This window comes from Promicromonospora sp. NPDC050249 (assembly GCF_040656015.1).
Taxonomy (GTDB): Bacteria; Actinomycetota; Actinomycetes; order Actinomycetales; family Cellulomonadaceae; genus Promicromonospora.
On the sequence record NZ_JBFAKY010000008.1, the window covers coordinates 57313 to 169996 of the forward strand.

Annotated in this window: 102 protein-coding genes and 1 tRNA gene (2 of these 103 running past the window's edge); 39 read left to right on the forward strand and 64 right to left on the reverse strand. The window is 71.4% G+C overall.

Annotated features, from left to right (window positions below):
- From AB0I32_RS08420 to AB0I32_RS08450, 7 genes are all read right to left on the reverse strand, one after another.
- Nucleotides 1-648, reverse strand: partial view of a beta-propeller fold lactonase family protein gene (locus tag AB0I32_RS08420; RefSeq protein WP_357504773.1) — the 5' portion only. 450 nt of this gene lie to the left of the window's left edge; 648 of the gene's 1098 nt are visible here — the first part of the coding sequence; its start codon is at nt 646-648; its stop codon lies off the left edge, out of view.
- Nucleotides 649-857: 209 nt separating this feature from the next.
- Nucleotides 858-1190 carry an Lsr2 family protein gene (locus AB0I32_RS08425; protein ID WP_357504776.1) on the reverse strand — a complete coding sequence of 111 codons (333 nt, stop codon included), beginning with the start codon at nt 1188-1190 and terminating at the stop codon, nt 858-860.
- 176 nt (nt 1191-1366) lie between these two features.
- Nucleotides 1367-1549, reverse strand: coding sequence for a hypothetical protein (locus tag AB0I32_RS08430; RefSeq protein WP_116677027.1), 183 nt, complete (start codon nt 1547-1549; stop codon nt 1367-1369).
- 39 nt (nt 1550-1588) lie between these two features.
- Nucleotides 1589-3115, reverse strand: coding sequence for a lysine--tRNA ligase (gene lysS, locus AB0I32_RS08435; protein ID WP_357504778.1), 1527 nt, complete (start codon nt 3113-3115; stop codon nt 1589-1591).
- 99 nt (nt 3116-3214) lie between these two features.
- Nucleotides 3215-4144, reverse strand: coding sequence for a carboxylating nicotinate-nucleotide diphosphorylase (gene nadC, locus AB0I32_RS08440; RefSeq protein ID WP_357504780.1), 930 nt, complete (start codon nt 4142-4144; stop codon nt 3215-3217).
- On the reverse strand, nt 4141-4809 hold the full coding sequence (locus AB0I32_RS08445) for a GntR family transcriptional regulator (RefSeq protein ID WP_357504782.1): 669 nt from the start codon (nt 4807-4809) through the stop codon (nt 4141-4143). Before AB0I32_RS08445 ends, nadC begins: the two co-directional genes overlap by 4 nt.
- 104 nt (nt 4810-4913) lie before the next feature.
- Nucleotides 4914-6443: a hypothetical protein gene (locus tag AB0I32_RS08450; RefSeq protein ID WP_357504784.1), complete on the reverse strand. Its 1530-nt coding sequence runs from the start codon at nt 6441-6443 to the stop codon at nt 4914-4916.
- Nucleotides 6444-6671: 228 nt separating this feature from the next.
- On the opposite strand from AB0I32_RS08450, the gene AB0I32_RS08455 reads away from it, so the two are divergent.
- The 4 genes from AB0I32_RS08455 to AB0I32_RS08470 are packed head-to-tail and all read left to right on the forward strand — an operon-like array spanning nt 6672 to nt 12304.
- Nucleotides 6672-7949, forward strand: a complete 1278-nt coding sequence (locus AB0I32_RS08455) for an NRAMP family divalent metal transporter (protein WP_357504786.1) — start codon at nt 6672-6674, stop codon at nt 7947-7949.
- Between the two features lie 52 nt (nt 7950-8001).
- Nucleotides 8002-8784, forward strand: coding sequence for a 5-oxoprolinase subunit PxpA (locus tag AB0I32_RS08460; protein ID WP_357504788.1), 783 nt, complete (start codon nt 8002-8004; stop codon nt 8782-8784).
- A complete protein-coding gene (locus AB0I32_RS08465) occupies nt 8784-10538 on the forward strand; it encodes an urea amidolyase family protein (RefSeq protein WP_357505067.1) in 1755 nt (584 codons plus the stop codon). The genes AB0I32_RS08460 and AB0I32_RS08465 overlap by 1 nt, the downstream gene beginning before the upstream one ends.
- Nucleotides 10535-12304 (forward strand): biotin carboxylase N-terminal domain-containing protein, encoded by a 1770-nt coding sequence (locus AB0I32_RS08470; RefSeq protein ID WP_357504790.1) that lies wholly within the window; start codon nt 10535-10537, stop codon nt 12302-12304. Before AB0I32_RS08465 ends, AB0I32_RS08470 begins: the two co-directional genes overlap by 4 nt.
- A 173-nt stretch (nt 12305-12477) precedes the next feature.
- On the opposite strand, the gene AB0I32_RS08475 is transcribed toward AB0I32_RS08470, so the two are convergent.
- The 15 genes from AB0I32_RS08475 to dacB form a co-directional block, all read right to left on the reverse strand.
- Nucleotides 12478-14151: an L-aspartate oxidase gene (locus AB0I32_RS08475; RefSeq protein ID WP_357504792.1), complete on the reverse strand. Its 1674-nt coding sequence runs from the start codon at nt 14149-14151 to the stop codon at nt 12478-12480.
- Nucleotides 14148-14654 carry an aspartate 1-decarboxylase gene (panD, locus tag AB0I32_RS08480; RefSeq protein WP_357504794.1) on the reverse strand — a complete coding sequence of 169 codons (507 nt, stop codon included), beginning with the start codon at nt 14652-14654 and terminating at the stop codon, nt 14148-14150. The genes AB0I32_RS08475 and panD overlap by 4 nt, the downstream gene beginning before the upstream one ends.
- A gap of 4 nt (nt 14655-14658) precedes the next feature.
- On the reverse strand, nt 14659-15516 hold the full coding sequence (gene panC / locus AB0I32_RS08485; protein ID WP_357505069.1) for a pantoate--beta-alanine ligase: 858 nt from the start codon (nt 15514-15516) through the stop codon (nt 14659-14661).
- A gap of 137 nt (nt 15517-15653) precedes the next feature.
- Nucleotides 15654-16628: a DUF2520 domain-containing protein gene (locus AB0I32_RS08490; RefSeq protein WP_357504796.1), complete on the reverse strand. Its 975-nt coding sequence runs from the start codon at nt 16626-16628 to the stop codon at nt 15654-15656.
- Between the two features lie 14 nt (nt 16629-16642).
- Nucleotides 16643-18220 (reverse strand): PH domain-containing protein, encoded by a 1578-nt coding sequence (locus AB0I32_RS08495; RefSeq protein ID WP_357504799.1) that lies wholly within the window; start codon nt 18218-18220, stop codon nt 16643-16645.
- On the reverse strand, nt 18217-18708 hold the full coding sequence (locus tag AB0I32_RS08500; RefSeq protein ID WP_357504801.1) for a PH domain-containing protein: 492 nt from the start codon (nt 18706-18708) through the stop codon (nt 18217-18219). The genes AB0I32_RS08495 and AB0I32_RS08500 overlap by 4 nt, the downstream gene beginning before the upstream one ends.
- Nucleotides 18709-18743: 35 nt before the next feature.
- On the reverse strand, nt 18744-19229 hold the full coding sequence (locus AB0I32_RS08505) for a DUF3180 domain-containing protein (RefSeq protein WP_357504803.1): 486 nt from the start codon (nt 19227-19229) through the stop codon (nt 18744-18746).
- Nucleotide 19230: 1 nt separating this feature from the next.
- Nucleotides 19231-21987: a 2-amino-4-hydroxy-6-hydroxymethyldihydropteridine diphosphokinase gene (gene folK, locus AB0I32_RS08510; RefSeq protein ID WP_357504805.1), complete on the reverse strand. Its 2757-nt coding sequence runs from the start codon at nt 21985-21987 to the stop codon at nt 19231-19233.
- A complete protein-coding gene (gene folP, locus AB0I32_RS08515) occupies nt 21984-22943 on the reverse strand; it encodes a dihydropteroate synthase (RefSeq protein ID WP_357505071.1) in 960 nt (319 codons plus the stop codon). The genes folK and folP overlap by 4 nt, the downstream gene beginning before the upstream one ends.
- 83 nt (nt 22944-23026) lie before the next feature.
- Nucleotides 23027-23635 (reverse strand): GTP cyclohydrolase I FolE, encoded by a 609-nt coding sequence (gene folE / locus AB0I32_RS08520; protein ID WP_357504807.1) that lies wholly within the window; start codon nt 23633-23635, stop codon nt 23027-23029.
- 30 nt (nt 23636-23665) lie between these two features.
- The gene (ftsH, locus tag AB0I32_RS08525) at nt 23666-25696 is read right to left on the reverse strand and encodes an ATP-dependent zinc metalloprotease FtsH (protein ID WP_357504809.1); all 2031 of its coding nucleotides are present in this window, start codon (nt 25694-25696) and stop codon (nt 23666-23668) included.
- Nucleotides 25697-25880: 184 nt separating this feature from the next.
- The gene (gene hpt, locus AB0I32_RS08530) at nt 25881-26435 is read right to left on the reverse strand and encodes a hypoxanthine phosphoribosyltransferase (protein ID WP_357504812.1); all 555 of its coding nucleotides are present in this window, start codon (nt 26433-26435) and stop codon (nt 25881-25883) included.
- A gap of 3 nt (nt 26436-26438) precedes the next feature.
- On the reverse strand, nt 26439-27632 hold the full coding sequence (gene tilS / locus AB0I32_RS08535; protein WP_357504814.1) for a tRNA lysidine(34) synthetase TilS: 1194 nt from the start codon (nt 27630-27632) through the stop codon (nt 26439-26441).
- A gap of 52 nt (nt 27633-27684) precedes the next feature.
- Nucleotides 27685-28761 carry a zinc-dependent metalloprotease gene (locus AB0I32_RS08540; protein WP_357504816.1) on the reverse strand — a complete coding sequence of 359 codons (1077 nt, stop codon included), beginning with the start codon at nt 28759-28761 and terminating at the stop codon, nt 27685-27687.
- Between the two features lie 33 nt (nt 28762-28794).
- Nucleotides 28795-30246 carry a D-alanyl-D-alanine carboxypeptidase/D-alanyl-D-alanine-endopeptidase gene (dacB, locus tag AB0I32_RS08545; RefSeq protein ID WP_357504818.1) on the reverse strand — a complete coding sequence of 484 codons (1452 nt, stop codon included), beginning with the start codon at nt 30244-30246 and terminating at the stop codon, nt 28795-28797.
- Between the two features lie 257 nt (nt 30247-30503).
- On the opposite strand from dacB, the gene AB0I32_RS08550 reads away from it, so the two are divergent.
- Nucleotides 30504-31004: an inorganic diphosphatase gene (locus tag AB0I32_RS08550; RefSeq protein ID WP_108493354.1), complete on the forward strand. Its 501-nt coding sequence runs from the start codon at nt 30504-30506 to the stop codon at nt 31002-31004.
- 81 nt (nt 31005-31085) lie between these two features.
- Here the strand turns inward: AB0I32_RS08550 and AB0I32_RS08555 are convergent, their stop codons facing one another.
- Nucleotides 31086-32468, reverse strand: coding sequence for a C40 family peptidase (locus AB0I32_RS08555; RefSeq protein WP_357504820.1), 1383 nt, complete (start codon nt 32466-32468; stop codon nt 31086-31088).
- Nucleotides 32469-32854: 386 nt separating this feature from the next.
- On the opposite strand from AB0I32_RS08555, the gene AB0I32_RS08560 reads away from it, so the two are divergent.
- The 7 genes from AB0I32_RS08560 (at nt 32855) to AB0I32_RS08590 (ending at nt 41347) form a co-directional block, all read left to right on the forward strand.
- Nucleotides 32855-34192: a bifunctional o-acetylhomoserine/o-acetylserine sulfhydrylase gene (locus tag AB0I32_RS08560; RefSeq protein WP_357504822.1), complete on the forward strand. Its 1338-nt coding sequence runs from the start codon at nt 32855-32857 to the stop codon at nt 34190-34192.
- A 73-nt stretch (nt 34193-34265) separates the two neighbouring features.
- Complete coding sequence (locus tag AB0I32_RS08565; RefSeq protein WP_357504824.1) at nt 34266-35579, forward strand: homoserine O-acetyltransferase; 1314 nt, start codon at nt 34266-34268, stop codon at nt 35577-35579.
- A 40-nt stretch (nt 35580-35619) separates the two neighbouring features.
- Nucleotides 35620-36045, forward strand: coding sequence for a VOC family protein (locus AB0I32_RS08570; RefSeq protein ID WP_357504825.1), 426 nt, complete (start codon nt 35620-35622; stop codon nt 36043-36045).
- A gap of 90 nt (nt 36046-36135) precedes the next feature.
- On the forward strand, nt 36136-37359 hold the full coding sequence (locus AB0I32_RS08575) for a YncE family protein (RefSeq protein WP_357504827.1): 1224 nt from the start codon (nt 36136-36138) through the stop codon (nt 37357-37359).
- A 9-nt stretch (nt 37360-37368) separates the two neighbouring features.
- Nucleotides 37369-38328, forward strand: coding sequence for a zinc-binding dehydrogenase (locus tag AB0I32_RS08580; RefSeq protein WP_357504829.1), 960 nt, complete (start codon nt 37369-37371; stop codon nt 38326-38328).
- 184 nt (nt 38329-38512) lie between these two features.
- Complete coding sequence (locus AB0I32_RS08585) at nt 38513-40198, forward strand: discoidin domain-containing protein (RefSeq protein ID WP_357504831.1); 1686 nt, start codon at nt 38513-38515, stop codon at nt 40196-40198.
- Between the two features lie 93 nt (nt 40199-40291).
- Nucleotides 40292-41347: a LacI family DNA-binding transcriptional regulator gene (locus AB0I32_RS08590; protein WP_357504833.1), complete on the forward strand. Its 1056-nt coding sequence runs from the start codon at nt 40292-40294 to the stop codon at nt 41345-41347.
- 31 nt (nt 41348-41378) lie between these two features.
- Here AB0I32_RS08590 and AB0I32_RS08595 read toward each other — a convergent pair whose 3' ends face one another.
- The 3 genes from AB0I32_RS08595 to AB0I32_RS08605 all read right to left on the reverse strand — a co-directional run bounded on the left by AB0I32_RS08595 (nt 41379) and on the right by AB0I32_RS08605 (nt 45842).
- Nucleotides 41379-43445: a hypothetical protein gene (locus AB0I32_RS08595; RefSeq protein WP_357504835.1), complete on the reverse strand. Its 2067-nt coding sequence runs from the start codon at nt 43443-43445 to the stop codon at nt 41379-41381.
- 174 nt (nt 43446-43619) lie between these two features.
- Nucleotides 43620-45434 carry a phosphatase PAP2 family protein gene (locus tag AB0I32_RS08600; RefSeq protein WP_357504837.1) on the reverse strand — a complete coding sequence of 605 codons (1815 nt, stop codon included), beginning with the start codon at nt 45432-45434 and terminating at the stop codon, nt 43620-43622.
- An 84-nt stretch (nt 45435-45518) separates the two neighbouring features.
- Nucleotides 45519-45842: a thiamine-binding protein gene (locus AB0I32_RS08605; RefSeq protein ID WP_357450655.1), complete on the reverse strand. Its 324-nt coding sequence runs from the start codon at nt 45840-45842 to the stop codon at nt 45519-45521.
- 34 nt (nt 45843-45876) lie between these two features.
- Between AB0I32_RS08605 and cofD the strand changes: the two genes are divergently transcribed.
- Both cofD and cofC read left to right on the forward strand, forming a co-directional pair.
- On the forward strand, nt 45877-46836 hold the full coding sequence (gene cofD / locus AB0I32_RS08610) for a 2-phospho-L-lactate transferase (RefSeq protein ID WP_357504839.1): 960 nt from the start codon (nt 45877-45879) through the stop codon (nt 46834-46836).
- Nucleotides 46833-47525 (forward strand): 2-phospho-L-lactate guanylyltransferase, encoded by a 693-nt coding sequence (cofC, locus tag AB0I32_RS08615; protein WP_357504841.1) that lies wholly within the window; start codon nt 46833-46835, stop codon nt 47523-47525. The genes cofD and cofC overlap by 4 nt, the downstream gene beginning before the upstream one ends.
- Nucleotides 47526-47538: 13 nt before the next feature.
- Here the strand turns inward: cofC and AB0I32_RS08620 are convergent, their stop codons facing one another.
- A complete protein-coding gene (locus tag AB0I32_RS08620) occupies nt 47539-49044 on the reverse strand; it encodes a PLP-dependent aminotransferase family protein (protein ID WP_357504843.1) in 1506 nt (501 codons plus the stop codon).
- Nucleotides 49045-49138: 94 nt separating this feature from the next.
- On the opposite strand from AB0I32_RS08620, the gene AB0I32_RS08625 reads away from it, so the two are divergent.
- Entirely contained in the window at nt 49139-50122 is a 984-nt protein-coding gene (locus tag AB0I32_RS08625) for an aldo/keto reductase (protein WP_357504845.1), read from the forward strand.
- Nucleotide 50123: 1 nt separating this feature from the next.
- Here AB0I32_RS08625 and AB0I32_RS08630 read toward each other — a convergent pair whose 3' ends face one another.
- On the reverse strand, nt 50124-50738 hold the full coding sequence (locus AB0I32_RS08630) for a nitroreductase family protein (protein WP_357504847.1): 615 nt from the start codon (nt 50736-50738) through the stop codon (nt 50124-50126).
- Between the two features lie 88 nt (nt 50739-50826).
- Here AB0I32_RS08630 and AB0I32_RS08635 point away from each other — a divergent pair, with 88 nt between their 5' ends.
- Nucleotides 50827-51156: a cupin domain-containing protein gene (locus AB0I32_RS08635; protein WP_274994923.1), complete on the forward strand. Its 330-nt coding sequence runs from the start codon at nt 50827-50829 to the stop codon at nt 51154-51156.
- A 4-nt stretch (nt 51157-51160) separates the two neighbouring features.
- Here the strand turns inward: AB0I32_RS08635 and AB0I32_RS08640 are convergent, their stop codons facing one another.
- Nucleotides 51161-52456 (reverse strand): serine hydrolase domain-containing protein, encoded by a 1296-nt coding sequence (locus AB0I32_RS08640; protein ID WP_357504849.1) that lies wholly within the window; start codon nt 52454-52456, stop codon nt 51161-51163.
- A gap of 168 nt (nt 52457-52624) precedes the next feature.
- Here AB0I32_RS08640 and AB0I32_RS08645 point away from each other — a divergent pair, with 168 nt between their 5' ends.
- Nucleotides 52625-53161: a YcxB family protein gene (locus tag AB0I32_RS08645; RefSeq protein ID WP_357504851.1), complete on the forward strand. Its 537-nt coding sequence runs from the start codon at nt 52625-52627 to the stop codon at nt 53159-53161.
- Between the two features lie 4 nt (nt 53162-53165).
- On the opposite strand, the gene AB0I32_RS08650 is transcribed toward AB0I32_RS08645, so the two are convergent.
- The 5 genes from AB0I32_RS08650 to AB0I32_RS08670 form a co-directional block, all read right to left on the reverse strand.
- Nucleotides 53166-56066 (reverse strand): FAD-linked oxidase C-terminal domain-containing protein, encoded by a 2901-nt coding sequence (locus AB0I32_RS08650; protein ID WP_357505073.1) that lies wholly within the window; start codon nt 56064-56066, stop codon nt 53166-53168.
- 382 nt (nt 56067-56448) lie between these two features.
- Nucleotides 56449-56892 (reverse strand): OsmC family peroxiredoxin, encoded by a 444-nt coding sequence (locus AB0I32_RS08655; protein ID WP_357504853.1) that lies wholly within the window; start codon nt 56890-56892, stop codon nt 56449-56451.
- A 76-nt stretch (nt 56893-56968) separates the two neighbouring features.
- Entirely contained in the window at nt 56969-57844 is an 876-nt protein-coding gene (locus AB0I32_RS08660; RefSeq protein WP_357504855.1) for a hypothetical protein, read from the reverse strand.
- 55 nt (nt 57845-57899) lie between these two features.
- Complete coding sequence (locus AB0I32_RS08665) at nt 57900-58454, reverse strand: sigma-70 family RNA polymerase sigma factor (RefSeq protein WP_357504857.1); 555 nt, start codon at nt 58452-58454, stop codon at nt 57900-57902.
- Between the two features lie 121 nt (nt 58455-58575).
- The gene (locus tag AB0I32_RS08670) at nt 58576-60249 is read right to left on the reverse strand and encodes a glycosyl hydrolase family 18 protein (RefSeq protein ID WP_357504859.1); all 1674 of its coding nucleotides are present in this window, start codon (nt 60247-60249) and stop codon (nt 58576-58578) included.
- A gap of 454 nt (nt 60250-60703) precedes the next feature.
- Here AB0I32_RS08670 and AB0I32_RS08675 point away from each other — a divergent pair, with 454 nt between their 5' ends.
- Nucleotides 60704-62683: a helix-turn-helix transcriptional regulator gene (locus tag AB0I32_RS08675; protein ID WP_357504861.1), complete on the forward strand. Its 1980-nt coding sequence runs from the start codon at nt 60704-60706 to the stop codon at nt 62681-62683.
- A 25-nt stretch (nt 62684-62708) separates the two neighbouring features.
- Here AB0I32_RS08675 and dtd read toward each other — a convergent pair whose 3' ends face one another.
- From dtd to AB0I32_RS08705, 6 genes are all read right to left on the reverse strand, one after another.
- The gene (gene dtd / locus AB0I32_RS08680; protein WP_357504863.1) at nt 62709-63134 is read right to left on the reverse strand and encodes a D-aminoacyl-tRNA deacylase; all 426 of its coding nucleotides are present in this window, start codon (nt 63132-63134) and stop codon (nt 62709-62711) included.
- The gene (locus AB0I32_RS08685; protein WP_357504865.1) at nt 63131-64180 is read right to left on the reverse strand and encodes an asparaginase; all 1050 of its coding nucleotides are present in this window, start codon (nt 64178-64180) and stop codon (nt 63131-63133) included. The genes dtd and AB0I32_RS08685 overlap by 4 nt, the downstream gene beginning before the upstream one ends.
- 35 nt (nt 64181-64215) lie before the next feature.
- The gene (locus AB0I32_RS08690) at nt 64216-64551 is read right to left on the reverse strand and encodes a DUF2516 family protein (protein ID WP_357450595.1); all 336 of its coding nucleotides are present in this window, start codon (nt 64549-64551) and stop codon (nt 64216-64218) included.
- A 27-nt stretch (nt 64552-64578) separates the two neighbouring features.
- Nucleotides 64579-65694 (reverse strand): FUSC family protein, encoded by a 1116-nt coding sequence (locus tag AB0I32_RS08695; RefSeq protein WP_357504867.1) that lies wholly within the window; start codon nt 65692-65694, stop codon nt 64579-64581.
- 5 nt (nt 65695-65699) lie between these two features.
- Entirely contained in the window at nt 65700-66851 is a 1152-nt protein-coding gene (locus AB0I32_RS08700; RefSeq protein WP_357504869.1) for a folate-binding protein, read from the reverse strand.
- A 92-nt stretch (nt 66852-66943) separates the two neighbouring features.
- Nucleotides 66944-67513, reverse strand: coding sequence for an FABP family protein (locus AB0I32_RS08705; protein ID WP_357504871.1), 570 nt, complete (start codon nt 67511-67513; stop codon nt 66944-66946).
- Nucleotides 67514-67665: 152 nt separating this feature from the next.
- On the opposite strand from AB0I32_RS08705, the gene AB0I32_RS08710 reads away from it, so the two are divergent.
- Complete coding sequence (locus AB0I32_RS08710) at nt 67666-68025, forward strand: DsrE family protein (protein WP_357504873.1); 360 nt, start codon at nt 67666-67668, stop codon at nt 68023-68025.
- 17 nt (nt 68026-68042) lie between these two features.
- On the opposite strand, the gene AB0I32_RS08715 is transcribed toward AB0I32_RS08710, so the two are convergent.
- Both AB0I32_RS08715 and AB0I32_RS08720 read right to left on the reverse strand, forming a co-directional pair.
- Nucleotides 68043-68483 (reverse strand): DUF4395 domain-containing protein, encoded by a 441-nt coding sequence (locus AB0I32_RS08715; RefSeq protein WP_357504875.1) that lies wholly within the window; start codon nt 68481-68483, stop codon nt 68043-68045.
- Entirely contained in the window at nt 68480-68932 is a 453-nt protein-coding gene (locus tag AB0I32_RS08720; protein ID WP_357450573.1) for a thioredoxin family protein, read from the reverse strand. The genes AB0I32_RS08715 and AB0I32_RS08720 overlap by 4 nt, the downstream gene beginning before the upstream one ends.
- Nucleotides 68933-69151: 219 nt before the next feature.
- On the opposite strand from AB0I32_RS08720, the gene AB0I32_RS08725 reads away from it, so the two are divergent.
- Nucleotides 69152-69811: a YceI family protein gene (locus AB0I32_RS08725; RefSeq protein ID WP_357504877.1), complete on the forward strand. Its 660-nt coding sequence runs from the start codon at nt 69152-69154 to the stop codon at nt 69809-69811.
- Between the two features lie 24 nt (nt 69812-69835).
- Here AB0I32_RS08725 and AB0I32_RS08730 read toward each other — a convergent pair whose 3' ends face one another.
- Nucleotides 69836-70576: a hypothetical protein gene (locus AB0I32_RS08730; protein WP_357504879.1), complete on the reverse strand. Its 741-nt coding sequence runs from the start codon at nt 70574-70576 to the stop codon at nt 69836-69838.
- Between the two features lie 322 nt (nt 70577-70898).
- On the opposite strand from AB0I32_RS08730, the gene AB0I32_RS08735 reads away from it, so the two are divergent.
- Together AB0I32_RS08735 and AB0I32_RS08740 are read left to right on the forward strand one after the other, a co-directional pair.
- Nucleotides 70899-71705, forward strand: coding sequence for a response regulator transcription factor (locus AB0I32_RS08735; protein ID WP_357504881.1), 807 nt, complete (start codon nt 70899-70901; stop codon nt 71703-71705).
- 53 nt (nt 71706-71758) lie between these two features.
- The gene (locus AB0I32_RS08740) at nt 71759-72718 is read left to right on the forward strand and encodes an alpha/beta hydrolase (protein ID WP_357504883.1); all 960 of its coding nucleotides are present in this window, start codon (nt 71759-71761) and stop codon (nt 72716-72718) included.
- 17 nt (nt 72719-72735) lie between these two features.
- Here AB0I32_RS08740 and nth read toward each other — a convergent pair whose 3' ends face one another.
- Entirely contained in the window at nt 72736-73506 is a 771-nt protein-coding gene (gene nth / locus AB0I32_RS08745) for an endonuclease III (RefSeq protein ID WP_357504885.1), read from the reverse strand.
- 151 nt (nt 73507-73657) lie between these two features.
- Between nth and AB0I32_RS08750 the strand changes: the two genes are divergently transcribed.
- The 4 genes from AB0I32_RS08750 (at nt 73658) to AB0I32_RS08765 (ending at nt 78155) form a co-directional block, all read left to right on the forward strand.
- Nucleotides 73658-75190 carry an MmgE/PrpD family protein gene (locus AB0I32_RS08750; RefSeq protein WP_357504887.1) on the forward strand — a complete coding sequence of 511 codons (1533 nt, stop codon included), beginning with the start codon at nt 73658-73660 and terminating at the stop codon, nt 75188-75190.
- Nucleotides 75190-76095, forward strand: a complete 906-nt coding sequence (gene prpB / locus AB0I32_RS08755; RefSeq protein ID WP_357504889.1) for a methylisocitrate lyase — start codon at nt 75190-75192, stop codon at nt 76093-76095. Before AB0I32_RS08750 ends, prpB begins: the two co-directional genes overlap by 1 nt.
- Before the next feature lie 26 nt (nt 76096-76121).
- Complete coding sequence (locus AB0I32_RS08760) at nt 76122-77237, forward strand: bifunctional 2-methylcitrate synthase/citrate synthase (protein WP_357504891.1); 1116 nt, start codon at nt 76122-76124, stop codon at nt 77235-77237.
- Between the two features lie 240 nt (nt 77238-77477).
- The gene (locus AB0I32_RS08765; protein WP_116677089.1) at nt 77478-78155 is read left to right on the forward strand and encodes a Crp/Fnr family transcriptional regulator; all 678 of its coding nucleotides are present in this window, start codon (nt 77478-77480) and stop codon (nt 78153-78155) included.
- A 369-nt stretch (nt 78156-78524) separates the two neighbouring features.
- Here AB0I32_RS08765 and AB0I32_RS08770 read toward each other — a convergent pair whose 3' ends face one another.
- On the reverse strand, nt 78525-82844 hold the full coding sequence (locus AB0I32_RS08770; protein ID WP_357504893.1) for a transglycosylase SLT domain-containing protein: 4320 nt from the start codon (nt 82842-82844) through the stop codon (nt 78525-78527).
- Between the two features lie 388 nt (nt 82845-83232).
- On the opposite strand from AB0I32_RS08770, the gene AB0I32_RS08775 reads away from it, so the two are divergent.
- The 3 genes from AB0I32_RS08775 (at nt 83233) to AB0I32_RS08785 (ending at nt 85528) form a co-directional block, all read left to right on the forward strand.
- A complete protein-coding gene (locus AB0I32_RS08775; protein WP_357504895.1) occupies nt 83233-83529 on the forward strand; it encodes a LysR family transcriptional regulator in 297 nt (98 codons plus the stop codon).
- Nucleotides 83530-84327: 798 nt separating this feature from the next.
- A complete protein-coding gene (locus tag AB0I32_RS08780) occupies nt 84328-84567 on the forward strand; it encodes a peptidoglycan-binding domain-containing protein (protein ID WP_357505075.1) in 240 nt (79 codons plus the stop codon).
- Nucleotides 84568-85018: 451 nt separating this feature from the next.
- On the forward strand, nt 85019-85528 hold the full coding sequence (locus AB0I32_RS08785) for a DUF2690 domain-containing protein (protein ID WP_357504897.1): 510 nt from the start codon (nt 85019-85021) through the stop codon (nt 85526-85528).
- 30 nt (nt 85529-85558) lie between these two features.
- On the opposite strand, the gene AB0I32_RS08790 is transcribed toward AB0I32_RS08785, so the two are convergent.
- Together AB0I32_RS08790 and AB0I32_RS08795 are read right to left on the reverse strand one after the other, a co-directional pair.
- Nucleotides 85559-86497, reverse strand: coding sequence for a metallophosphoesterase (locus AB0I32_RS08790; protein WP_357504899.1), 939 nt, complete (start codon nt 86495-86497; stop codon nt 85559-85561).
- Between the two features lie 5 nt (nt 86498-86502).
- A complete protein-coding gene (locus tag AB0I32_RS08795; RefSeq protein WP_357504901.1) occupies nt 86503-88866 on the reverse strand; it encodes a transglycosylase domain-containing protein in 2364 nt (787 codons plus the stop codon).
- Nucleotides 88867-88974: 108 nt separating this feature from the next.
- Here AB0I32_RS08795 and AB0I32_RS08800 point away from each other — a divergent pair, with 108 nt between their 5' ends.
- The 6 genes from AB0I32_RS08800 to AB0I32_RS08825 all read left to right on the forward strand — a co-directional run bounded on the left by AB0I32_RS08800 (nt 88975) and on the right by AB0I32_RS08825 (nt 94295).
- Entirely contained in the window at nt 88975-89139 is a 165-nt protein-coding gene (locus AB0I32_RS08800) for a DUF4177 domain-containing protein (RefSeq protein ID WP_116677091.1), read from the forward strand.
- On the forward strand, nt 89136-89603 hold the full coding sequence (locus AB0I32_RS08805) for a RidA family protein (RefSeq protein WP_357504903.1): 468 nt from the start codon (nt 89136-89138) through the stop codon (nt 89601-89603). Before AB0I32_RS08800 ends, AB0I32_RS08805 begins: the two co-directional genes overlap by 4 nt.
- Nucleotides 89604-89734: 131 nt before the next feature.
- Nucleotides 89735-89811, forward strand: a tRNA-Pro gene (locus AB0I32_RS08810).
- Between the two features lie 259 nt (nt 89812-90070).
- Nucleotides 90071-91516 carry an HNH endonuclease signature motif containing protein gene (locus tag AB0I32_RS08815; protein ID WP_357504906.1) on the forward strand — a complete coding sequence of 482 codons (1446 nt, stop codon included), beginning with the start codon at nt 90071-90073 and terminating at the stop codon, nt 91514-91516.
- Between the two features lie 60 nt (nt 91517-91576).
- Nucleotides 91577-92812 (forward strand): FAD-dependent oxidoreductase, encoded by a 1236-nt coding sequence (locus AB0I32_RS08820; RefSeq protein ID WP_357504908.1) that lies wholly within the window; start codon nt 91577-91579, stop codon nt 92810-92812.
- Between the two features lie 22 nt (nt 92813-92834).
- Nucleotides 92835-94295, forward strand: a complete 1461-nt coding sequence (locus AB0I32_RS08825; RefSeq protein WP_357504909.1) for a DUF4232 domain-containing protein — start codon at nt 92835-92837, stop codon at nt 94293-94295.
- An 11-nt stretch (nt 94296-94306) separates the two neighbouring features.
- On the opposite strand, the gene AB0I32_RS08830 is transcribed toward AB0I32_RS08825, so the two are convergent.
- Nucleotides 94307-94669, reverse strand: a complete 363-nt coding sequence (locus AB0I32_RS08830; RefSeq protein WP_357504911.1) for a DUF4267 domain-containing protein — start codon at nt 94667-94669, stop codon at nt 94307-94309.
- 84 nt (nt 94670-94753) lie between these two features.
- Here AB0I32_RS08830 and AB0I32_RS08835 point away from each other — a divergent pair, with 84 nt between their 5' ends.
- Nucleotides 94754-95335: a TetR/AcrR family transcriptional regulator gene (locus AB0I32_RS08835; protein ID WP_357504913.1), complete on the forward strand. Its 582-nt coding sequence runs from the start codon at nt 94754-94756 to the stop codon at nt 95333-95335.
- An 84-nt stretch (nt 95336-95419) separates the two neighbouring features.
- On the opposite strand, the gene AB0I32_RS08840 is transcribed toward AB0I32_RS08835, so the two are convergent.
- From AB0I32_RS08840 to AB0I32_RS08895, 12 genes are all read right to left on the reverse strand, one after another.
- On the reverse strand, nt 95420-96529 hold the full coding sequence (locus AB0I32_RS08840) for a 3-deoxy-7-phosphoheptulonate synthase (RefSeq protein WP_357504915.1): 1110 nt from the start codon (nt 96527-96529) through the stop codon (nt 95420-95422).
- Nucleotides 96530-96834: 305 nt separating this feature from the next.
- The gene (locus AB0I32_RS08845) at nt 96835-97566 is read right to left on the reverse strand and encodes a glutamine amidotransferase (protein ID WP_357504917.1); all 732 of its coding nucleotides are present in this window, start codon (nt 97564-97566) and stop codon (nt 96835-96837) included.
- 69 nt (nt 97567-97635) lie between these two features.
- Nucleotides 97636-98448: an ABC transporter permease gene (locus AB0I32_RS08850; RefSeq protein WP_357504919.1), complete on the reverse strand. Its 813-nt coding sequence runs from the start codon at nt 98446-98448 to the stop codon at nt 97636-97638.
- Nucleotides 98445-99428 (reverse strand): ABC transporter ATP-binding protein, encoded by a 984-nt coding sequence (locus AB0I32_RS08855; RefSeq protein ID WP_357504921.1) that lies wholly within the window; start codon nt 99426-99428, stop codon nt 98445-98447. The genes AB0I32_RS08850 and AB0I32_RS08855 overlap by 4 nt, the downstream gene beginning before the upstream one ends.
- A gap of 22 nt (nt 99429-99450) precedes the next feature.
- Complete coding sequence (locus tag AB0I32_RS08860) at nt 99451-100257, reverse strand: hypothetical protein (protein WP_357504923.1); 807 nt, start codon at nt 100255-100257, stop codon at nt 99451-99453.
- Nucleotides 100258-100268: 11 nt separating this feature from the next.
- Nucleotides 100269-101060 (reverse strand): hypothetical protein, encoded by a 792-nt coding sequence (locus tag AB0I32_RS08865; RefSeq protein ID WP_357504925.1) that lies wholly within the window; start codon nt 101058-101060, stop codon nt 100269-100271.
- Nucleotides 101057-102004 (reverse strand): ABC transporter ATP-binding protein, encoded by a 948-nt coding sequence (locus AB0I32_RS08870; RefSeq protein WP_357504927.1) that lies wholly within the window; start codon nt 102002-102004, stop codon nt 101057-101059. The genes AB0I32_RS08865 and AB0I32_RS08870 overlap by 4 nt, the downstream gene beginning before the upstream one ends.
- Entirely contained in the window at nt 102001-102384 is a 384-nt protein-coding gene (locus AB0I32_RS08875) for a GntR family transcriptional regulator (protein WP_357504929.1), read from the reverse strand. Before AB0I32_RS08875 ends, AB0I32_RS08870 begins: the two co-directional genes overlap by 4 nt.
- Nucleotides 102385-102533: 149 nt before the next feature.
- Nucleotides 102534-103634: an aspartate-semialdehyde dehydrogenase gene (locus tag AB0I32_RS08880; RefSeq protein ID WP_357504931.1), complete on the reverse strand. Its 1101-nt coding sequence runs from the start codon at nt 103632-103634 to the stop codon at nt 102534-102536.
- 1 nt (nt 103635) lies between these two features.
- Nucleotides 103636-104913, reverse strand: a complete 1278-nt coding sequence (locus tag AB0I32_RS08885) for an aspartate kinase (protein WP_357504933.1) — start codon at nt 104911-104913, stop codon at nt 103636-103638.
- 127 nt (nt 104914-105040) lie between these two features.
- A complete protein-coding gene (locus AB0I32_RS08890) occupies nt 105041-105814 on the reverse strand; it encodes a TSUP family transporter (RefSeq protein ID WP_357504935.1) in 774 nt (257 codons plus the stop codon).
- Nucleotides 105815-105844: 30 nt separating this feature from the next.
- On the reverse strand, nt 105845-106588 hold the full coding sequence (locus AB0I32_RS08895) for a DUF2071 domain-containing protein (RefSeq protein WP_357504937.1): 744 nt from the start codon (nt 106586-106588) through the stop codon (nt 105845-105847).
- 60 nt (nt 106589-106648) lie between these two features.
- Here AB0I32_RS08895 and recR point away from each other — a divergent pair, with 60 nt between their 5' ends.
- Together recR and AB0I32_RS08905 are read left to right on the forward strand one after the other, a co-directional pair.
- Complete coding sequence (gene recR / locus AB0I32_RS08900; RefSeq protein WP_357504939.1) at nt 106649-107254, forward strand: recombination mediator RecR; 606 nt, start codon at nt 106649-106651, stop codon at nt 107252-107254.
- Between the two features lie 11 nt (nt 107255-107265).
- Complete coding sequence (locus AB0I32_RS08905) at nt 107266-107835, forward strand: DUF5063 domain-containing protein (RefSeq protein ID WP_116677111.1); 570 nt, start codon at nt 107266-107268, stop codon at nt 107833-107835.
- 6 nt (nt 107836-107841) lie between these two features.
- Here AB0I32_RS08905 and AB0I32_RS08910 read toward each other — a convergent pair whose 3' ends face one another.
- The 3 genes from AB0I32_RS08910 to AB0I32_RS08920 are packed head-to-tail and all read right to left on the reverse strand — an operon-like array spanning nt 107842 to nt 111421.
- Nucleotides 107842-109005, reverse strand: a complete 1164-nt coding sequence (locus tag AB0I32_RS08910; RefSeq protein WP_357504941.1) for an ABC transporter permease subunit — start codon at nt 109003-109005, stop codon at nt 107842-107844.
- Nucleotides 109002-109922, reverse strand: a complete 921-nt coding sequence (locus AB0I32_RS08915) for an ABC transporter ATP-binding protein (RefSeq protein ID WP_357504943.1) — start codon at nt 109920-109922, stop codon at nt 109002-109004. Before AB0I32_RS08915 ends, AB0I32_RS08910 begins: the two co-directional genes overlap by 4 nt.
- A gap of 59 nt (nt 109923-109981) precedes the next feature.
- On the reverse strand, nt 109982-111421 hold the full coding sequence (locus tag AB0I32_RS08920) for a serine hydrolase domain-containing protein (protein ID WP_357504945.1): 1440 nt from the start codon (nt 111419-111421) through the stop codon (nt 109982-109984).
- Nucleotides 111422-111501: 80 nt separating this feature from the next.
- On the opposite strand from AB0I32_RS08920, the gene add reads away from it, so the two are divergent.
- Nucleotides 111502-112467 (forward strand): adenosine deaminase, encoded by a 966-nt coding sequence (gene add / locus AB0I32_RS08925; protein WP_357504947.1) that lies wholly within the window; start codon nt 111502-111504, stop codon nt 112465-112467.
- A gap of 18 nt (nt 112468-112485) precedes the next feature.
- Here add and AB0I32_RS08930 read toward each other — a convergent pair whose 3' ends face one another.
- Nucleotides 112486-112684, reverse strand: the final stretch of a protein-coding gene (locus AB0I32_RS08930) for a GNAT family N-acetyltransferase (protein WP_357504949.1). 251 nt of this gene lie beyond the right edge of the window; 199 of the gene's 450 nt are visible here — the last part of the coding sequence; its start codon lies beyond the right edge, outside the window; it ends in the stop codon at nt 112486-112488.

Sequence of the window (112684 nt, forward strand, 5' to 3'; positions counted from 1 at the left end):
CAGCTCGCCCGCGACGAGGATCGTGCCGTCGGCGAGCTCCACCAGGTGGCGCGGGCCGGTACCCGGCGGCAGGACGGCGGCGACGGTGCCGCTCGACGCTTCGGCGTCCGCTCCCGAACCAGCGAGCGGGTAGGTGCGCAGCTCGTCGGTGCCGAGGTCGGACACGAGGACGCGGTCCCCCCACACGTGCACGAAGTGGGCGTGCGGGCCCTCCTGCCGGTCCGCGACCGGGCCGGTTCCCTCGTGCGGGAACGTCTGCGGCTCGCCGAGCGCGCCGTCATCGGCAAGCGGTACGACGGCGGCGACGCCGTCACCGTAGTTGGCCACCCAGGCCGCGGACTCCGTGGCCACCACGTGGCACGGGCCCGCACCGCCCGAGGTGGCGGTCCCCGCAGGGGCGAGCGTGCCGGCGTCGGACACGTGGAAGGAGGTGACCCTGCCGGGCCCTGCCTCGCCCACCGCCACGAGCGTGCGCCCCGACGGGTGGAGCGCGAGGAACGACGGCGAGGGGGCCTGCGCGACGAGCTCGCCACCGGCGAACTTTCCGTCCGGGCCGATGCCGACGCGCCAGATGCCCTCACCGGTCCCGGGCTCGGTCTCAGCCTTCGGGTAGGTGCCGATCCACAGGGCAGCGGTAGGGGTGCTCATGCAGCCAGCCTAGGGTCTGTCGGGGATTGCAAAGGGCCTGAACGACTCGGCTGACGGCTGCGGCTGATCGCTGGCGGTGTTTGGCGAACCACCACATTCCCAAACATGCCGCAATGACGTTTCGCCCGTGCCCCGGCCAGAGATGCACGACGCCCCGGCCGCCCCGTGAGGGGCGCCGGGGCGCAATATGCCGTCGTGCAGGCGACGCGTCAGCCGTTGGCCTTCGCGTATGCCTCCTGGACCTCGGCCGCGATACGGCCACGGTCGCTCACGGTGTAGCCATTGACCTTGGCCCATTCGCGGACCGCCGCCGTGTCGCTTCCCGAACGCGACCGACGCGTGGTGGTGGCAGTGCGCGCAGCCGGCGACTTCACCTTGCGTGCGTGGCCGACCCACGAAGCGAGTGCGTCACGCAGCTGGGCCGCGTGCTCGGCATTGAGGTCGATCTCGTAGGAGACGCCGTCGAGGCCGAAGTTCACGGTCTCGTCGGCGGCACCGCCATCGATGTCATCTTCGAGAACAAGCTGAACCTTCTGAACCATGCGGGTACTTCCCTTCCGAGCCACAATTTCCGGGGTTAGTTCGTGAGCATGCCGCACTCAATATTGACATGTCAATAATGGTCGTGTGACACCGATCACCAAAACTTCACCCGGCGCAGTTGAACTGCGTGGATTTTGATCCGGAAGGTCACCAGGGATAACCTCGGCCTCGCGGATCAGCGCGAAGGGGAATTCTCCGTGTTTTCTGCTGCCGCCACCATGCCCTCGCGATCCATTCGCTCGAGGGCCTCTCGCTCGTGACGGTCCGCGCGAAGGATCTTCCGCATGGCAAACCAGAACAACAGGCCGACGCCCACCGAGGGCGTGAGCCCGGCGAGCACCGCAAGCGTCGTATCCATCACAAGATCCTCACAAACTCATCGAGCGGTTCGAATTCCTCAGGCCTGCGGCTTCACCAGCGGGAAAAGGATCGTCTCGCGGATGCCCTGACCGGTCAGCGCCATGAGCAGACGGTCGATGCCCATGCCCATTCCGCCCGAAGGGGGCATCGCGAATTCCATCGCGGTCAGGAAGTCCTCGTCGAGCAGCATCGCCTCGGCGTCGCCCGCCGCGGCCATCCTGGCCTGCGCCTCGAAGCGCTGCCGCTGGATCACCGGGTCGACCAGCTCTGAATAGCCGGTAGCCAGCTCGAAGCCACGGATGTACAGATCCCACTTCTCGACCTGTCCCTTTTCCGTGCGGTGGTCCCGGGTGAGCGGTGACGTCTCCACGGGAAAGTCGCGCACGAACGTCGGCGCGGACAGGTGGTCGCCCACCCGGTGCTCCCAGAGCGTCTCGACGAGCTTTCCGTGATTCAGGATCTTCTTGTTGCCGACCTCGACATCAAGACGGCCCGCGATCTTCTCGAGCTCCTCCACCGACGTGTCGGCAGTGATCTCCTCGCCGAGGCTTTCGGAGAGCGAGTCGTACATACGCAGGTTTGCCCATTCCCCGCCGAGCTCGTACTCGGAGTCGTCAGGAAGAGTCACGAGCGTGGTACCGAGAACGTCCTGTGCGGCCGTCTGCACCAGATCCTTGGTGAGTGCGCCGATGGTGTTGTAATCGCCGTAGGCCTCGTACGCCTCGAGCATCGCGAACTCCGGCGAGTGCGACGAGTCGGCGCCCTCGTTCCGGAAGTTCCGGTTGATCTCGAAGACCTTCTCGACGCCGCCGACGACCGCCTTCTTGAGGAAGATCTCCGGTGCGATACGCAGGAAGAGGTCCAGGTCGTACGCATTCATGTGCGTCGAGAAAGGCCGCGCGGACGCGCCGGACGCAATGGTCTGCAGCATCGGCGTCTCGACCTCGAGAAAGCTGCGGCGGTGGAAGTTCTCGCGCAGGGACCGCACCACGCCGGCGCGCAGGCGCACCATGTCGCGCGCCGCGGGGCGCGCGATGAGGTCCACGTAGCGCTGCCGGACGCGCGCCTCCTCGGACAGGTCCTTGTGCAGCACCGGGAGCGGGCGCAGCGACTTGGCCGCCATCTGCCACTCGTCGGCGAACACGCTCAGCTCGCCCCGGCGCGAGGCACCGACGCGGCCGTGCAGGAAGAGGTGGTCGCCCAGGTCGACGTCGGTCTTGAAGGCGGCGAGCGCCTGCTCACCGAGCACGGCGAGGCTCAGCATGCCCTGGAGGCGGTTGCCCTCGCCGTCCTGCAGCGTGACGAAGCAGAGCTTGCCGCCGATCCGGACGAAGACCACCCGGCCGGCGATGCCTACGACGTCGTCGGTCTCCTGGCCGGCCTCGAGGTGGCCGTACGCCGTCCGGACCTCGGCGATGGTGTGCGTGACCGGGACGCTGACGGGGTACGCCTCCGTGCCCTGTGCCAGGAGGCGCTCCCGCTTCTCGCGCCGGATCCGCAGCTGCTCTGGCAGGTCGTCGGTCGGCGGGGTCGCGGCGTTCTCGGCAGCGGAGTTCTCGGTCACGGATTCGATTCTATCGGTGCCGATCACCCGCTGAGTGCGGGATTTTCGCCCGGTTGGCCACACGTGCGGGGCGAATATCGCGCACTCGACGACAGGAAGTCAGGGATTGAGGTCCAGGGCCAGGTCCAGGATGGGGGCGCTGTGAGTGAGGGCTCCCACCGAGAGGAAGTCCACGCCCGTGGCCGCGACCTCTTGCGCCTTGTCCAGCGTCAGGTTGCCGGTCGCCTCGAGCTCGACGTGCGCGGGGACGCCGTCGTGCCCCTCCCGCTCGCGGACGGCGGCCACCGTCTCGGCGAGCAGCGCCGGCTCCATGTTGTCCAGCAGGAGGAAGTCCGCCCCCGAGGCCAGGGCCTCCAGGGCCTGGTCGGTCGTGTCGGCCTCGACCTGGATCTGCACGTCCGGGAACCTCTCACGGACGGCGGCGACCGCGGCGGCGACCGACCCGGCGGCGACCACGTGGTTGTCCTTGACCATGGCGACGTCGTACAGGCCCATGCGCTTGTTCGTGCCGCCGCCTGCGCGCACCGCGTACTTCTCCAGGGCGCGCAGGCCCGGCGTCGTCTTGCGGGTGTCGAGGACCTGGGCGCCCGTACCCGCCAGCTCCCGGGCGAAGGCACGGGTCGCCGTCGCGACGCCGGACGCGCGGCTCGCCAGGTTGAGCAGGGTCCGCTCGGCCACCAGCAGCACCTGGGTGGGGCCCTCCAGCACCGCGAGGACCTGGCCGGCGGTGACGGTGTCGCCGTCCTGCGCGTGGAACGTGACGGTCGGGCCCGCCAGGGCCAGGCGGGTCGCCACCTGGTCGAGGACCTCCCGCACCACCACGAGTCCCGCTACCACGCCGTCCGCACGCGCCACCAGCTCGGCAACCCCCGTGGCCGACGCCGGGATGGTCGCCTGCGAGGTCACGTCGCGGCCCGGAGCGGGCCCGAGGTCCTCGTCGAGGGCGATCTCGACGGTCCGGGCGACCCAGGCGGCGTCGAGCCCCGGGTCGACCGTGCTGGGGGTGTCGAAGACGGGAAGAGTGCTCACGGGCTCACCGTATCCGCCGCGCCGGGCACCGCCGCGCCGTCGACGATGTCCTGGAGCATGCGCTCCGAGTCCGTGAGATACCGGTTGAGGTCCGCTGCCGCGCCGTCGGCGTCGCCCGACAGGAACCGGCGCAGGAGGCTCGCGTTACGGTCGACGAAACCGTCGAAGAACGCGCCGTTCTCGCCCAGCAGGCCGAACGACAGGCGGAGCTCGGCGGAGAGGTTCGCGTGCACGCGGTCGAGGCGCGGGCTGCTCGCGAGCGCGACGATCCCCGAGTGGAACCGCATGTTCGCCGCGGCGATGTCCCGCCAGTCGCCGCCGAGCCGGGCCGCGAGGGCCGCGTCGACGGCGTCGCGCATGGTGCGGGCGCCGGGATGTGCGGGATCGCCCCCCGCGAGCGCCGGGACCTCGATGAGCCGCCGCACCCGGTAGATGTCGACGACGTCGGCGAGGGTGGGACGAGCCACGGCGACACCCGCGTTGGGGCGCCGGACCAGGAGGCCCTCGTGGACCAGGATCCGGAAGGCCTCGCGCAGGGTGTTGCGGGAGACGTCGAGCGTCTCGCTGACCGCCTGCTCCGAGAGCCGCTGTCCGGGCGTCAGCCGGCCGGTGACGATGAGCTCGCGGATGGCGTCCGCGCTGCGCTCTGCCCGATCGGTTGTCACTCCCTCATTCTACGGATTCGCCGAGGTAGAGCGCTTGTCCGCCTTGTTTGCCGGTGTGGTCCGACCGGGGGACGGACAAGCGCTCTGCTTCGGCGAGTCTAGGGTCAGTCGACCGTGTCCAGGACCGCGTGGACCAGGTTGCGGGACTGGGCGGCGATCGAGGTGCGCCAGGCGTCGAACGTCGGGTCGGTCACGCCGAAGGCGGTCTCGAAGTGCTGCATGTCCGGGGTGTGGATGTGCCCGGCCGGGATGTCGAGCCCCGCGCGGTCACGCAGCAGCGTGTTGCGGTAGGCGCTCTCGTTCGAGAGGTAGTTGCCGCCGCCCCCGCTGTACGAGCAGGAGCCGTCGGCCGGCGGAACGGGCGGCGTCGCGGGCGGGTAGGTGACGGACGGCGGGCTGTTGAAGGTCTGGCGCACCGGCGACGCACAGTCGGGGAACTGGGTGTAGCTGGTGTTCCAGACCACGCCGAAGGCCACCGACGGGTCGGGCCAGGTGTCGCCCGGCGGGCGCGGGACGTCGGCCCCGGTGTCGGCCGCGATCATCTCCGCGATCGGCAGGCTCGCCGTCGTCCACTGCGGTGGGTCCGTGAGCCCGTCGCCGCCGCCCCAGCGGTCGACGACCTGGATGTTGCACCCCGGGTTGTTGATCGCGAGCTGCGGTACGCCGCCCACGGCGGGGCACGGCAGGCCCCGGTCGTTGCCAGCGAAGGTGCCGTGGTAGCGGGCGTTCCACTGCTCCAGGTTGAACTGGGACCCACCGGCCTGGCTCACGGTGATCGACGCGTCGACCTGGCGTGGCCCGGGCTCCATGAACGGCCCGACGGTGTCCTCGAGGTAGCCCCGCTCGAACTCGGGGTAGCTCACGGGCAGCGTGTACGCCTCGACGTGGGCGAGCGTGCCGTCGTCGGTGCGGTAGGTGGTGCCGTCCAGCGAGAGCGCCGTGGCGCCCGACGGGTTGCCGTGCCGGATGTTGTTGCCGACGGTGCCCGGCGCCGAGGAGGTGGTGCCGCCGTCGAGCGTGTAGACGTCGAACCCGCTGACGATCACGCGCAGGACGTCGTCGCCGGGTGGCAGGTCAATGTCGAACATGCCGCGCGCCGCCTTGTCGAACGTCTCGATCAGGCCGGCGCGCTCGGCGTCGGTGAGGCCGCCGCGCGGCGCCCACTGACGCAGCACCGACATGGCCTCGACCCGGGTCCAGTACAGCGGCCGGTCGTCGCTCGCGGGCAGGTCACCGCGTACGTGACCGTCGCTCTGGGCCCGGCGGACGGCGGCGTCCCACAGGGCCTCACCCTTGCGTTCGGCCAGTGCCGTCGCGGCGTCGAGCGTGCGGGTGCGGCACAGGGCCGCCGTGAGGGCGGCCGTGTAGCTGCCGAACCCGCCGCCCTCGATGACGGTGCGGGCGTAGGTCTGCTCGGCGGGGACGGTCGGGTCGGCGGCGTCCGGCAGGCGGGCCGCCAGACGGCTCTCCTCGACCGAGAGCTGGAGGCTCGGGTCGAGGCAGCCCGCTCCGGACCCGGGTCCTAGCGCGGGTGCGGCCTGGGCGGCGACCGGAGCTGCCAGTGCGGTGGTGGCACAGAGTGCGAGGGCGACGGCGCCTGCTCGCACCCTGACGGCGGTACCTGGTCTAGACATTCTCGACATGATGAATCACTTCTCCCCTCGGAGGTGGTCGTCACGACCGTAGAGGTTCGTTGAACAATCCAACAGGGTTCGCCGCGTAAATATCTGGTGTCCCGGGCTGTTCGCCAGCACCGGAGCCGTGTCATGATCGACAATGTTCCGCAATGCGGCGGAAACATCCGACGAGGAACATCCTGACTGTTGAACAATCCGGCTCAACACATCGACCAGGAGGACGCCATGTCCGACACGAGCCACGAGCCCGCCACCTCGACGGCAGAGACGCCGACGAGCCCCCCGGCCGCCAAGGTCAAACGTTTCGCGTCAGCGCGCAGCCGCTCCCTGCTGGGCGCGCTCTTCCTCATGGCGACCTCCGCCATCGGCCCCGGCTTCATCACGCAGACCGCCACCTTCACCCAGCAGCTGGGCGCCGCGTTCGCGTTCGGCATCCTGGTCTCGATCCTGCTGGACCTCGCCGTCCAGATGAACGTGTGGCGCATGATCACGCTGACCGGCAAGCGGGCGAGCGTGCTGGCCAACGACGCCCTGCCGGGCAGCGGCTACGTGCTGGCCGTGCTCATCGTGCTCGGCGGGCTCGTCTTCAACATCGGCAACACGGCGGGCGCTGGCCTGGGCCTGAACGCGCTGTTCGGCCTCGACCCCCGGGTGGGCGGGGCGGTCAGCGCCGTCATCGCCATCGCGATCTTCCTCGCCAAGCGCGCCGGGGCCGTCGTGGACCGGGTGGTCATCGTGGCCGGCGTGGTGATGATCGTGCTCACCGTGATCGTCGCGATCCTGTCCGACCCGCCCGTCGGCGAGGCGCTCAGGCAGACGGTGCTGCCCGACACCGTCAACTTCGCCACCATCACCACCATCGTGGGCGGCACCGTCGGCGGCTACATCACGTACGCCGGCGCGCACAAGCTGCTCGACTCGGGCACCGCGGGCCCCGAGAACATCCGCGAGGTCGACAAGGCCGCCGTCAGCGGGATCATCGTCACCGGCATCATGCGGTACGTGCTGTTCCTGGCGGTCCTCGGCGTCGTCGCCTCCGGCGTCGTGCTCGACGTCGCGGGCAACCCCGGCGCGGACGCGTTCTCCGCCGCCGCCGGCGAGGCCGGGCTGCGCATCTTCGGCGCGGTGTTCTGGATCGCCGCGATCACCAGCGTCATCGGCGCCGCCTACACGTCCGTCTCGTTCCTGCCCGTGTTCTCCGCGAAGATCGTCGGCCGCACCGCAGACCTGTGGACGGTGGGCTTCATCGTCGTCTCGCTGGCGATCTACCTGGCGATCGGCACCGCGCCCGCCACGCTGCTCGTGTTCGTCGGCGGCGTGAACGGCCTCATCCTGCCCATCGGCCTGACCCTGTTCATGTATATCGGCTGGTTCCGCGGCTCGCTGCTGGGCAGCGTCCGCTACCCACGGTGGCTCCTGGTGGTCGGCACCCTGGCCGCCGTGGTCACCTGGTACATGGCGGTCAACGCGGTGGGCCCGATCTTCGACCTGCTGTCCGCCTGAGCCCCCGGCTCGGCACACCGAAAGACCGCACCACCGAAAGGACACCCGCACCATGAGCGCCGTCGACCTGAACAGCGACCTCGGCGAGGGCTTCGGCCGCTGGACCCTCGGCGACGACGAGCAGATGCTCGCCATCGTCTCCAGCGCCAACGTCGCCTGCGGCTTCCACGCAGGGGACCCGGCGTCCATCCGTCGCACCGTGCGCTCCGCCGTGGCGCGCGGCGTCACGATCGGCGCGCACGTCGGCTACCGCGACCTGGCCGGGTTCGGCCGCCGCAACATGGACGTGCCGGACGACGAGCTCGAGGCCGACGTCGCCTACCAGATCGGCGCGCTCCGCGGCCTGGCCGACGCCGAGGGCGGCGTCGTCACCTACGTGAAGCCGCACGGTGCGCTGTACAACACGGCGCAGGTGGACGAGCGGGTGGCCCGGGCGGTCGCGGCGGCGGTCGCCGCGGTCGACCCGGGCCTCGTCCTGCTCGGCCTGCCCGGCAGCGTGGCCCTCGCGGCGGCCTCCGCGGCAGGGCTCGCGACCGCCACCGAGGCCTTCGCGGACCGCGCGTACACACCCGAGGGCCGCCTGGTCTCGCGCCGCGAGGCCGGAGCGGTGCTGCACGACGCCGACGACGTGGCCCGGCGCATGCTCCGCCTGGTCACCGAGGGCGTGGTGACGGCGGTGGACGGGTCCGACGTCGCCGTGCGCGCGGACTCGGTGTGCGTGCACGGCGACTCCCCCGGCGCCGTCGCCATGGCCCGGCGGATCCGCGAGGTGTTCGACGCCGAGGGCATAGAGCTCACGGCCTTCGCCCCGGCGGGCGGCGGCTCCGCAGCGTGATGCGGGTACTGACCGCCCGCGACGACGCTCTCCTGGTCGAGCTCGACGACCTGGACCAGGCGGTCGCGCTGTACGAGTCCCTCCTGAGTGATCCCGTGCGGGGCGTCGGCGTGCCCGTGCCGGGCGCGCGGACGCTGCTGGTGCCGTTCCGTCCCTCGGCCGTGTCCGCGTCGGCCCTGGCCGCGGAGCTTCGAACGCGACCGCTGGAACGCCGTGCCGCCTCCGCCGCGCGGACCGTCGAGATCCCCGTGCTGTACGACGGCGCCGACCTCGCCGAGGCGGCCGACCTGCTGGGCTGGAGCCCGGAGGAGCTGGTCCGGCGGCACACCGCGGCGGCCTGGACGGTGGGATTCGTCGGGTTCGCGCCCGGCTTCGCCTACCTGACCAGCGACGACCCCGAGCTGGTGGTCCCGCGGCGGGCGAGCCCGCGCACGCGGGTCCCGGCCGGTTCGGTGGCGCTCGCCGGGCCGTACAGCGGCGTCTACCCGCGGGAGAGCCCCGGCGGCTGGCAGCTCCTCGGCCGCACCGACGCCCCCGTCTGGGACGTGACCCGCGAGCGCCCGGCCCTTCTCCTCCCGGGCGACGAGGTCCGCTTCGCACCGGTCCGCGCGCTGGCGGACGCGGGGGTGGCGGCAGCGACCGCAGCGGTCCGCCGCGAGCAAGCCGTTGGGCACGCTCTTCCGGTCGAGACCATGCGCGACCGCTTGGTCGAAGCGGACCTTCCCGGGTCGGCGGACGCCGGCGGAGAGCGGGCCGGCGGACTCGAGATCGTCAGCCCCGGGGTGCAGGCGCTGGTCCAGGACCTCGGGCGGCCCGGGTCCGAGGGGGCGGGCGTCTCGGCGTCCGGTGCGCTCGACCGGCCGAGCCTGCGGGCGGCCAACCGCGCCCTGGGCAACCCGTCCGGCGCGGCGGTCATCGAATCCGTCGGCGGGCTGCGGCTGCGCGCCCACGGTCCGCAGGTGCTCGCGGTGACGGGGGCGGCGGACGAGATCGTGGTGCGTCCGGCCACTGCCGAACCGGAACGCCCCGACCGCCGCCCGCTGCCGGGCGAGCCCTTCGCGCTGGACGACGGCGACGAGCTGCGCCTCGCACCGCCCGCCCGGGGCGTGCGCGCCTACGTGGCGGTACGCGGCGGGATCGACGTGCCGCCCGTGCTCGGGAGCCGTGCCACGGACGTGCTGGCCGGGCTCGGACCGGACCCGCTCCGGTCCGGCGACCTGCTGCCCGTCGGCAGCCAGGAGCGCGGCGTCCCGGCCGTCGAACCGCCGACGGTCGAGTCACCCGGGGCCGGACCGCACGGGACGCCGGCCCTCGGGACCACGGCGCACCCGGCCGAGGCGCCGTCGTCCGACAGGCAGGACAGCCTGCCGGCACCCGGCGAGGTGACGGTGCTCCCGATAGTCCTGGGGCCGCGGGACGACTGGTTCGACGCCGCGACCATCGCGCGGCTGACCGGCCAGGACTGGCTGATCACCCCGCGCTCCAACCGGATCGGGCTGCGCCTGGACGGCGATCCCCTCGTCCGCACCCCCGAACGCGAGGGCGCCGAGCTGCCGAGCGAGGGCTGCGTCACGGGCGCGATCCAGGTTCCGCCGGACGGCCAGCCGGTCCTCTTCCTCGCCGACCACCCGTTGACCGGCGGGTACCCGGTGGTCGGGGCGGTCGTCGCCGACCACGTGCCGAACGCCGGACAGCTCCCCGCGGGCGCACGCGTCCGCTTCACCGTCCAGAACCACCCAGGAGGCACCCCATGATCCGCACCGTGCTCGTCGCGAACCGGGGCGAGATAGCGGTCCGTATCGTCCGCGCATGCGCAGACCTGGGGATCCGTTCCGTCGCCGTGTACGCCGACGGCGACGCCGACGCGCCGCACGTCCGCCTCGCTGACGAGGCCTGGGCCCTGGAGGGCCGCACCGCCGCCGAGACGTACCTGTCGGTGGTGAAGCTGCTCGACGTCGCCCGCCGGTCGGGCGCGGACGCACTCCACCCCGGCTACGGCTTCCTGTCCGAGCGCGCAGCCGCCGCGCGGGCCGTCGAGGAGGCAGGGCTCGTGTGGGTGGGGCCGACGTCGGCGACGATCGAGCTGCTCGGCGACAAGATCGCCGCCCGTGACCTGGCCCGCACCGTCGGCGCACCCCTGGTGCCCGGTTCGGACGGTCCCGTGCCCGATGCCGCCGCGGCGCTCGCCTTCGCCGAGGAGCACGGCCTGCCGCTGGCCATCAAGGCGGCACACGGCGGCGGCGGGCGCGGCATGCGCGTGGCCAGGACCCTGGAGGAGGTGCCCGAGCTGTTCGAGGCCGCGCGCCGCGAGGCGGAGGCCGCCTTCGGGCGCGGCGAGTGCTTCGTCGAACGGTTCCTGGAGCGGCCCCGGCACGTGGAGGCGCAGGTCATCGCCGACGACCACGGGCACGTCGTCGTGGCGGGCACCCGGGACTGCTCCCTGCAGCGGCGCAACCAGAAGCTGGTCGAGGAGGCGCCCGCGCCGTTCCTCGACCCCGCGGTGCGCAAGCGGATCCATGAGTCGGCGCGCGACCTCTGCGCCGCCGCCGGATACCGCGGAGCGGGAACCGTGGAGTTCCTGCTCGGCGCCGACGGCACCCTGTCCTTCCTGGAGGTCAACACGCGCCTCCAGGTCGAGCACCCCGTCACCGAGGAGACCACCGGGCTGGACCTCGTCGTCGAGCAGCTCCGCGTCGCGAGCGGCCTGCCGCTGTCCGTGACGGAAGACCCCACCCCGCGCGGCCACGCCATCGAGCTGCGGCTCAACGCCGAGGACCCGGCGCGCGGGTTCCTGCCCGGCCCCGGGCGCATCGAGCGGTTCGTGCCCCCCTCCGGTCCAGGCGTCCGGGTGGACGCCGGGGTGGAGTCCGGGTCGGTGATCCCCGGCGAGTTCGACTCGCTGTTCGCCAAGGTCGTCGTGTGGGGGCCCACCCGGGAAGCCGCACTCGCGCGGGCGCGGCGGGCCGCCGCGGAGACCGTGGTCGAGGGCGTGCCGACCGTGCTGCCGTTCCACCGCGCGGTCCTGGCCGACCCGGCGTTCACGGGATCGGACGGCGGTTCGGCGGACGGGTCCGCCTTCGCCGTCCACACCCAGTGGATAGAGACCGAGCTGCTGGCATCGATCGATCCGCAGACGCTCGCCGCTCCCGTGCTCGATCCCGGGGTCGTGGAGACGTGGGTCGAGATCGACGGCCGTCGGCACAAGGTGCGCACGCCGGGCGGGATCGGGTTCGCAGGCGCCGGGCTGCCTGGTAGTACGACGGCGCAGACGACGCCGCCGACGTCGGACCCTGGGAGGGACGCTGGACGCGTACCGCTGCTCCCCGCGATGCCCGGCACGCTGGTCCGCTGGCTGGTGGCCGACGGCGAGACGGTGGCCGACGGCCAGCCCGTCGCCGTCGTCGAGGCGATGAAGATGGAGTCCCAGCTCGTCGCGGAGTCGGCGGGAACCCTGGAGCAGGTCACCTCGGAGGGTACCCAGATCACGACGGGCAACCCGGTCGGTTACGTCACGCGCTGACCAACCGCAGCGTCGCGGCCGAGCTCGGTCAGTTGCTTGCCTCCGCCCGTGACATCGGTCGGTTGCCTTGAGATCGGTCAGTTGAACGACCGATCTCAAGGCAACCGACCGATCTCACCGCAGGGCCTGGTGCAAGCGACCGAAGTCGCTGCCGCGTTCGGACTCGGCCGGTGTCACTCCGCCTGGAGGAGCCCGGCGTCGTCCAGCCAGATCCGGACCCGGCGCCTCCACTCCTCGTCCGGCTTCGGGAAGTCCGTGCGGTAGTGGCCGCCACGGGTCTCCTCGCGCAGCGCGGCGGCCCTGGTCAGGGCGCGGGCCACCTGGTAGACGTTGGTGGTCTCCCACTCGGCGGCCTGGGGTTCGGCCACCACCTCGGCCGCCAGGTGCGCATCGGCGCGGACGGCGGCGAGCCGCTCGTCGACCTCGGCGAGCGAGCGAGCGGACCGGATCACGCCGGACCCGGCGGACGTCACCTTCTGGATGCGTGACCGGGCGGCGGCCGCGACCAGCCCCGACCCGCCGGGACGCTCGGCGGGCTCGCCGGGCTTGAGCTCGCCGGCGTCGAACCGGGCAGCGACGTCGCGCGCCGCGCGGGAGGCGAACACCAAGCCCTCCAGCAGCGAGTTCGACGCGAGCCGGTTCGCCCCGTGCACGCCCGTGCACGCCACCTCGCCGACGGCGTACAGCCCGTCCACCGAGGACCGCCCGTCGAGGTCGGTCACGACGCCGCCCGAGTGGTAGTGCTGGGCGGGCGCCACGGGCACCGGCTCCTCCGACCAGTCGATGCCGGCCTCCAGCAGCCGCGCGTTGATGGTCGGGAACCGCGTCCGCAGGAACTCGCGGCCCAGGTGGCGGGCGTCGAGCAGCACGTTGTCGGCCCCGGTCGCGGCCATCTGCCGCACGATCGCGTGCGCGACGACGTCCCGCGGCGCCAGCTCCGCCATCTCGTGCACCGCGGGCATGAACCGGTGCCCGTCGACGTCGAGCAGGAGGGCACCCTCGCCGCGCACGGCCTCCGAGATGAGGGGCACCTGGCCCTTCGCGCCGGTGCCCAGCCACAGGACCGTCGGGTGGAACTGGACGAACTCCAGGTCGCCCAGCACCGCGCCGGCCCGGAGCGCTGCGGCGATGCCGTCGCCCGTCGCGCCGGCCGGGTTGGTGGAGGAGCGGAACACCTGCCCGATCCCGCCGGTGGCCAGCACGACGGCGGGGGCCAGCACCGCGCCGACACCGTCCCGCGAGCCCTCGCCCCGCACGTGCAGCGTCACGCCGCAGGCCCGGCCGTCCAGGGTCGTCAGCACGTCCAGCACCAGGGCGTTCTCCACGATCTCGATGCCCGGGTCGTGCCGGACCGCCTCGATCTGTGCCACGAGCGCCCGGGAGATCTCCGCGCCCGTGGCGTCGCCGCCGGCGTGCGCGATCCGGTCGGCGTGGTGACCGCCCTCGCGGGTGAGCGCGATGTCGCCGTCGGCCGCCTTGTCGAAGACCGCGCCGCGGGCCACGAGCTCACGCACGCGCTCCGGGCCCTCGGTGACCAGCACCTGCACGGCGTCCGGGTCGGACAGCCCGCCGCCCGCGGCGAGCGTGTCCGCGAGGTGCGCCTCCGGCGAGTCCGACGGGTCGAGCGCGGCGGCGATCCCGCCCTGCGCCCACACCGTCGACCCCGACAGGAGCCTGCCCTTCGTCACGAGCAGCACCCGCGGTACGTGCGTGCGCAGCTCGAGCGCGGCCGTCAGCCCGGCGATGCCGGAGCCGACGACTATCGCGTCGGCCTCCGCGGTCCAGCCGGGTGCCGGCGCGGCGAGGGAGCGGAAGAGGCGTGGTCCAGGTCCTGAGGTGCCGCTCACGCGCGGCCCGACGCCGTGCGCACCAGGCCGGCCTGCTGGAACGGCTCGATCGCGATGCCGCTCTCCTGCAGGCCGTACCCGTCGGGCACGTGTCCGGGCTCGTCGCTCAGCTCGACGATGCGGTTCTGGTCGTCGACGAACACGACGTTCGGCAGGAACGTCCGCGCGTCGTGGTCCGAGAGCATGCCGTAGGCGATCAGGATGACGATGTCGCCGGGCCTGACCAGGTGCGCGGCGGCGCCGTTGATGCAGATCTGGCCCGACCCGGGCTCGCCGGGGATCACGTAGGTGGTCAGCCGGGCGCCGTTGGTCACGTCGACGACGTCGACCTGCTGGCCGGGGATCAGGTCGGCGGCGTCGAGCAGGTCGGCGTCGACGGTGATGGACCCGACGTAGTGCAGGTCCGCCTGCGTCACGGTGGCGCGGTGGATCTTCGCGATCATCATCGGCCGCTGCAACGATGCGGGGCGGCCGACGGGCGGGCGGTGCTCGGTGGAGCTCATGGCGTTACCTCTGGTCTGGCGAGACCTCGACGGCCTGGTTGTCGATCAGGCGGGTGGTACCCACCCGTGCGGCCACGAGCAGCAGCGCGTGGCCGGAGAAGTCGTCGGTCACCGCGTGGGCGGTCACCGGATCGACGAGCGCGAGGTAGTCGATCACGACGCCGTCGGCCTCGTCCAGCACTTGGCGGGCGGCGTTGATCACACCCGCCGCTCCACCGCCTGCGGCCGCCGTGCCCGCACGCAGCGCGCGCGACAGCGCCAGGGCCTGCTCGCGCTCGCCGGCGGACAGGTACGCGTTGCGCGAGGACATCGCGAGGCCGTCGCCCTCTCGCACCGTCGGCACGCCCACCACCTCTACCGACACCTCCAGGTCGCGCACCATACGGCGCACCGCCAGGAGCTGCTGGGCGTCCTTCTCGCCGAACAGCGCGACGTCGGGCCGCACCAGGTGCATCAGCTTGAGCACCACCGTCAGCACCCCGTCCAGGTGGCCGGGGCGGTGCTCGCCCTCCAGCACGTCGCCGATGCGCCCGGCGGAGACCCGCACCACGGGGTCGCCGTCCGGGTAGACGACGTCGGGCGTCGGCGCGAAGACGATGTCTGCCCCGACCCCGGCGAGCTTGGCGACGTCGCCGTCCAGGTCACGCGGGTAGGTCTCCAGGTCCTCGCCCGCGCCGAACTGCAGCGGGTTCACGAAGATGGTGACGATCACCTGACCGTTCGGGCCGGCCTCCGCGCGCGCCCGGCGCACGAGCTCCAGGTGCCCGTCGTGCAGCGCGCCCATGGTCATGACCACCGCTCGCCTGCCGGGTTCGGCGTCGAGCCCGGACGGCTCCGGCGGACCCGCGATCGCCCAGCGCATCTGCGCGTCGCGCAGCTCGGAGCGGGTGCGGACCACGAGCGGCGTGCGCCGCGTGGACTCCGTGCCGGCCTGGGTGCCGGCCTGGGTGCCGGTCTGGGTGCCGGTCTGGGTACCGGTCGGGTTGATGGCCTCGGTGCTCACTGCGTGTTCCTTTCTGCGCGCGACTCTCCCGTCGCACTGTCCAGCGCGTCCAGCAGGTTCTGTGCGGTGGAGTCGTTGATGCGGTGGCTCGCCAGTGCGCGGCGGGTGGCCCCGCGGGCGAGCTCTGTGTAGCTGTCCGGCACGTCGGTGGCGCCGCTGGCGGCAGCGAGGGCGCTGAGCTCGGTCAGGTGGCGGCGCACGGTGCCGACGTCGCCCCGCGAGACCGGCCCGGTGAGGGCGGCGATGGCCCCAGGCCCCATGCCGTCGCGCGCGTCGGCCGACCGCGTGGCCGACTCGAGCGCCGCCGTGAGCAGCGGCGCCAGCACCCTGCCGGGTGCCTCGATCCCCGCGGCCTCCAGCGCCTGTGCGGCCTGCGCGACGAGCACCACCAGGTGGTTCGCGCCGTGCGAGAGGCCCGCGTGGTACAGCCCGCGGAGCTGCTCGTCGACGATCACGGGCTCGCCGCCGATCTCGACCACCAGCGCCTGCCCGATCGGCAGCACCGGCGCCGGGCCGGTCACGGCGAACGTGCAGCCCTCCAGGCGGGCCAGGTCGAGCGACGTGCCCGAGAACGTCATGGCGGGATGCACGGCGAGCGGGATCGCGCCGCCCAGGCGAGCGGGCTCCAGGACGGCGGTCCCGTAGCGGCCCGACGTGTGGATCGCGAGCTGGCCGGGCTGCCAGGCCCCGGTCTCGGCGAGGCCGGCGACCAGGGGGCCCAGGGCGTCGTCGGGCACCGCGAGGAGCACGAGCTCGGCGCGCTCGACGACGTCGGGCACCTCGAGGTTGGGGACGCCCGGCAGGAGCATCTCGATGCGCTCCCGGGAGTCCTCGGAGATCCCGCTCGCGCCGACGACGGCGTGGCCCGCGGCGCGCAGCGCGCTGCCGAGCACCGCACCGACGCGTCCGGCGCCGACCACGCCGACGCCGAGCCTGCCGGGCCGCCGGCCCGGATCTGCGGATTCACTCACGGGACATCACCGGGTCACTCACCCTGTCTCTCCATCCATCGTTCCGGACCGGCCGCAGCGCGTGCCGTGCGGGCCCGCATGGCCTGCTCCGCCATGAGCCGCGCGGCGTCGTCGGCATCGAGGTGCGGCACCTCCGGCTGCACCGGACCCTGCGTGGAGTGCACCTGGAACGACGCGACGCCCAGCCTGCGCTGCCACGGGCCCTGGCTCAGGCCCAGCGACTGCGTCCGCTCGTGCGGCACCACGTCAAGGATCTTCACCATGCGGCCCCGGCGCATCAGGAGGGCGCGACCGGTCACGGCGAACCCGTTGCGACGCCATGCCACCGGATCCAGTATGCGGGTCCGCCGGGAGGCCGTGACGTACGAGCTCTCGGTCCGGGAGTCGCCGTCCAGCCCCGCGTCGAGGATCCGGCGCGGCTCGTCGACGCCCAGGTCGGGCAGGACAAGGGACAGCACCGTCAGCGCCTCCTCACGGGTGCCGACCGGCAGGAGCACGCTGTTCTTCTCCTCGCTCTCGCCGCCGTAGCCCGCGACGTTCACCTGCACCCGCCACCAGTCGCGCCCACGCCACAGCACGCTCTGCACCAGGCGCACCGCCTGCACGCGGCCGGGCGGGATGGTCTGGGAGCGGGTCTCGAGCATCCCGTGCCGCAGCCGGACGCCGTCGGGCGAGATGGCCACGCGAAAGTCGAACTCGCCGGTGAGGCGGCCGAACAGGTACCCGCCGGCGCCCAGGACCGCGGGCAGCGACGCGGACATGACGGCGAACTCGCCGGTGGCGATCATGACCACCAGCACCGCCAGTGCCCACAGCACCAGCGTGATCATGGCCCCTGACCGCACGACCGAGGCGATCAGCCGGCCGAGGGGCACGCTGAGCACGGGCACCTGGGGCGCCTCGAGGCTCACCTGCGCCGCCGGTCCGTACGACGACGCCTCCGGCCCTGCTGCGGGCACTGCGGCATCCTGGGTCGCGTCCAGCGGGCCGACGTCGCGGGCCTCGCCCTGCGGCGCGGTCCCGGCCACCTTGAGACCTGCCGCACGAGCGAGGAGTTCGGCGCGGAGCTCGTCGGCGTCGGAACCCTTCAGGAAGCCGATCGCGATGCCGGAGTCGGTGCCGCCCGCTGTCTCCAGGGTGAGCTCGCACAGGCCGAAGAAGCGCGCCACGAGCGGCTGCCGGATGTCCACCGACTGGAGCCGGTCCAGGCGGGCATGCCGCTGCTGGCGGAACAGGATGCCGCGCCGCAGGTGCACGGTGTCCTCGCCGATGGCGTAGGTGGTCATGCGCCAGGCCAGCACCGAGTAGCCCCACCCCACCAGCGCGATCGCGGCGAGCGCGACGAAGAGGGTCCACCAGTACTCGCTGGAGATGAGGGCGATGAGGCCGCCGCGCGGCCCGCCGTCCAGGCTCTGCTGGCCGAGGATCACGACGGCCGCACCGACCACCGCCCAGCCCCGGACCAGTGGCGTGACCGGATGCACGCGCCGCCAGTCCAGGTCCTCGGCCTCGGGCTGGCCGGGGCCGTCCTGCCGGCCGGCGGCTCCGCCGCGCTGGTCGATCTTGTCGAGGCCGCCCTCGGGCGTGCTCACAGCCCCGCCAGACGTGCCTCACCACGGGACGCAAGACGGTCGCGCAGGCGCGCCGCCTCGTCCGGCGGCAGACCAGGGATCTGGGCGTCCGTACCGACGGACGCGGTGTGGAGCTGGACCTTCGCCAGGCCCAGCTTGCGGTCCAGCGGGCCCGCCTCGACGTCCACGTACTGCATCCGGCCGTACGGCACCACGACCATCGACCTGAACATGACCCCCTTGCGGATCAGGAGATCGTTGTCGCGCTCGGCGTAGCCGATGGCCCTGACCTGCCGCGGGACCAGGATGATCGACCACACCAGGAACAGGGCAGGGAAGCCTGCGAGGAGCCAGAACCAGGGACTGACCGTCACGGCGAGCACTACGCCGACGATCACGGGTATGCCGAGGGTGATGGTTGCCGGCACCAACATGGCCGTCACGAGACGCGGGGACACGCGGCTCCAGGTCACGTCGTGCGGTTCGAAGGGGCTGGTCATGATGGCCATTGTTCCGCAGAGGGCAAGCCCTCGACACCGATACCTCAGGCCGGGGCCGGAGACTCGCCCTCGTCGGAGCTGGCGCGGTCCTTGTCGGACGGCGGCAGCTCGCAGAACTTCTCCACGACCAGACCCACCGCGGCAAGCCCCACCGAGCACAGCACCGCGATACCGGCGGCCACGGCACGGTCGCGCCGGGGCTCGATGGCGAGGTCTCCCAGCACCACCAGGACCTGCGCGAAGTACCAGCCGCCGAGCAGCGCACCCGTCAGCGCGGCGGCCTTGGCCAGGACGAGCGTCCGGGCGGCTCGGAGGCCGTCGAGCGACGGCCGCTTGCCCTTCTGGTAGGACCGCACGGTCCAGCCCGACCAGAAGACGGCTCCGGCCAGCGCGAGGATCGCCACGTCGACCAGCCACGGCACGACCGGCAGGTACACGCTGCGCGCCTCGAGGGCGCGCAGCACGAGCCAGCCGACGATCGCGACGGCAACGAGAACTGCGATCAGGGACCCGATCGGCGTTCTGCGCATGTCAGGCGTCGCGCCCCCGCTCGTCCCTCACCGGAACCCACGAGGGGACCGAGTCGATCGGGCCGTCCGCTGCCGCGGCCCGCTGTTCGGCGACGAACCCCGGCACCCGGATCACCGTGTGGTCGTTGTCGTAGGCGTCCTGCTGACCGTTCGGCTGCCCGTTCGGCTGGCCGTTGGCGTGCCCGTTCGGCACCTGGTCGGACCCGCCGTTCGGCGGCGCGCCGACCGGGGCGAAGAGCGGGTTGGCCGGCTCCTGCGGCGCGCCGTTCAAGGGCGGGAACACCCCGCTCTGCTGGCGCGACGGGTTCACCGGTGCGAACACCGGCTTGGCCTGCGACGACGGCAGCAGCTCGTGCGCCGGGGCGTCGTGGGCGGTGTCCCGCACCGCCCGGGGCGCTATGGGTGCCTGCGGCGCGGGGACCAGCGCCTCCTCCGGCGGCGGGACCACCGAACCGCCCGCCGGCATCCCGGGCGGCGGCGCGCCGAACGGGCCGGCGGACGCCGCCTGCGGGATCGGCACCGAGCCGCCCGAACCAGGCACCGGTCCGCTGGAGTAGCTCTGCGGATGCGACCCGGCCGGGTACGCGTCCTGCTGCGGGACGGCGGGCTGCGGCTGACGATCGAGCTCGACCTGACCGCTGTGGTGCCCCTGCGGGTGCCCACCGCCCGGGACCTCGACCACGGGGCCTGCGGACAGGACGGGAGGCCGGCCGCTCGGCGGGACCGAGGGCGGCAGGGCCGGCGGCATCTCGGCGGGGTGGGAGTCCTGGCCGGTGTTGCCACCGTCGTCGGACGCCGCCGGATGGTTCGAGGCGGTGGTTCCGCCACCCTGCTCCGGCTCCGGGTCGGTCAGCCAGTCGAGCGCGAGCCAGCGGATGCCGGCCCGGTCGGGCGCCGTGGCCGCGAGCTGGGCAACGGGGCCGCCACCCAGGCCGGGCAGCACCGCGTCGGGCGCGATCTGCGACCACGGCTCGAGGACGAACGCCCGCTCGTGCGCGCGGGGGTGGGGCACCTCGAGGTCCTCGGCGGCGTCCGTCAGGTTGCCGTAGGTGATCACGTCGACGTCCAGCGTGCGAGGACCCCAGCGCTCCTCACGGGTACGGCCGTGCGCGTTCTCGACGTCCTGGCAGAGGTGCAGCAGCCCGCGCGCCGAGAGCGTCGTACGGGCCAGCAGCACCGCGTTGAGGTAGTCGGGCTGCTCCTCGGGTCCGCCGACGGCGGCCGTGCGGGCCAGGGGCGACACGTCGGTGATCTGCAGGCCGGGCATCCGGTCCAGCTCGGCGACCGCTGACCGCATGGTCGCCTGCGGGTCACCCAGGTTGGCGCCGATCGCGATGACCACGTCCACGTACCCGGCGGGCACCTCGTCGAACCGGTCGCGCGGCTCCGCCTGGTACTGCTCGGACGCGTACTGCTCCGGCTGCGCGACGGCGGAGTCGGGGACCGCCGCCGACACGCGGGTGGTCTCCGTCCCGCCCTGGTCGTACTGCTGCTGCTCGAACAGCTGGTCGTACTGGTTCTGCTGCGGTTCGAGACGCTGCGGCTGCTCGGGCTGCGGCGTCGGCTGCTCGTAGCCCTGCGGCTCGTAGCCGGCCTGCTCGAACGACTGCGGCTGCTCGAAGGACTGAGCCTGCTCGAACGGCTGCGGCTGGGCCGGCTCCGGCTGCTGCGGGAACTGGTCGTACTGCTGCTGCTCGAAGCCGATCGGCTGGTCGCGCCTCTGGTCGAGGCCCTGGACCGACTCGTACTGCTGGACCGGCTCGAAGGCCTGCTCCGGCAGGAACTGCTCGTCCGGCCGGAACGTCGGCTCCTGGCCGAGCTGGTCCCGCTGCTCGGCCTGCGCCGGGGCATCGGACTGCAGTTCCCACGCGGCCGGAATCACCTGGAGCGGCTCGGGTGCGATGAGCTCAGGGACCGGGAGCGGTTCCGGGGCCTCACCGACCGGTGCGGCGGGCGCTATCGAGGCCGGGACCCGCGACACGAGCGGCTCCGGCTCGAACGCCTCCGCCCGGAGCGGCGCCGCCTCGGCGGGCTCGGGCCGGTAGGGCTCGTACGGCTCTCGCTCGAACGGCGCGGGCTCGTCGTGCGCCGGGCGGATGACGGGCTCGAGGTCCTGCGGCTCGGGCTCGCCGACGTACGGCGCACTGTCCGAGTCGCTGCGTGCTGAGTCGCTGCGTGCCTGCTCCGCCGCGTCGTTCCACGAGTCGGTGGGTGAGCTCGCCGGGAACATGTCCCGCGGCTCGGCCTCGTAGCCGAGGGGGTCGGCGGACGCGGCGGCCGATGCGGTACCCGTCAGGAGAGAGGCGTCGGCGGAGCCGACCGAGGTAGCGGGCGCGGCAACGACGGGCATCCGCACGCGGTCACGCCGGATCGCCACCTCGACGTCGGCGAACGGCACCGGGATGGGAGCCTGCGGCTTGTGCACACGAACGTCCACCGCCTCGACCTGCGGCCGGGCCAGCACCGCGGCCGCGATGCGCTCGGCAACCGTCTCGACGAGGTCTACGGGCTCACCCGCCAGGATGTCGTGGACGTCCTGCGCCACGTCCGCATAGCTCACCGTCTGCGCGAGGTCGTCGCCGGCGGCAGCCGGGCGGGTGTCGAGGTAGAGCACGACGTCGGCCCGGAACTCCTGGCCGGTCTGTCGTTCCGACGGCAGCACACCGTGGTACCCCCGCGCGCTCACGCCTGTCAGCTGGACCTGGTCCAGCGACCGGCCGTCCGGGCCTGTGACGCCCGTTCCGAACGCTGTGGTCACCGTGGTCTCCTCCCATCGTCTTCGTGTGCACCGGAATCCTGCCAGGCCGGTATGCCCGGTTCCCCGCCCGTCCATGATTCTGTGGTCAAGGCCACGGTGGAAGTCAATGCTTCCGGTACGGATCGGGCAGAGGTACCCGGTGACCCTACCCGGGGCCCGTCGATCGCGGCCGTCCAAGCGGCCGCGACCTTGACGGCATCGACGCTCGCCCGGACGGTGTGCACCCGGACGCACCAGGCGCCGGCGGCGGCCGACAGGGCGGAGATCGCGGCGGTCGCGTCGTCCCGCGCACGCGGAGGCGCCATGTGCCCGGCCGAGTCCGCGAGCAAGTGGCCGAGGAACCGTTTGCGGGACGCCCCCACGAGCACCGGACGGCCCAGCTGGTACAGGGCGTCGAGGTGCGCCAGCAGCGGCCAGTTCAGCACCCCCGCCTTGGCGAAGCCGAGCCCCGGGTCGAGGATCAGCTGCTCGGACCGTACGCCGTCGTCGTGCAGGGCGGCCATGCGGGCGGCGAGCTCGTCCCGGACGTCGGCGACGACGTCGTCGTACTCCTGCCGGTCGTCCATGACGTCGGCGTGCCCTCGCCAGTGCATCGCCACGTACGCGGCGCCGGTCTCGGCGACCGCGCGGCCCATCTCCGGGTCGGCGAGACCTCCGGAGACGTCGTTCACCATGCGGGCTCCCGCCGCCACCGCCCGTTCGGCGACGGCCGCCCGCGTGGTGTCGACGCTCACGACCGCTCCGCGGGCGGCCAGTTGTTCGATCACGGGGAGCACGCGGGCCAGCTCCTGCTCCTGCGGGACCCGCACGGCGCCCGGCCGCGTGGACTCCCCGCCCACGTCCAGGATGTCCGCACCCTCGCCGAGCAGCTCCAGCCCGTGCGCGACGGCGGCCGACGGCTCGAACCACTCCCCACCGTCCGAGAACGAGTCCGGGGTGACATTCACAACACCCATCACCAGGGTCCGGCCCACGCCGGAGAGCTCCGGCAGGCCGAACACCTGGGCATCCCGGATCGGGTGGCGCACGGTGGGAACCGTCACTTCCCGAGGATGAGGCTCATCGCCTCGGCTCGGGTCGCGCCGTCACGCATGACTCCGCGCACCGCGGAGGTGATGGTTCGCGAGCCGGGCTTGCGCACGCCGCGCATGGACATGCACAGGTGCTCGCACTGGACCACCACGAGCACACCCCGCGGCTCGAGGATCTCGACCAGGGAGTCCGCGATCTGCGTGGTCATCCGCTCCTGCACCTGGGGACGGCGCGCGAAGACCTCGACCAGCCGGGCCAGCTTGCTCAGGCCCGTGATGCGACCGTCCACGTTGGGGATGTACCCGACGTGCGCCACGCCGTGGAACGGCACGAGGTGGTGCTCGCAGGTCGAGTACACCTCGATGTCCTTGACCAGCACCATCTCCTCGTGCCCGAGGTCGAAGGTGGTGGTCAGGACGTCCTCCGGCTCCTGCCGCAGGCCGGCGAAGATCTCCTTGTACGCCCGCGCGACGCGGGCCGGCGTCTCCCGCAGGCCCTCGCGCTCGGGGTCCTCGCCGACGGCGAGGAGCAGCTCCCGCACGGCCGCCTCGGCCCGTGCGGCGTCGTACGGCGGGACGTCCGCCGCGCGCCGCACGGGCGTAACCACAGGGGTCATCGACCTGTCGGTCATGGTGGTGCTCCGGTCTTAGTTCGGCGGATCCATGGGCGCCGGCGGCGCCGGGTCCAGCACCGCCTCGTCCTGCGGGACGACGGAGTGCCCGTTCTGGGCCGCCAGCTCCTTGGGCGTCAGCACGGGACCGCGCGTGTGCACCGAACGCTGCTCGCTGGACAGCCAGACGTCGCGTGCGGGGCGCTTCTCGACGGCGCGGAAGACCTCCGCGAGCTCCTTCTGGTTCAGCGTCTCCTTCTCGAGCAGACCCAGCACCAGCTCGTCGAGCACGTCGCGGTACTGGCTCAGTACCTCCCACGCCTCGTCGTGCGCAGCGTCGACGAGCTTGCGGACCTCGTCGTCGATGGTGCTCGCGACCGACTCCGAGTAGTCCCGCTCGTGCCCGTAGTCGCGGCCCAGGAACGGCTCGCCGGCGCTCGTGCCGAGCTTGATGGCGCCGACCCGCTCGCTCATGCCGTACTCGGTGACCATCTTGCGGGCGATGGCCGAGGCCTTCTCGATGTCGTTCGAGGCACCGGTGGTGGGGTCGTGGAAGACGATCTCCTCCGCGACTCGGCCACCCATCGCGTACGCGAGCTGGTCGAGCAGCTCGTTGCGGGTGGTCGAGTACTTGTCCTCGAGCGGCATGACCATGGTGTAGCCCAGCGCGCGACCGCGCGGCAGGATCGTCACCTTGGTCACGGGGTCCGTGTACCGCATCGCCGCGGCGACCAGGGCGTGCCCGCCCTCGTGGTACGCCGTGATCTTCTGCTCCTTGACGTTCATGACGCGCGTGCGCTTCTGCGGGCCGGCCACCACGCGGTCGATGGCCTCGTCCAGGGCACGGTCGTCGATGAGCTGGGCACCGCTGCGGGCGGTGAGCAGCGCGGCCTCGTTGAGCACGTTCGCCAGGTCCGCACCCGTGAAGCCGGGCGTGCGGCGGGCGACGGCCTCGAGGTCGACCTCCGGGACCATCGGCTTGCCCTGCGCGTGCACGTTGAGGATCGCCTCGCGGCCCTTGAGGTCCGGGGCCTCCACGGCGACCTGACGGTCGAAGCGGCCCGGGCGCAGCAGGGCGGGGTCGAGGATGTCCGGACGGTTGGTCGCGGCGATCAGGATGACGTTCGTCTTGACGTCGAAGCCGTCCATCTCGACGAGCATCTGGTTCAGCGTCTGCTCGCGCTCGTCGTGCCCGCCGCCCATGCCCGCACCGCGGTGCCGGCCTACCGCGTCGATCTCGTCGACGAAGATGATCGCCGGCGAGTTCTGCTTGGCCTGCTCGAACAGGTCGCGCACACGGCTCGCGCCCACGCCGACGAACATCTCGACGAAGTCCGAGCCGGAGATCGAGTAGAAGGGCACGCCGGCCTCACCGGCGACGGCGCGCGCGATCAGCGTCTTACCCGTACCGGGCGGGCCGTACAGCAGCACACCCTTCGGGATCTTGGCGCCCACGGCCTGGAACTTGGCCGGCTCGGCGAGGAACTCCTTGATCTCCTGGAGCTCCTCGACGGCCTCGTCGGCGCCCGCGACGTCGGCGAAGGTCACCTGCGGGGTGTCCTTGCTGGCCAGCTTGGCCTTGGACTTGCCGAAGCCCATCACCCGGTTGCCGCCGCCCTGGGCCCGCGAGAGCAGGAACCAGAACACGACGCCGATCAGGAGGAACGGGATCAGCACCGACAGCATGGAGGACCAGAAGCTGGGCTGCGGCACCTCCGAGTCGAAGCCGTCGGCCGGGTCCGACTTCACGATGGCGTCCTCTACCCGGTCGCCCTGGGGCAGCGTGTAGAAGAACTCGACGGTCTTGCCGTGGTCGACCTTCTCGGCGTCCGCGCCCTCACCCTCTGTCGACGAGTACGCCTTGGAGAGCTTGAGCTCGACCCGCTGCTCGCCGTCGACCATGAGGGCGTGCTCGACCGTGCTGCCGTTCAGCAGGTCGATGCCCTGTGACGTCTCGATTCGCGAGACATTGGGCTGGTTCAGTGCCGAGATCGCCAGTGTCACCACGACCAGTGCGACCAGGATCCAGATGACAGGCCCGCTCAGAAGCTTCTTGATGTTCTTCATCGGCGACGGGGACCGAGCCCCGTTTCCCTCCGCTCGCGCAGTATGTTTCCGTCGAAACTACATGGTCTCCCTGACAGGAGCCCCGAGTGTTCGCCCAGAGCATGTGATGCCTGGGCCACACCTCGCCCAGACGTGACGAACCGCCCGGGATGGGCATCCGCGGAGTCGAGCGGCGCTGAGTGGATCAGCCTCCGTAGACGTGCGGTGCCAGGGTGGCAACGAACGGCAGGTTGCGATAGTTCTCCGCGTAGTCGAGGCCGTAGCCGACGACGAACTCGTTCGGGATGTCGTAGCCCAGGTACTTCACGTCGACGTCGGCCTGTGCGGCGTCCGGCTTGCGCAGCATGGCGGCGATCTCGACGGACTCCGGACCCCGCGAGCGCAGGTTCGACACGAGCCAGGACAGGGTCAGGCCCGAGTCGATGATGTCCTCGACGATGATCACGTTGCGGCCCGTCAGGTCCGCGTCGAGGTCCTTGAGGATGCGGACGACGCCGGAGGACTTGGTGCCGGAGCCGTACGACGACACCGCCATCCAGTCCATCTGGACCTTGTGGTGCAGGCGGCGCGACAGGTCCGCCATCACCATCACCGCGCCCTTGAGCACGCCGACGAGGAGCAGGTCCTTGCCCGCGTAGTCCGCGTCGATCTGGGCTGCCAGCTCGTCGAGCTTCTTGGTGAGCTGCTCCTCGGAGAGCAGGACCTCTGCGAGGTCGGGTCCGACGTCGGACTGGTCCACGAGTTACTCCTGAGTTGTGCTGGAGGGCCGGGCGCCGGTCCCACCGTCCGAGATACCGGTCGGCGCGGCGCGCAGGAAAAGACTGCCACACGCGCGACGGGCCCGTGCGCCGCCCGGGAGGTGGACGGAGCCTTGACCGCTCCATGACACGACGAGTGCGTCGAGTGCGTCGACGTGCCGCGCGGTGGTGTCGGTCGGCTGGCAGCCGACCGCGAGGGCGGCGAGCCGGAGGGCCCGGCGCCGGAGCGCCGAGTGGGCCAGCGCCAGGCCGTCGGCGTCGAGGACGAGCTCGGCGTCGTCCTCCCCCACCGCCGGCCCGCCGGGGGCGCCCACGCCCTGTGCCGCCTGGGCTGCCGGGTCCGTGCGGACCCCGTCGAGGAGCTCCGCGGCGAGGGTGTCCAGCAGGTCCGCGTCGTCGCGCAGCTGGTCCGCGCTGCGCCCGAGGGCCTCGACGACCCCGGGGCCGAGGGTGTCCTCGAGGACCGGCAGCACGCGCCAGCGGACCCGCGAGCGCAGCGGCGTGAACGGCAGGCCAGACCGGTCCGTTGCCGCGCGCTGAACCCGGGTTGGCGAGGTGCGGTCGTCGGGTGGCAGCAGGTTGGTGGGATCGGTCCAGAACTCCAGGCCCGACGCCGCGCACACCGCCTCGGTCTGTGCGCGCCGGAGCCCGAGGAACGGCCGGTGAAAGATCCCCCGCTCGTGCGGCATCCCGGCGAGCGACCGGGCACCGGCGCCTCGGGCGAGCCCGAGCAGGACCTGTTCCGCCTGGTCGTCGAGGGTGTGTCCCAGCAGCACGCGGGCCGCTCCGGTCTCGGCGGCGTACGCCTCCAGCGCGGCGTACCGGGCGTCCCGGGCGGCTGCCTCGGGCCCGCCCCCGCCGCTCGACCAGTCGGCGCCCCGGACCACGACGGGGTCGAGACCCAGGGCGCGGCACTGCTCGGCCGCCCGCGCCGCCACCTGCGCGGACCCGGCCTGGAGCCCGTGGTCGACCACGACGGCCCCTGCCCGCACGGCGTACCCGCGGGACCGCACGGAGCGCCCGACCCGCCGGGCCTCGGACGCCAGTGACGCAGCGAGCGCGAGGCTGTCGGCGCCACCGGAGCAGGCGACGAGCACGAGGTCGTCCGGCCCGAGCGGCGCCAGCACCGCCCGGACCGCGTTGCGCGCCGCGGCGACGGCGGGATCGACGCGGGCCACGCTCAGCGGCCCCCGGCGTCCGGAGGCACGAGCCGCGCGCCGTCCGCCGTCGTCATCCGTGCACCCGGCGCACCCACGCGCGCGCGTCGGCGATCTCCCGGGCGGTGGGCAGGTTCTCCGGGGCGGCCCACACCGCGTTGAGCCCGTCGCGTCCCACCGACCGCTCGACGGCGCGCACGAACGCCGCGCCGTCGCGGTACTGGGCAAGCTTGGCGTCCATGCCCAGCAGCTTCTGCACCACCACGTCGAAGGTGTTGCGCCCCTCGCCGTCGCGCCGCCGCTCGAACCGCGCGCGGATGCGGCGCACCGACGGCACGACCCGCGGCCCGACGGCGTCCATCATCACGTCCGCATGCCCCTCCAGGAGGGCCATGACCGCGGTGATGTCGGCCAGCTCGTCCTTCTGCTCGTGCGTGAGCATGCCGTCGATGATGGTGGCGTTCTCGCCGCGCAGCGTGGCGAGAACGTTCCGGCCGACAGCGACGATCTTCTTGTCGAACCGGGCCTTGGCCAGCTCTGCCGAGGTCCGCGCCATGCCGGTGATCAGGTGCTGCGTGCGCCCGCTGAGATGCCCGGCGAGCCACGGCGCCGCGGCGAACTGCAGGGCGTGGGTCTGCTCGTGCAGGCAGACCCACAGGCGGAAGTCGCGCACAGGGACGCGCAGCGCCGCCTCCGCCTGCAGCACGTTGGGGGCCACCAGAAGGAGCCGGCCCGGTGCGGAGTACGGGTCGAACTGGCCCAGCACCCGCCCGCTGAGGAGCGCGAGGACCGCACCGATCTCCGCGGCGCCGGCCAGCTGCGCGCCGGGCGAGGTGGCGCCCTTGGAGATCTCGGCGACGACCGGCCCGATCCCCTCGGTCATGGCGGCCATGGACTGCGTGTTGGCAAGCGCCCAGGTCGCGCGGTCCACGACGACCACGGGGCTCAGCGTCGACCCGCCGCCGTGCGGCACCATGCGCGTGGTCTCCAGCACGTGCCCGACGGCGTCTCCCGCCGCGGCGCGCAGACCGCCCACCAGGGAGTCGAGCTCGTCCCGTGGCGCACGCGGCCCGGGCGCGGCGAGCCGCCCGGCGATCTGTGCTGCGGCCGGCCAGTCGACGACCTGCGGGGCGGTGGATGCCTGGGTCACCGGACCACGGTAACGGTCCCGGCGGACGGGGCGTCAGCCCTGGACCGAGTACGCGGCGAGGTCACCGACGAAGCTGTCGTAGATCCACGTGGCGCCGACCGTCTCGTTCGCGGGGATCGAGTCGGCGAGGACCGTGAAGACGAGCAGCCGGTCGTCGGCGGTGACCACGGTGCCGGAGAGCGCCCGCACCTTGGGCAGGCTGCCGGTCTTGGCACGCGCCACGCCGCGGGCCGAGTTGGTGCCGGTGAACCGGCCGTGGCTGCTGTCGAGCGTGCCCGTCAGGCCGGCGATCGGCATGCCTACCGCCTCGCTGCGCAGCGTCGGGTGCGCGGGGTCGACCATCACCCCGAGCAGGTCCACGAGCTGCTGCGGGCTCAGGTACGAACCGTCGGCGAGCCCTGAGCAGTCACGCAGACGAGCGCCGGTCATGTCGACACCGAGCTCCTTCGCACGCGCGATCACCGCCTGCGTTGCGCCGTCGTTCGAGCCGGGCAGGCCCGCGTCCACGGCGACCAGGCGCCCGAGCACCTCGGTGATCGTGTTGTCCGAGTACTGCATGGCGAACCCGACGACCTCCGCCAGCGGTGCGGAGCTGACCTGGCCGAGCACACGGGCGTCGTCCGGGGCGCTCGCGTCGATCACGGCGCCTGCGGTCTTGAGGCCCTCTTTCTCCAGCGCCGCGGAGAAGGCCTCCGCCGCGTACTTACCGGGGTCGGACGCGCGGGGCCCGTTGTCGCCGTACCCGTCGGACAGCAGCCCGACGTTGATACCGACCGACGAGACGGGCGCCACGTAACCGGCCGCGATGTCCGGGCTCGCCACCGTCGGGGCGATGTCGTCACCCGTGAAGAGCGTGTCGTCGAGCGCGACCCGGACCTCGGTGGTGCCGTCGACCTTGACCTTGGCGGCGACCTGCTGCGCGAGGTCGGCGAGACCCGCGCGCCCGTTCACCACGTCCGGATCGCCCTTGCCCGCCGAGAGCATCATGTCGCCGGCGCCGACCAGGACCACCGTGTTGTCGTCGACGAGGACCGCCTTGGTGTCGAGCGTGGAGCTCGCGATGCCTGACGAGAGGGCAGCGACGCCCGTGAGGAGCTTCTGGGTGGACGCGGGGGTCATGAGCGTGTCCGGGCTCGACGAGCCGAGCACGTCGCCCGACAGACCGTCGGCCACCACCACGCCGACCCTGGACCCGAGCCGCTTGTCCTTGGCCAGGCCCGTCACGAGGCGCTGCATCTCGACGCTGTCCGGGACGGGTGCGTCCTCGGGAAGGTTCTCCAGGAGCGCCGCGGGAGCCGGCCCCTCGACGGCACCGGGCGCGGACGGGAAGGGGCTCGGCTCAGGCCACGGCTCGGCCATGGTGAGCATGCCGGGAACGACGTCGTAGGCGTCGGCGACCAGGTACCCACCGAACAGTGCGACGACCGCGGCGACGGCAGCGCCGGAGCGCAACCCCCACTCCATGGGCATCCTCTCGATCGTCATGTAAAAGCCATAGCCAACTCTAGTAGCGGCAAACCATGTGGCGGGTACGGCAACGGCGATTCATGGGAAATTTCACCCGCTCGCCAGGCCGGGTCGCGCGCGCTGTGCGCACGCTGCGAATTATGCCGAACCCGGAGAGTGGTGCTGACCACAGGTAACGGTCGCGACACGGGACACATGGCACACTGGACAGGCGCAAGGCCGCCGCCGCGGTAAGACACTTCGGCGACCACTTTCGAGAACTGGAGCACATCGGCGTGGAGTTCGACGTCACGATCGAGATCCCCAAGGGTCAGCGGAACAAGTACGAGGTGGATCACGAGACCGGACGCATCCGCCTCGACCGCATGCTCTTCACCTCGACGCGCTACCCGGACGACTACGGCTTCATCGAGGGCACCCTCGGCGAAGACGGCGACCCCCTGGACGCGCTGGTGCTCCTGGAGGAGCCCACGTTCCCCGGCTGCCTGATCAAGTGCCGCGCACTCGGCATGTTCCGCATGCGCGACGAGGCGGGCGGTGACGACAAGGTGCTCTGCGTGCCGACGGGCGACCAGCGCGCGGCGTGGCGCCAGGACATCGACGACGTCTCGGACTTCCACCGCCTGGAGATCCAGCACTTCTTCGAGGTCTACAAGGACCTCGAGCCGGGCAAGTCCGTCGAGGGTGCCCACTGGGTGGGCCGCTCCGACGCCGAGGCCGAGATCGTTCGCTCGATCCAGCGCGCCAAGGACACGGGCTACTACGACAAGCACTGAGCGTCCGGCCGCGAGGTAGAGCGCCTGTCCGAGTCTCCCGGCTTCACCGGGGAGAATCGGACAGGCGCTCTGCTTCGCGGCCTAGGGGCGGCCCGCGTAGGGCATCGCGTTCGCCAGGCGGAGCGGGTTCTCCGACAGCGGGTGTCCGGGCAGCGTCGCCTCGATCATCATGCCGCCGCCCGTGTACATCGCCACGTGGTAGATCGACGCCGGGTCGCTCGGGTCCGAGCCGTAGAAGACGAGGTCGCCCGGCCGGAGCGAGCCGTAGTCCACCTTGCCGACGGCGAGGTACTGCGACCTCGACGTGCGGGTGATGTTCACGCCCTGGCTCGCCCACGACATCATCGTCAGCCCCGAGCAGTCGTACGCGGAAGGCCCAGCGGCGCCGAGCAGGTACGGGGCGCCGAGCCTGCTCCGCGCCCACGTCACGGCGCCGAGGCCAAGGGCCTCCGCACCCGCCGTCACGCCCTCGGTTGGCGACCCGGCAGGCGCAGGCAGCGGGGCGGGCGCAGGCCGCGGAGCCGGCGCGGGAGCCGGCTCGACCTCCGGACCAGCTCCGCCGCCGTCCGCCGACCCGCCGCCGGGCCGCTCCGTGCGCACCCTGGCGACGGCCGCCTCTGCCCTGGCCTCCTGCCGCCGTTCGAGCTCCGCCCTCGCCGCGGCCTCACGGGCGGCCTCCGCCGCAGCGGCCCGTGCCGCCTCCCGCTCGTTCTCGATCTCGACGCTGGTCTGCCGCAGCTGCGCGAGACGCTCGACCAGCGCCCGGCGCTCGACCTCGGCCGCCCGGGTGCGCGCCGTGAGGTCGGCCGCGGCGGCCTGGGCTGCGTCGAACGCCGTCTGCGCCTGCTCGGCAGCCGCGTCGCGCTGCTTCTTCGCCGCGCTCCACCGGGCGTCGGCGGACTCCGACGTGGCGCGCGCCTGCTGGTACTCGGCCATGGCCCCGCCGAGCTTGCGCTGGACCGCCCGCTCCACGGCGCTGCGACCCACCAGGTCCGGAACCGAGTCGGCCTGGAAGGCGATGTCCAGCGAGCCCAGGTCGGCGTCCCGCGCCGACGCCCGGTACACCTCCGCCAGGCCTGACCGCGCCGCCACCTCACCCCTGTGCGCCTTCTTGGCCGCAGCGCGGGCGGCGGCCACCTCCTGCTCGGCCTGCTCGGCGGCCTGCTGGGCCTCCGCGTAGTCGGCAGCCGCCACCTGGACGCGGACCTGGGCCGCCTCGAGCTCCGTACGAAGCGTGCCGAGCGCGGCCTCGGCCTGATGGACGTCCAGCGTGCCCGCCGCCACCGCGTCACGAGCCGCCTGGGCCTCCGCGGCGGACGGCGGGTCGGCGGGCGGGTTCGCCTCTGCGGCGGGCCCCCACGGGATGACCAGACCGAGCGCGAGCACCGCGGCCCCCAGCGCACGGAGCGCCAGCACCCCGCCATGGCCGTGCCTCGCCTCGCCCAGACCTCGGATCCGCCCCATGATCACCCTCCTGATCAGCGCTGTTCCGGCGTGTCGCCTTGCGCAGACCCCGAGAATCACTCCCGTGTCACGCTCCAATGTGGCTCACGGCGCAGATTCGCGCTACCGGAGGGCACGCAGCCCGTCTCATTTTCGAATCTCACCATCTAAGACACGACTATCGGCGCGGTCCGTCGCCGTCTACGGTCACCACATGACTCGTCGAATGTGTTGTTGCTGAACCAGCGCACGTTCGCCTGCCCTCGGCCTCTTCCGGCCGATTCCCGCGTGCGCGCCTCCCTCGCCGCGGACCACCTCTTGATGCGCAGGCCCCACGGGGCACGCCGCGGCACCTCTCGGTCAGATCCGCCAGATGTTCGCCACCAGCACGAGGAAGCAGGAGAGCCATGACTCAGCCCCAGTGGTCGTTCGAGACCCGCCAGATCCACGCCGGCCAGGAGCCGGACCCCACGACGGGCGCCCGCGCCCTGCCGATCTACCAGACGACGTCGTTCGTGTTCCCCGACGCCGGGGTAGCCGCCGACCGGTTCGCGCTCAAGGACCTCGGCCCCATCTACACGCGCATCGGCAACCCGACGCAGCAGGTGGTGGAGGACCGGCTCGCGAGCCTCGAGGGCGGCGTCGGCGCCCTCCTCGTCGCCTCCGGCCAGGCCGCGGAGTCGCTCGCGATCCTCAACCTCGCCGAGGCGGGCGACCACATCGTCGCCTCCGCCAGCCTCTACGGCGGTACGTACAACCTGCTCCACCACACGCTGCCGAAGTTCGGCATCGAGACCACGTTCGTGGACGACCCGCACGACCTCGACGCGTGGCGCGCCGCCGTCCGCCCGAACACCAAGGCGTTCTTCGGCGAGACCATCCCGAACCCGCGTGCCGACGTGCTCGACATCGAGGGCGTCGCCGCGGCGGCGCACGAGGCGGGCGTCCCGCTGATCGTCGACAACACCGTCGCGACCCCGTACCTGATCCGCCCGTTCGAGCACGGCGCCGACATCGTGGTGCACTCGGCGACCAAGTACCTGGGCGGCCACGGCAGCGCGATCGGCGGCGTGATCATCGACGGCGGCCGGTTCGACTTCGCCGCCGACCCGGAGCGCTTCCCCGGTTTCAACACGCCGGACCCGAGCTACAACGGCCTGGTCTTCGCGCGCGACCTCGGCGTCGGCTCCGCGCTCGGGGCGAACCTCGCGTTCGTCCTCAAGGCCCGGGTCCAGCTCCTGCGCGACCTCGGTGCGGCGATCTCGCCGTTCAACGCGTTCCTCCTGGCCCAGGGCATCGAGACGCTGTCGCTGCGGATCGAGCGGCACGTCGCCAACGCGCAGCACGTCGCGCAGTGGCTGGAGGCCCGGGACGACGTCCGCGCGGTCCACTACGCGGGCCTGCCGAGCTCGCCGTGGCACGCGAACGCCCAGAAGTACGCGCCCAAGGGTGCCGGGGCGGTGCTCGCCTTCGAGCTCGACGGCGGCGCCGAGGCCGGTCAGGCGTTCGTGTCCGCCCTGGAGCTGCACTCCAACGTGGCGAACATCGGCGACGTCCGGTCGCTCGTGATCCATCCCGCCTCCACCACCCACTCGCAGCTCACGCCCCAGGAGCAGGCGCTGTCGGGGGTCACCCCCGGCCTCGTCAGGCTGGCCGTCGGCCTGGAGAACGTGGAGGACGTCCTTGCCGACCTCGAGCTGGGCTTCACCGCGGCCAAGAGCCAGCTCGGCCAGGAGACGAAGTAGCAGCGATGTGACGACGCCGTCCGCGCCGGGGCCAACGACCCCGAGCTCAGTACCCAGAGCCGCAGGAGAGAACATGGCCATCACCACCCCGAAGGCCGCGCACGACGTCCCGGACCAACAGGTCCGCTCGGCGCTCGTGCCCTTCCCGGCGCCGGACGGCGCACTCGTCCCCGCGCAGGACGGCGCAGCGCTCGGCAGGGACGGCGGCGTTCCGCCGAGCCCTGCCGAGCCCGTCCAGGACTCGCGTTCCCGCAGCAAGGCCCCCGTGCCGGCGAGCGGTGCGTGGCGCGACGGCGACGACCCCGGGCACCGGCTGTTCGCCGACGTCGGCGCGTTCGACCTGGAGGCCGGCGGGCGGCTGCCCGCCGTCCGCGTGGCGTACGAGACCTGGGGCACCCTGAACGCGGAGGGCTCCAACGCCGTCCTGGTGCTGCACGCCCTCACCGGCGACTCGCACGTCACGGGCGAGGCAGGGCCGGGGCACGTGACCGACGGCTGGTGGGGCGACATGGTGGGCCCAGGGAAGCCCATCGACACCGACCGGTACTTCGTGGTGGCGCCCAACGCGCTCGGTGGCTGTCAGGGCACCACCGGCCCGTCGTCCCTCGCGCACGACGGGCGCCCATGGGGCGGGCGGTTCCCGTACATCACCACGCGCGACCAGGTCGCCGTCGAGATCGCCCTGACCCGTGAGCTCGGGATCCGGTCCTGGGACCTCGTGGTCGGCGCGTCCATGGGCGGCCTGCGAGTGCTGGAGTGGGCGCTGCTCGGACCCGAGGCGGGCATCGAGGTGCGGAACGTCGGCGCCATCGCGACGACCGCCCAGACCGGCGGTGACCAGATCGCGTGGTCCCACCCGCAGCTCGCCGCGATCCGGATGGATCCCCGGTTCCGCGACGGCGACTACTACTCCGCCGCCGACGACGACGGACCGCACGCCGGCCTCGGTATCGCGCGCCAGATCGCGCACACGACCTACCGGACGGGCTACGAGCTGGACCGGCGGTTCGGCCGGCTGCCGCAGGGCGGGGAGGACCCGTTCGCGGGCGGCCGGTTCGCCGTGCAGTCGTACCTGGAACACCAGGGCGACAAGCTCGCGCGCCGGTTCGACGCCAACTCCTACGTGGTGCTCACCGAGTCGATGCTGTCGCACGACCTGGGCCGCGACCGTGGCGGCGTCGAGGCGGCGCTCAGCCAGATCACCGCCCGGACCCTGGTGGTGGCCGTGGACAGCGACCGCCTGTTCCCGCCCGCGCAGTCCGCACGGCTCGCCCGGTGGATCCCGAACGCGGAGCCGCTGCGGATCGTCACGAGCGACGTCGGCCATGACGGGTTCCTGGTCGAGGCCGACCAGATCGGCCCGATGGTCAGTGAGTTCCTCGGGTAACCATCGAGCGGGCCGCCCGTCCCAGGCTTAGCGTGGCCGTATGGCAAAGCTCAACCCGTACCTCAGCTTCCGGTCCGAGGCGAAGGCTGCCCTGGACTTCTACCAGTCCGTGCTCGGCGGCGAGCTCGACGTCAGCACCTTCGGTGGGACCCCGATGGAGGGGATGCCCACTCCCGACGAGGACAAGGACCTCGTCATGCACGGGCAGCTCGACACCCCGGGCGGCCTCACGATCATGGCGTCGGACACGCCGTCGTTCATGGAGTACGTGGCGCCCTCAGCTGGCGTCACCGTCGCCCTGACCGGCGGTCCCGAGGACCACGACTACATCAAGACCGCCTACGAGAAGCTGTCCGACGGCGCCACCCCGGGTGAGCCGTTCGAGCTGGCACCGTGGGGCGACTACTACGGACAGCTCACCGACAAGTTCGGCATCTCCTGGATGTTCGACGTCGCCGCCAGCTGATCCGCCGGGCGACCTTCTTTACTGAACCCATCTCCAGTAACCTTCGTCGAGCTGATCACCGTGGATCAGCTCGACGAAGAGGAGCGTTCAGTGAGATCTCGCCGTGCTCTCTCCATCCTGGCCTCGCTCGGTCTCATGACGTCCGGCGCGGCCGCCGCTGCCCCCGCGCAGGCCGACGCCGCACCCCAAGAGGTCCTGTTCGTCGCCAACAACTGGGACGGCACCGCGTCCGTGCTGTCCTCGGGCGCCGACCTCGCGCCGGTCGGCGAGATCAACGTGATCCCTGACCGCGAGCAGCGGATGCGCGAGATCTACCGCGACCCGATCCGGCTCGCGGCCTTCCTGGTCATCCGCCAGACCGTCGGCGAGGGCCACGACCAGTTCGCCGACGACATGTACACCACGCCCGACGGCTCGTCGCTGGTGGTGTCCCGGCCGAGCTTCGCCGACGTCGTCTCCATCAGCCTCGCCACCGGCGAGGTCGAGTGGCGGTTCCAGGTCGCCGGCGTACGGGCCGACCACATGGCGGTGTCGCCCGACGGCACACAGGTCGCCGTGTCGGCGTCGACCGGCAACCGCGTGCACGTGCTGGACATCGAGACCGGCGCGGAGGCCGGGTCGTTCCCCACCGGCGACAAGCCGCACGAGAACGTCTACACGTCCGACGGCCTGCTCTGGAACATGTCGATCGGCGAGGTCAACAACAGCTTCGACGACCCGGCGCTCGACTTCCTCAAGGGCGACCGGGTGATCACGGTCGCCGACGCCGAGACGTTCGAGGTGGTGCGCGAGATCGACATGCGCGACCGGCTCGACGACGCAGGCCTGGGCCACCTCTCCGACGCCGTACGCCCCGCCACCTTCAGCCCGGACGAGTCGAAGCTGTACTTCCAGGTGTCGTTCTTCGGCGGGTTCCTGGAGTACGACGTGGCGACCGACCGGATCACGCGGACCAAGACACTGCCCGCCGTGTTCGACGGGCCACGCACCGAGATGGTCAACGACTCGCGGCACCACGGCCTGACCATGCAGCCATCGGGCGAGCACCTGTGCGTGGCCGGGACCATGGACGACTACGCGGTGGTCGTGGACCGGGAGACCCTCGAGACGGGGCCGCTGGTCGACGTCGACAAGCCGTACTGGTCGACGGTGACCGGTGACGGCGGGGCGTGCGTCGTGTCCGAGTCCGGATCCGACCAGGTGACGTCCATCGACTTCGAGACAGGGCAGAAGGTCGCGTCGGTGCCGGTGGGCGACCACCCGCAGCGCGTGCGGCTGGGCACCGTCCCGGCCGGCTGGTCGGGCGTCGGCTAGGGTCGCCGCATGCTTGCCGCCTACGTGACCAGCTTCTCGCCCGACAGCCCGATCGACGGCCTGGAGGTGGGTGACCGCCCCGAACCGGAGGCCGCTGAGCACTGGACCACCGTGGAGGTCCGGGCCGCGAGCCTGAACCACCACGACCTGTGGTCGCTGCGCGGTGTGGGCCTGCGGGAACAGCAGCTGCCGATGATCCTCGGCACCGACGCCGCCGGCGTGACGCCGGACGGCACCGAGGTGCTCGTGCACGGCGTCATCGGCGCCGACGGACACGGCGTCGGGCCGAAGGAATCTCGGTCGCTCCTCTCCGAGCGCTACCCCGGGACCCTCGCCGAGCGCGTCTCGGTGCCGACCGCGAACCTCGTGCCCAAGCCCGCCGAGCTGTCGTTCGAGGAGGCCGCGTGCCTGCCGACGGCGTGGCTCACGGCGTACAACATGCTCTTCACGGCGGGCGGGCTCAAGCCGGGTGCCAGCGTGCTCGTGCAGGGCGCCGGCGGCGGCCTCGCGACCGCTGCGATCACCCTCGGGGCCGCGGCCGGCCTGGAGGTCTGGGTGACGTCACGCTCCGCGGAGAAGCGCGAGCGGGCCGTCGGGCTGGGCGCGGCGGGTGCGGTGGAGCCGGGCGCCCGCCTGCCCGCGCGCGTCGACGCCGTGCTGGAGTCGGTGGGTCAGGCGACATGGGCCCACTCGATCCGCTCGGTACGTCCCGGCGGCTCGGTGCTGGTCTGCGGGGCGACGTCCGGCGACGCTCCCCCGGCCGAGCTGACCCGCGTCTTCTTCCAGGAGATCCGGGTACAGGGCGTCACCATGGGCTCGCGCGACGACCTGGGCGCGCTCGCCCGGTTCTGCGCCCGCACCGGTGTGCGCCCCGTGATCGACGCCGAGGTGCCGCTCGCCCAGGTCGCCGACGGGCTGGCCCGGCTGCACGAGGGCAACCAGTTCGGCAAGGTGGTCGTGCGGCCCTGAGCCGCACCGCCGTCCACGTCAGGCGCCCGGGTCACCTCGGTGACCCGGGCGCCTTTGCTTACAGCTCTGTCAGCGAGTTGTGGCGAAACCCTTGACCTCGGGTCGCCGCGTCCGCGACAGTGTCCGAGAGAGCGCTCTCTCGCGCTCGACCCGTGCACGTCCGACGTTCGAAGGAGCACGTCAAATGCGCAGACATCTACGCCTGCTCGCGGCCGCGGCATCCGCCACGGCTCTGCTGGCCCTGGGTGCGCTCACCCAGGTGCCGGTCGCGGCAGCCGCCGACGACCCGCTGTCCCAGGGGCGGCCCGTCACCACGTCCAGCACCGAGTTCGCCTGGAGCACCGGGGCCAACGCCGTCGACGGCGATCCGGGCACCCGCTGGTCCAGCGCGGCGGCCGACAACCAGTGGATCCGCGTCGACCTGGGCTCCGTCCAGGCCATCGACCGGGTGGTCCTCGACTGGGAGGGCGCGTACGCGTCGGGCTTCCGCATCGAGGTCTCGAACGACGCCAGCACCTGGTCCACCATCTACTCGACCACCACCGGCACCGGCGGGGACCAGAACCTCGACGTCGACGGCAGCGGGCGCTACCTGCGCCTGTGGGTCACCCAGCGCGCCACGCAGTGGGGCGTCTCCCTGTGGGAGCTGCAGGTGCTCGGCACCGGCGGTGTGGTGCAGCCCGGCGACACGACCCTGCTCTCGTACAACAAGGCGGGCAGCGCGTCGAGCTCGCAGAACGACGGCACGTGCTGGCTCTGCGGCCCGGACAAGGCGTTCGACCTCGACCCGGCCAGCCGCTGGGCCGTCAACCCCGACACGGGCTGGGTCGACGACGGCTGGATCGCCGTGGACCTCGGTGCCACCGCGCACATCAGCAGCGTCGTGCTGCAGTGGGACCCCGCGTTCGCCACCGTCTTCGACATCGAGGTGTCCGACAACGGGAGCACCTGGCGCACCGTGCACACCACCACCGGCGGCACGGGCTTCAAGCAGGCGATCCCGCTGAACGCCGACGGCCGGCACGTGCGCGTGCACATGCGTGACCGCAGCGGCCCGTACGGCTACTCGCTGTGGGAGTTCCAGGTCTACGGCACCGGCGGCGCGCCCACCGCTCCCCCGGCCGAGCCCGCCGACCCGAACTTCGACGACCTCGACCTGGTGTGGAGCGACGAGTTCGACGGCGCCGCCGGCACCCCCGCCAACGCCTCCCGCTGGACGATCGACCCCGGGCTGCCCGCGAACAACGAGCTGGAGGTCTACACCCCCAGCGGCAACGGGTTCCACGACGGCCAGGGCAACTTCGTGCTCGAGGCGCGCCGCGAGGACCGCGACGGACGGCAGTACACGTCGCACCGCATGAACACCTCGGGCACGTTCAACACCCAGTACGGCCGGTTCGAGGCGCGCGTGAAGGTCCCCGAGGGCCGGGGCCTGTGGCCGGCGTTCTGGATGATGGGCTCCGACTTCCTCGACGGCCGCCCGTGGCCGTACAACGGCGAGATCGACATCATGGAGTTCATCGGCCAGGACCCGACCCGCGCCCACTCGACGCTGCACGCCCCCGCGTACAACGGTGGCGGCGGTTACGGCGGCGGGTACACCCTGCCGGACGGCTCGAAGATCTCGGCGGGCTTCCACACCTGGGCCGCCGAGTGGGACAGCGAGGGCATCCAGTTCTCCCTGGACGGCCGCGACGTCTTCTACGCCGACCGGGACACCGTGGAGTCCACGCGCGGGCCCTGGGTCTTCGACCACGACTTCTACATGATCCTCAACCTCGCCGTCGGCGGTGACTGGCCCGGCCCGCCGGACGCGAGCACGCCGTTCCCGTCGAGGATGCTGGTCGACTACGTCCGCGTCTACCAGTAGCCGGCGTTCTCGTTGAGTGCTGGGTACTTGTGGGCCTGCGGGCTCGAGACCCACAAGTACCCAGCGCTCGACGAGGGGGGTATAACTGGGCGGGTGCAGATTCCGCGGTCCGGGCGGCCCACTCTCGAGGCCGTCGCCTCCGTCGCCGGGGTCTCCCGCGCGACCGTGTCGCGGGTGATCAACGAGGTGCCCACCGTCGACCCGGAGATCGTCGAGACCGTGCGCCGGGCGATCGAGGAGACCGGCTACGTGCCCAACCTCGCCGCCCGGTCGCTCGTGACGCGGCGCACCGGGTCGGTGGCGCTCGTGGTGTCGGAGCCGCCGGAACAGCGCTCCCCGCTCCCGTTCCTGGAACGTCTCTTCACCGACCCGTACGTGGGGCGGGTCACCGCGGGTGCGCAGACGGTGCTGCGCCCGCGCGACATCCACCTGGCGATCATCCCCGCGGACCCGCCCGCGCACGACCAGGTCGTGCGGTACGTGCGGCAGGGTCACGTCGACGGCGTGCTGCTCATCACGTCCAGCTCGGCGGACCCGCTGCCCGCCCGGCTGGCCGCGCTCGCCGTGCCCCTGGTGCTGTCGACCCGCACGACCCTGCCGGGCGTCGCCTGGGTCGACCTGGACCAGGCAGCGGGGGGCCGGCTCGCCGCTGAGCACCTCATCGGGTCCGGTCGCACCCGGCTCGCGGTCGTCGGCGGCCCGCCCGACGCACCGTTCGGGCACGCGCGGCTCGAGGGGTTCCTGGACGGGGTACGAGCCGCCGGGCTGACCGAGCCCGAGGTGGTCACCGCCGACTTCACCCGCCCGGGCGGCGAGGCGGCGGTCCGCACGCTGCTGGCCGCCAGGCCGGACGTCGACGGCGTCTTCGCGGCGAACGACCTCATGGCGGACGGCGTGTCGACGGCGCTCCGCACCGCCGGCCGGGACGTACCCCGCGACGTCGCGGTCGTCGGGTTCGACGACTCGAGCGTCGCCGCACAGGCCCACCCGCCCCTGACGACCGTGCGTCAGCCCGTCGAGGACATGGCGGAGGCCATGGCCCGGCTGCTGCTGGCCGCCCTCCGGCAGGCCCAGGAGCCGGACGACGGCGCGGCGGCGGGCGGCTCCGAGACGTTCGTGCCCGAGCTCGTCGTGCGCGCGTCGGCCTGAGGTCTCGGCAGGCTCGACCAGCGGGACCGGCTCAGGAGAACCGGCGGGAGAACTCCTCGACCAGCGTGGGGCCGGTGTCCCCGAGGCGCCACACGCTCCACCCGTCGGCGGTGTACGAGCCCGACGCCGCCGTGGCGGCCGAGTCGGGGTGCCGGTAGCGAGCGCCGTTGGCCAGCTCGATGGCGCCGTCCGGCAGGAGCAGCGCCTCGAAGTGCTGGTTGCGGCGCGGGCGCGACCACACGATGCGCGTGGGGGTGCCGATGCTGCGGGCGAGCGCCTCCAGGTCGGGGTCGTCCTCCTCCTCGAACAGCATCGGGGTGCTGGCCCGGATGCTCTCGCCCGGCGGCACCGGCCGGGCCGGCGCCTCGGGGGCGCTCGACGGGTAGGGGTCCGCCGCGAACGCCGTCTGCCCGTAGCCGTCGTCGGGGCCCGCCATGTAGCCGCCGGACTCCCACGGGTTCTGCTCGGTGACCACCGGGGCCACGCCGTCGGAGTAGGGCGCCTCGTACCCGGGCTGCTCGCCGTAGCCGTAGCCGCTCTGGTCGCCGTAGCCGGCGGCGGGCTCCGGCGTGTAGTCGTACGCCGGCGCGAAGCTCGACTCCGCGCCGTAGCCGGGCTCCTGGGGGTAGCGGGGCTGGGTGATGTCGAAGTCAGCAGGCTCGTTGGAGCCCGTTGCGGGGTAGGCGGGGGCGCTGTCGTACGACCCCGGCTGCCAGAGGTCCTCGCCGGCCGACGGCGGCTGCGGCACGGGCGGCGGCGGGTAGGTCGGTCCGGCGGCCGGCGTGGGGTCCGACGGCGGGTACACCGTCGTCGACCCGTCGGGCTCGGCGGACGCCGAGAACCGGTCGGTGCGCGAGCGGCGACGCACGGACGGCGTCGGCTCGGCGACCGGCTCGGCCCGTGGCGGGGCGGCGACCTCGCCGAGCGAGGAACGGCTGGTCGCCAGCCGCGGCGGGGCGCTCGGCGTCGGACGGGACTCGGTGCCCGGACGCACGGAGGAGACCGGTGCGCTCGGTGCGCTGCCTGCGCCGGGAGCGCTGGTGATCGGCGGCGCGGTCTCGGGCGAGGTGGCGGCGGCCTGTGCGCGGCGGCCGGCACGGGTGCCGGCCACTCGCTCGGACTTGCCGCCGGCCGCGGCGCGTTCGGGCGTGCTGCCCCGCGTGGCACCTCCGCGGAGGCTCGACCGGAGCCCGGTCGCCGCGTTGGTCGCGCTGGAGGCCGGGTTGTCGGCGAGCGGCGTCGGGTTGTCCGCGCGGACGGGTGTCTGCCGCGCGGCGCGCTCGGCACGGGACTGCGGCGCCTGCTGCACGCGGGCCTGCGGCGCCTGGGCGACGACCGGCATCTTGCCCGTGAGCGCGTAGCCGACCTTGACGCCCTCCTCGAACGCGTCCTTGGGCGCCGCGGAACCGCCGGCGACCCCGCCGGTGACGCCCGTGTCCATGGAGGTGCTGACCGAGCTGTCCAGGGAACCCGTGATGGCCCCGCCGATCGGCGCGGACTTGGCCGCGGGCAGGCCCGGCGGAAGGTGCACCACGAGCGGCGAGACGTCGAGGAACTTGCGGCCGTCGTTCGAGTTCACGACGCCCATCTTCAGCACCTCGACCGGCATCGTGGGCTGGCGCAGGAAGTCGACGGCGTTGAGGATCTCGTCGGGCGCGTTCTGGCAGATGATGATGAGCCGCGCACCGTTGCCGCTGTTCTTGCCCGCCTGCGTGCGGGTGATGGGCACGCTGTCGTAGAACGCCGCGACGTCGTGCTGGAAGGAGCTCGCGCCGCCGCTGTAGCGCGCGGCGAGGTCCGACCGCGTCAGCCGGCCGGCCGCTCCGGCGTGGTCGAGGGCCTTGGCGAGATTCTCGCGGTCGAGATCTGCGACCAGCTCCACGACGACGGGCGAGCCCGACGCATCGAGCGCGAGCAGGTGCGGCTCGTCCGGGCCGGAGCCCTGCGCGATCGGGAACACCTCTTCACCGAGGAGCCCGTCGATGTGCGAGTCGACGACCTGGTTGGCGGTGGTCTTGAGTCCTGGTTCCGAACCGTTCACGCCGTTCGCGGACGTCACGAGGAGGGGCCGCTGGGTATCGACCTCGAACAGTGGCATCTCGTGATCTCCCGGGGTCCTGCGGCATTGGTCCGCCTTAGCCTAAAGGCCGGGGGCAAGAGACCGGAAACACGCCGGTGAAGGTGTCGTGACAGTTATCACGAGCGCGGTGCGGTCCCCGGCGTCGGCAGCACCGCCCTGAAGCGGGTTCAGGACGGCGCCGCCGGGTCCGCGTCAGAGGTGGACGACGATGCTGCCGCCCAGGTAGGAGGCGCGTGCCGGACGCCCGTCGACCAGCACCTGGGCGAACCTGCCCGCCACCCGGAACGCACGCAGGACGGTGTGGCGGCCGCCCTGTCGGCTGCCGTCGCCAGTCAGCTCGAGAGTCGTACCGGGCGCGATCTCGACGGTGCCCCGCACCTCGACGGTCGTCCCGAGGCTCGAGCGCAGGGTCGTCCCCTGCTCGAGGGCCACCCCGCCGCGGCCCAGGCTGTCGGCCGAACCCGCCACCAGGGTGCCGCCGCGGACCACGGTGCCGCCGCGGTAGGTGTTGCAGCCGGCGAGCGTGAGGACACCCGTTCCGGTCTTGACCAGGCCGCCCCGGCCGTCGATGTCGTTGCGCCAGGTGTCCTGCGCGGCCAGGCCGCCCTGGGCCGTGTCGAGCTCGACGGTGACCGTCCGGTCGAACCGGGCGTACCCGTCGGCGGCGGCGAACAGGTTGAGGCGCCCCCACTGCTCGGGTCCGTCCAGGATCGGGTAGCCGGAGGGCAGCGCGGTGGTGCGCAGCACGTCGCGCACCTGGGCCGGGGAGAGGTACGGGAAGCGGGTCTCGAGCAGGACCTCCGCACCCTTCGGCACCTCGAGGTCGGTGGAGTACCCGCCCTGGCGGCGCAGGACGTAGGTCAGCGACGAACGGATCTGCTTCTGGTTCGCCGCCCGGTCGCCGTACTCGTCCGGGCCGGTGTGGGCGGCGGTGTACAGGTCGCTGGTACCGGTGACGGCCGTGAAGTACTCGACGGCCCGCGCGCGGGCGGCGGCCTTCAGCTCGGCGTTGACCGGGTCGGCGAGGATCGCGGCGGCCAGCGCGGTGGCCATGACCCGGCCGCCCATGACGTCCACCGGCGAGTGCATGCCTGCGGTGATCCGGCTGTCGCCGAGCACCGCCGCCATCACCATCAGCTCGGAGAACCGCTCGGGGACCGCGTACGCGAAGCCGAGCGCGGCCAGCCAGGCGGCGTTGGTGTGGCCGCTGGGGAAGCCGCCGTCCGTCGTCGGATCGGTGCTGCGCTGCCGGAGGAGCTGCGGTGCGACCACCACGCGGGACTCGTAGACCGGGTAGCCGAGGTCGTCGACCCGGCCCGTGTCGACGACGGTGCTCCGGTCCGTCATCCGCCACGGGCGCGGGTACTGGTAGGCCGCCTTGCCGTGGTTGCCGGACGAGTAGTTGCCACGCACCGTGTTCACGAGCCGGACGATCTCGCCGAGCTCGGAGGTGTCCGAGCCCGCACCGATCGCGGACCCCGCCGGCGCGCCCGCGGGCACCGCGTCGTCGATCTTGGTGGGCGGGGTCCCGTCCGGGGCGGTGGTGATGGAGGTGACGGCGAGCGCGCCCGCTCGGTACGCCTCGGCGAACGGGCCGAGACCGGCGATGACCGAGTAGCTCTGGTGCCTTCGGTCGTAGACGAAGGACTGCTTGGCTTCCTCGTCGGTACGGCGCCGCGTCACGTCGACGACGTACCGGATGTTGTCCTGCAGCACCCGCGGGGACAGCGCGAACCCGGTGTTCCACTCCCCGCCGGTCCGCCACAGCTCCGACATCCCGGACAGTGCCTGGACGACGGCGTTGGTGTCGGCGGTGACGTTGGGCGGGACGTTCGAGGTGTACCAGTCGACGAACGGCGTCCAGGCAGCGTTGCCTGTCGCCGGGGCGGTAGCCGCCTGCGCCGAGGGCAGGCCGACGGCGGCCGGCCCGACGGCGAGCGCGCCGGCACCGAAGGCCGCGCCGCGCAGGAAGCTCCGTCTGTTGACGTTAACGTCTGTCAGAGTCATAGGCTCAAGGGTCCCGGAAAGCCGGGGCTTGTCAATAACTCCTGACAAATGTTCACGCGGGGTTGGTGAACCGGACCACAGGGGTCAGGAGTGCCCGGTCTCCGACTGGTCGGCCGCGAGCCGCTCCTCGACGCGGGCGATCTTGCTGTTGATCTGCCCGTCGGCCGCACCGGGGCGGATATCGGCCTTGATCACGAGCGACACCCGGTGCCCGCCGCGGCCCACCGCGTCGGTGGCGCGCTGGATCACCGGCATCACCTCGTCCCAGGAGCCCTCTATCTCGGTGAACATCGAGGTGGTCCGGTTCGGGAGGCCGGACTCCCTGACGATGCGCACGGCTTCGGCGACCTGGTCGGCGACGGACTCGCCTGCGGTCATGGGGGCGACGGAGAACGCGAAGACAGCCATGTACCCAGTCTGCCCCCACACGTAGGCTCGACGCGTGAACGTCACCCTTCTCGCGGGCGGGGTCGGCGGTGCGCGGCTCGCGCACGGCCTCGATCTCGCACTCGGCGCGGCCCTCGTCAGCACCTCAGCCGAGGCCGGCGCCTCGCCGCACGCCCTCACCGTCGTCGTGAACGTCGGCGACGACACCAACCTCCACGGCCTCGCCATCTCCCCCGACATCGACACGGTCGTCTACACCCTCGCCGGGCTGAACGACGAGGACCGAGGCTGGGGACTGCGCGGCGAGTCGTACGCGACCCTGTCGGCGCTCAAGGACCTCGGCGAGGACACCTGGTTCACGCTCGGCGACCGCGACCTGGCCACCCACATCGTCCGCACCCAGCGCCTGCGCCGCGGCGAGCCGCTGTCCGCGGTCACCGCGCACCTCGCCGCCTCGATGGGTGTCGGGCCGCGCATCGTGCCCGTCACCGACGACCACCTCGCGACCCTCGTCGACACCCCGTCGGGCCGGCTCGGGTTCCAGGAGTACTTCGTGGGCAGGCAGCACGCCGACGCGGTCCTCGGCCTGCACTTCGAGGGGGCCGACGCCGCCCGCCCGGCCCCCGGCGTGCTCGACGCGCTGGCTGCCCAGCTGGTGGTGCTCGCGCCGTCGAACCCGTTCCTGTCGATCGAGCCGCTGCTCGCGGTGCAGGGTGTCCGCGAGGCGCTGGGCACCGCGCCCGGCCGCCGCGTGGCGGTGAGCCCCATCGTGGGCGGACAGGCGATCAAGGGCCCGGCCGCCCAGATCCTGGAGACGCTCGGCCACGAGGTGTCGGCACTCGGCGTGGCTCGGATCTACGCGGACCTCGTCGACGTCATGGTCATCGACGAGCGGGACGCGGGCCTCGCCGGCCCCGTCGCCGACCTCGGCCTGACCGTGCACGTCACCGACACCGTCATGGGTGGCCCACCCGGCCGCGAGCGCCTGGCCCGCGAGCTGCTGGCCCTGGTGTGACCGGCGTCCGGCGGTCCGGCCGGGGCACGACGGCGGTGGTGCCGCTCCGCGACGGTGTCTCCGGCAAGTCGCGGCTGGCCGCGGTGCTCGACGGCGACTCGCGGCGGCGGCTCGTCCGGGTGCTCGCCCGGCACGTGGTGGCGACGCTGCTCGCGTCCGACGGGATCGGGCGGGTCGTGGTGGTGACCGCCGACCCGGTCTTCACGCGCGAGACGCTGGCGGGGCTCGAGGTGGAGGTGCTGGAGCAGCCTGCCGACCGGCCGGGCCTGAACGGCGCGCTCGAGCACGCGCGGGAGGTGCTCGCGGCGCGTGGTTCCGGGCCGCTCCTCGTGGCGCACGCCGACCTGCCCGCCCTCACCCCGGAGGACGTCGTGGCTCTCCTCGCCGAGAAAGCCCCGGTGGTGATCGCGACGGACCGCTACCGGTCCGGTACGAACCTGCTGCTCCTCGCCTCGGAGCCCTCCGGGGCCTTCGAGCCGTCCGGCGCCTTCGGGGACGCCGGTTTCCGGTTCCGGTTCGGGGTCGGTTCGCTCGCCGCGCACGTCGTGGAGGCGGAGGCGCACGGGCTGGAGGTGACGGTGGTGCACCGGCCCGGCACCGCCGTCGACCTGGACACCGCCGACGACTGGTCGCAGCTCCCGGACGAGGTGCGCGCCGCCGTCGGCCAGCAGGTGCCCGGCCTGCTGTGATCCGGCCCTCCGGTCAGCGTGCGGCGGCCTCGGCCGCCGCGCGCAGGCTCCGGACCGCCTCCTCCAGGCGCGCGTCGGCAAGGTTGCCGTAGCCGATCACGAGCACCGTCGACCTGGCCGACGGCGCGGCCTGATACCGGCGGAGGTCGACCAGCGCGACGTCCCGGGCGGCGCCCTCACGGGCGACGGCGGCGGCGTCGATGCCTCGCGGGTCCACCCCCGGCAGGTCGAGGCCCGCCAGGTCCACGGTCACGTGCATCCCGGCGGCGATCCCACCGACCCGCGCGCCGGGCAGCTGGTCGTCGAGGGCGGCCAGCAGGGCGGACCGGCGTCGGGCGTAGCGGGTGCGGGCCGCACGCAGGTGCCGCGCGTACGCGCCGTCCGCGACGAACCGTGCGAGCGTCAGCTGGTCCAGCGTCGCCGGGCCGGGCGTGGGCCCACGGCGGACGGACACGCCGAGGACCGCGGCGCGCCACCGTTCCGGCACCACCATCCAGCCGATCCCGAACGCCGGTGAAAGCGTCTTGCTCGTCGCACCGAGCAGTACCACCCGCTCCTCGTCCAGCCCTTGCAGCGCGGGCACCGGACGGCGGTCGTAGCGGAACTCGGCGTCGTAGTCGTCCTCGATCACCAGCCCGTCCACCTCCCGCGCCCAGGCGAGGACCGCGGCGCGGCGGTCGTCCGACAGCGCAGCGCCCAACGGGAACTGGTGCGCGGGGGTGAGCAGCACCGCCCGGGCACCCGTGCGGGCGGCCTCCGTGCGCAGCCGGTCGGTGGAGATGCCGTCGTCGTCGACCGGGACGGGGACCGGCACGAGACCGGCGGCCGCTGCGACGTCGCGCAGCGGGGCCCAGCTCGGGTCCTCGACGAGCAGATGGGTGTGGCCGGCGTCGGCCAGCGCAGCGGTGATCCGCGACATCCCGTCGGTGGCACTCCGCGTGAGCAGGACCGCGCGGTCCGGCCCCGCGGTCATCCGCGCGCGCCGCAGGTGGGCCGCCACCGCCTCGCGCGCCGCCGGGTGCCCGCCGGCCGGCTGCCCGCCCAGGTCCTCGTTGGTCGCCGCCGCCAGCGCGTCGCGTGCGGCCCGTAGCCAGGCCTCGCGGGGGACGTGCCGCAGGTCGGGCACCCCGGGCGCGAGGTCGTGCGTCGCCCGGCGCGGGACACGTTCGGGCGCCCCACCGGCCCCTGGCGGTTGACCTCGTCGGACGCGGCTCTCGACAGGCTCGACCAGCGGTGCCTCGACGTCCCCCGCCGACGCCGCGACCCGCGTCGCCGAACCCGTCCGCGCGTCGAGGACCCCCTTGTTCACCAGGTGCCCGTACGTCTCGGTGACCACCCAGCGCGAGATGCCGAGGGTGTCGGCGAGCGCCCGGCTGGGCGGCAGCGCCGTACCAGGCGTGAGCCGGCCGGACGCGATGCTCTCGAGGATCGCCTGCTCCAGCCGGTGCCGCAGCGCGCCGGGGCCGGGCGGAAGCGCGATCAGTACGTCGGAGGCGGAATTGGTCTGGCCTGCTGCCATGGCATTGGACCGTAGCACCAGACCGATTGCTGCCTAGCGTGGTGAGCACCGGGGCAGGAGCGCCCGGGGACGAAGCAGACCGAGGGAGCACACCATGCAGTACCGCACGCTGGACAACGGGCACACCGCGTTCGAGGTGTCGACGCTGTGCCTCGGCACGATGTTCATGGGGACGCGGACCGACGAGGAGACGTCGTTCGCGATCCTTGACCGGTTCGTCGAGGCCGGGGGCACGTTCCTCGACACGGCGAACAACTACAACGCGTGGGTCGGCGGGCACGGCCGCGACTCCGAGGACGTGCTCGGCCGCTGGCTCGCCTCGCGGGGCAACCGCGACGACCTGCGGATCGCGACCAAGCTGGGCGCGGGGAAGAAGGACCCGAACCTGCCGCTGTCGAACACGCCGCCCACCAACTTCCAGGGGCTCGGCGCCTCGACCGTCGACCGGGAGGCGCACGAGAGCCTGCGCCACCTCGGCATCGACCACATCGACGTGCTGTACGGGCACGTCGACGACCTCGAGACGCCGCTCGAGGAGACGGTCGGCGCGTTCGGCAAGCTGGTCGACGAAGGGATCGTCGGCATCCCGGGCATCTCGAACGTGGCGCTGTGGCGCGTCGTCGAGGCACGGGAGACCGCCGCGCGGCTGGGGGTTGCGCCCTACGGCGCCGTCCAGCAGTGCTACAGCTACGTGTACCCGCGGCCGCAGCCGATCCGGACCAACTGGGCGTCGCCCGAGCTGCTTGACTACGCGCGGTCCACGGGCGCGGCCGACCGCCCCGGGCTCGCCGTCATGGCGTACTCCCCGCTGCACCAGGGCGTGTTCACGCGCGACGACAAGTCGCTCTACGACGGGTCGGACCACGCGGGGTCGCGGGCACGGATCGCGGTGCTGCGCGCCGTCGCCGCCGAGATCGGCGCGACGCCGAACCAGGTGGCGCTCGCCTGGCTGCTGGGCGGCGAGGTGCCGGTGGTCCCGGTGTTCGGCGCCAGCAGCGTGGCGCAGCTCGACGAGGCCCTCGGTGCGGCGGACCTGGTCCTCGACGAGGAGACCCGCGCCCGCCTCGACAACGCCTGACCTACCAGCCGCCTCGGTGGATCACCTCGGCCTCGGGCTTCCGGCGGCGGCGGGTGGGCGAGCCCTTCGCCCCGCCGTCGGCCGGATGCCCTACCGCGACGACGCCGGTGATCTCGAACTCGTCGGGGATCCCGAGCTCGCCCCGGACCGCTGCCACATGCTCCGGCGGGACACCGAAGAAGCAGGCGCCCAGCCCCTCGTCGACGGCGGTCTGGAGCATGAGCAGCGAGGCCATGCCGACGTCGACGTGCCAGAACGGGACCGGCCACCGCGCTTCGTCGAGGTCCTCCCAGCCCTTGTCCTTCTCCGCGTACCGCCGCAGGTAGGCGGCCTTGGACGCGAGCGCGAGGACGATCACCGGGGCCGTCCGCATCCCCGCGAGCCAGGCCGACATGTCACGCTCGGACCGCTCCGAGGTGTCCGGGGTCGACGCCGCCCAGAACCGGTCGCGATCCTCCGGCGTCTCCAGCACCACGAACGCCCACCCCTGGCTGAACCCCGCACTGGGGGCGCGGACGGCGTTGCGGGTGATCCGGTCGACGGCCGCCGCCGACACGGGCTCGGCGGTGAACTTGCGGTGCATCCGGCGCTTGCGGACGACGTCCTGGAATTCCATGGGGCTCATTGTCGACCTTCGGCCAGGCGACCTTCGGCGGAACACGAACCCCGTTGCCCGACGGCGGCGCGCCAGCCAGCCTGGACGCATGACTCTCCAGGCGATCGAGCAGGCGACGCTGCCGCACAACAACTTCGAGGGATACCTCCACGGTTCGGAGGTGTCGGTCATCTTCGAGCGGGTCACGCAGGACGGTTTCGGGCCACGCCTGCACCGGCACCCCTACTCCGAGACGTTCGTCATCCGGTCCGGCCGGGTGCTCTTCACCGTGGCCGGTGAGGAGATCCAGGCCGTCGGCGGCCAGATCCTCGTGGTCGAGGCGATGGTGCCGCACAAGTTCAAGACCCTCGGCGCGGACCTCTACGAGGCGGTACACATCCACGCGAACGACCGGTTCGAGACGGAGTGGCTCGAATGAGCCGTCAGCAGGTGGCCCGCATCATCCCCACCAGGAGCTCGGTCGGGTCGTACAGCGGCTCGTCCGTCAGCACGGGGTAGACGAGGTCCCGCCCGGTGATGCCGACGGACACCTGCCGCTCGCCGTCGGGCGACGTCAGGTTGATCGAGATGGTGCCGTACGACCCGCCGTCGTGGCCGTAGAGCCAGCCGCCCGGGACGCACGGGTCGGGGAGCCGGTAGACGCCCAGGCCGTAGTCCGGGAACGCCTCCTGGCCGACGGTGCGGGGCTCCAGCATGTCAGCGGCGGTCTCCGCGTCGACCAGCCGGCCCGTGACCAGGGCCTCGGTGAAGTCGGCGAGATCCTCGGTGGTGCTGGTGACGGCGCCCGCGGCGTCGAACAGGCTCGGGTCCCAGTGGTCGAGGTCGTACCAGCCGGCCTCCACCGGGCCCGTGTACGCCGACTCGTGGAGGAACGGCCCGCGCACGCCCGGGTCGTCCGGGTAGGCGCTCTGCCACATCCGTGCCGGGGCGAACACCCGGCGCTCCAGCAGGTGCTCGACGCTGCGCCCGGTGACCTCCTCCAGCATCATGCCGAGCACCACGTAGCCGGCGTTCGAGTAGGAGAAGCCCTCCCCCGGCTCGTTCATCCACGGAGCGGACTGCAGCGCCTCGATGTGGTCGGCGTCCGTGACCTCCTGGCCCATCACCGCGAAGACCGAGGTGAACGACGACGGGTCGGCGGCACGCGACATGAGGATCCAGTCGGTGGCGGTAGGAGCACCCGAGCGGTGGCTCAGCAGCTGCTCGATGGTCACGCCGGCGGGCACGACGCCGGGCAGCACCTCCTCGACGGGCGTGTCGAGGGTCCAGGTGCCCTTCTCGACCTCCTGCATGACGAGCGTCGCGATCATCGGCTTGGTGTTGCTCGCCACCCGGAACCGGTCGTACGACCTGGCCTTCGCCCGGCCCTCGCGCTCCCGGGTCCCCGCGGCCCCGCTCCAGGTCCGCGCGCCCTTCTCGACACGCGCGGTCACGGCGATCGCCCCGTCCGCCACGAGATCGTCGAGGGCGGCGTCCAGCGCGGCGCCGGCAGGTGCGTTCGCACCTCGCGCAAGAGTCCGGTTCGTGGCGACCTCGCGCTGGGCCTGGTGGGCGGCGTCGGCCACCATCGCGGACACGGTGTCGGGGACGTCGGCGGCGACGGCAGGCGTCGGCCGGTCGGTGCTCGCCGCGTGCGCGGAGCCTGCGACGACCAGCGGTGCCGCGAGCGCCAGCACCGCGCTCAGGGCGAGTGCCGCCCGGCGGGTTGTGCGTTCCATGGGAGTCTCCTTCGTCTGGGCTGTGCTCCCATCCTGTCGACGGACCCCTTCGCGCGGATCACCCGCCGGGTGGATATGGCTCCCACCTGCGGCGGAGTGTCGAGATCACCCGTCGGGCCGAGCCGTCCGGTGCAGACGCAGACGGGTGCGCCGTGCCAGACTCCGGGCGTGACCGAACCAGCAGCTCATGTCTCGTCCCGAGGCGTCTTCGAGGCCGACCTGCACCTGACGACGGCGGACTACCGCGAGGGCCTGCTGCGGCTACCCCTCCTGTGGGCGTTCTACGGGCTCGCCGCGGTGATCCTGCTGGCCGCCCTCACACTGACCTACCTCGACAGCGGGTCCACGGCCGACGAGTACCTGGTCGCGACCGCATGGCTGCCTCTCATCGGGCTGAGCCTCGTGATCGGGTGGATCCCGGACCTGTTCGCCTGGCGCATGGCACGCACCTCCCCGTTGCGGCACGGCGCGACGATCCGGATCGACGACGAGCAGATCGCCTGCACCAGCCAGGAGGCGTGGGTGTCGTACGGCTGGCCCCTGGTCCGGCGGGCCGTCGAGACCCGGTCGAGGTTCCACCTCGTGGTGGGCAAGGGCATGTCGACGGCGGTCTGCATCCTGCCGAAGCAGCTGTTCCCGCTCGAGGACCACGAGGCGATCCGCGAGCTCATCCGGGACAAGGTCGGCAGCCTCCGCCAGCACTGACCCGCTACAGCCGGTCCGCGATGACCTCCAGCAGGGACTTGCCCTCCACGCCCATCAGGTCGAGGGCCTGCGTGCGGCAGGAGAAGCCGTCTGCCAGGTAGGTGGTGCCGGGGGCGGCGTCGCGCAGCGCGGGCAGCAGCGCGTTCTCCGCGACCGCCACCGACGTCTCGTAGTGCCCCTTCTGCATGCCGAAGTTGCCGGCCAGGCCGCAGCAGCCCGCGAGGACCTCGACCTGTGCCCCGCCCTTCTCGAGCAGGTTCCGGTCCGCCTCGAACCCCATCACCGAGTGCTGGTGGCAGTGCGGCTGCACGACGGCGGAGACATCCGCCAGTGACGGCATCTCCCACTGGTCCGGCACGTCGTCAGAGGTCAGCAGCTCCGCCGCCGTCCGCGTCATGCGGGCGACGGCCTGGGCGCGGGGGTCGTCCGGGAACAGGTCCAGCAGGTCGGAGCGCAGCACCGCCGTGCAGGACGGCTCCAGCCCCATGATCGGGATGCCGTTCACCGCGTAGGGCCCGAGCACCTCGAGCAGCTTGAGGAGCCGGCGCCGGGCGCCGTCGAGCTGACCCGTCGAGATCCAGGTGAGGCCGCAGCACGCCTGCTCGTCCGGGACGATCACGGAGAACCCGGCCTTGGTCAGCACCTTCACAGCGGCCTGCGGGACGGAGGGGGAAAGGGTGTCGCTGAACGAGTCGGTCCAGAGCACCACCTTGGGCTTGGTGGCGAGCCGCGCCGCCGTGGCGCCCTCGCGGCCCGGCACGCCGAGCCCGTCGTCGGTCACCACCGGCAGTCCAGGGACGCCGTGCGTCGCGCCGCCGCGTGCCCACCACTGCCGGAACGGGACCTCGGCGAACTTCGGCATCGACCGCCGGGTGTCCATGCCGCCCGCCCACAGCACCGCCTTGCCGATCCACTTCACGCTCAGCAGGCCGTTGACCAGCTCGGGGACCGCCCCGGCCAGCCGGGCCCAGCGCGGCAGCCAGCCGAGGGCGTAGTGGTCGACCGGCCGCAGCTTGCCGCGGTAGGTCCGGTACAGGACCTCCGACTTGTACTGCGCCATGTCGACACCGGCCGGGCAGTCGCTCGAGCAGGCCTTGCAGGACAGGCACAGGTCCAGCGACTCACGCACCTCCGGCGCCGCGAGCCCCCCGACGAGCGTCCCGTTCACCGCCTCCTGCAGCACGCGGGCGCGCCCGCGTGTCACGTCCTTCTCGTCCTTCGTGGCCTGGTAGCTCGGGCACATGAAGCCGCCCGACGCCGACGTGTCCGCCCGGCACTTGCCCACGCCCACGCAGCGGTGCACCGCCGTCGACAGGTCGTTGTGGTCGTGCGCGAACGAGAAGCCCTCGTACCCGGCCTTGCGCCGGACACCGTGCCCCGAGCCCTTGCCCGCCAGCGGCAGCTTGGTCCGCACCGGCGCGGCCTGGGGGCGGCGCAGGTCGTCGTCCACGGCCCGCGGCCGCACGACGACGCCCGGGTTCAGCAGGTCCTTCGGGTCGAACAGGGCCTTGAACCGCTCCATCAGCGCTATCGCCTCGGGCGAGTAGATGAGCGGCAGCAGCTCGGAGCGGGCGCGCCCGTCCCCGTGCTCGCCGGACAGGGACCCGCCGTAGCCGGCGACGAGCTCGGCCGCCTCGATCATGAAGGTGCGCAGCACCGACCCCGACGTCTCCAGCGGGATGTCGATCCGCAGGTGCACGCAGCCGTCGCCGAAGTGCCCGTAGGGCAGGCCGTCGACGCCGTACCGGTCCATGAGCGCCTGCAGGTCGCGGAGGTACGGCCCGAGCTTCTCCGGCGGCACCGCCGAGTCCTCCCAGCCGGGCCACGCCTGCTCCCCCGCGGGCGTCCGGCCGGCGAGCCCGGCGCCGTCGGCCCGGATCTGCCACATCTTGGTGGCGTCCGAGCCAGCGGGCAGCACCACGGAGTCCAGCGCCGTCGCGGCCGCGACGATGGCGTCCGCGCGCCCCAGAGCCTCGGCCTGCGACGAGCCGCCGACCTCGATCATGAGCCACCCCGCGCCGTCGGGCAGCGCCGGGACGGACTCCGCGCCCTTGGCGCGCCGGACGACGTCGACCAGGCGCGCGTCCAGCCCCTCGATCGCGAGCGGCTTGTGGCTGAGGAGCCGCGGGACGTCGTCCGCGGCGGTGGGCATGTCGGGGTAACCGAGGACGACGAGGGTGGGCGCGCCCGGTGTCTCCACCAGGTTGAGCTCTGCCTCCAGGACGGTGACGAGCGTGCCCTCCGTCCCCACCAGGGCGCGGGCGAGGTTCGATCCGTTCTCGGGCAGGAGGTGCTCCAGCGAGTAGCCCGAGACCTGCCGGCCGAACCGGCCGAACTCGGTGCGGATCAGCGCCAGGTTGTCCCGGACGAGCTCCTTGAGGCCGGGGACGTCGGCGAACTCCGGGTCGCCGGAGCCCGCGGTGAACCGGCGCCCGGCGCCGTCGACCACGTCGAGCGACACCACGTTGTCGGCGGTGCGCCCGTAGGCGACGGCGTGCGGACCGCACGCGTTGTTGCCGATCATGCCGCCGAGGGTCGCGCGGTTCTGGGTGCTCGGGTCGGGCCCGAACCGCAGCCCGTGGGCCTTCGCCTCCCCCTGCAGGGTGGACATGACGGTGCCCGGCTGGACCCGCGCCGTGCGGCGCTCCGGGTCGATGCCGAGCACCCGGTTCAGGTTCCGTCCCAGGTCGAGCACGACGCCTGGGCCCACCGAGTTGCCGGCGACGGACGTGCCCGCGCCGCGTGCCGTGATCGGGACCTTGAGCTCGCGCAGCACCTCGAGCGCCGCGACGACGTCGTCCACCGTCTCCGGGAAGACCACACCCTCAGGGACCACCCGGTAGTTGGACGCGTCGGTCGAGTACTCGGCACGCCGGCGCGTGCTGATGTCGACGGCGCCCTCCATGGCCGTGCGCAGCGCATCGGCGACCGCCTCACGCGCTGCCTCGGCGGCGTGGTCCGCCTCGCGACGCGCGGCCTTGCGCCGCTCCTCGCTCTCGGCGCGACGGCGTTCCGCCTCCTCGGCAGCGCGGGCCTCGGCCCTCTCGCGGGCCGCGCGGGCGGCCTCGGCGGCGTCAGCGGTGTGGCCCGTCGAGCGGTGCGCGGCGCGTTCGTCGTCGTTCATACCGTTCCGGGACGGGGCGTCGTGGGTCTGCGAGGGCACCTCGCGATTCTCGCACCAGAAAGAGGCGAGCCGCACACGTGTCCGACCTGCCGTCGAGTGCTGGGTATCTGCGGTTTCTGGCTGCGAGACCACCAAATACCCAGCACTCGACGGAGTAGGAAGATCAGCCCTCGAAGGTGACGTCGATCGTGATCGCGTCGACGCCCGTGAGGGCCTTCGAGATCGGGCAGCCGGCCTTGGCGGCCTCTGCGGCGGCCTTGAAGCCCGCCTCGTCGATGCCCGTCGCGAACCCGCGCACCGTCAGGGCGCTCTTGGTGATGCGGACGCCGCCGGCCGGGTCCGGCCCGAGGGTCACGTCGGCAGTCACCTCGATCTGCTCCGGCGTGGCCCCGGCCCCACCCAGCTCGTTCGTGAAGGCCATGGTGAAGCACGACGAGTGCGACGCGGCGAGGAGCTCCTCGGGGCTGGTGACGCCGGCGGCCTGGTCGGCGATGCGCGCCGGCCAGGAGACGTCGAACGTCCCTACGCCCGACGACGACAGCTCGACCTGTCCCGACCCCTCCGTGAAGGTGCCGTTCCAAGCGGTGCGGGCGGTACGTGTTGCCATGGTGCGCTCCTTGTGTGACGAGAAGTGTTCTCAACTGACGTCCTACGCTCGCGACCCTACCGGGCAAGCACTCGCGTCACGGAGCGAAGTCAAGGACCTCGTCATCAACCGCGAGGACGGTCCAGACGTTGCCGTCAGCATCCCTGAGCTCGTACGCGGGCACGAGCAGGACCGCGGCTCCGGACAGTGTGTAGCGCACCTCCGTGAGAGTCGCCGCGACGATCGTCACGTCCTCGACGGGCCACGCGATGGGGCCGCCCGGCACAGGCGTCGCCGCCAGTGGACCCGCCTCCTCCTGCGGCGCTTCCTGCGTGGTCCGGCCCAGCACCGCGCCCGCGAACCTCGGGTCGCCCAGCCGCTCGACGGCCTCCACCTCGCTGATCACGGGGTAGGAGCCGAGGCTCTCGCCGGACGTCCCGGCCACGCGCACCTCAGCCGTCGTCGGCGCGTCCGACAGCCCTGCGCCGGCGTGGAACACGAGCCCGGTCGCCGTCGGCAGGTCACCGCCGGCATCGAGTGGCTCCAGGCTCTCGGCCTCCGCCTCGGCCTCGTCCCTGGCCGTGCCCCCGTCCGGCTCGACCATGACCGACGGCCCGTCGAGGGTCTCGCCCGCGCCGCTCTCCGCCGTCATGTCCGACGCCTGGGTGGGAGCGGTACCTGACTCCCCCGCCACGTAGCCACCCCCGCCTGCCGCGACGATGCCGGCCACCGCGGCCGCGACCAGCCACTGCGTCCGCCGCCGAGAGCGCCGCCGCGCGAGCTCGTCCGTCTGCTCGTGCCCAGCGGGCCCTGTCGGTACTGCCCCAGGCCGAGCGGCCCCGGGCTGCTCGGCGATCAGCGCGTCGACCTTGGCCCGGAGCACGCCCTGGACCGGATCAGGCGCATGCTTTGCGGGGTCCGCCGCCATCAGACGGTCGAACGCCGGGTCCGCCTGCCGTTCGTGCTCGTTCATCGCCGTCCCTCCGTGCAGTGCTCGGCTGCGCACCGTGCACACCCTCTACATGTGCTCATGCGTCCACCGCTTGCTCGTGGGCGTCCCACGCGTCACGGAGCCGTGCCCGCGCACGGGACAACGCCGCATCGGCGCCGCCGCGGGAGACCCCGAGCACCTGGGCGAGATCGTCCCCGGACAGCCCGTCCCAGGCGACGAGCAGGAGGATCCGCCGGTCGCGCGGGGAGAGCCGGGACAGGACCTGCCGGACGGCGTCGTCGGTGGCGGCGAAGGTCGCGGGGTCCACGTCGTCCGGCTCGTCGGGCACGATCGCGACGGGCAGCGCCCGCATCTTGCGCCGGTGGTTCGCCAGCACGTAGCCGGCCGTCCGGTACATCCACGGCAGCTCGGCGCCGTCCGGCACGTCGTCGCGACGGCGCCACGCGGTGGCGAGCACCTCGGCGGCGAGGTCCTCGGCGTCGGAGGCGCGACCGCCGTCGGGCAACCGGCGGACGAAGTAGGAGTAGAGGGCGCGCGAGTGCGCGTCGAAGAGCGCGCTGAACCAGGGCTCGTCGTGCGGAAGCCGTTCGTGCGGCAGATCGTCCTGCAGGGCGCCGGGGCTGTCGTCCACCCCCACACTCTGTCGTGGCCACCGGGTTCCTTGCACCCGCGCCGCACAACAAAACGGTCTCGGCAGACTCGACCACCGTTGGTCGAGCCTGCCGAGACCGTGCGTCAGCGAACGTCCCGCGTCAGCAGGCGCCCAGGTCCTGCCACACCCCCCACTCGGACGGCGCGGGCGCCTCGCCCTGCGTCCACCACTTGGCGCGCCACTCGTGGCCGTTGTGCGAGACGGTGTTCCCGCCCACGTAGACGGCCGACGCGCTCCAGGCCGCCGCCGTGCACTCCTCGACCGGCGGGTCGGTCGGGTCCGGCGGGTCCGTCGGGTCCGGGGGATCGGTCGGGTCCGTCGGACCGCCGCCCTCCACCGGTCCCGGCGTACCGGTCCCGAGCACGCCCTGCAGCGCGCCGGTCAGGGTGCCGGACCGGTCACCCGACAGGTCCCACCACATGGCCCCGCCCAGGCCCTCTGCCCGGATGTAGTTGGCCTTGGCCCGGACGGACTGCTCGTTGTCGTACGACCACCAGGTGCTGCCGTCATGCCGCCAGGCGGCCCCGAGGGCGGCGTCGTAGTACCCGGTCCCGACGTTCTTGATCACGTCGTAGTCGTTGATGCCCGCCTCCCACTGCCCGGAGGCCGGGCCGGTCGCGGTACCCCATGCGTCGGACGACGGGGCGCCGGTCCAGCCACGCCCGTACATCGCGAGGCCGAGGCCGAGCTGTGCGGGGTCGATCCCCGCGTCCGTGTACGACCGCACCGCGAGGTCGACGCTGAACTGCCGTGCGGCCTCCCGCGGGTCCTCCGGGTCGTGGTACAGGTTGCCCTGGTGCCCGGTCAGGTCCGCGTCCCACGCACCGTGCAGGTCGTAGCCCTGGACGTTGCCGAAGTCGAGGTAGTTGAAGATCTCGGGGTCGTTCCAGCCGCCCGCCGTGATGTCAGCGGGGTTGGCCGGCAGGAACGCGGAGAGCTCGTAGTCCTTGCCCGTCTGAGCGCCGAGCGCGTCGAGCTGCTCGCGGAACTCGGCGAGCAGAAGCTTGAAGTTGCGCTTGTCGTTCACCGGATCGACGTGGTTGCCCTCGGCGCCGTTCGGCGAGCCGGGCCACTCCCAGTCGATGTCGAACCCGTCGAAGACTCCTGCGGCGGCACCTGCGCCGCCGCGGCCGTCGATGACCGGCAGGTTGCCCTTGATGAACATGTTGATGCAGCTCGACACGAGCTTCTCGCGCGAGGCGTCGGTCCTGGCGGCCAGCGAGAAGTTCTTGGACCAGGTCCACCCGCCGATGGACATCATGACCTTGAGGTCGGGGTGCTTGGCCTTGAGCTGCTTGAGCTGGTTGAACGACCCGGCGAGCGGCTGGTCCCAGGAGTCGGCGGTGCCGGAGACCGAGTTGGCCGCCGTGTAGCCCATGCCGTAGTCGGCCCAGGCGTCGCCCGCTCCGTCGGAGCCGTTGGGCCCGGGGCTCTGGGCCTTGTTCGCCTCGAAGCACTCGAGGTTCTGGTGGTGGATGTTCGCGAAGGCGTAGTTGATGTGGGTCAGCTCGTCGGCCACGCCTGAGGTGTCGATCTGCTTGATCTGGTAGCCGCGCCCGTACACACCCCACTGGGCGAAGTAGCCCACGCTGCGGAAGCCGTTGATGGCGGAGGTCCCGGCGGCGGAGGCGGCCTCGCTCTCCGCCGCGTTCGCGTCCCGGAGACCGATGCCGGTCACGGCGGCGGAGGCCGCCACGGCGAGCGCGGCCACCCCCGCGAGGATTCGTCGGCCCGTCCTGCTGATGCCTGACGGCGGTTCGTACGTCGAGTCCATCGTCTTCCCTCTCTGGTCCGGTCGTCTTCGATCCGGTGACGGCGGGTCACCCTAAGTCGCGCTCCGCTAAAAGTAAGGAAACCTGCGTTAATGGGAAATAAGGGAATTCCACACGGTGGGACTACGTAGTGCAACCTCACGAAGTGCACCCACTTGTTACGGGGTGAATCCTTCGCCTCCGAAACAACCTCGTGCGGTATCAGGTACCTCGCCGTCGGAGCGGGGCAGCATGGCAGGTCAGGCGGCGGTTCGCAGCAAAAGTCGTGACCTCGGATTGATGCGGGTGAAACGTTCGGAGGCCATACTTGCGAGCACCGTGAACGAATCCGGGAGGGTGTCGACGATGACCGCGCTGCCGCAGCAAGTCGTATTTCCGCTCCCCCTTGGCGACCGCACAGTGGCACCTCACGTCGCGTGCGAGCTCAGCCGGGTGGTGGGTGACGAACCTGGATGTGTGGACCAGACAGCCCGGATGCTCGACGACGAGCATCTCCTCGGGACGGCGCTGATGCCGGACCCGCTACCTGCCGCGCGTGCGGTCCGTGAGGCCGTCGGCCCGCTCGGCCTCGACGACGACGCACGCCGGGTCCTGCTCGTCGCCGCCGTCGCCGTGGTGGACCGCACCGAGGTGCTGCTCGCCGCGTCCGGCACCGACATCGACACGCTCATGGCCGGACCCGCCGGCCGGCACCTGCACCTGGTGGGCGGCCGGTTCCGGTTCCACCACCCCCGTATCCGCTCGATAGTCCACGAGGACGCCGACCTCGCCACCCGCACCGCCGCCCACGGGGCCCTCGCGGAGGTGCACCGCAGGGCCGACGAACCGCTGATCGCCATGTGGCACACGGCGCTCAGCACGCTCGCGGGCGACCCCCTGCTCGCGGACGGGCTGGTCGAGCTCGCCGAGCAGCATCTCGCGCGCGGCGACGTCCACCGCGCCCACGAGGTGGCCCGCGAGGCCGCCAGCCACGGCACCGACCGGGTGCGGGCACGCGCCTTCGCGGTGGCCGGGCGGGCGGCGCTCTGGGCGGGGCACGTGCACGACGCCGTCGTGCACCTCCGCCGCGCCGCCCATGCCGCGGGCACCGGCTCCCCCGCCGACGGAGCGCCGGACGCCGCACGCCCGCTCGGCATCGCGCTGGCCCTCCTGGACGGCAGGCCCGACGCCGTGGTCCCTGGCGACGCCTGCGGCGCCGACCGTGCGGCGATCGCCGCCGCGCGCAAGACGATGCGCATGCTCGACGGCGCCCCCGGTGAGGCCGCGACCGTCCTCGGCGAGGTCGCGGAGCTGGCTCCCGCGCGCCCGCCCAGCTGGTGGTTCGACGGCCCCTCCGATGCCATGACGCCGCTCGCGGAGGCGCACCTGCGCGTCGCGCAGTCGTACCTCGCGCTGCGCCTCGGCGACATCACCGGCGCGGCGTCCGTGCTCGACGACGCCGTCGAACGCCTGCCCGTCGCCCTCGCCTTCGGCGGGCTCGGGATCGCGCTCGCACGCCGCCTCGACCTGGTCCGGGAGGGGCACCTGAGCCGGCCGACCGCCGCGCTCGAGGCCTCGGTGCCCGGGCAGGTGGCGCCCGTCGTGCGGGCCGCGACGCTGGGCGACCGCGCGCAGACCGCGGTGTTCAACGGCCGCTGGGTCGAGGCGGCGACCCTGCTCGGGCTCGCGGCGGAACGCGGTGGGGACGAGCTGCGCCGGCTCTGGCTGCCCACCCCCGACCCGGTGGAGCTGCTCGTGCTCGCGGGCCAGGACCGGGCTGCCCGGCACTCGCACGAGCGCCTGCGGCTCCACGTCCTGCCGACGGCGGGTCCGGAGTCGGCGGGCGGTTTCTCCGGCGGGCCGACGCGGCGCCGTCGGCTCGACCTGGCGCGGGCAGAGCTTGCCCTCGCGGACGCCTCCGGCGTCAACCGGGCACGTGAGCGGGCCGTCGAGGCGTCACTGCGGGTCGGCTCGACGTTCGAGCGCGGCCTCACCGAGCTGGTCGCTGCCCGTGCGTACGCGCGCCTCGGTCTGCCCGGGGACGCCGCGGCGCACGTGCTCGGCGCCCACGAGCTGTTCGAGGAGTCCGGGGCGAAGGCCTGGGAGCACATCGCCGAACAGGCGCTCAAGACGCCGGGCTTCGTGCCCGCCGGTGGGGGCGAGACGGCGAGCCGGGCGGCGGACGAGTCCGGAGACGAGCCCGCCGCCGGCGTCGGCCAGGCCGCACTCGGTCAGGCCGCCCTCGGCCAGGACGAGCTGTGCGGGCAGTGGGACGGCCTGCTCACCGAACGCGAGCTCGACGTGGCGCGGCTGGTGGTGCAGGGCCGGACGAACCGGCAGGTCGCCGCCAACCTCTACGTGTCGGTCCGCACCGTCGAGGTGCACCTCGGGCGGGTCTTCCGCAAGCTCGGGGTGCGCTCCCGGACGGAGCTGGCGGTGCTGGCACTGCGAGGCTGAGCCGGCTGAGGCAGCACGCGCCCGGTCAGGCCTCGACGAGGATCGTGACCGGGCCGTCGTTGACCAGCTCCACCTGCATGTCGGCGCCGAAGCGTCCGGTCTCGACGGTCAGGCCGCGCTCGCGCAGCGCGGCGACGACGGCGTCCACCAGCGGCTCCGCCACGGGTCCGGGCGCCGCCTGGACCCAGGTCGGGCGGCGCCCCTTGCGGGCGTCACCGTAGAGCGTGAACTGGCTGACGACGAGCACCGGCGCGCCGACGTCGGACACGGACTTCTCGTCGTGCAGGATCCGCAGCTCGGCAATCTTGCGGGCGATCGTCTCGACCTGGGCGGGGCCGTCGTCGTGCGTGACGCCGACCAGTGCCATGACGCCAGGCTTGTCGATGGCGCCGACCACCTCGCCGTCGACCGTCACCGAGGCCCGCGTGACGCGCTGCAGGACCGCCCTCATCGGCGGCCCTCGTACGCGTCGGCGAAGACCGCCCGGACCTCTCCGACCGGCCGGCCGCCGCCGAGCACCGGCACACGGCCCAGCCCGTCGAGGCCACCCGGGTAAACGCCGGGCAGGCCTGCCGCACCCGCTGCGCGGAGGGCGGCGGCGAGGATCGCCGGACGGGCCCGCGCGGAGCCGTCGAGCACCTTGAACGCGATGGCGGAGCCGTCGGGCAGCCCGGCGGCGTAGACACCCTCGGCGCCGTCCTTCGCGACGAGGCCGGGCACCGCCTCCATCGCGAGCGTGGCGTCGCGGCCGGTGCCGCCCACCATGTCGGGGTGCGCGGAGAGCGCACGGCCGACGCGTGCCTCGTGGGAGAGGACGTCGACGGTGGGCGCGGCGCCCAGGGTCGAGAACGCGCGGGCCAGCCCGAGCAGCGTCGTCGAGAACAGGGGTGCGCCGCAGCCGTCGACGGTGGTGTGCATGATCACCTCGGCGTCGCCGGTCAGCTCGAGGATGGTCGCGCGGATCGCCCGCTGCAGCGGATGCTCCGGCGACAGGTAGGTCTCGATGTCCCAGCCCTGCGCGAGGCAGGTGACGAGCATCGCGGCGTGCTTGCCCGAACAGTTCTGCGCGAGCGACGCCGGACCCGGGCCGCCGCCCAGCGGTGCCAGGTGCCACTCGAGCGCGGCCGGCGGGTAGAGCGGCAGGTCAGGCGTGTTCTGCAGCGCGCCGGTGCCGAGGCCCCTCGACGCGAGGATCTGCAGCACGCCCTCCAGGTGGAACTGCTCGCCGTTGTGGCTGGCCGCGGCCAGCGCGAGCAGGCGGTCCGGCAGCTCCAGGCCGGCGCGCAGCATCGCGACGAGCTGCAGCGGCTTGAGCGACGACCGCGCCCAGATCTGCGTGGTCGGGTTGCCCACCTGGATCACCGGCCGGCCGGCCGGGTCGAGCACCACGAGGTGCCCGAGGTGCACCGACTCGACAAGATCGCCGCGGATCACCTCGGCCAGCGGCGCCGCGTCGTCGAACACACTGCCCGACGACGTCCGGCCGGTCCGGGTCATCGGCGACCCCACTCGTCCGGTCTCCATCGGCGCGGTCACCAGCCGCCCTGCGGACCACGGGGCCGGTTGCGCGCGCTGTACGGCAGCAGGCGGGGACGCAGGCTCACCCAGTAGATGATCGCCGGCGCCACCGCGATGATGTTGAGGAAGGAGCCGAACATGAACCCGCCCTGGAGCCAGCCCTGCGGCAGCCCGAGAAAACCGAGTGCGGCGGCGACACCGAGGATCGCCAGCCAGCCGACCTTGGGCAACCGCCCTTCGGCCCGGAAGCCCTTGTCCGGTCGGCGTGCGGCGTCGATCAGCGCGACGACCTGCACGACAAAGACCACCAGCGCGAGTGCGGCCATGACGAACCACTGCAAGAATCCCACGCCGCGAGCCTACGGCACCGGGTCCGGCTACAGCTCCGGCAGCGCGTCGCGGGCCTCGCCCGGGGAGGCGCCCGCGGCCTCCAGCGTGTCGACGACGGGTGAGCGCAACAGCATCACCAGGGACTGCACCTGCCAGTCGCCCTCACCGACGGTCCGCGGGTCGACCCGCGCCGCGACGGCGGTCAGGGCGTCGCGTCCACGCCTGCCGTCACCACCGGAGCCGACGTCGGACGCGAGCTGCCGCACGCCGGCCGCGAAGCCCTCGACGAGCTCCGCGACGGGCTCGACGTCGTGGTCGGCCTGGATGACGGGTAGCACGCGGCGGGCCAGGACCCGCACCGAGCGCATGGTCCGGTCCAGGAGCACCGCCTGCTCCTCCAGCCGGGCGAGCTCCGCGCGATACATCCGCCCCACGGAGATCCGCGCCAGCTCACGCGCCCCGCGCGCGGCCTCCTGCCACTCGGCGAGCACCGGCTCGGACGCCCGGCCGCGCACGAGGGCGGCCTGGACGTCGTCGACGTCGCGCGAGCGCAGGCCACGGGCGAGCGTCTCCAGGGTCTGGGCAAGCTCGGTCACCGCCTGCTCGGCGAGGGCCCGCGGACGGCGCCGGGTGTCGCCGGGCGTGAGCAGCGCGACGAGGAGGGCGATGGCACCGCCGACCAGGGCGTCCGTCCAGCGCCCGAGCGGCCCGCCGGAGACCGACGGCAGGCCCACCACGATGATCGCCTGCACCCCGGCCTGCGTGACGAGGAGGGCGCCGCGGTCGATGAACCGGGCGGCGATCGCGGAGATGAACAGCACCAGGGAGAGCTGCCACCAGCCGGACCCGATGAGGTGCACGATCAGGTCGCCCATGGCGACGCCGACCGCCACGCCCACGGCCATCTCGGACACCCGGCGGACGTCCCGCTGCGCGGAGAAGCCGAGGAGGACCCACGCCGCGACGGGCGCGAAGAAGGGCTGCTCGTGCCCCAGCAGGTACCGCGCGACCAGGTAGGCGGCACCGGCGGCGAGCGAGGCCTGGGCGATCGGGATCAGGCCCGCCCGCGCGCGTGTCCAGCCCTGCCGCAGCCTGGTGCGCAGCATGAGCGTGCGCATGGCCTTGCGCCACATCTCGTCGGCCGAGCCGGACAATGAGCTCACTCGGGCTAGATGAGGCTGCCCGGACCGCGCAGGCCACGGGTCAGCGGACCGTGCGACTCCGGTCGGTCGACCGAGACGCCGTCACCCGGGACCACTACCTCCTGGGCGGCCGACACCTCCAGGATCTGGCCGGAGACCTCCCCCGCCACCATGAGCTCGGCCTCCTCGGGCACGTTGCGCTTGAGCACGGCGAGGCCGATGGGTCCCAGCTCGTGGTGCCGGGCCATCGAGGTGAGCGTGCCCACCACCTTGCCTGCTCCGCCGTCCGACGCCGAGAGGCGCACCTCCGCGCCGGGCTCGGGGAGCAGGTGCTGGGAGCCGTCGAGGTGCAGCATGACCAGCCGGCGCGGCGGCCGGCCGAGGTTGTGCACGCGGGCGACGGTCTCCTGGCCGCGGTAGCAGCCCTTGTTGATGTGGACGGCGGTCCGCAGCCAGTCCAGCTCGTGCGGGATGGTGCGGGCGTCGACGTCGCGCGCGTACCGCGGGCGCCATGCCTCGACCCGGAGGGCCTCTGTGGCCCAGGTGCCCGCGAGCGGCCAGCCTGCCGCCTCACGTGCCGCGACCTCGGCGTCGAGGTCCGCACGCGGCACCAGCACGAGCCGCCACGGGCGGGTCGCACCGGGGTGCTCGGACTCGGGCGGGCCGTAGCGCGTGCCGCCGGGCAGGACGTTCGGCCAGGCATCGTGCCAGGTGACCGGCTCGCCCTCGACGCCCTCCGCGGCGACGGGCTCGCCGATCGCCGCCCACTCGTCGGTGACGTCGGCGACCTCGACACGGAGCGTGAACCGCATCCGGTCGAGCCAGCCGGCCAGGCTGGGCGCCGACTCGCGCTCGGTGATCAGCCACGTGGCCTCACCGTCGTCGACGACGCCCGCCGCGTGCTCGATGTGGCCCTGCGGCGAGAGGACGAGCAGCTCCGTGCTGGTCCGGGGCGCCAGGCCCTCCAGCTGCTGCGAGGTGATCGAGTGCAGCCACTTCAACCGGTCCGGGCCGGCGACCCGGACGATCCCGAGGTGCGACTGGTCGACCACCGCCCCGCCGCGCGACAGTGCGCGCTGCTCGGCCGTCGGGTCGCCGTAGTGCCAGGCGATCCCGGCGTCGGGACCGGATGCGGCGACCGCGCCGTGGCGGCTCAACAGGGGGCTCTCGTAATCCATGCTCACCTCAGGTGCAGCGTTGTGGGCGGACGAGGCATTCCCCGTCTGCGTTGTCACTGCCGGTTGTCACAGCCGGTTGTCACAGCCGGTTGTCACTGCCGGTCCAGCTCCGCCGACGCGTACGAGCGCATCGGCTCACCGAACGCGGCGAGCTCCTCCACCCAGAGCAGGCGACCCTGCACCAGGCCGTACAGCCGCTTCGACGCACGCACCTCGGACGCCGTCGACGTCCGCGCGATGGCGTCCGAAGCCAGGTCGATCCGCCCGTTGCCCGCGGCGCCGACGTAGACCGTGATGCGCCCGGAGGCGTCGGCGACGAGCACCTCGAGCGCGTGCTTGTCCTCCTCGAGCCCGTCGGGGCGGTCGGTGGACACGCGCCAGTAGCCGGTCTCGGTGGACCAGACGGTGCCTGCCGGGTCCGGCACGGGGGCCGGCCACTCGCCGTCGTCGGGCAGCTTGTCCGGGACCGTCTCGTCCAGCACCCGCAGCGTGGACTCGAACCGCACGTACGGGCCGCCGTCGTGGTCGAAGACCAGGTCCTGCACGAACGTCTTCTTGCCGATGCTCGGGTACTCGATCACGCCCTCGCCGCGCCACCGGCCCACCAGCCAGGCCAGCGGGTACACGTCGGGCGAGAGGCCGTCAGGGAAGGTGAACGTCATCAGCGCTGACCGGTGTACAGCTTGTAGACGACGTAGCCGGCGAACCAGGTGACCGCGACGGCGACGGCGACGATGAGGCCGGTGAAGATGAGCTCAAGGGCATGGATCGACATGCCGTCGATCCTAACGGTCGACCGCTTACAGTCAGCGGCATGCGCCAGCTCGTGATCAAGACCACTGCAGGCCTGGACCGGCCCGAGGCCACCAACCAGGCATTCACCGTCGCGGCCGCAGCCGTGGCGTCCGGGGCCGAGGTGAGCCTCTGGCTCACCGGGGAGTCGGCGTGGTTCGCGCTGCCCGGCCGAGCGTCCGACCTCACGCTCGAGCATGCGACGCCGCTGTCCGACCTGTTGGAGGCCGTCCTGGCCGCGGGAACCGTCACGCTCTGCACCCAGTGCGCCGCGCGCCGGGACATCACCGAGGCGGACGTCCTGCCCGGCGTCCGGATCGCGGGCGCGGCCCTCTTCACGGAGGAGATCCTGCGCGACGGAGCCCAGGCGCTCGTCTACTGAGCGGCCTGGGCTCCAGCTCAGGCGCGGACCAGGCCCGCCCGACGCATCAGCAGGTACATCTCGCACCCGAGGCACAGGCCGACGACGGCGTTGAGCGCCGCCGCGACGAACGCCACCGCTGCGGCGATCGGCACAGCCGGAAGCACGCCGAAGAACCCGAGGATCACGCCGACCGCGGTGACGAAGAGGCCGACACCCTGCGCGAAGCGCGGCGGACGCCGGTCCTCCATCTCGGCGGGCGGGCCCAGCCGCGGCCGGACGAACTTCTTGAACAGCATGCCCTGCCACGAGCCCTCGGCTCCGCGCAGCGTGCCGAGCAGGAAGCTCAGCATGATGAACGTCAGCAGCCACAGGCCGGCGGTGGTCGCGCCGAGCAGTACCACGGCTGCCAGCAGCACCGCCGTGATGCTTGCCCCTACGCGCGGTCCGCGCGGGTCGATCCCCTTGTTCACGCTCATGACTGCCCTTCCCCGTCCGCTTCGGCCGCCGCAGTGGGGACCCGGTTGAGTGCCTGACGTGCCTGCGTGTCGGAGACTACGCCGCTCATGCGGGCTACCTCGCGACCGCCGCCGTCGACCACGAGCACGGTGGGCGTGCGGAGCACACCCAGGCTGCGCACGAGGTCGAGGTGGTCGTCCACGAGCAGCTCGCGGTGCCCGACGCCGGAGCTCGATCCGGTGAGCCCTCCGAGCACCCGTGAGGTGGACCGGCACGCGGCACACACCTCGGCGGAGAACTGCACGAACGTCACCCGGTCCGCGAGCGCGACCCCGGCCGACGCCCAGTCGATGCCGGCCGGCGCCTGCCGGGGCGCGCGCACGGCACCCTGACGTGCCGACCACCACACTCCGAGAGCTGCGGTACCCAGCACGAGCACGACCAGCGCGACCACTTGTCCCAACAACATTTAACCCACGATGCCGTGTGTTGCTCGTCCAGACAAGTCCTCACCTGCAATGACGCCTGTCACATTGCGCTCCTGCTCGCTTCTCGCAGGTTCGCGCGCGTGATTTCCTTGGCACCGCCCCCGCCCGCAGCAGTATTTCTCGTGCCGAAACGCCTACCAAGACCCTGTCGCCCCGGTGGTAACGTGCATGTATCCGCATATATGGGAGAATTTGCTAAGATGGAAGTTTTGCCAACCCGTACCTGGAACGGAATCACCATCCCGGCGGCTGGGAACTACGCGCTCGACCAGAACCACAAGCGGCTCGGCTTTCTCGCCATGCACATGATGGTCAGCCCCGTCCGCGGGGAGTTCGCCGAGGGCGAGGCGACGGTGGTCGTCGCAGACGACCCGCTGCTGTCCCAGGTCAGCTGCACGATCCAGGCGGCGTCCATCGGCACCCACGTGCCCGACCGCGACGCGCACCTGTCCGGCCCTGACTTCCTGGACGTCGAGAACCACCCCACCATCGAGTTCCGCAGCACCGGCTTCCGGATGCGGACGCAGGTGGACCCGATCTTCTCGTGGGCACGGCTCAAGGCGGGCACCGCGGGACGCCGTCCGCACGACCCGGACCAGCCCGACGGCTCCTTCACGAAGTTCGTCATGGACGGCCTGCTCACGGTCCGTGGCGTCACGCGCCCGGTCTCGCTCGAGTGCGAGTTCGGCGGCGTGGGGCACGACCCCTACGGCCAGGACATCTTCGGGTTCCACGGCAGCTGCGACATCGACCGCGAGGAGTGGGGCCTGCTCTGGAACGTCGCGCTCGAGGCCGGCGGCGTCCTGGTCGCCAAGAAGGTCCGCATCGAGATCGCCGGCGAGATGATCCGCCAGTCCTGATCCGTTGGTCCTGATCCGTCAGTCCTAGAGGATCACCATCCGGCCCACGACGAACACGAAGACGCCGCAGACCGCCACGGGTAGCGCGGCCGCCGTGAGCCCGGCGAGCCGCGCGCCGCGGGCGGGCAGCCGTTCGAGCAGCAGGTGCAGCGCACCGACCACGACACCGGCGACGAGCCCGCACCACAGGCCGCTCACGGTGTCGATGTCCGGCAGCAGCGTCGCCGCGGCCCCGCCCACCAGCACTGCGGCGACTGCGGAGATGCCGAGCGCCACCCAGCCGCGGACCGGCAGGGCCGCGACCGCAGCCGCGACCGCCAGGGCGACCGCGCTCGTCACCACGAGCGTGGCGCCGGCGTCGGACCGTGCGGCGGCGATCCAGCCGGAGGTCGCGATGGCGGCGACGACACCCGCGACCGTGCCCGATACCGACTCGGTCAGCTGCGGGCGCCCGTCGCGGCGCAGCATCTGCGCGATGAACGAGAGCACGACCGCACCGGCCAGGACCGTCGGCAGGTGTCGCAGCACCGGCTCGCCCTGGGTGAAATATGTGGCGGCGGCCCCGCCGGCGCCACAGAGCGCCACGACCAACCGGGTGCTCCCCGCCGCGGGCAGCCGCAGCAGGGACGGCCAGCCCAGCGCGACGAGAACCACCAGGACCACCACCGCCGCCACGAGGGGCAGCGGCCGGGGCTGGACGTAGGACGCAGCGGCGACGAGGGCTGCGAGCGCAGCGGTCGTCACGGCGCGGGTGGAGACGGACACGGCACCGAGTTTTCCAGAGTCTGTCCGAGTTCCTTCAATCTGGGTCCGAGAGGGTCTCCGAAAGAGTCTCTGGACGGGTCTCCGAACAAGCCGCCGAACCGCCTGATCAAAGGCCTGTGAGAGCCGGGCAACGCGCGTGCCATGTGAGTGTCACGGGTCCTGAGCAGCATGGTGGTGTCCAGGAAAAGGGCGTGTAACATGCACGCAACAAGCAACAGGGCAGACTTCCGCAGAGCCAGTTGGACGCGACGGGACGTCTCGCTACAGCGAGACCCGAGCCAGGGACGGTTGCAAGACGCCGGTTCCGAGAGGAGGTGCGTCAATGGCAGAGCTGTTGATCCTCACACCCGCCACCGGTGGGTCTGCCGAGGTACTGCCCGCACTAGGACTGCTTTCCCATCGGGTCCGGGTGCTTCCGATGGAGCCTTCCGCGCTCGTCGACGCCCCGGATGCGGACGTCGTCCTGCTGGATGCCCGCCGTGACCTGGTCGCCGCCCGCACCACCTGCCGGCTGTTGCACGCGACGGGCCTGACCGTGCCGCTCGTGCTGATCCTCACCGAGGGCGGCCTGACGGTGGTGACCCACGAGTGGGGCGCCAACGACCTGCTGCTGGAGACCGCCTCGCCCGCCGAGGTCGAGGCCCGCCTGCGCCTGGTGATCGAGCGTTCGGCGCGCGGCCCCGCGGAGGAGTCGCAGCAGGAGATCTCCGCGGGCGAGCTCGCCATCGACGCCGGCGGGTACACCGCCAGGCTTCGCGGTCGCCCGATCGACCTGACCTACAAGGAGTTCGAGCTCCTCAAGTACCTCGTGCAGCATCCGGGGCGCGTGTTCACGCGTGCGCAGCTGCTGCAGGAGGTCTGGGGCTACGACTACTACGGGGGCACTCGCACCGTCGACGTCCACGTGCGGCGGCTCCGGGCCAAGCTCGGGCCAGAGCACGAGCAGCTCATCGGCACGGTGCGCAACGTCGGCTACCGGTTCGACCCGCCGAAGGAACGGCCGACCGAGGAGCTCCCAGCTCCGCCCCCCACCGCGGCGCTCCCGCCCGCGGCGGACGCCACGGCGGCCGGAACGGACGACCCCAACACGGGGCCGGCCGGGCGACAGGTCGCACAGACCGGCCACTGAACCGGTGGCCGGTAGCCGGGCGCGCGCGGCACCGACCGCGTAGGTTCGTACCTGTGACCGCACTCTCGGCCCGGCCGGCCGTCCGCACGGCAGCCACCAGCGACTACACGTGCGCCCTGGTCGAGGGTCCATGGCAGCACGAGTTCGTCTCGTCAGGCGGCTCACGCTTCCACGTGGCGGTCGCCGGGACCGAGAGCCGTTCGGCGCCGCTGGTCGTCCTCCTGCACGGCTACCCCGAGTTCTGGTGGGCGTGGCGCGCACAGATCCCTGCGCTGGCCGACGCCGGCTACCGCGTGGCGGCGATGGACGTGCGCGGTGTGGGCGGGTCGGACAAGCCGCCGTCGGGCTACGGGGTACCCGCGCGGGCGGCGGACGTCGCGGGCGTCGTCCGCTCCCTCGGGCGCGAGCGCGCCGTGGTGGTGGGGCACGGCACGGGCGGCACGCTCGCCTGGGCGATGGGTGCCCTGCACCCCGGCACGACGACGGCGGTCGCCGTGCTCGCCAGCCCGCATCCGGCCCGGGTGCGCCTGCGCAGCCGGGCCGCTTTCACCACGGCGGCCCTGCGCGAGATCGCGTACCTCCAGGTCCCGACCCTGCCTGAGCGGGCACTGGCCCAGGGCGACCTCGTGGAGCGCACCCTCGCGCTGGGCGCGGCCGCCCCGCTGCCCGACGACGTGGTCGACCTGTACAAGGCGGTCATGCGGATCCCGTTCGCCGCGCACTCGGCCGCGGAGGCGCTGCGCTGGGCCGTGCGGTCCACGCCACGGATGGACGGCCGCCGGTTCGGTACCGCGCTGCGCCGTCCGCTCGGTGTACCCACGCTGCAGCTGCAGGGCGGCCGCGACGGCATCGTCCGGCCCGAGCGCGCCGACCTCGACGCCATAGCCCTGGCGCCGGACCTGCACTACGAGCTGATCCCGGGCGCCGGCCACTTCCTGCCCGAGGAAGCCCCGGACGAGGTCAACCAGATCCTGCTGAGCTGGCTCGCCCGGGTGAGTCCCCCGCCGAGGTAGCGCTGCTCGGGACAGCACTACTTGAGGGGCAGGCCCGCCGACTCCGAGCGCTCCGGCGCCGGACGCACCAGCTTCGCCGCCTTGTCGGGGTCCGTCTCGCCCGCTCCGTAGGAGGGGCACAGGTCGGCGATGCTGCACGCCCCGCACGCCGGGTTGCGCGCTATGCACACCCGTCGTCCGTGCCAGACGAGGTGGTGGCTGAGCTTGGTCCAGTCCTTCCTGGGGAACAGCTCCCCCACCTCGGTCTCGACCTTGACCGGATCCTCCTCCGTGGTGAAGCCGAGCCGCCGCGCCACGCGCCCGAAATGGGTGTCGACGGTGATACCCGGGACGCCGAAGGCGTTGCCGAGCACCACGTTCGCCGTCTTCCGCCCGACGCCCGGGAGCGTGACCAGGTCCTTCAGCCGGCCAGGGACCTCGCCGTCGAACCGCTCGACCAGCGCCTGACCCAGGCCGATCACCGCCCGCGCCTTGGCCCGGAAGAAGCCGAGGGGCCGCAGGATGTCCTCGAGCTCGTCCGGGTCCGCCTCGGCGTACGCCTGGGCGTCCGGGTACATCACGAAGAGCTCCGGCGTGGTCTGGTTGACCCGGACGTCGGTGGTCTGGGCGCTGAGCACCGTCGCGATCAGCAGCTCCAGCGGCGTCGTGAAGTCCAGCTCCGCCCGGGCATCGGGATAGGTCTCCGCGAGCAGGCGATTGACACGCCGCGCTCTGCGCACGAGCGCCAGCCTGCTCTCTGCCGTGCCTTTCGCTGCGTTATCGGGTTCACGTTCCCTGACTGTGGTCACATCGGCCAGACTAACGATCCCCACTGACATTCGGCCCCTGAGCTCGGCCGCCCGGTTTGGCGCCATGTACCTAGGACGCGGAGTATGAGAAGGTCGAGCACGCATATCTGAGGACCCCACGACGGTCCACGTGAATCGAGGAAGAATCACCATGCCGTACACGCACCACCTCCGCGTCTACCCGTCTGCCGAGCCGCTCAAGCGCACCGACCAGCTCGCGTGGAAGCTCGCGGAGCTCGCCACCGACGCCGTCGAGCCCACCGCTGAGGTCACCGACATGGTGATCAACCGGGTGATCGACAACGCCGCCGTCGCGGCCGCCAGCCTGACCCGCGGGCCCGCCGTCGCCGCCCGCTCGCAGGCCCAGGCGCACCCCTACCGCCCCGGGTCCACCGTGTTCGGCCTCGCACCCGAGGCGACCAGCAGCCCCGAGTGGGCGGCATGGGCCAACGGCGTCGCAGTGCGCGAGCTCGACTTCCACGACACGTTCCTCGCGGCCGAGTACTCCCACCCGGGCGACAACATCCCGCCCATCCTCGCGGTGGCCCAGCACGCGGGCTGCACCGGCAAGGACCTGGTGCGGGGCATCGTGACCGGCTACGAGATCCAGGTGGACCTGGTCCGCACGATCAGCCTGCACAAGCACAAGATCGACCACGTGGCGCACCTCGGACCGTCGGCGGCGGCAGGCATCGGCACCCTGCTCGGCCTGGACACCGAGACCGTGTTCCAGGCGATCGGCCAGGCACTGCACACCACCACGGCCACGCGGCAGAGCCGCAAGGGCCAGATCTCCACGTGGAAGGCGCACGCCCCGGCCTTCGCGGGCAAGCTCGCGATCGAGGCGGTGGACCGCGCGCTGCGGGGCCAGACCTCCCCCGAGCCCATCTACGAGGGTGAGGACGGCGTCGTCGCCTGGCTCCTCGACGGGCCCGACGCCGCCTACGACGTCGTGCTGCCGGAGGCCGGCGAGCCACGGACCGGCATCCTCGACACGTACACCAAGGAGCACTCCGCGGAGTACCAGGCGCAGGCCATCATCGACATGGCCCGCGCGCTCGGCAACGAGCGGCCGGAGCTGCGGGACCCCAGGAACATCCAGGGCATCGTGCTGCACACCAGCCACCACACGCACTACGTGATCGGCTCGGGCGCCAACGACCCGCAGAAGTACGACCCGACGGCGTCCCGCGAGACGCTCGACCACTCGGTCCCGTACATCTTCGCCGTCGCGCTGCAGGACGGCGGCTGGCACCACGTCGACTCCTACGCCCCCGAGCGCGCGCAGCGGCCCGACACGGTCGAGCTGTGGCGCAAGGTCACCACCGCCGAGGACCCGGAGTGGACCCGCCGCTACCACTCGACAGACCCTGCCGAGAAGGCATTCGGCGGCCGCGTGGAGATCATGCTCGCCTCGGGCGAGGTCGTGACGCGGGAGATCGCCGTCGCCGACGCCCACCCGCTGGGTGCGCGCCCGTTCGCCCGCGCGAACTACGTCGGCAAGTTCCGCACGCTCGCCGCCGGCATCCTGACGGACGCGGAGATCGAGCGGTTCCTCGGCCTTGCCGAGCGCCTGCCCGAGCTGACGCCCGCCGAGGTCCGTGAGCTCACGATCGTCGCGGCGCCCGGCGTGCTGGACGCGGTCAGGTCCCCCACGGGTCTCTTCGAGCTGGGGCAGGCCTGATGCTCTACTCCCACCTCACTCCTGCGGCCAAGCGCCGCGCCTTCCGCGAGGCCCTCGCCGGGCCGGACATCCTTCGCCTCCCGGGTGCGTTCAACCCGCTCAGCGCCAAGCTGATCCAGGACAAGGGGTTCGACGGCGTCTACGTCTCCGGCGCCGTGCTGTCGGCCGACCTCGGCCTGCCGGACATCGGCCTGACCACGCTGACCGAGGTGGCCGGCCGGTCCGGCCAGATCGCCCGGGTCACCGACCTGCCGGTGCTGGCCGACGCCGACACCGGCTTCGGCGAACCCATGAACGTCGCCCGCACGGTCCAGACCATGGAGGACGCCGGCGTGGCCGGCATCCACATCGAGGACCAGGTCAACCCCAAGCGGTGCGGCCACCTGGACGGCAAGGAGGTCGTCGGGCTCGACGACGCCGTCCGGCGCATCCGGGCCGCCGTCGACGGCCGCCGCGACCCCGACTTCCTCATCATGGCGCGCACCGACGTGCGCGGCACGGAGCCGGGCGAGCGCGGGCTCAGGCTCGCGATCGACCGCGCCAAGTCGCTCGTCGACGCCGGGGCCGACGCGATCTTCCCCGAGGCGATGAAGGACCTCGCGGAGTTCGAGGCCGTCGCCGCGGCGCTCGACGTCCCGGTGCTCGCCAACATGACCGAGTTCGGCAAGTCCGAGCTCTTCACGGCCAAGCAGCTGCACGACGCCGGGGCGCGGCTCGTGATCTACCCCGTCACCCTGCTGCGGATAGCGATGGGTGCCGCGGAGCGCGCGCTGGAGGAGATCTCGGCGTCCGGCACCCAGGACGCCCTGGTGCCACAGATGCAGACCCGCGCGCGGCTGTACGAGCTCACCGACTACGCGGCGTACAACCACTTCGACAGCAACGTCTTCACCTACAAGCCCTGACCTAGTCTCGACACGAAGGAGTGCTCATGACCGAGACCACGGAGATCCGTAAGGGTCTGGCCGGCGTCGTCGCCGACACGTCGGCGATCTCGAAGGTCAATCCCGAGACCAACTCGCTGCTGTACCGGGGCTATCCGGTGCAGGAGCTGGCCGCGAGGAAGAGCTTCGAGGAGGTCGCCTACCTGCTGTGGCACGGCGAGCTCCCGACGCCGGCCCAGCTGGCCGAGCAGACGGCGACCGAACGGGTGCACCGCGAGCTGCCGGACAACGTCCGCGACGCCATCCTCGAGCTGCCCACCGACTGCCACCCCATGGACGTGTGCCGCACCGCGGTCTCGATCCTGGGCGCCCACGACCCGGCGGCCGAGGACTCGTCCGTCGAGGCCGAGCTCGCCAAGTCCGTCCGCCTGTGGGCGGTCCTGCCCGCCGTCGTCGCGCTGGACCAGCGCCGGCGGCACGGCCAGGAGCTCGTGCACCCGCGCGAGGACCTCGGCTACTCGGCGAACTTCCTGTGGATGGCGTTCGGCAAGGAGGCAGAGCCCGCCGTCGTGCAGGCGTTCGAGGCCTCGATGGTGCTGTACGCGGAGCACTCGTTCAACGCCTCCACGTTCACCGCGCGCGTCATCACCTCGACGCTCGCCGACCTGCACTCGGCCGTCACCGGGGCCATCGGCGCCCTCAAGGGACCGCTCCACGGCGGGGCCAACGAGGCGGTGCAGGCGACCTTCGAGGAGATCGGCACCGCCGACCGGGCCGAGGCATGGCTCGAGGACGCCCTGGCGAACAAGAAGAAGATCATGGGGTTCGGCCACCGGGTCTACAAGAACGGTGACTCGCGCGTGCCGACCATGCGTGCGGTGCTCGGCGACCTGGCCGAGCACTACGGCGACACGGCGGTGCTCGACCTGTACGACACCCTCGAGAACGCCATGGGCAGCCGGAAGAACATCAAGCCGAACCTGGACTACCCGGCAGGCCCGGCGTACCACCTGATGGGCTTCGACACGAACATCTTCACGCCGCTGTTCGTGGCCTCGCGGATCACGGGCTGGACCGCGCACATCATGGAGCAGCGCGCGGCCAACGCACTGATCCGACCGGTGTGCGAGTACGTGGGCCCGGAACAGCGCGACGTTCCCTGAGAGGTGTCTGGGACGCCCGTTCCAAACTCCCAGGTGAAACCCCCTAGGATTTATGGACGGGCGTCCTACTTCGCGCCGAGCAAAGCCGACATCCCGCATCTGGCGGACGATCACGTCGGGCTGCACGCCACGCGGACGCCGCGAGAAACCCGATGACCCGGCAATCTCGTGACATTGAGGCAGACTGAGAGGTGGAAAAGACTGATGGACGAAAGTCCCCGACACGTGAGGACACCACTGGTGGACGACGAAGTCGTACTCTCTGCCCCCCTCTTCGCGGACATGGAAGGCGAGGAGACGCGCGCGCTCTTCGAGTCCATGGTGCCCGTGGAGCTGGTCCGGGGTGACGTGCTCTTCCGCGAGGGCGAACCGGGTGACCGGCTCTATGTCATCGCGCAGGGCAAGATCAAGCTGGGTCGCCGGTCGAGTGACGGCCGCGAGAACCTGCTGTCGATCCTCGGCCCTGGCGAGATGTTCGGGGAGCTCTCCCTGTTCGACCCGGGCCCCCGCACCGCCTCCGCCTCCTCCGTGTCGGACTCCGTGGTCTACGAGCTGCGCCACGAGTCACTCGTGCGCTGGATCGCCGACCACCCGGGTGTCGCCACTCAGCTGCTCGGCGCGCTGGCGCGCCGTCTGCGCCGCACCAACGAGACCCTCGCGGACCTCGTCTTCTCCGATGTGCCCGGCCGCGTGGCCAAGGCGCTGCTGGACCTCTCGACCCGCTTCGGCGAGCCGAACGACGACGGTATCCGTGTCGCGCACGACCTCACCCAGGAGGAACTGGCGCAGCTCGTCGGCGCCTCGCGCGAGACCGTGAACAAGGCCCTCGCCGACTTCGCGACCCGCGGCTGGGTCCGCCGTGAGGGCCGGGCGGTGGTCCTGCTGGACCTCGACAGGCTGGAGCGCAGGGCGCGCTGAGCCAGCGTCATGGGAGAAACGTCCTAGTACCAGGTGGTCGGTGCCTCACGGGTACCGGCCACCTGGCCTATCGGGGAAATCCCACGAATGGAAACACAAGGCCGACGATCAGGGCTGCGCACGCCCACAACCACAACGGCCGAGATCTCCTCCGGGCAGCAACCCCTACCAACACGGGAACCGCAATCAGCGCCATGGAGGCCAGGAAGTACCTGAGAGCACCCCCTGGATCGGGTTCAGTGCATTCGAGGAAACAACCGCCGGCTGACGCAAAGCCGAATATGATCGTCAACCCCAGGGGGATCGCCACGACCATCCCCGCCCCGATGACGAACGGAGCGGTCTGCGCCGGTTCACGGGGCTGTGTCACTACTCAGTTCCGATCAGCCCAGGAAACTCTGACACTTGCGGTGCAACCTGGCCGTTGAGTATGCAAGCGTCGCTTCCTTCCTCTATGCCACGAAGGAGCATGCAGGAGATTGCATCGGCGTACGCGACCGTCCCTAGGTCGTTCGGATGGACGCTAGCCATGCTCACGAAACTACCTGACAGCAGGCTAAAGACTGCGTCCCCGTCACCCTGGCGCTCCGAGAGCGGCACCAGTCCGTTGATCCACTGCTCTGCAACAGGAGTGGCGCACGCGTCGTGGCCTGAGAAGTACTCCTCGACCAACGCCACGTGCACGTCGACCCCGAGCTGCGCGTGCATCACGGCCACGGACTCCCGGAGCTTCTCCCGATGAAAGAGCTGCACGCCGGTGATCTCGGCGGCTTCACGATACCCAATACCCAGGCTCGCCGCACAGGCGTTTATCTCCGGCGATCGCGGACTAAACAGGATTGGGTAGGTCGCGATGACAATGGTGGCGTTCGGAGCTCGGTTCTTGATGTCGAGGATCACCTCCTCGGTGCGTGGAATAGTATGCGTCTCGATGAATTGTCTTGCATTCACCAGAGGCGCCTCCCCGGCGCACGATGGCTGCTGTTCGTAGAGACACGCCCGTACGATTCCCGTGAACAGGCCGCCATCATTTCCACCGATATTTAGCAACACAAAGTCGGTATCGGAGTTGAGTACACCAGACTGGGACTGTCTCACCTCACCATATTGCGGCCAGCCTCGGCTCTCGCCGACTGGTGAGAACCAGTCGACGTTGGGCTCAAGGCTCCAGGGAGCATCAGCAAGATCCACCGTTCGAGCGCCCGAGCATGCAACAGAAGCGAGCTCGAGCTCACCGCTCCACGAGTCGATCGCTGCTCCCGAGCGCTCGAACGAGACACCCGGAATCGCGAGCTTCCTCGACCATGCGTCCGGGCTTCGCCTGCACGAGTTGCGCCATGGGCTCACGCGCTCGACACCGCCGACCATGTACCCGTCGAGGTCGGCACCGATGTTGTTTTCGGGGTAGTACCCAGCAGCACCAGTGGCTGCCGCGAATCCCGTGCCTTCGCCAGCAGTGAAGGAGTCGCCGAGAACGGCGACCTTCACAGGCTCTTGGCTGAGCGGCTGGAACGCCACCGCATCCCAGGCAACATCTTGTGTGCCGTCGCCGTCACTCGTCACATTGCTCAACGTGACGCTCGGGGTACCGGAGACTCGGTACGAGCCGAGCGACACCCAGTTGTTGGCCATGCGCCTCTGGTTGATGTATCGGTGCCGGTCCGCAGTGCCGTCTCCGTTGAGATCAATGTTGTAGCGGGCTTGCTGAGTGTGGGCTCCGTGGTCGGGTAGATGAACTGCGATGCGCATCCAGCCGTTGTGAGACCGACCGAGTCTCCAGGTCCCTGCAGCGCGGAGCTGATCTCCGCTCCCGCCCGCCTCGCCGGTTCGGGTATGGCTGAAGAAGAAGTGTCCTTGCCACCCGGCACCAATCTGGTGGACGTCTCTCTTGGGCGGGAAGGTTCCGTTGGCGGCCTGAGCGAACCGCCATGTGAAGGTCCCTCCACTGGACGCGCGCGCGCATTTCTTCACCGACGGGATGCCGTGGGGCACGTCATCCACGATCCATGAGTTCGGTGGAGCACTGTTCGTCGTGGACGAGGCCGTCACGGAACAGTTGGGCGCATACGACCGCTGGTTTTCTTCCTCGTCATAGGAGGTGCTGTGAGGATTGGTCTGAGTACCGGCGGTGTAGGGGTCCTCGTCGCCGCTCCAGACTCCAGGGAACCGAATGGCGCCCTGCCCGCATGTCCCTGCGGTCTGCGGGGTGGGTTCGCAGCCTTCCTTCCATTCAGCTGGTTCGTGATACCAGCAGCGGAAGTCGTGCACGGAACCGCCAGGCGCCGTGCTGCGGCACGGTCCAGGCACCTCGGGCTCACCAGGGGGTGTGTAGATGTCACCTATAAGATTCTCATCGCACCGGTTCGTGTCATCGCAGAACAGACCTAGCGGCGGCTTCGGACTCATGGAGTAGTTCCAGCGTGGCGGATTCAGATCGGCGTCCCACTTGCCCTCCTTCCACTCGTTCAAAGTCCATAGTGCGGCTCGGAAGCCCACCGCTGTGCTCCCGACGCCGTCGATCAGTTCGCTGGACCATGCAGCGAACCCGATGGCACGTTCGGCGTAGGGCCACAAGTTCGGAGTCCGGCCGTCGTCGAACGCGTTTCGGTTCAGGAAGGGATGCCGGTTCGGCGGATATTTAGCGTTAGCGGGGTTGTTGTGCCAGCCCACACCCCACGCCCCATTGTTCAGAGCGGCATCAGCCTCGGGGTAGAAGCCACTGTTGTAGGCCCACAGCGCGTAGAACCAGTTCTCGATTCTCCTCGGGTCGCCGCTGTGGATCAACATGCCGGCGTCGTACGCCTGGTTCCACTTCTCGATCAGGATGGCGGCCCCGGCCTGAATATTCGCCACGTAGTCGACCGCTATCGCATTTTGCTCGCTCTGAGGGCGCTCACCCACCTCCATCCCGTCGGTGACCTGCATGACTCCGTATCCGCAATCCGCCTCAGCGAAGTCGATATCCCATGAGTCGGTCACGCCCCAGTAGTTCCCGATCAGCGGGTTACCTGTGACCCCAGGTACTACGTTGCGAGCCGCCTGCTGCATGTTCGACTCGGTCATCGCCACACCCAGCAAGATCTGCGGCGGGATGAACGTGTACGGAAAGCCCCCAGCCATGTCCGGGAGCGGGACGAGCTCGCTGGGTACGTACTGCGGCACGTCCACCCGAGTGCGCCACCCATCGCGTCCCCCAGGGTAGAACGCCTGATCCAGCGTGCCTTGCACTAGTTGGTTGATCGCCCACTCCACCTGCCGCGGACGTGGCTGCATCGCCTGCAGCCGTGGATCTCCACGTGTCACACCACACGCGCGCTCGCCAGGCCCGTCAGCCAGATCCTCGGCGACCATCGCTGAGATGGCCACTTCGCCGAGGGCCGGGGAAAGTACATCCCCGGTAGTAAGCGCCGCCGGTTCCCGATCCGCCCGCCCAGCCTCATCGCTGGTTCCTGCATCGCTGGCCCTAGCGTCCAGGAAAGTGCCCAGTTCCAAGGTCGTACGCGTGGCTGGGATCTGCATCGTCAAACGCGCCTGGCGCGGCAGCTCCGGATCCGCAAAATCGTCCTGCACCGCCGAGTGATCGTTCCATCCGACCTCGCTGACGAACACTGCCCCTTGGCTGGATCCGCTCACCCGGACACCTGGATCGACCTGCGGCTGGCGAGACATCCCCGGTGGGAGGTCGCCAACCACGGCGCTGTCCCCAACCAGGGACACCCTGCCACCCACCGAGGGAACAAGACCCATTCCGTACAGCGACCCGCGCGCGAACACTCCGGCGCGATGGAGCAGCCGGCCGGGCGTCGACCTAAGCTGAAACCCGGACAGACGGGACGCAACGACCGCATCATCGTCCGTAAGCCTGGTTCGCTCGTCGGGCGACGTTTTGCCATCACCTGGCGGCGGTGCCGCAAGAAAGTTCAGGCCGCCTTCACCGTCGAACATGAGCGAATACGGGACGGACCCCGCGGCGGCAAGCGGAACGATTTCACCATCCGGTCCGACCCGTGACACGAAAGTGCCGGTCGCGGCTACCGAGACGGTACCCGAGAGTGGGATCGCAGAAGTGACCTGACCCTCCAACATCACCGTGTGGTCGACCCGGCCCGTGTCAGCATCGATAGTGACTAAACGAGTGTCGCCCGCATCGTCATCAGCACGCGCCGCGGTGACAACCGCCCTGTCATCAGCCCCACAGCCCGGATTGAAGTACGCGAGAGATGCCGTCAAGTCCAACTTGGTCGTCTCGCCCGTGCCCAGGTCCACAACCGCGGCCAATCCCCCACGGTCGAACAGTTCCGGATCGTTCACGAATGACCGCGGCGCGTACACCACCACCGCGTATCGGCCCGACGAGGTCACACAGGCGTTGCCGATCCACTCGTCCGCATCGAAACCCGGTTCGACCAGCGTGGCCGTCACGCCCCACGCATAGCTTGACGCCGCCGTTGCTGTCAAAATATGGAACCCGGTTGAGTCACCTACCGTCGCCCAGGCGACATCCCCCGAAGTCTTCCAGTCCCCCGGAAGCACCTCGGCGCGATCTCGCTCAGGCACGGCGGCCGGGAGGTCTTGCTCCGACTGGGCGGTGAGCTTCGGCGCCCCGTCCAAGGCGTCCTGCTCGTCGCCAGCCTGGGCCGGTATCAGACCGGCACCCACGAGCGCGCCAACCAGCGCCAGTCCTGCCACAGTCGCGCCCAGGCGACGCGCTTGAACCCTCGCTTGTAGACGAGGTCGGATCGTCGATGTTCCTGGAACGCGCATGGCAGCACCACCTGGGAGAGACGACACGGGCGGCCGTGACATTACGCATCCCACGCCAGCGGAGGAAGGTTCTCCTGCCACTACCTGGGGAACTTCATGAGCCGTGAAATTTTTGCCGTCGATGTATCAAAAATCGTGCTTCCGCCTCAGTTGCCCCGGCGCAAGCCCTTCCGCGCGTTTTCACCCTCCTCCGGCCTTGCAATAGTCGGGCCGACTGCGCAAGCCTCTGATTCATGCCAAACAGTCCTTGCGAGTTCGTTGCGAGGTCATTGCCTAGAGATGGTGCGCTGGTTGAACCTCGCCTGGGGGCGGCGTGCTGACCGAACCTCGGATTCACTCATTCCTCGCCCTGTGTGAGCACGGCACCACCACCGCAGCTGCGGCCGCGACACATCGCGCGCTGAGCACCATCAGCACTCACGTCGGCGCGATCGAAGCTCGTGTCGGTGCTGCACTCTTCAGGCGTGCGCATGGCGTTTTTATCCTGACCGATCTCGGCGAGGAAGTTCGCAGGCATGCGGAGGTGATCGTCGCTGCAGAGGCCGCCATCATGGCAATCACAACTCACGAGACACATAGAGAACCAGTTGCTAACCGTGGCTTATCGTAGATAGAGCCAGTCTGGCGGCCGGTCACTCGCTGCTCAGATCCAGGGCACTGTCTTGTTGGGCGCACTGGGTTGGTTCATACCGCGGAACCTGGTCAACGCCGTAATGGCAGGCGGGGACGCAAAGCTGGCCCAGGGCAAGTTGCTGGAGTGAGGGGCGCGTGCCTGACCTTGTATCACCACAATCGCCGCCCCTCGCCACATGCAGGGACAGACTCTCACGCCGGCGCATCGCAGTCGCTGGGACGCGGAACGCCCCGTTCGACCAAGTCTCGACCCGCCTGTGCCCGGCAGAATCTTGCGGCCCAAGAGCCCGAGCATGGTCCGTGCAGAGTCTTACTGGCCACTCTAGGTGTGCATTTGTCGATAGCAGCAGGTATGCGCGAAGTAGCCCCCCCCCCCCCCGAAAGTTTCACGAAACACGAAAAATATCCTAACGACCTTGAACTAATGCACTGACCTCGGCAGGCTACCTCACACGTCGGAAACCTTCGGTGATCATGGACTGACTTTCGACTCATCACACAATGCCATCACTATTCACAGATTGGAATTTTTACAATGAAGAAATTTGCGGTACCGAGCATCGATTTCGGGTCAGCGTGGCTTCAACGCGCCGGCGTTCTCACAGCACTCGCGGTACTCCTTAGCGGATTTCAGGTGGTGCAGGTTGCCTCCGCTCCTAGCGCCTCCGCTGTTTCCATTTGCAGTACAATGGACGGACTTTCAACGCCAGCGCGAAACGGCGGCGCTGTCTTCGCTCCAGTGGCCGACTCGATATCCGGTTCACTCAACTGCGCAATGTGGAGCGGCCACACGGGTTCAAGCTACAGCCACAGCGCATATCTTCTGCAAAAGTCGCTCAACCGATGCTACGGCGAGAACCTCGTAACAGATGGCGAATTCGGATGGCGCACAGAGGACGCGCTCTGGCGTGCTCAGGGTGACGAAGGCATCAAGAAAGACGGAATCTACGGGATCGAATCGGCTCGCAATATTCTGCACCACAAGACCACCAGCGGGTGTGGATACGTACGCTGAATTTGCCTGCAGATCGAGATAGTTGAGGTCTGCTAACAACGCGATCCGATCACTTTGGTGGTGTCGCCTCTGCGCAGCCGAACCGGACCTCCGCATGGGGTGAGGTGTCGGCGCTGGGAAGACGTGCCGCCAGGTCGAGCGCTCGCGGTCCGGCTGGGTATCGGGCCAACCGTCCAGGCCGGCCGCCCGCATACGGTCCAGGTCGCAGTTCGTCACGAGCGCACCGTAGAACGGCAGGCAGAACTGCGTACTGTGCGCGTGACCAGCGGTGATCGCTAGAAGAATCGCTCGACTACAGGTCGCTCCACAACGACAACAGTGCCCGCGCGGTCGCCACTGCACTCGCCGTGCTCCATGTTCAGCAACCCTGAATGACGCGCGAAGAGTTCGATCTCAGCCATCATCCCACCCGCAACCATCCCCAGTGAGACAAAGAGGATCGATGATTAACATGACATCCAAATCAATCCCTAGAATTCTCGTCCGATTGTTCACCGCCACTCTCGCACTAGTGCTGACATCTGTTGGATTAAGTGCGATAGCTACGACCAGCGCCGCAGCGGCAACTTGCTCATATACTTCATGCGATGGTCAGGATCCGGAGGCAACCGGGTGTTCCGCCGGGGCAACCACAGTGAGGTCAGCCAGGAACGTCCAAGTCCGGTACTCGCCGACCTGTAAGGCGTACTGGTCTCGGTATCTAGACAGCGGTGAGTGTTACGGCATAGACAAGGTTCACATCTACAAGTACAACACCGCGAGTGGCAATGTGGTCCGTCACTACTCAGTGACAGCCGGGTGCGGAACCGCGTGGACGCGCATGGTGGGCACGGCTAATTCCGAAACGCGCTGGTTCCAGGGGATGAACGAGACTCTAGGGCTAGAGCATGCGTGGACTTCGGTGATTACCGATCGCGGGCCATGCACAAGCTGTGAATCAATTCCTGAGTCCCCTGAGTAAAGCACTGCGTACCCTCATCATGTTGGTAGCTCACCAGTGCCGAGCCACCAATGTGATGAGGGTCGCCTCAGGGCGGCAGGCGAACCGAACCTGCGCATAGGGCGAGGTGCCGGCGCCCGCCGAGACGTGCAGCCACGTCGAGCTCTCGCCGCCCTCGCGGTCCGGGCGGGCACCTGGCCAGCCGTGCAGGCCCGACGCCCGCCTACGGTCCAGGTCGCAGTTCGTCACGAGCGCGCCGTAGAACGGCAGGCAGAGCTGCCCGCCGTGCGTGTGTCCGGCGATGATCGCGTCGACGCCGTCAGCCTTCAGCTGGTTCAGCACCCGCTTGTACGGCGCGTGCACGACGCCGAGGCGCAGCACCGCGTCCTCCTCACCGGGCACGCGGCCCGGCTCCGGCATGACGTCACGATCGAGGTGCGGGTCATCCATCCCGACCAGCCCGACGGTGCGACCGTCGCGCAGCTCCACCAGGCCTCGGTTGTTGTTCAGGTCGACCCAGCCGGCTTCGGTGAACGCCTTGGTGAGCGACTCCGTGGGCAGCGCCACCTTGTCCCCACCTTGGATGCGAGCATCCGGCAGCAGGTACCGCGCCGGGTTCTTGAACGACGGCGCGTGGTAGTCGTTCGAACCCATCACGAATGCGCCGGGCACGTCCATGAGCTGACCGAAGACGTCGAGCAGCGGGGCCAGCGCCTGGGTGTGCCCGAAGTTGTCACCCGTGTTGATCACCAGGTCGGGCTCGAGCGCTGCCAGCGAGCGAACCCAGGCCTGCTTGGTCCGCTGGCTCGGCGTCAGGTGCAGGTCGGAGACGTGGAGCACCCGGATCGGCCGTTGCCCCGGGGGCAGCACGGGCACGGTCACCCGCCGCACGCGGAAGAGCTTCGTCTCCACGTGCGCGTACGCGATCCCAGCGCCTGCGACGCCCCCGACGATCCCGAGCGCCTTGCTGACGTTACCCAGCGTTCCCATGGAGATCAGTCGTTCCCGTTGTTGCCGCCGTTGCCGTTCCCGTTGCCGTTCCCGTTTCCGTTTCCGGCGTTGCCCCCGTCGCCACCGCCACCGGTGTCTCCGGAGTTACCGCCCTCGGAGCCGCCCTCGTCGCCGGAGCCGCCGCCGTTCGAGTCGCCCTCTTCGTCGTCGTTCTTGTCCGACTTGGGCGGGGCGGCCTTCTGCCCAACAAGATTCGGGTCGGGTGCCGGGAAGGTCTTGACCGGAAGGCCGACGACCGCCTGGTCCATGTACGTCTTCCATGTCGGCGCAGCGATCTCACCGCCGTAGAGGGCCTCGTAGAACTGGCCCTTCACGTAGAAGTCGAAGTGCTTGAAGTTGCCGTTGGCCTCACCGATCCACACGGAGGTCGAGAGGTTGGGCGTGTACCCCGTGAACCAGCTCTGGAACGCGTTGTCCGTCGTGCCGGTCTTACCAGCCGCCGGTCGGCCGTCGCTCAGGCCGCCGCCAAGCTTCCAGGCCGTTCCCGTGGAACCGAAGACCTTGGTCATCGCGAAGGCGACGGTGTTCGCCACCGCGGGCTCGAGCGTCTGCTTGCAGTCGCTGCCGGGCACCTTCATCTTTGCGCCGTCCCGCTCCCGCACCTCCAGGATCGCGACCGGCGCGCAGTAGATGCCGCCGCTGGCGAACGTCGCGTACGAGGCCGCCTGGTAGACCGGCGTCGTCGACTGGGTGCCCAGCACCATCGGGGCGAAGACGTCGATATCCGTCTCCTTGGGAACGTCGATGAGCCGGGGCGCCGGGTCGGATGACGTAGTCGGCCGGAAGCCGGCGTCCCAGGCCGTGCTGGCCACGTCGCACAGGTTGAGCTCGTGCGACATGCGGGCGTAGACGGTGTTGAGTGACTGGAACGTGCCTGTGAGCACGTCCGTCATGCCGGTGGTCGAGCCTTCGACGTTCCCGACGTTCCAGGGGGTGTTGGCTAGGCTTTGCTTGCACGGCTTGACCTGGAAAGAGGACGACAACGTCGAGTACGCGCTCGCGCTGATGGGGTCGTACAGCTGTCGGCCGGAGCGCAGCCACTCCGCGAGGATGTACGGCTTGAAGTTCGAGCCGGCCTGGAAACCGCGTGACCCGCCGTGCGCGTTGTCCGCCGAGTAGTTCAGCGAGGTGTGCCGGGCGGCTGGCTCGGCGCCGGCGTCGTAGGGGATGTTCTGGGCCATGGCCAGGATCTTCCCGGTGCCGGGCTCGACCGAGGTGATCGCACCCTCGAGCTGGCTCGGGTCGTTGGCCGGGACGGCGTCGTTGATCGTCGCCTCGGCCGCACGCTGCTTCTTGATGTCCAGCGTGGTGATGATCTTGAGGCCACCGCGGTACAGGAGGCTGGAGCGCTCGTCCCTGGTCTTCCCGAACTCCGGGCTGGACATGACTTCCTTGATGACGTAGTCGCAGAAGAACGCCGCACCCTTGGCGGACTCGCAACCGACGTCGAGCGGCTGGACATGGAGGCTGTCCGACAGCTTCGTCGCCAGCGCCTGGTCGCGTTCCTCGGTGGTGATGTAGCCGAGCTGCCACATCTTGCCGATGACGAGGTTACGCCGCACCTCGGCCTTCTCCGGGTTCTCCAGCGGGTCGAACTGGCCCGGCGCCTTGGTGATGCCTGCGATCGTCGCCGCCTCGACCACGGACAGCTTGCTCGACGACTTGTTGAAGTAGTGCTGCGCCGCCGTCTCCACGCCGTACACGCTCCGGCCGAACTGCGCGATGTTGAGATAGCCCTGCAGGATCTCGTCCTTGGACATCTCCTTCTCGAGCGCGATCGCCAGCTTCGCCTCGCGAAGCTTTCGCGTCAGCGAGTCCTCGCGAGCCTCCAGGATGCCGAACGTGTCACCCGACCGGTCGGCCTCCTCGATCAGCACGTTCTTCACGTACTGCTGGGTGAGCGTCGAGGCGCCCTGCGTGGCACCGCCACCGAAGTTCTGCAGCGCCGCACGCGAGATGCCCTCAGGGTCCACACCGCCGTGCTCGTAGAAACGCTCGTCCTCGATGGCGATCACGGCGTTCCTCATGTGAGCGGACACCTTGTCGAGCGGTACGACGATGCGGTTCTGCGCGTAGAACGTGGCCAGCTTCGTCTTGCCGTCGCTCGCGTAGATCTGGGACTGCTCCGACAGCGGCCCCGGGACCAGCTCGGCAGGCACCTCGTCGAACACTTCGACGCCGGTGTCGACGGCGGTGTTCACGCCGGACGCCAGCGGGATCACGAGCCCGGCCGCGATCACGCCACCAGCGCCTGCGGTGAGCACGAATGCGAGAAGGAGTCCGATGAGCTGCGCGGCGGGGATGGTTCGGGTGATCCGGCGCGGCTCGCGAGGGTTCGCCATGGCCATGGGCCCAGGTTACGGGGTGTCCCTGACAGAGCGCGCCCAAACCGGACTCGCCCTTGTGCAGGTCTCGTAGGGAATCGCCGCTGCCATTCGCGGGCTAGCATCGTCGGCATGGCAACGAAGTGGGAGTACGCGACGATCCCCCTCCTCATTCACAACACCAAGGCGATCCTCGATCAGTGGGGCTCGGACGGCTGGGAGCTCGTGCAGGTGGTCCCCGGCCCCGACGGCACCGGTCTCGTCGCCTACCTGAAGCGGCCCGGCGGTGACGCATGAGCTTTGAGAAGCGCCTCGCCGAGCTGGGCATCACGCTCCCGGAGGTAGCGGCTCCGGTCGCGGCGTACGTCCCGGCGGTGCAGACCGGCAACTACATCTACACGTCTGGCCAGCTGCCCTTCGTCGAGGGCAAGCTGCCCGCGACCGGCAAGGTCGGCGAGGGCGAGGGCCTGGTCTCCGCCGACGACGCTGCCGCCTACGCGCGCACGTGTGCGCTCAACGCGCTCGCCGCGGTCCGGTCGGTCACGGGCTCGCTCGACGCGGTCTCACGGATCGTGAAGGTCGTCGGATTCGTCGCGAGCGACCCGTCGTTCACCGGTCAGCCCGCGGTCATCAACGGCGCCAGCTCGGTGCTCGGTGAGATCTTCGGTGACGCCGGTGTGCATGCCCGCTCCGCCGTTGGCGTGGCAGTGCTTCCGCTGGACTCGCCGGTCGAGGTAGAGCTCGTCGTCGAGCTGGCTTAGCGCTTTCGCAGCGGCCTGGAACGGGCGTGATCGGACCCACTCCGGATTCGGTTTCCGTTCCGGGCCCTGCGTCGGCTATTCTGAGCAGGCTCCCGCGGAAAGGCTTCGTGCCTGTCGTGCGGTGGACTCATCGGGGTGTGGCGCAGCTTGGTAGCGCGCTTCGTTCGGGACGAAGAGGTCGCAGGTTCAAATCCTGTCACCCCGACCATGTGAAAGGCCCTCTGACCAGCAGAAATGCTTGGTCGGAGGGTCTTTTCGTCGTCCGGTGCGACCGCTGCCGAAACCCGGTGTCCCGGTTCTGCCGTCAGCAGACGCCGCCCACTCAGAACGCGCTTCGAACACGTGTCGGATAACTTGATGCCATGACGCGCTCCAGTGGTTCAACTCGCCGAACGCCCGACGGCCCACCTCCGTCGGCATCGTTCGGCGTGGACGGCGCCGCGCTTCGACCGCCGGACGTGCGGGCGATGCGTGAGCGGCTGGCGGCCATGATCCTTCCAGGCGCATCCGACACGGCGGGGTGCGTCGATCTGCTCGGCGAGCTCGAGGCCCTCAAGAACACAGCGACCGCCGCTCAGGCGCAGCTGGCCGTGGCGCTGGAGGAGTCGACAAAGGCGGCCGAGGCCGAACAAGGGATTCGTGCCGACCGGCGAGGCCGTGCCGTGCCGAACCAGGTTGGGGCGGCGACACAGCAGAGTCCGCACGCCGGATCGGCGTTCCTGAGCACCGCCCGGGTGTGGTTGACCGGCATGCCGCACACGTTCGGAGCCCTCTGCCTCGGCATCCTGTCGCAGTGGCGGGCGACGCTCCTGGTCCGGGAGCCCTCGCACCTGACGGCGGAGCACCGCGCTCAGATCGACGAGCAGATCTGCGGGCCGGCGAACCTGCCAACGCTGGCACGAACGGGCACCCGGCGGCTGATCGCGCGGGTGAAGGAGCTCGCCGGGGAGCTGGACGTGCACGCGTGCGTGAAGCGCAGGGCGAAGGCCGTCGCTCAGCGGTGCGTCTCGGTGCGGCCGGCGCCGGACCTGATGGTGTACCTGACCGCCCTGGTGCCGATGCAGCAGGGAGTGCAGGCTTATGCCCAGCTCAAGAAGCACGCGGAGGCGGCCAAGGCCGCGGGTGACGGGCGCGGGACCGGACAGCTCATGGCCGACACGTTGATCGAGCGCCTCACCGGCCGCGAGCCGGGCCATGCCGACGATGTCCCGGTCACGATCAACCTCCTGGTCTCTGACCAGACCCTGCTCGCCGAGGGCGACCGGCCAGGCGTTGTCGTCGAGGGCATGTCTGCGGGCGCGGGTGTCGTCCCAGGGCCCGTGGCACGGAACCTGGTCGCGCAGGGCATCGACGCCGACGTCGCATGGCTGCGCACGGTCTACGTCGCTCCGGGCGGTCGGCTGGTGGCCTCGACGTCGAAGGCGAGGTTCCACCCCCAGGGCATGGCCGACCTGCTGCGCGCTCGGGAGCAGGGCGTCTGCGCCACACCGTGGTGCGACGCCCAGGTGCGGCACATCGACCACGTCACCCCGCACGCCGAAGGCGGGCCGACCAGCCTCGACAACGGGCAAGGACTGTGCGCGCGCTGCAACCACGCCAAACAGTCGCCGGGCTGGACGCAGTCCGCCACCGAGAGCGAGGGCCGCCAAGCCGTCGAGACCGTCACGCCCACAGGGCACAGCTACACGTTCGTCGCGCCCGAACCACCCGAACCCCTCCGGGAGACGCCCCCGGCCTGGACTCCAGCAGTGGGGGTGACGGGTCCCCGCGACGGCCGTGTTCCACGCAGCAGATACAGCATCGAACGCTCTGCGCCGCGGCACAGCGGGACGATCGCCTACCGGCCGCGGAGACGGCGGAGAGCGTCGAGTCGACGGCCTCGGGCCGACCTCGCCTGGGCGCATATCCGCTGAACCGGCCGCCGTCGGGCGCTGGTGCAAGACTTGGGACCAACCCAGCACGGGAGGCAACCGATGGATCCGTACGTCCTCGTCGGTGGCGGGCTGACCACAGCCCGCACCGCAGAAGCGCTCCGCACCGGTGGTTACGACGGCGACCTGGTGGTCGTCACGGCCGAACCCCACCACCCGTACGAGCGCCCGCCGCTGAGCAAGGACTACCTGCGCGGCGAGTCGGAACGGGACGTCGTCTTCCCGCTGGACGAGGCCTGGTACACCGAGCACGACGTCACCATCCAGGTCAACGAGACGGTGGTCGGGCTGGACGCGGCCGGGCACACCCTGACGCTGTCCGACGGCGGCACGCTCGCCTTCGCGAAGGCGCTCCTCGCCCCCGGGTCGACGCCGCGAGCACTCGGCCTCCCCGGCGCGGATCTCGCCGGAGTGCACTACCTCCGCACCATCGACGACTCGGACCGCATCTCCAGCACGCTGCTCGAGGCGTCCCTGGAGGGCGTGGGCCGCCTCGTCGTGATCGGCGACGGGTGGATCGGGCTCGAGGTGGCCGCATCGGCACGGTCCCTGGGCCTCGACGTCACCGTCGTCGGTCGGGGTGCCCACCCCCTCGGACGGGTGCTCGGGCCCGAGATGAGCGACTTCTACGCGGGCGTGCACGCCGAGCACGAGGTGCACCTGCTCCGCAACGCCTCCGTCACTCGGATCCAGGGCGCCGACGGCCGCGTCACCGGCGTCGACCTGTCGGACGGAAGGCATGTCGGAGCCGATGTCGTCGTGATCGGCGTGGGCGCCACGCCGAACGTCGGGCTCGCGGAGGTTGCGGGCCTGGATCTCCGGCCCGCGGCGCAGGGCGGAGGCGTCGTCGTGGACGGCACGCTGGCCACGTCGCACCCCGACGTGTTCGCCGGAGGTGACGTGGCCAGCATTCCGTCTCCCCACTACGGGCGTCCGCTCCGGGTGGAGCACTGGGCCACCGCCCAGAGGACCGGCGCACATGCTGGCCGGGCCATGCTCGGAGCCCCTGACCAGTACGACAAGCTGCCCTACTTCTACAGCGACCAGTACGACGTCGGCATGGAGTACACCGGCTGGGTGGACGTCGAGGCCGGCTACGACGACGTAGTGGTCTCCGGCGATACCGGCAAGCGAGAGTTCGTGGCGTTCTGGCGGGTCGGCGGCCAGGTGGTCGCCGGGATGGCCGTCAATGTGTGGGACCAGATGGAGCGTGTAGAGGAACTGATCAGGTCCGGGAAGAAGGTGGGGCGGGAGGAGCTGGAGGGGTTCATCGGCTGATCCTCGATGGGACGATCCCTGGGTGTCGCCACTCCACCGGGCCCTCGCGCTCGCCGCCCTCCCCGTTCTCGTGCTCGCGGGCTGCACCCCGGGCGTGGGGCAGCCCCCGGCCGAGATCCGGACGGCCGCCGACTCGGTGCGCGACCTGGACGGCGTGGTCGCCGTCGAGGTCACCAGGAGCAGCCCGATCGAGTCCGCCAGGGGCAACTTCGGGCAGCGGGAGCAGGCCGCGCCGAGCTCGGTGAGCGTGCGGGTCAGGCTGGACGAGACGCTCCGGGCGGGCGACGCCGGGGCGGTCACCACGGAGGCGCAGTCGCTCCTGGCGGCCGACGCCGACCTGCTGCAGAGCCGTGACCAGGTCTCGCTGTCCGTCGAGTACTACGCGGAGACCGAGGAGTCAGACCCCAAGCAGAGCGGGTACGGGGAAGGCCCGTCGCTGCACGTCACGACCGGTGCCGGCCCCACGACGGAGGTGGTGGGCGACGCCGCAACGGACGCGTACCGCCTGCGAGAGGCGGGCGCCGTCTCGGTGACGATCGGCCTCGGCGACGGCCCCGGCACCTGGGAGGACGACCCGATCGCAGCGACGGCTCAGGTGCGTGCCCCGTCCGTCGACGCCCTGCCGGGCCTGGCCCGGACCGCCGTCGAGCTCGACCGCTCCGCCGATCTCTCCGCGTCCGGCGGCGAGTTCCGGTCGGCGGCCCGGGTGCCCGACGTCGGCGCAGTGGCGCTGCTGGTCGCCGCGGCCGAACGTCCGGACGTCAGTAGCGCGACGTACCTCGCCCAGGAACGGCGCCTGATCGTACGGGCCGACACGACGTCGCCTGCGCAGGATCTCACCGCACTCCGCCGGTGGCTCGACCGGCAGGAGTACGCACGAGCGAGCGGGTACCACGTGGCCTACACGGTCGTCGATGCCGAGCAGACCGAGACGACCGGCTGGATCTCTGGTTTCGAACCGCCCGCCCAGGACCCCGACACCCTCCCGGTGCCCGAAGGTGCCGCGCCGTGGCCGGTCGACCCTGCTGCCCCTGACTGCACGGGGGACGACCTCGAGGTCACCTTCGGCGTCGTCGACTCCTCGCTCGGCACGCGTGCGGCGCACGTGCGCGCCCGCAACGTGTCGGGCGTGCCGTGCGCGATCGAGAACGTCCCGGACCTGGTCTTCCGCAATGAGGCCGGTCAGGCGCAGGAGAACGTCACCATCACCCTGGGCGACGTCGAGTCCGCCCGCGTGGTGGTGCCCGACGGCGAGTACGTCGTGTCCGCCTTCCTGTGGCGCGCGATGTCCACGGCCAACGACCCGGACACGACCACAACGGTCGAGGTCACCGCCGTCCCCGGCGCCGATCCGGTCCGGCTCGACGCCACCGTGGACGGCACGCGGGCGTCGGGCCTCGACGTCCTCGACGGTGCCGAGGTGCGCCAGAGCCCGTGGACCCAGGCCGGCCCGCCGCCCGAGGACCCCCTGACGACCGGCTGACCTCTGCCGCCTCAGACCGCGAACAACAGCCCCGCGCTCACGAGCACGACGACGGCTGTGGCGAAGTGGACCCCGAACGCGACAGCCTTGCTCCCGCCGTGGCGGAGCACGATCACCGTGTCGCCGAGCGGGGCTATCGCCACGGCCAGCATGAACCAGGCCCCGGCGTACGCGCCCGCGGAGGCAAGCAGCACGAGACCCACGATGCCGAAGGTGGCGTCGCGAAGCCCCTTGATCTCGAGGTAGGCCCGGTCCTGCGTCGCGGGGACGCCGTAGCCGGCGGCGGCAGGGTAGGGCTGTAGCAGGAACCGCACCCCGATGAACAGGATGAACAGGTTCAGGACTACGGCGAGGCTGTACGCGACGACGGTCATGAGAACTCCTTGCTAGCGCTGATAGGTGATGTAGCAACGCTAGCAGAGCGCGAGCAGATTGCCTAGCAGCGCTAGAATGTGCTCATGACGATTGAGACGCGCCGTGAGCGCGAGCGGGCGCAGCGCGAACAGCTGATCGTCACCGCTGCCCGGGAGCTGGCCGAGGCCGAGGGGTGGGAGGCGGTCACCACCCGACGCCTCGCTGCCGAGATCGAGTACAGCCAGCCGGTCCTGTACAGCCACTTCAAGGGCAAGGGCGCCATCATGACGGCGGTCGCCGTCCAGGGCTTCGAGGAGCTGGCGATCGAGGTGCGCGCTGCCCGGACCGCAGCCCGAGGGACGCGTGAGGCACTCGCCGCCGTCGCGGCGGCCTATACCGACTTCGCCCAGAAGCGGCCCGCGCTCTACGACGCGATGTTCACGCAGGCCGTCGATCTGACGTTCGCGAGCCCGGACGGGCCGGCCTATCTCCACGACGGCTTCGACGAGCTGCTTCAGGCAGTCCGGCCGCTCGCCGGGGACGACGATCCCGGCATCCTCACCGAGACCTTCTGGGCGGGCCTCCACGGCCTCGCCATGCTCGAACGCAGCGGCCGCCTGCCTCTCGAGGCGCGCGACCACCGGCTGGACCTGCTGGTGAGCCGCTTCGCGCCGGCCGCGGGCTGAACCCGTTGGCCGAGCTTGCCGAGACGGGTCTCGACGAGCTCGACCAACGGGTCGACAGGCTCGACCAGCTGAAGTGGCCCGAGCTCAGCCGCGACGCTCGCGGACGGCCTTCGCCAGCTCACGGAGGAGGTCCTCCGTGGTGTCCCAGTCCATGCACTTGTCCGTGACCGACTGGCCGTAGACGAGCTCGGACAGCGGGGCGGGCTTCTGCGCGCCGGCCTCGATGAAGCTCTCCATCATGAGACCGGTGATGCCCCGCTCGCCGTCGGCGATGCGGTTGGCGATCTCGTGCACGACGCCGGCCTGGCGCACGTGGTCCTTGCCCGAGTTGCCGTGGCTCGCGTCCACGATCACGCCGTTCTCGACAGGGCCGCCCAGCCCGGAGGTGCGTGCCACGCGCAGCGCGGCGGCGACGTCCTCGGTCGAGTAGTTGGGGCCCGAGCGCCCGCCACGCAGGATCACGTGGCAGTCCGGGTTTCCAGTGGTCTCGACGGCGGCGGCACGGCCCTGGCCGTCGGCCCCGAAGAAGGTGTGCTCGCTCGCGGCGGTGATGCAGCCGTCCACGGCGATCTGCACGTCGCCGTCCGTCGCGTTCTTGAACCCGACAGGCATCGAGAGGCCTGAGGCGAGCTGCCGGTGCACCTGCGACTCGACGTTGCGGGCACCGATAGCACCCCAGGTCACGGCGTCGGCGATGTACTGAGGGCTGGTCGGCTCGAGGAACTCGGCCCCGGCCGGGACGCCGGCGTCGAGCACGCCGAGCAGGACCTCGCGGGCGAGGCTCAGACCGTGCCGCACGTCGTGCGAACCGTCCAGGTGCGGGTCGTTGATGAGGCCCTTCCACCCGACCGTGGTGCGCGGCTTCTCGAAGTACACCCGCATGACGACGACCAGGTCGTCGGACAGCTCGCGCCGGAGCGTGGCGAGCCGGGCCGCGTAGTCGAGCGCGGCGACCGGGTCGTGCACGGAGCACGGGCCGACGATCGTCAGCAGCCGGTCGTCGTCGCCGGTCAGGACGTCACGCACCTCGCGGCGGGACGTCGTGACGAGGTCGCTGCGGGCGGTGCCGAGCGGCATCGACTCCAGCAGGCTGTTCGGGGCGGGGAGCGGGTCGAGAGCGCGGATGCGCAGGTCGGAGGTGCGGGTACCGAGCTCGGTTGTCTCGGTGCTGGGTTCCGCAGGCGTGATGCTCATCGGGATCGGGGCTCCTGGTAGGCGGGTCTGGTTCGAAGGAACCGGACGGCCCGCCACCGACTCCTGGTCCGGAGCGGTCCGTCTGGCAAAGACGAAGGGCCTGGACGCGATCGGCGTCCCAGGCCCTGGCTCCGGGTGGAAAGTTGGTCAGGCGTGCGCCCGCCGAGCCCCACCAGGAGCCGACGTAAAGCGCCAATACCAACGGATGTCCACAGCGAAAACGGTAGCCGTACCCCTACGGGCTGTCCACCTGGTTCCAGGATGCGGTCGGTCACAGTCGCGCCTGACCAGCCTGGCCACGCCCGCTAACGGGAGTAGCGCTCCACGAAGGCCCGCAGGATGCGCATCGGCTCGGTGATGGTCGCGGCGACCGCCCGCGCGCGAACGAGCTCCGCCTCATCCCGCGGGAAGTAGCCGTAGTCGCGGTAGACGGCGATCCGCTGGGCCATGCCCGCGCCGTCCAGCTCCGGGTGGAACTGCGTGGCGTAGAGATTCTGCTTGATCCGGAACATCTGTACCGGACAGCCCGCCGACGAGGCGAGCAGCACCGCATGGTCCGGCAGCTTGCGCACCGCCTCCTTGTGGCCGACGTAGGCGGAGAAGCTCTGCGGCATGCCCGCCAGCAGCGGGTCCGACGCCGCCTCCGGCGTCAGCTCCACGACCACCGGACCCACCGGCTCCGCGTGCGTCCCGTCGATCACGGCGCCCTGGTGCGCACCGAGCGTGCCGACGCCGTAGCACGCACCGAGGAAGGGGAAGTCGCGGGCGACCAGCTCGTCGAGCAGTGCCGCGAGCTCCGCCTCGACACGGACCTGCACCGGCCCCTTCTTCTCCGATGGGTCCGAGGAGTTGAACGGTCCCCCGCCGACGAGCACACCCGAGTAGTCGTCGAGGTCCACGGGCGGCAGCTGGTCGCGCTCCAGGCGCACCCGGTGCAGCTGCTCCGGCGCGAGGCCGCCGTAGCGGCAGAACGCCTCGTACTCACCGTCGGCGGCCACGTCTTCTCCGCGCGTCGCCAGCAGCAGAAACGGCTTCATGACAAGAGAGTAGGGGCTCTCAGCGGTCTCGACAGGCTCGACCTGTGGTCCAGCCTGTCGAGACCTCGCTCAGGTCCAGCGGAACAGCTTCACACCGAGCGGGAAGAGGACGAGCGTCCACACTGTCAGCACCATGACCTGCGCCAACGGGAAGCCCTCGTTGCCGAACCAGCCGACCGTCAGCCCCTGTGCCGAAGCGCCGAGCGGCAGGTAGAGGCCGATGTTCTGCATCCACTCCGGCATGATCGGCAGCGGCACCCACACCCCGGAGAACATCAGGGACGGGAAGTAGATGAGCATCCCCAGGCCGGACGCCGTCTGGCCCTTCTCCGCCCGTGCCGCGACGAGCAGCCCGAGCGAGAACATGGCGGTCGTCGAGAGCACGAGGACGAGCAGGACGACCAGCGGGTCGGCCGCGAACGGGACGCCGAGCACCACCATGCCGCCGACCACCGCCGCGCCGGCCGAGACGATCAGCGCCAGCACGTTGATCATCATGTGTGCGCCGATCAGGTTCTGCGGCGGCATGGGCGTGGTCGACAGCCGCTTCAGGATGCCCTTCTCCCGGAAGGTCGCGAACTGCACCGGCATGGTCGTCAGCGAGATCGTCCCCACGGCCAGCGCGATGACCGTGGGCAGGTAGGACGTGATGCCCGGCGCCTCGTTCCAGGGCGGCGGCGCGTCGGTCATCGGCTCCTGGAAGGACGGGATGGCCAGCCCGAGGCCGAGGAGCAGCATGCTGGGGAAGACCAGCGCGAAGAACACACCGCTGGGTTCGCGCAGCCACACCTTGAGCTCGGTCCGGAACAGCGTCCCGAAGCCGCGGGCATTCGCCCCGCCACGGCCCGCCCGTGCGGGCACAGTGGTCTCGACGGCGGTCATGCCGCCACCTCCTCGTTCTCCTCTACCCGGTACTCCCGGCCGGTGACCTGGACGAACACGTCCTCGAGGGTGCGTTCGAGCGTGCGCACGTCGTCGGGGACGACGTCGGCGGCGGCGAGCGTCTGCACGACGGCGAACAGCACCTTGCGGGTGCCGGTCACCTCGATCTCGTCCCCGACGGGTACGGCGGCGGTGACGTCGTCGTCCCGCTCGGCCAGGGTGGTGAGGAGCTGGCCGGCGCGAGCACGGGCGCCGTCGTCGGCGAAGCGGAGCCGGACTCCCCTGTCGCCCTCGAGCCCTTCGATCAGGGCCGACGGCGTTCCCTCGGCGACCACTCGGCCGCCGTCGATCACGACGAGCCTGTCGCAGAGCCGTTCGGCCTCGTCCATGAAGTGGGTAACCAGCAGGACGGTGACCCCGGAGTCCCGGACCCGCTCCACGAGATCCCAGGTAGCGCGGCGGGCCGCCGGGTCGAGGCCGGTGGTGAGCTCGTCGAGTATGGCCACCTGCGGCTTGCCGACCAGCGCGAGCGCGATGGACAGCCGCTGCTTCTGGCCGCCGGACAGCTTGCCGAACTGCTGGTGGCGGTGCGCGGTCAGGTCGAGCAGGTCCAGGAGCTCTGCCGAGTCGGCCCGCTGCGAGTAGAACGAGCCGAAGACCTCGAGCGCCTCGGCGACGGTGATCTTGTCGTGCAGCGCGGCCTCCTGGAGCTGCACGCCGACGTGCTCGCGGATCAGCCCGGGATCGGCCTGGGGGTCGTGGCCCAGGACGCGGACCGTGCCGCCGTCGGCGTGCCGGATCCCGGCGACGCACTCGACGGTGGTGGTCTTGCCCGCGCCGTTGGGGCCGAGGATCCCGAAGATCTCACCTCGGGCGACCTCGAAGGACACGTCGACGACGGCGGTCTTGGGGGTACCGCCGCGCTTGGCGGGGGGATAGGTCTTGCGGAGGTGACTTGCCACGACGACTGGGGACGTCATGTGAGCTCCTTCGGGGGTCGGATCAGCTGGGCCGCACGGAAATCGTGCGGAGCAGGGCGTAGAGCAGAACGGCGGCCAGGACGACGGCGAGCGCCGCCCCGCCGAGACCGAGCAGCATGGTCAGCAGGCCCTCGGACGGAGGCACCTCCGCGTGTTCGATGTCGGGCAGGAGCTCGACGTTGGCGATGGACCCCACCACACCCGTCCGGGTCGCGAGGTCGACGAGTACGGCGGGTACCGCGAGCGGGACGACCAGGAGCGTGCCCCAGGCCCGGTAGCGCGCGAACCCCGCCCCGACGCACGCCCCGAACAGGAGGTACGTGGTGATCACGAGGGCTTCGGCGACGACGGTGCCGAGCAAGGTCAGGGGCGAGTCGAACGGGAGGGCGCCCAGCCGCCGCCAGGTCATGCCGAGCGACGTGCTCAGCGCGCGTTCGCCCAGGAGGGCGATCGTGGTCACGACGCCGTAGCCGGCGCCGACGGCGAGGGAGCCGCGGACCACGCCCTCGAACAGGGACCGGCGGCTCCCCCCGGCCGACACGTGGAGGGCCAGGACACCCACCGAGGCGGCGATGCCGAGCCAGATCATCGACCAGCGCGACGCGCCCAGCGTGGCGTCGAGCGCGCTGATCTCCAGGTCGTTGCCGGCCACGGCGTTGCCGACGGTGATCCCGACGGCGTACAGCGCGTAGATGGCCCAGAACCAGATCCCGACGACGAGGCCGGAGTGCCGGAGCCGTCGGCTCACGGCGGCCACGCCCCGCAGGTGACCGGTCCGGACGAGGTCGGTGCGGCTCATCGTCGTCTCCTCGGCGGTCGGTGTTGTCACGGTCGCCCCCCTCACGGCGTCGGCCGGAGCGGGACGGAGCGCAGGGGGACGCTGAACAGCCAGGCCGCGAGGGCGATCGCGGCCGCGCCACCCGCCAGGCCCAGCAGTACACCGGTTCCGCCGTCCGGCAGGTTGTCGAGGCCTGCGATCAGGGCCGCGACACCGGTGTGCGACGCGAGGTCGACGAGGGCCGCCGGGACGAGCGTCGCGAGGACGTAGACCGTGCCCCGCACCATGCCGTGGCGGTAGTAGCCGGCGGAGATCGCGGCGCCCACCAGGTAGTACGTGGCGGCGACCAGCGCCTCGGTGACGGTCGTCAGCGCGATGCCCGCGTAGCCGTCCACCGGCAGCCCGTACTCGCGCGACCAGGTCAGGTCCAGCGCCCCGAACAGCGCACGCTCTCCGAGCGTGTACACCGCGGTGACCAGGCCGATCAGCGCGCCGCCGAGGATGCCACCCCGGACGGTGCCGGTCACGAGCGACCGTCGGGTGCCGCCCGCCGCGACGTGCAGCCGGAGGTACGCGGCGGGGACGATGGTGCCGAGCACCATCATGAACCAGCGCGACGAGCCGCCGATCTGGGCGTCGACGACACCCTGGTCCAGGCCCGAGCCGAACTGCACGCTGCCCACGATGACCGACACGGCGACGATCGTGAAGATTGCCCAGTACCACCCGCCGATGACGGTGACGACCCGCACGCTGACCGCGGTGGCCTGACGGGCGCCGCGGCGGTCGGCCGCGCGGACCAGCTCCTCCCGGCTCGGGCCGGCGGTGACGGGGCGAGTCGTCCCGGCGCTCATGGCTGCACGCTCCCCTGACCGGTCAGGCGGACGAAGAGATCCTGGACCGGTACGGCGCCCACCTCGACGCCCGCACCGCGGGCCGCCGTCAGCTCGTCGGCCTCGAGGGCGCCCTCCAGCGTGACCTGGACGGTCGTGCCGAGCTGCTGGCGGTGCAGCACACGGCGTCCGCCCGCGATCCGCTCGACGGCGTCCTTGGAACCGGTGAGGCTGAACCCGCGCGCCCGCATCTCGTCGGCGGACTCGGCCAGGAGCACGCGCCCGCGGTCGATGACCACGACGTCCTCGAACAGCCGCTCGACCTCCTCGACCAGGTGGCTGGACAGCAAGATCGTGCGCGGGTGCTCCGCGTAGTCGGCGAGCAGCTCGTCGTAGAACGCGTACCGCGTGGGCGCGTCCATGCCGAGGTACACCTCGTCGAAGATCGTCAGCGGGGCGCGAGCGGCCAGACCGAGGGTGGCGCCGACCGCGGACCGCTTGCCGCGCGACAGCGCGGACGGGTTCTTGCGGACGTCGACCTCGAACAGGTCCAGCAGGCGTTCGGCCGTCTCGGCGCTCCACTCGGGCCGCATGTCGGCGTAGTACTTGAGGGAGGTGGCGACCTTCTCCTCGGCCATCAGGTCACCGCTCTCGCGGACGAGCTGCGTGCCCGAGGTGATCCACGGGTTCTCCCACGGGTCCTCCTGGGCGCCCTCCGGCCCGACGACGACGGTGCCGCTCGTCGGACGGGTGAACGCCGCCAGCAGCGAGAGCATCGTCGTCTTGCCCGCGCCGTTGCGGCCGAGCACCCCTGTGATGACCCCTGGTCGGATGGTCAGCGTGGCGCCGTCGAGCGCGGTGCCCGCGTCGTCCCTGATCGGGATGCCGTTCTGCTGCATCCGGTAGCTCGTGCCGAAGTGGACGACGACGTCGTCCAGCCGGGCGCCGAAAGGTGCGGTGGTCATGACTCCTCCGTGGTTGGCTTGCGCCGGCCGTTCGCGCCGAGGACGTAGGCGACCACGTCGTCGGTCGAGATCCCGAGGATGTCCGCCTGCTGCAGAGCCGGCGCCAGGACCTCCTCGAAGTAGCTCTTGCGGTAGTCATCGAGCAGGCGCTCCCTGGCGCCCGGCGCGACGAACATCCCCAGACCGCGGCGCTTGTAGAGCACCCCTTCGTCGACCAGCCCCGCGAACGCCTTCTGCGCGGTCGCCGGGTTGATGCGGAACGTCGTCGCGAACTGTGTGGTGGACATGACCTGCTCCTCCTCCTTCAGCTCACCGGCGAGCACCTGCGCGCGGATCATCTGCGCGATCTGGAGATAGATCGGCTCGGGACCGTCGAACACCGGCTCACCCCCTTCGTTGGTTCGTTACTTGACTAATGAACCATACGCCATGCCGGCGCGCAAGGCCCTTCGTGGACGAAGAACGAGGGGCGGGGAAGCCTGCGCGATGTGCGCACGCTCCCCCGCCCCTCGTAGCGGTCGGTCGTCGGTCAGGCGTCGTCAGCGGCGTCCAGGGTCTGGAGCTCGGCCAGGTCGGCCGCTATCAGCTCGGCGATCTGGATCGTGTTGAGGGCTGCACCCTTGCGGAGGTTGTCGTTGCTGACGAACAGGACGAGGCCGCGACCGTCCGGGACGGACTGGTCCTGCCGGATGCGGCCCACCAGGGACGGGTCGATGCCGGCTGCCGCGAGCGGCGTCGGGACGTCGGCCAGCTGGACGCCGGGGGCGCCGACCAGGAGGGTGCGGGCCTCGTCCGGGGTGATCGGACGCGCGAACTCCGCGTGGATCGACAGCGAGTGACCGGTGAACACCGGCACGCGCACGCAGGTGCCCGCGACGGCCAGGTCGGGCAGGCCCAGGATCTTGCGGGACTCGTTGCGGAGCTTCTGCTCCTCGTCGGTCTCGCCCGAGCCGTCGTCGACCAGGTTGCCGGCCAGCGGGAGCACGTTGAACGCGATGGGCGCCACGTACTGCTTGGGGTCGGGGAGGTCGACGGCCCCGCCGTCGTGCACCAGGCCCTCGAGGTCCTGCCCGACGGCGGACCGCACCTGCCCCGCCAGTTCCTCCACCCCGGCGAGCCCGGAACCGGACACCGCCTGGTAGGTCGCCACGCGCAGCCGCTCCAGCCCCGCGGCCTGCGCCAGCGGCGAGAGCACCGGCATCGCGGCCATGGTGGTGCAGTTCGGGTTGGCGACGATGCCCTTGGCCGCCTCGCTGATCGCCTCCGGGTTCACCTCGGAGACGACGAGCGGCACCTCGGGGTCGAGCCGCCAGGCCGACGAGTTGTCGACGACGAGGGCACCGGCCTCCGCGAACCGCGGCGCGTGCTCGCGCGACGTGCCACCACCCGCGGAGAAGAGGGCGATGTCGATGTCGGCGAGGTCGTCCGTCGCGGTCGCGGCGAGGTCCTCCACCGGGACGTCGAACCCGGCGAACGGCAGGGTGCTCCCCGCGGAACGCGCGGACGCGAAGAACCGGACGGAGGCGACGGGGAACTCCCGCTCCTCCAGCAGGCGGCGCATCACGGCGCCGACCTGGCCGGTCGCCCCGACGACGGCGACGTGCACACCGTGGTCGTTGATCTGTGCCATGTCAGCGCCCCGTTCCCGCGTAGACGACCGCTTCGTCGTCGACGCCGTCGAGCTCGAACGCGGTGTGGACGGCGCGCACGGCGTCGTCCAGCGAGTCCTCGCGGGTGACCACCGAGATGCGGATCTCCGAGGTGGAGATCATCTCGATGTTGATGCCGGCGTCACGCAGCGCGCCGAACAGCCGCGCCGAGACACCGGGGTGCGACTTCATGCCGGCGCCCACGAGCGAGAGCTTGCCGATCTGGTCGTCGAACTGCAGGGAGTCGAAGCCCACCTCGCCCTGCACAGCGGTGAGGGCCGCCATGGTGGCCGGGCCGTCGCCGTCGGGCAGCGTGAACGAGATGTCGGTGAGGCCCGTCGCGGCGGCAGACACGTTCTGCACGATCATGTCGATGTTCGCGCCCGCGCCGGCCACCACCTCGAAGATGCGGGCGGCCATGCCCGGCACGTCCGGCACGCCGATGACGGTGATCTTGGACTCGGAACGGTCGTGCGCCACGCCGGAGATGATCGGGGCTTCCATAGGGTTCTCCTTCGACTTCTTCTCTGCCGCGACCACGAGCGTGCCGTCGTGGGCGCTGAACGAGCTGCGGACGTGCACCGGCACGTTGTACCGCCGCGCGTACTCGACGCTGCGCAGCGCGAGCACCTTCGCACCGCAGGCCGCGAGCTCCAGCATCTCCTCGTACGAGACCTGATCGATCTTGCGCGCGGCGGGCACGATGCGCGGGTCGGCGGTGAATATGCCGTCCACGTCGGTGTAGATCTCGCAGACGTCGGCGTTCAGACCGGCCGCGAGCGCCACTGCGGTCGTGTCGGAGCCGCCGCGGCCGAGGGTGGTGACGTCGTTCGTGGACTCGGTGACACCCTGGAAGCCGGCCACGATGGCGACCTGCCCCCTGTCCAGCGTCTCGCGGATGCGGTGGGGCACGACGTCGACGATCCGCGCCCGCCCGTGCACCGCGTCCGTGATGACGCCCGCCTGCTGGCCCGTGTAGGACTTGGCCTTCACGCCAAGGTTGGTGATCGCCATCGCGAGGAGCGACATGGAGATGCGCTCGCCGGCGGTGAGGAGGATGTCGAGCTCCCGCTTGGGCGGGAGCGGGGTGATCTGCTGTGCGAGGTCGAGGAGCTCGTCGGTGGTGTCGCCCATGGCGCTCACCACGACCACCACGTCGTTGCCCGCTCGCTTCGCCTCGGCGATCCGCTTCGCGACGCGCTTCACGCTGCGCGCGTCGCCGACCGAGGATCCACCGTACTTCTGCACGACAAGAGCCATGCGCCTGCCTTCCGTTGCCGGCCTCCGTCTCTTTCAACGGCCCGCCGGGTGGTTGGGTTTGCGAATCGATGGTACGACGGCGGGCATCCCGGGCGGCTGTGATGTTCACCGTGCGGGACGACGGGCCCTATCCGGCGAAGACGTCCCAGGCCAGGCGGGCGATCAGGGCACCCACCACGATGACGAACACCACGCGGACGAACTTCGAGCCCTTGGCCACCGCCATCCGCGCGCCGATGTAGGCCCCGATCAGGTTGGCCACGCCCAGCCCGAGGCCGAGGCTCCAGATGACTGCCCCGCTCGGCACGAAGAAGATCAGGGCGCCCGCGTTGGTCGCGAAGTTGACGATCTTCGCGATGGCCGACGCCGGCAGGAACGAGTACCCGAGGGCGCTCACGAGGCTGATGACCAGGAACGTGCCCGTCCCGGGGCCGAGCAGCCCGTCGTACGCGCCGATCAGCAGGCCGATCACGGCGGCGATCCGCTTGTGCCCGTTGCCGACCCACCGCAGGTTGTCGTGCTGGCCGACGTTCGGCTTGAGCAGGGTCCACGTCAGCACCCCGACGAGCACGATCAGGATCATCGGCTTGAAGAGCTGCTCCGGGATGTACGAGGCGCCGATCGCGCCGCCGAACGCTCCGGCCAGGGCCGCGAGCGCCATGGGGCCGGCGGTACGCAGGTCCGGCTGGACCCGCCGGTAGTAGGTGATGGCGCTGGTGGACGTGCCCATGATGCTGCCAAGCTTGTTGGTCGCCAGGGCCTGCACGGGGCTGATGCCCGGGACGAGCAGCAGCGCGGGCAGCTGGATCAGGCCGCCGCCGCCCACTACGGCGTCGACCCACCCGGCGGCGAGGCCGGCGAGCAGGAGGAGGACGATGGTGAGGAGATCAAGGTCGGGCACGGATGCATTGTGCTCGAACGACGGCTCGTCCTACATCGTCGTACCACGGCGGACGACGACGGGAGAGCCGTCGGCGACGAAGGCCGAGGCCGGTTCGGCGGTGAGGCTCTCGACGAACGCGCGGCCGTACACCTGCTCGACGTCGCACTCGAGGCCCGGGTCGGCGGCCTGCCAGACGTGCCAGCTCGGGTGCTCGACGCGGTACTCGACGGTGCCGCCGCCCCGCTGCGCGGCGTAGCCCCAGTAGTGCTCGGTGACGAACTGCTCCTGGGAGCCCTCGACGAGCGGCTGCGCGCTGCCCTGGGTGGTCGCCCGGACGTGGTGCCAGGCTCCGGCGTCGCGCCACGAGTACTCCACGACGCCGTCCGGCGTGTCGCGGTCGGGGGCGAGGTCGATCCGGTGCCGCATCGGCCGCGCCACGTACTTCTCGCCGTAGACGACGCGGGCGACGGCGGCCAGCGCCGGGCGCGGCACGATCTCCTTGACGAAGACGACGCCGCGCCGCCAACCGTCGTCCGCCCGGCGGCGCACGTAGAACCGCAGGTTGATCTCGTCGAAGTCCCGGTGGAACGGGACCGGGACGCCGAGCAGGCGGGTGTCGAGGAACTGGAACCCGACCACGCTGACGAAGTGCCGGCCGCCCCACGTGTCGAGCTCGACGCCACGCGGCACGAGCGGCCGCAGTACGGCGGGGTCCGCCTCGTAGTTGAGCATCACCAGCCGGCGCCACTGCGCCGCGAGGAACTTCCCGGTCCGCACCTCGGGGTCTGTCACGCGGGGAACGTACCAGCCTCGCGGCCCGCATGTCGGTGCCGACCCGTAGGGTGACCTCTTGTGTACGAAGGCGCGGTCCAAGACCTGATCGACGAGCTCGGCCGGCTTCCCGGCGTCGGGCCCAAGAGCGCGCAACGCATCGCGTTCCACCTGCTCGCGACCGACAACGACGAGGTCAAACGGCTCGTCGACGCGCTCAACGAGGTGAAGCTGCGCGTCCGGTTCTGCGAGCTCTGCGGCAACGTCGCGGAGTCGGAGCGCTGCCGCATCTGCCTCGACCCGCGGCGCAGCGACGACGTGATCTGCGTCGTGGAGGAGCCCAAGGACGTGGTCGCGATCGAGCGCACCCGCGAGTTCCGGGGCCGCTACCACGTGCTCGGCGGCGCCATCAATCCGATCGAGAACGTCGGCCCGGACGACCTGCGCATCAGCGAGCTCCTGGCCCGGCTCGCGGACGGGAGGGTGCAGGAGGTCATCCTCGCGACCGACCCGAACGTCGAGGGAGAGGCCACGGCGACCTATCTTTCCCGACTGATGGGTCACATGGAAATTACTGTCTCGCGGCTGGCCTCGGGTCTCCCCGTGGGTGGAGACTTGGAGTACGCGGACGAGGTGACGCTCGGTCGCGCGTTCGAAGGCCGCCGTGTCATCGGCAACGACAAGTAGGTGGGATCACGATGAGTGAGATAACCCCTGGGTCGGACCTCAGCGAGGTCGCAGACCAGGTGTCCGCACAGGCACGGACGTTCCTCTCGACGGTGACCCAGGTGGCGTCCGGAGGGATGCCGGGGGCGGAGCTCTCGCTGCTCGTGCTCGCGTCGTCCGACCTGCTGGCCGCGGGGGCGCGGCTCGCCGCGATCGTGGACGTGGTGCCCAAGGAACGCTACGAGCCCGACGCCGGGCCCGACACCGACCTCGACCCGCTGCGCGAGGCCCTGTCCAAGATGTTCGACGGCTTCGACGACTACACCGAGGTCGTGGACCCGGTACTCAGCGAGGACACCGGTTCGGCGTCGCTGTCCGGCGACCTCGCGTGCGTCGCCGAGGCGCTGGCCAAGGGCCTGCAGCACTTCGACAGCGGCCACGAGCTCGAGGCCCTGTGGTGGTGGCAGTTCTCCTACTTCTCGCTGTGGGGCGAGCGCGCGGCGTCCGCCCTGCGCGTGCTGCAGGGGCTGCTGGCGCACGTGCGCCTCGATGTGGAGGACGACGTAGCCGCCGAGGCGGAGTACGACGCCCTCCACTCCTGACCGAGTTCAGGCGACCCGGGTGCCCTGCGGCAGCTCGGCCGTCGGGATCCGTAGGCGGTTGACCGCCACGAGGACGCCCGCCGCGCCGAGCAGCAGGTCGAACCCGAGGCCCCACGGCCACACGAGCTGGTCGGTGACCTGGACCGGCTCCACCGGGGAGTCCGGCCGGGTTTCTCGGCCGTTCTCGTCGTACACGAACTCGCTGCACCAGTCCTGCGGGCCCGTGTTACCGGTCCGCGCGTACCGGACGCCGTACTGGAGCGTCGCGAGCATGTTTCCCTCGTTCGCCAGCGTCTCGACGTCGCCCCGGAGGGGCTGTGCGTCGGCGACCACGACGAACGGGTTCGGGGCCAGCAGCCACCAGGTGCGCTCGCTGTGCCACACGGGCATCTCGTGCGTCTGCCACTCGCACTCGGGTGCGGTGGTCTCCTCCCAGTCGTAGCCGGCCTCGATGTCCCAGACCTCGACCTTCTCTGTGGTGCTGGTGACGGGTACCAGCAGGCCGAACAGGATCGGCAGCGCCACGGTGATCGCGCCGATGGTCAGGTACGTCAGCACCGCCGACCCCGACGTCTTGCTCACCAGGGCAGAGAAGCCCAGCCCGATGGCGCAGACGACGCCCAGCACCAGCGCCAGCATGAGCACCGTGGTCAGCAGCGCGAACCAGTGCACGCCGCCCCCGAGCAGCGCCCAGACGAGGAAGGGGATGCTCGCGACGAGGAAGGCGAGCGCCGCGATCCAGGCGGCCGCGAGCTTGCCGAGCACTATCTCGGCGGGCGACAGCAGGGTGACCTGCAGCGTCGCGAGGGTGCCCGCGTTCCGGTCGCCGTTGATGGCGCCCGACGACAGGGTCGGCGCCACCAGCAGGCCCAGGAACAGCACGAACCCGACGACGATGCTGTAGACCGTCCCGCCGTACGAGACGCCCCCGGTCGTGGCCGTGTCGCCCGAGAGCATCTGGAACGCACCGGTGGTCAGCAGCGTGATCAGGCCGACCACCACGAACCAGACGATCAGCGCGGTCTTCCATCGTGTCGAGCGCACGCGCTGCCGCAGCTCCAGCACGGTCACGGTCCGCAGGCCGTGCCAGGACAGGGACCAGGTGCCGCGCCCGCGGGGTGTTCCGCCGTCGGCCGGCGCGGGTCCGGCGACCTCTACGTCAACGCTCATCGTCGCTCCTCCTCGAGGGCCAGGTAGGCCTGTTCCAGCACGCCGCCGGCCGGGGCGAGGCTCGACACCGCGACGCCGCCCTCGACGGCGGACCGCAGCAGCGCGGCGGCCGCGGCGTCCCCAGCCAGGTCGACGAGGACACCGGGCCCGTCTGCCTCCTTGCGATAGGCGGGACCGTTCTCGTCCAGCCAGGCCGCGAGCGCCACGGGGTCCAGGCCGGTCAGGCGCCACGCCCTTGGCTGGTCGCCGTCGGCCACGGACCGGGTGTCGACGGTGCGTCCGCGCGAGATGAACACCGCGTCGTCGGCCATCTCGTCGAGCTCGGTGAGCACGTGCGAGGAGACCAGGATCGTCTTGCCCTCGGCCGCGAGCTGCCGGAGCAGCACGCGCAGGTCCACCCGGGAGCGCGGGTCCAGACCTGAGGCGGGCTCGTCGAGGAGCAGGACGTCGGGGTCGTGCACCAGCGCGCGGGCCAGGCCGAGCCGCTGCTTCTGGCCGCGGGACAGGACGTGCGCGGGCTGGTCGGCCAGCTCGGAGAGGTGTACCAGCGCGAGCAGCTCGCTCGCGCGGTCCCGGCCGGCGGCTGCGGGGAGCCGGTACGCCGCCGCGACGGTCGTCAGCACCTCACGCGCCGTGAGGGAGTCCCAGGTGCCGAACACGTCGGGCATCCAGCCGGTCCGCGAGCGGGCCGCGTAGTTCTCGGTGACCGGGTCGGCACCGGCGATGCGGATGCTCCCCGCATCGGGCGCCAGGAGACCGGCAAGCATGAGCAGAAGGGTCGTCTTGCCCGACCCGTTGGGTCCGATGAGCGCGGTGACGCGGCCCGGTGCGGCGACCAGGTCGACGTCGGCCACCGCGTGCACCGGACCGAACGAACGCCGCACGCCGTGCGCGCGGATACCACCGTCTGGTGTCATGTCGGGACACTAGCGCGGCCAAGGCCCTGCGGCCGTCAGCCCCGGGGATGAGTCCGGTGTCAGGTCCGGCGCGCCTTGCCGGAGACGTCCAGCAGGCCTCGGTCTCCGAAGGCGACATTCTGGTCGACCAGCACGGCCACGTCCTCGCCGGAGAACCGCAGCTCCAGGCGCAGCTCGAACGGTGTACCGAGGAAGATCATCCGGCCGCGCAGTGTCAGCTCGTCGGTCCAGGCCGCCGCGGTCGCCACGTCGGCCGGCGCACCCAGGAACGCGCTGGTTCCCGGGCTCCACTCCTCATAGCCGAACGGCACCACATGGTCCACACCTTCGACCGTGAAGGTCACCTCGGTCCGGCCGTCCGCGCCGCGACCGAGAGTGAGAGCGGTGAAGCCCCGCGGGTTCGGATCGAGGTCGTAGGTCACGCCGAGGAGTGAGTCCTCGACCGGGGTGGACTCCGCCCCGGCCTGCGTGCGCAGCGCGAGCTCCAGCGGGGCCTCCTCCTCTGGCGTCGCGGCCTCGGCGTCCGCCGGCGTGGCCCAGGCGTCGTCGCGCAGGAACGCGTCCCATACCGCCTCCGGCACCGACGGCAGGTCCGACAGACCCGACGTCGTGATGATCACCATGTCCCTCTCCGGCCAGACCAGGATGTACTGACCGAACGCGCCGTCGGCCCGGTAGGCACCGTGCTGGCACTGCCAGAACTGGTAGCCGTAGCCCTGGCTCCAGTCGGGTGAGTCGCTCGGGCCGTTCTCGACCTGCTTCACGGTCGCTGCCGCCACCCACTCGGCCGGGACGAGCTGCTTCCCCTCCCAGACACCGCCCTGCAGATAGAGCTGGCCGAACGCGGCCATCTCCTCGATGGTGATCGAGAGGCCGAACCCACCCGTGTCGATGCCGTCCGGGTCCTGCTCCCACGTGGCGTGCGTGATGCCGAGCGGCGCCAGCAGGCGCGGCGTCAGGTAGTCGAGCAGGCGCTCGCCCGTCAGCCGGTGCAGGATCGCCGAGAGCAGGTAGGTCGCCCCGGTGTTGTAGACGAAACGCGTACCCGGCTGGTGCTTCACCGGCTGCGCCAGGATCGCGCGGGCCCAGCCTGCGCCGGGCAGGGAGATCGTGCGGTTGATGCCCTCCATGGTCGAGGCGCTGTGGCCCGTCGTCATGGTCAGCAGGTCGCGTACGCGCATGGCGCGGAGGTGCTCGCCCGGGTCGGCGGGAGCGTCGTCCGGCAGGAGGTCGAGCACGGCGTCGTCCACCGTCAGGAGCCCCTCGTGGACCGCGATCCCGACCGCCGTCGACGTGAAGCTCTTGCTCACCGAGAACATCGTGTGCGGCCGGTCGGCGGTGTGCGGATGCCACCCGGCCTCCGCGATGACGCGGCCGTGCCGCAGAACCAGCGCGCCGTGCACGTCCTCGATGCGGTCGAGGCTGTCGATCAGGCGCCGCACCGCTGCAGGCTCGACACCCTCGGCGAGCGGGGTGGACCGGGGCAGGATCCGAGACATGCGGGGCACGATACCCGGGCCAGGCCTCAGTCCGGCAGCCGGGGTCGGGTTGCAGCGCGGGGCGTGCCAGACTCCCTGGCATGCCCCGCGACCTGCGCGCGCTGCCCAAGGCGAACCTGCACCTGCACCTGACGGGGTCGATGCGGCCGTCGACCGCCGCCGAGCTGGCTACCGGCTACGGGCTGCCGGCGCTCCCCACCGTGGCGATCGAGCCCGGCGTGGTGCACGGCTGGGACGTGTTCCAGGCCCGGTACGACACGGCCCGCGCGGCGGTCCGCTCGGCCGAGGACATCGCGCGCGTGGTCCATGAGGCAGTGGAACAGGATGCCGCCGACGGCGTCGGCTGGACCGAGCTGCAGGTCGATCCGACGTCCTACGCGGAATGGCTCGGGTCGCTGGAGGCTGTGGTCGAGGCACTGCTCGACGCCGCTCGCGGCCTGCCGGTCGGCGTGATCCTCGCGGCGAGCTGGGGCGCGGAGCCCGCGCACGCGGAGCGGATCGCCGGGCTCGCGGTGAAGTACGCGCCGGACGGCGTGCTGGGCTTCGGGCTCTCGAACGACGAGCGACGTGGCCGCGTCAGCGACTTCGTCCCGGCCTACCGGCTGGTGGCCGACGCCGGGCTGGCACGCGTACCGCACGCCGGGTTCTACGAGGGCGCGTGGCACGTGCGTGACTGCGTCGAGCTGCTGGGCGCCACACGCATCGGGCACGGGCTGACGGCGCTCGAGGACCCGTCGGTGGTCGCGCTCCTCGCCGAGCGCCAGGTGACGCTCGAGGTGTGCCCGACGTCGTACCCGCCGTTCGGCGTCACGCCCGCCCTGACCGCGGTGCCGGCGTTGCTGGCAGGCGGCGTCCCTGTCGCCCTCGCGAGCGACGACCCCCTGCTGTTCGGGGTCGGGGTGCTGGGCCAGTACGAGATCGTGCGGGAGGTCTGCTCCGACGCAGAGCTCGCGGTCATCGCTGCGGCCTCGGTCCAGGCGTCGCACGCGCCGACCGGCCTGCGGCGGCAGCTGCTCGACGGAGTCCGGGGCTGGCTTGACGGCTGACCTTCGACAGGCCGCGTGTCAGAGCAGCAGCTCTCCCACCACCTCGTCGAACAGGATGTTCCCCGTCCTGCGGAAGCCGCAGCGCAGGTAGAACTCCTCGGGCCCGTCCGCACCCGGGACCCACAGGACGGAGATGCGGTCGAGCCCGCGACGCCGGGCCTCCTCGGCGACCTGCTCCACCGCGAACCGGCCCACCCCGCGCTTCCGCGCCTCGCGT

What these genes read in the sequence shown, in the direction of transcription:
- AB0I32_RS08430 (WP_116677027.1), bottom strand. Translation starts at nt 1,549, where the DNA reads ATGGATACGACGCTTGCGGTGCTCGCCGGGCTCACGCCCTCGGTGGGC.
- AB0I32_RS08650 (WP_357505073.1), bottom strand. Translation starts at nt 56,066, where the DNA reads ATGGAGGGCGCCGTCGACATCAGCACGCGCCGGCGTGCCGAGTACTCG.
- AB0I32_RS08460 (WP_357504788.1), top strand. Translation starts at nt 8,002, where the DNA reads ATGAGCGCCGTCGACCTGAACAGCGACCTCGGCGAGGGCTTCGGCCGC.
- AB0I32_RS08655 (WP_357504853.1), bottom strand. Translation starts at nt 56,892, where the DNA reads ATGGCAACACGTACCGCCCGCACCGCTTGGAACGGCACCTTCACGGAG.
- prpB (WP_357504889.1), top strand. Translation starts at nt 75,190, where the DNA reads ATGCTCTACTCCCACCTCACTCCTGCGGCCAAGCGCCGCGCCTTCCGC.
- dtd (WP_357504863.1), bottom strand. Translation starts at nt 63,134, where the DNA reads ATGAGGGCGGTCCTGCAGCGCGTCACGCGGGCCTCGGTGACGGTCGAC.
- AB0I32_RS08905 (WP_116677111.1), top strand. Translation starts at nt 107,266, where the DNA reads ATGAGTGAGATAACCCCTGGGTCGGACCTCAGCGAGGTCGCAGACCAG.
- AB0I32_RS08565 (WP_357504824.1), top strand. Translation starts at nt 34,266, where the DNA reads ATGGCCATCACCACCCCGAAGGCCGCGCACGACGTCCCGGACCAACAG.
- AB0I32_RS08605 (WP_357450655.1), bottom strand. Translation starts at nt 45,842, where the DNA reads ATGGCTGTCTTCGCGTTCTCCGTCGCCCCCATGACCGCAGGCGAGTCC.
- AB0I32_RS08630 (WP_357504847.1), bottom strand. Translation starts at nt 50,738, where the DNA reads ATGGAATTCCAGGACGTCGTCCGCAAGCGCCGGATGCACCGCAAGTTC.
- AB0I32_RS08635 (WP_274994923.1), top strand. Translation starts at nt 50,827, where the DNA reads ATGACTCTCCAGGCGATCGAGCAGGCGACGCTGCCGCACAACAACTTC.
- AB0I32_RS08640 (WP_357504849.1), bottom strand. Translation starts at nt 52,456, where the DNA reads ATGGAACGCACAACCCGCCGGGCGGCACTCGCCCTGAGCGCGGTGCTG.
- AB0I32_RS08470 (WP_357504790.1), top strand. Translation starts at nt 10,535, where the DNA reads ATGATCCGCACCGTGCTCGTCGCGAACCGGGGCGAGATAGCGGTCCGT.
- AB0I32_RS08425 (WP_357504776.1), bottom strand. Translation starts at nt 1,190, where the DNA reads ATGGTTCAGAAGGTTCAGCTTGTTCTCGAAGATGACATCGATGGCGGT.
- AB0I32_RS08600 (WP_357504837.1), bottom strand. Translation starts at nt 45,434, where the DNA reads ATGACTCTGACAGACGTTAACGTCAACAGACGGAGCTTCCTGCGCGGC.
- AB0I32_RS08800 (WP_116677091.1), top strand. Translation starts at nt 88,975, where the DNA reads ATGGCAACGAAGTGGGAGTACGCGACGATCCCCCTCCTCATTCACAAC.
- AB0I32_RS08685 (WP_357504865.1), bottom strand. Translation starts at nt 64,180, where the DNA reads ATGACCCGGACCGGCCGGACGTCGTCGGGCAGTGTGTTCGACGACGCG.
- panC (WP_357505069.1), bottom strand. Translation starts at nt 15,516, where the DNA reads ATGCGCTGGGCGATCGCGGGTCCGCCGGAGCCGTCCGGGCTCGACGCC.
- AB0I32_RS08760 (WP_357504891.1), top strand. Translation starts at nt 76,122, where the DNA reads ATGACCGAGACCACGGAGATCCGTAAGGGTCTGGCCGGCGTCGTCGCC.
- AB0I32_RS08855 (WP_357504921.1), bottom strand. Translation starts at nt 99,428, where the DNA reads ATGACGTCCCCAGTCGTCGTGGCAAGTCACCTCCGCAAGACCTATCCC.
- AB0I32_RS08725 (WP_357504877.1), top strand. Translation starts at nt 69,152, where the DNA reads ATGGAAGTTTTGCCAACCCGTACCTGGAACGGAATCACCATCCCGGCG.
- AB0I32_RS08580 (WP_357504829.1), top strand. Translation starts at nt 37,369, where the DNA reads ATGCTTGCCGCCTACGTGACCAGCTTCTCGCCCGACAGCCCGATCGAC.
- folP (WP_357505071.1), bottom strand. Translation starts at nt 22,943, where the DNA reads ATGGGTGTTGTGAATGTCACCCCGGACTCGTTCTCGGACGGTGGGGAG.
- AB0I32_RS08910 (WP_357504941.1), bottom strand. Translation starts at nt 109,005, where the DNA reads ATGAGCGTTGACGTAGAGGTCGCCGGACCCGCGCCGGCCGACGGCGGA.
- AB0I32_RS08455 (WP_357504786.1), top strand. Translation starts at nt 6,672, where the DNA reads ATGTCCGACACGAGCCACGAGCCCGCCACCTCGACGGCAGAGACGCCG.
- AB0I32_RS08815 (WP_357504906.1), top strand. Translation starts at nt 90,071, where the DNA reads ATGCGTGAGCGGCTGGCGGCCATGATCCTTCCAGGCGCATCCGACACG.
- AB0I32_RS08660 (WP_357504855.1), bottom strand. Translation starts at nt 57,844, where the DNA reads ATGAACGAGCACGAACGGCAGGCGGACCCGGCGTTCGACCGTCTGATG.
- AB0I32_RS08720 (WP_357450573.1), bottom strand. Translation starts at nt 68,932, where the DNA reads ATGTTGTTGGGACAAGTGGTCGCGCTGGTCGTGCTCGTGCTGGGTACC.
- AB0I32_RS08915 (WP_357504943.1), bottom strand. Translation starts at nt 109,922, where the DNA reads ATGACACCAGACGGTGGTATCCGCGCGCACGGCGTGCGGCGTTCGTTC.
- panD (WP_357504794.1), bottom strand. Translation starts at nt 14,654, where the DNA reads ATGAGCTCCACCGAGCACCGCCCGCCCGTCGGCCGCCCCGCATCGTTG.
- AB0I32_RS08735 (WP_357504881.1), top strand. Translation starts at nt 70,899, where the DNA reads ATGGCAGAGCTGTTGATCCTCACACCCGCCACCGGTGGGTCTGCCGAG.
- AB0I32_RS08920 (WP_357504945.1), bottom strand. Translation starts at nt 111,421, where the DNA reads ATGTCTCGGATCCTGCCCCGGTCCACCCCGCTCGCCGAGGGTGTCGAG.
- AB0I32_RS08865 (WP_357504925.1), bottom strand. Translation starts at nt 101,060, where the DNA reads ATGAGCGCCGGGACGACTCGCCCCGTCACCGCCGGCCCGAGCCGGGAG.
- AB0I32_RS08500 (WP_357504801.1), bottom strand. Translation starts at nt 18,708, where the DNA reads ATGGCCATCATGACCAGCCCCTTCGAACCGCACGACGTGACCTGGAGC.
- AB0I32_RS08840 (WP_357504915.1), bottom strand. Translation starts at nt 96,529, where the DNA reads ATGAGCATCACGCCTGCGGAACCCAGCACCGAGACAACCGAGCTCGGT.
- AB0I32_RS08670 (WP_357504859.1), bottom strand. Translation starts at nt 60,249, where the DNA reads ATGGACTCGACGTACGAACCGCCGTCAGGCATCAGCAGGACGGGCCGA.
- AB0I32_RS08880 (WP_357504931.1), bottom strand. Translation starts at nt 103,634, where the DNA reads ATGGCACAGATCAACGACCACGGTGTGCACGTCGCCGTCGTCGGGGCG.
- folE (WP_357504807.1), bottom strand. Translation starts at nt 23,635, where the DNA reads ATGACCCCTGTGGTTACGCCCGTGCGGCGCGCGGCGGACGTCCCGCCG.
- AB0I32_RS08885 (WP_357504933.1), bottom strand. Translation starts at nt 104,913, where the DNA reads ATGGCTCTTGTCGTGCAGAAGTACGGTGGATCCTCGGTCGGCGACGCG.
- AB0I32_RS08585 (WP_357504831.1), top strand. Translation starts at nt 38,513, where the DNA reads ATGCGCAGACATCTACGCCTGCTCGCGGCCGCGGCATCCGCCACGGCT.
- AB0I32_RS08780 (WP_357505075.1), top strand. Translation starts at nt 84,328, where the DNA reads ATGTGGAGCGGCCACACGGGTTCAAGCTACAGCCACAGCGCATATCTT.
- AB0I32_RS08595 (WP_357504835.1), bottom strand. Translation starts at nt 43,445, where the DNA reads ATGCCACTGTTCGAGGTCGATACCCAGCGGCCCCTCCTCGTGACGTCC.
- AB0I32_RS08845 (WP_357504917.1), bottom strand. Translation starts at nt 97,566, where the DNA reads ATGAAGCCGTTTCTGCTGCTGGCGACGCGCGGAGAAGACGTGGCCGCC.
- AB0I32_RS08790 (WP_357504899.1), bottom strand. Translation starts at nt 86,497, where the DNA reads ATGGGAACGCTGGGTAACGTCAGCAAGGCGCTCGGGATCGTCGGGGGC.
- AB0I32_RS08450 (WP_357504784.1), bottom strand. Translation starts at nt 6,443, where the DNA reads ATGTCTAGACCAGGTACCGCCGTCAGGGTGCGAGCAGGCGCCGTCGCC.
- AB0I32_RS08870 (WP_357504927.1), bottom strand. Translation starts at nt 102,004, where the DNA reads ATGACCACCGCACCTTTCGGCGCCCGGCTGGACGACGTCGTCGTCCAC.
- AB0I32_RS08830 (WP_357504911.1), bottom strand. Translation starts at nt 94,669, where the DNA reads ATGACCGTCGTCGCGTACAGCCTCGCCGTAGTCCTGAACCTGTTCATC.
- dacB (WP_357504818.1), bottom strand. Translation starts at nt 30,246, where the DNA reads ATGACGATCGAGAGGATGCCCATGGAGTGGGGGTTGCGCTCCGGCGCT.
- AB0I32_RS08850 (WP_357504919.1), bottom strand. Translation starts at nt 98,448, where the DNA reads ATGACCGCCGTCGAGACCACTGTGCCCGCACGGGCGGGCCGTGGCGGG.
- AB0I32_RS08505 (WP_357504803.1), bottom strand. Translation starts at nt 19,229, where the DNA reads ATGCGCAGAACGCCGATCGGGTCCCTGATCGCAGTTCTCGTTGCCGTC.
- add (WP_357504947.1), top strand. Translation starts at nt 111,502, where the DNA reads ATGCCCCGCGACCTGCGCGCGCTGCCCAAGGCGAACCTGCACCTGCAC.
- AB0I32_RS08700 (WP_357504869.1), bottom strand. Translation starts at nt 66,851, where the DNA reads ATGGATTACGAGAGCCCCCTGTTGAGCCGCCACGGCGCGGTCGCCGCA.
- AB0I32_RS08750 (WP_357504887.1), top strand. Translation starts at nt 73,658, where the DNA reads ATGCCGTACACGCACCACCTCCGCGTCTACCCGTCTGCCGAGCCGCTC.
- AB0I32_RS08795 (WP_357504901.1), bottom strand. Translation starts at nt 88,866, where the DNA reads ATGGCCATGGCGAACCCTCGCGAGCCGCGCCGGATCACCCGAACCATC.
- AB0I32_RS08705 (WP_357504871.1), bottom strand. Translation starts at nt 67,513, where the DNA reads ATGACGTTCACCTTCCCTGACGGCCTCTCGCCCGACGTGTACCCGCTG.
- AB0I32_RS08555 (WP_357504820.1), bottom strand. Translation starts at nt 32,468, where the DNA reads ATGGGGCGGATCCGAGGTCTGGGCGAGGCGAGGCACGGCCATGGCGGG.
- AB0I32_RS08560 (WP_357504822.1), top strand. Translation starts at nt 32,855, where the DNA reads ATGACTCAGCCCCAGTGGTCGTTCGAGACCCGCCAGATCCACGCCGGC.
- AB0I32_RS08570 (WP_357504825.1), top strand. Translation starts at nt 35,620, where the DNA reads ATGGCAAAGCTCAACCCGTACCTCAGCTTCCGGTCCGAGGCGAAGGCT.
- AB0I32_RS08820 (WP_357504908.1), top strand. Translation starts at nt 91,577, where the DNA reads ATGGATCCGTACGTCCTCGTCGGTGGCGGGCTGACCACAGCCCGCACC.
- AB0I32_RS08835 (WP_357504913.1), top strand. Translation starts at nt 94,754, where the DNA reads ATGACGATTGAGACGCGCCGTGAGCGCGAGCGGGCGCAGCGCGAACAG.
- AB0I32_RS08805 (WP_357504903.1), top strand. Translation starts at nt 89,136, where the DNA reads ATGAGCTTTGAGAAGCGCCTCGCCGAGCTGGGCATCACGCTCCCGGAG.
- AB0I32_RS08785 (WP_357504897.1), top strand. Translation starts at nt 85,019, where the DNA reads ATGACATCCAAATCAATCCCTAGAATTCTCGTCCGATTGTTCACCGCC.
- AB0I32_RS08625 (WP_357504845.1), top strand. Translation starts at nt 49,139, where the DNA reads ATGCAGTACCGCACGCTGGACAACGGGCACACCGCGTTCGAGGTGTCG.
- ftsH (WP_357504809.1), bottom strand. Translation starts at nt 25,696, where the DNA reads ATGAAGAACATCAAGAAGCTTCTGAGCGGGCCTGTCATCTGGATCCTG.
- AB0I32_RS08715 (WP_357504875.1), bottom strand. Translation starts at nt 68,483, where the DNA reads ATGAGCGTGAACAAGGGGATCGACCCGCGCGGACCGCGCGTAGGGGCA.
- AB0I32_RS08620 (WP_357504843.1), bottom strand. Translation starts at nt 49,044, where the DNA reads ATGGCAGCAGGCCAGACCAATTCCGCCTCCGACGTACTGATCGCGCTT.
- AB0I32_RS08710 (WP_357504873.1), top strand. Translation starts at nt 67,666, where the DNA reads ATGCGCCAGCTCGTGATCAAGACCACTGCAGGCCTGGACCGGCCCGAG.
- AB0I32_RS08465 (WP_357505067.1), top strand. Translation starts at nt 8,784, where the DNA reads ATGCGGGTACTGACCGCCCGCGACGACGCTCTCCTGGTCGAGCTCGAC.